Origin of the sequence: Novosphingobium album (ex Liu et al. 2023), assembly GCF_029076845.1 — a bacterium.
In the GTDB taxonomy this organism is placed as follows: domain Bacteria; phylum Pseudomonadota; class Alphaproteobacteria; order Sphingomonadales; family Sphingomonadaceae; genus Novosphingobium.
Genome location: NZ_JARESE010000036.1, coordinates 1 through 101459 on the forward strand (window position 1 = coordinate 1; position 101459 = coordinate 101459).

Here is a 101459-nt window from a genome sequence, read left to right on the forward strand (position 1 = left end):
GACAACCGATCCTACCGGCCATCATAGTCGCCGCTCAACCGGCCATCGTAGTTGTCGCCGCGCATCATGGGATTTCCGCTTCAGCCTGGACTGCTCGCGCACGATTGGCCGATGCATGTGGCGCGGTGACGCGCTAGGAGGGGCGCTCACGCGTCCCGCGCCCGGCCCGATCAACGCATTCCGGCCAAGGTTGCCCAACGGAAAATGCCAAACGCAAAATGAGAATCTGGTTCAATCAATCGTTCTCGATGCGCAATGTCGTGCGTCGCATCGTCGCCGAGCGGCCGCAGGTTCAGCTTTTCCTGAGCGCCGTCGATGCGCAGGCTCCGGTTCGGGATGTCGCTCCGGTTTTCTGGCTTGAGCCCGCGCGTGGCGCCGTCGACTACACGAACTGGCTTCTGGAAACGGCCGTGACGCACGGGATCGATATCCTGGTGCCCCAGCGCGGCAAGCTCGGCGTGGCAAGGGGGCTGGATCGTTTCGCGGCCGCCGGCATCCGGGTGCATCTGGCGGCCGATGCCGATACGCTGGAACTGCTCGACGACAAGGCCGCTTTCGCCAACTCCCTGGCGGGTGATCCCTATCTTTGCCCGACGCGGGTGGTGACGACGGCGGCCGCGTTCGAGGACGCGGTGAGCGCCATGGCCGGGCTTGGCGGCGCGGCCTGCGTCAAGCCTCGCAGGGGCGTGTACGGGGCCGGGTACTGGACGCTGGACGCGGACAGGCCGCTGGCGCACCTTGCCGATCCCGACGCCCGCCGGATCGCGCCCGAAGTCTACGCGGCCTCGCTGCGCCGGGCCGAGGAACTGGGCGAGCCGTTCTCCCTCCTGGTCATGGAATATCTGCCCGGCCAGGAAGCATCGGTAGACATCGTCGCCGATCGCGGCGCGGTGATGCTGGCGGCGGCGCGGATCAAGCTGGACGCCAACCGGCAGCGGATCCTGACCCGCCATGCGCTGATCGCCCATGCGACGGGCCTGGTGCGCCGGCACGGCCTGCACGGCGCGATCAACGTCCAGTACAAGCAGGACCGGCGTGGCGAGTGGCGGATCCTTGAGATCAACGCGCGCGCGGCCGGCGGGGCGTCCTATTGCGACGAGGTCGGCATTCCGTTCTGCACGACCTGGATCGACGCGGTGATGGGCAAGGCGAGGCCCTTCACCGCGGACATCGATGCCGAGATCATTGCCGTCACGCGCGCCGAGCGCAGGGTCGAACCGGCCATTCAGAAGGAATTGGCCACCGCCAGCCAGGCATAGGGCGCCGGCGCGCGGGACAGTGACGGCGATCCGCCGGACATTGCCGAGCGGTGCGGAAAGCCAGCCGGTCGTGGCCATCGCCGCGCTTGCGAACGCATATTTCGGAACGAGAGATCCCCCGCGGCTCGATCCTGTCAAAAAACTGCCTTGGTTAAACCGCTAAGAGAGCGGCTGCGAAGATCGGCCAGGTCGGCATCCGCACAGAGAAAGCACATTTGCTGGCAATCGCGTGGCCCTTGCTTTGCCTTGGGTTCCACGCGTGGCCGCGGGTTTCAGCGGGAGTATTGCGTGGTTAGTCTGCAAAAGGGCGAATCGGTTCGCCTGGAAAAATCCGGCGGTGGCACGCTGACCCGCGTGGCGATGGGGCTGGGCTGGGATGTGCGCCAGGCCAAGGGCTTCTTCGCCAGGCTTACTGGCGGTGGCGGCGGCGAGATCGATCTCGACGCGTCGTGCCTGCTGTTCGATGCGCAGCGCAATCTGCTCGATCAGGTGTGGTTTCGCCAGCTGGTGAGTGGCGATGGCAGCATTGTCCACAGCGGCGACAATCGCACCGGCGCGGGCGACGGGGATGACGAGGTCATCAATGTCGATCTCATGCGCCTTCCCGCCAATGTCCAGACGCTGCTGTTCACGGTGAACAGCTTCTTGGGCGACAGCTTCGATCGGATCGAGAACGCCTATTGCCGGCTGGTCGATTCGACCAACGGGAAGGAACTGGCGCGTTTTGACCTCACCGGCGCGGGTTCGCACACCGGCCAGGTCATGGCCAAGGTGATGCGCAGCGGCGACGGCTGGGAAATGAAGGCGCTGGGCGAACGCACCAGCGGCCGCACGTTCCAGGACATGATGCCGATCATCCTCGGCGCGCTTTGACCCCGCCCCGGATCGAGGCCCGGCGATGACCGATCTGCAGCAAGGCGCGAACGCGGCGGTTCCGGGCGAGGCGCTGGCGATCGCGTTCGCCTGGACCCCGGCGGCCGGGCCCGCCATCGATGCCGATGCCTCGGCCTATCTGCTCACGGCCTCGGGCCGGGTCCGCGGCGATGCGGACATGGTGTTCTACAATCAGCCGCAAGGCGCGGAAGGCGGCGTGCGCTTCGTTTCGGGCATCGGGCAAGGCGCGTTCGAAGTGGACCTGGCGCGCCTGCCCGCCGCGATCGAGCGCGTGGTGTTCTGCGTCACCATCCACGAGGCGCAGGCCAGGGGACAGACCCTGGCGCTGCTCGAAGGCGCGGCGATCACCGTCGCGCCGGCGGGCGGGGCGCCGGCTCTGGTATTCCGCCCGCACCTCGTCGGCGCGAGCGAGGCGGCGATGACGTTCGGCGAACTGTACCGGCGCAACGGACAGTGGAAATTCCGCGCGGTGGGGCAAGGCTTCAACGGCGGCCTTGCGCCGCTGGCGCGATCCTTCGGCATCGACGTGGCCGAGGATGCACCGGCCGCGCCGCCACCTCCGCCGTCCACGCCGGTAAGGCTCGGCAAGGTGACGCTGGAAAAGCCGGGCCAGACGGTCAGCCTGGAAAAGCGCGGCGCGAGCTTTGGCGAGATCACGGTCAATCTCAACTGGTCGCGCGGGCGCAAGGGCCTCTTCGGCGGCGGCTCGGCGATCGACCTCGATCTGGGCTGCCTGTTCGAGCTGGCGGACGGGCGCAAGGGCGTGGTTCAGGCGCTGGGCAACGTCTTCGGCGCCTTTGCGCAGCCGCCCTATATCGCCCTGTCGGGTGATGATCGCACCGGCGACGTCTCGCAAGGCGAGACGCTGCGGATCAATGGCGCGTACTGGAACGAGATCCGGCGCATCGCGATCTTCGCCAACATCTATGACGGTGTTCCCAATTGGCAGCAGACCGATGGCGTGGTGCTCGTCACCATGCCCGATCAGCCGCCGGTTGAGGTGCGCATGACCGAAGGCCGCAACGACCGGCGCCTGTGCGGCATCGTGCTGATCGAGAACGATGCCGGGCGCCTGAAGGCGACGCGCATCGTGAACTACGTGCGTGACCAGAAGATGCTGGACGAGAGCCTCGGGTGGGGCCTGCGCTGGGTCGCCGGGCGCAAGGACTGAACCCAGAGCGGCGAACGGGGATCAACGTGTTCAAATATTACAAGGGCTCCTTCATCTTCACGGCGATCTGCCTGGCGATCGCCGCCTGGCTGGGCTGGGGGATGACCGGCGCCCTCATGGGGACACTGGGCATCCTCTGGATCGTGGCCGTGCTCGGCGTGCTGGAAGTCTCGCTTTCGTTTGACAACGCGGTGGTCAACGCCACCGTGCTGCGCGACATGGACGCGGTCTGGCGCCGGCGCTTCCTGACCTGGGGCATCGTGATCGCGGTGTTCGGGATGCGCATCATCTTCCCGCTGGCGATCGTCGCGGTCGCCGCGCGGATGGGGCCGATCGATGCGATCATCCTGGCCGCGAGCGACCCCGTCCGCTACGAGCAGATCATCACCGATGCCCATGTCGGCATCTCCGGCTTCGGCGGCGCCTTCCTGGCGATGGTCGGGCTCACGTTCTTTCTCGACGAGGACAAGGACGTGCACTGGATCGGGGTGATCGAGCGGCCGTTTTCCGATCTTTCGCGCATTTCCGGCCTGGCGATCGGCATCGTCCTGCTGGTCCTTTACGGCATGTCCCGTCTGATCGGGCCGGAGGAGGCGATGACCTTCATCGCATCGGGCATTTTCGGCCTGTTGACCTATATCGCGGTCCAGTCGGTCGGCGCCCTGCTCGAACAGGAAGAACATGTCGCGGATGCGGCGGGCACGGTGGCCAGGTCCGGCCTCGCGGGCTTCCTCTACCTCGAAGTGCTCGACGCGTCGTTCTCGTTCGATGGGGTGATCGGCGCCTTCGCGCTGTCGAACAACCTGTTCATCATCGCGCTGGGCCTTGGCATCGGCGCGATGTTCGTTCGTTCGATGACGGTCATGCTGGTCGATAAGGGCACGCTGGCGGAGTACCGCTTTCTTGAGCATGGCGCGTTCTATGCCATTGTCGCGCTTGCCGCGATCATGCTGCTGTCGGTGCGGTTCGCCATCCCGGAGACCGTCACGGGCCTGATCGGCGCGGCGCTGATCGGCCTCGCCTTCTACGATTCGCTGCGGAGCAACCGCAGGGACGCCACGCCGGTCACGGCGACTGGCGAGCATCTCGACCATACCTGAGCAGGAGCGCGCATCATGTCAGTAAGTCTGGCCAAGGGCGGCAATGTCAGCCTTTCCAAGGAAGAACCCAATCTCACCCGGATCCTGATCGGCCTGGGCTGGGATACCCGCGCGACCGACGGGGCGGACTTCGATCTTGACGCGAGCGCCTTCCTGCTCGGCGCGGGCGACAAGGTGCGCGCCGACGGCGATTTCATCTTCTACAACAACCTGCGCTCGCCCGATGGCTCGGTGGAGCATACCGGCGACAACCGCACGGGCGAAGGCGACGGCGACGACGAAGCGCTGACGGTGGAACTGACCCGCGTTCCCGCCGAAGTGCAGAAGATCGCCATCGCGGTCACCATTCACGATGGCGAAGCGCGCCGCCAGAGCTTCGGCATGGTGTCGAACGCCTTCATCCGCATCGTCAACGATGCGACCGGGCGCGAGATCTCGCGCTACGACCTGGCCGAGGACGCGTCGACCGAGACCGCGATGATCTTCGGCGAAGTCTATCGCTACAACGGCGAGTGGAAGTTCCGCGCCGTCGGGCAGGGCTACAAGGGCGGTTTGGCGCCGCTCGCCCGCAATTTCGGAGTCAGCATCGGCTAGGGCCGCAAGGCTTTCAACCAGGCCGGCCAGGGCCGGCGGCAGGAGAGATCAAGATGGCAGTTTCACTTTCCAAGGGCGGCAACGTCAGCCTCAGCAAGGAAGCACCGGGCCTCAAGGCGGTTCGCGTCGGGCTGGGCTGGGACACGCGCGTGACCGACGGCAGCGCGTTCGACCTCGACGCCAGCGTGTTCCTGCTCGGCGAGGCGGGCAAAGTGCGCTCGGACGCCGATTTCGTGTTCTACAACAACAAGAACGGCGGCAACGGCTCGGTCGTCCACCAGGGCGACAACCTGACCGGCGAAGGCAGCGGCGATGACGAGGTCGTGGCGGTCTCGCTCGATCAGGTGCCGGCCGAAGTGCAGAAGCTGAGCTTCGCGGTCACGATCCATGACGCGGATAACCGCCGGCAGAACTTCGGCATGATCTCGAACGCGTTCATTCGCGTGGTCAACGCGGATGGCGGTGCCGAGATCGCCCGCTATGACCTGTCGGAAGATGCCTCCACCGAGACGGCGATGATCTTCGGCGATCTCTATCGCCACGGCGGCGAGTGGAAGTTCAAGGCGATCGGCCAGGGCTTCGCTGGCGGACTGGGTCCGCTGGCTTCGTCGTTCGGCGTCAACGTCTGACGCAAATCGCGCCCGCTCGTGCGTAATCTGATCGCGGGGGAACGGGCTCCTGTCTCCGGCGAGTGCACTTTCGCGCTCGCGGGCAGCGATCCCGATTGCCCCGCGCTGGCGTTGATCGCGTTGGAGGCTGATCGACAGGCATCGCCCGCGTTCCCGCCGATCGATGGCGTGACGCGCGAGATGCGCCCGGCGGCGCGGTTCGAGGAAGCGCACCGGCTGTGGTTCGATCCCGGCCGCGTGCCCGCGCAAGTGGAGCGGCTGCTGCTGGTCGCGTTCGATCGCGGCAATCGGCCGATCGCCTCACCGCTGACGCTCGAGGGCGGCGATCTGCGCTTCGCGGTGGATCTGCGCGGCCGCGATGACGCGGCGGTCATCCTGATCGAATGCTACCGGCACCAGGGCGCCTGGCGCCTGGCCGCCAACGGGCAGGGCTTCGCGATGGGGCTGAGCGCCATCGCCGGGGCGCACGGGATCGACCATGAATGGGTGCAGCGGCTGATCCCGCGCCTGCGGCCGCCCGAACGCGAAAGCGGCGACGGGCATGACCGGGCCGGTGGCAGCGGCACGTCTAGCGGCAGCGGCGTTGCCATCGGGCACCATCATATCCTCACCAATGCCCACGTCGTGGACGGTGCCCGCGCGGTCACGGTCCACGCGGGCGGTCGCCCGATCGACGCGGCGATCGTCTTCGCCGATCCGCGCAATGACCTTGCGCTGCTGCGCGTGGAGGTCCAGTTGCCGGAGACGGCGCGGTTCCGCGCGCAAGTCGGGCTGCATCTGGGCGAGGACATCGTCGCGCTCGGCTTTCCGCTGCAAGGGCTGTTGGGAACCGGGCCGCAGGCAAGCGCGGGCAACATCGCGGCCCTGTGCGGCATCGGCAACGACAGCACCGTCTTCCAGTTCACCGCGCCCATCGCCAGCGGCAACAGCGGCGGTCCGATCCTGGACATGGCCGGGCATCTGGTCGGGCTGGTGAGCTCTTCGCTCAATTTGGACCGCATCCGCCAGTCCGGCGGCAGCGCGGAAAATATCAACTTCGGCATCAAGGGGGCCATCATCCTCAGTTTTCTGGATTCTTTCGGTATGGAGCTGCCCGTGGCCGGGCCCGATCCCAGGATCGTCGGCCGCGCGGCCGTGGTCCGGCAGGCGCGCGAGACGATCGCCCGGATCACCTGCGAATGCTGACCTTCCCGACGCTTTCCCGATCCATCGCGCTTCCGACCGGGCGCCTCGACATCACAGTGGAAGAGGCCGCCTGGCCGCTAGACGACTTGTGCGACTTTGCCGCGCGGGAAAACCCCAGGCGCGGCTTCCTCGTCGTCTCGCGCGTGCTCGGGCGGCATCTGCCCGTCGCCCCGCGGGTCATGCGCCGCAGCGTTCGCGATCTTGCCGCGCGCATCCCGGCGGACCTGCCGGGGCCGGTCATGGTGGTGGGGCTGGCCGAGACCGCCGTATGCCTGGGCCAGACCGTCCACGAGGAACTGCGCCTGGCAAGCGGGCGCGACGACATCCATTTCATCCACTCGACGCGCCAGCGGCTGGACCACCCGCTGCTCTGCCGCTTCGAGGAGCCGCACAGCCACGCCTCCGCGCATCTCATCTATCGTCCCGCGCTTCCCCGGCCGCGCTCGCTGGTGATCGTCGACGACGAGATCTCTACCGGCACGACCCTGTGCAATCTGGCGCGGGCGCTGGTGGAGGCATGGCCGGAGGTCGAGGCGATCGTGGTGGCGACGCTCACCGACTGGTCGGCTGGGCGCGGCTGGCAGGCGCGGATGCCGCGCCCGGCCCGCGTCGCGTCCCTGCTCACCGGCCGGCTGGCATGGACGCAGGGGCAGGCGCCCGTCGCCGATGCGGCATTCGACATGGCCGCGGCATCGCTGGGCCGGATGGACGCCCATCGCAATTTCGGCCGGCTGGGGCTGGATGCGCCGGTCGCCGATCCGCCGTCCGCGCCGCTGCCGCCGGTCGCGGGGCCGCTGCGCATCGTCGGCACCGGCGAGTTCACCTACCTGCCTTTCCGCCTGGCCGAACGGATGGCGCGCGAGGGTCACGACGTGGTGGTGCAGGCCACGAGCCGCAGCCCGGCCCGCGTGGCGGCGGCGATGAAGACCCGGCTGTGCTTTGCCGACAACTATGGAACCAGCGTGCCGAACTACCTCTACAACGCCGACCCGGCGGACCGGCGGACGACCTGGATCGGGCATGAGACCGGCGCGGCCACGATCGATCCCGCGCTGATCGCCGCGCTTGACGCCCGGCTTATCGGGTGGGACGCCTGATGCGCGCCATCGCCCTGGTCGATCTGGACGACACCCTGTTCCAGACCTTGCGCAAGTGCCCGCCCGACGTGCCGCATCAGCGGTTGACGGCATTGGGCTTCGCGAAGGACGGCTCTCCGCTGAGCTATGCGACGCCGCGCCAGATGCGCTTCATCCAGTGGCTGGCCGAGACGACGCATCTGGTGCCCGTGACCGCGCGCAGCCTCGATGCCTTGCGGCGGGCACGCATCCCCTTTCGCGCGGCGGTCTGCGCCCATGGCGGCGTCGTGCTGGACGAAGCGGGAGAGGTCGATGCCCGGTGGGAAGGCATGATCGCCGCGCGCGCCGCGTCTCACGCCGGCGAGCTTGCCGGGCTTGCCGAGGCCATCACGGTGGTGGCGCAAACGCGCGGCGTCGCGATCAACGCGCGCGTGCTGTTGGAGGGCGACATGCCACTCTACACTCTGGCCAAGCACGCGGATGCGGACGACGCGACCCTGTTCGCCGTCGTCGATGCCGCGGTGCCGGCGCTACCGCCGGGCTGGACCGACCATCGCAACGGCAACAACGTGGCCCTGATGCCGCCTTACCTGGGCAAGCGGCACGCCGTCGCGCACATTCTTCCCGGCTTGCGCGCGCGGTTTCCCGATGCGCCGGTGATCGGCATCGGCGACAGCCTGACCGACGCGCCGTTCATGGGCCTTTGCGATTTCGCGATGATGCCCACCCGCTCGCAGCTTGCCGGGGGCCTGTTCGATGGCGCTTGAGGTCATGACGGGCTTTTCCGGCAGCTACGCACCGGAGGACGTCACCTTCCTGCTGAAGCCGATCGCGATGGCCGCGACCGACGTGGCCGCCAAGGAAGCGGCGATCCAGTCTGGCCGCCGGCACTATTCGGAGATGATCGCGCCCGAGACCATTCCCGACCAGGATTATCTCGCGCTGTACCACGCCGCGCTGGCGCGCAACGGCGCCCGCCTGGCCCAGGACGTGGCCAGCCTTGCCGCGCGGATCGCCGGGCAGCGGCCCGGCGGCGAGATCGTGCTGGTCTCGCTGGCGCGGGCGGGCACGCCGATCGGCGTGCTGCTGGCGCGCACGCTGCGGGCCTGGGGGCATCGGGCAAGCCACTATTCGATCAGCATCATCCGTGATCGCGGCCTCGATCGGGTGGCGCTGGCGCATATCGCCGCGCGCCACGATCCGCGCGATGCGGTGTTCGTTGACGGATGGACCGGCAAGGGCGCCATCGCGGGCGAGCTGCGCGCCTCGCTGGCGGCGCGTTCGCACGGCTTCGCGGCGGAGCTGGCGGTGATCGCCGATCCGGCCGGACAGGCCGACTTCGCCGCGACGGACGACGATTACCTGATCGCATCGGGGCTGCTCAACGGCATAGTTTCGGGGCTGGTCAGCCGTTCGGTGCTGAACGACGAGGTCGTCGGCTCGGGCGATTTTCACGCCTGCGTCACCTATCCCCACTATGCCCACGCCGATCTGTCGCGGGCGTTCGTCGATGCCATCGCCCCGCTCGCGGCCGCTGCCGCGCCGCGGCCGGTCGCCGACCATACCGGCAGGAGGGCCGCGCTGATGGCGGGGTGCGAGGATATGGTGCAGGCGCTGCTTGCCCGCGCCGGCACGCGCGATCGCAACCGCATCAAGCCCGGCATCGCCGAAGCCACGCGCGCGCTGCTGCGCCGTATGCCCGAGCGGCTGCTGGTCCGCGATCCGCAGGACGCGGACGTCGCGCATCTGCTTCATCTCGCCGTCGCCCACCGCATCCCGGTCGAGCCGCTGGGCGAAAGCTCGCACTATCGGGCCGTGGCGATCATTCGTGGCCTGGGGAACGAGGCATGAGCGTGACCGGATCGATCTCTCCCATCGCGCTGGGCGCGACGCTTTATGTGCCGTGCATGAGGGGCGATCTCTTCGTTGCGGTGATCGGGGCACGGCGCCCGCCGGGCCTGCGTTCGGCGGTCCTGTGCCTTGAGGATTCGGTGCGCGAATGCGATCTGCCCACTGCGCTGGCGCATCTCGCGACATTCCTTCGCGCGCTGGCCACGCGGGAGCCGGCGTCGACCGACCCGCTGCTGTTCGTCCGCCCGCGCTCGGCCGCGATGCTGGAGCATATCCTGTGCATGCCGGGGATCGAGCGGATCGACGGCTTCGTCGTGCCCAAGGCCCATGCGGATTCGATGCCCGCCTATCTGGCCCTGCCGCTCCATGACCGGCACCGGCTGATGCCGACGCTGGAAACCCGCGAGACCTGTGACCCCCAGGAGATGCGCCGCTTCCGCGATCAGCTTCTGGCGGTGCAGGACCGCATCCTGGCGCTGCGGATCGGCGGCAATGACTTGTTGCAGGCGATGGGGCTGCGCCGCGCGGCCCATCGGACCGCCTACGAAGGGCCACTGGGCGGAGTGATGGCCCAGCTTATCGCCGGCTTCGCGCCCTGGGGCTTCGCGCTGAGCGCGCCCGTGCTGGAGCGCTTTGCGGATACGGCGCTGCTGCGCGAGGAGGTTATGCGCGATATCGAGCATGGCCTGCTGACCAAGACCGCCATCCACCCCACCCAGATTCCCGTGATCCAGACCGCGCTCGCGGCGCCGGCGAACGAGGTGGAGGAAGCGCGCCTGATGCTGGCCGAAGGCGGTCCGGCCGTGTTCGGGCGCGAAGGCGTGATGTGCGAGCCCGCCACGCATCGCGGCTGGGCCGAACGCCTGCTGGAACGGGCGGCATTTTTCGGGATCGCCGATCCCGTTGCGTTGAGGGCATGATCGGGAGGACGCTGTGAGCGCATATCGCACCAAGATCGACGAGCAGGGCAGCGCCAGCGTGCGCTTCGAGCTTTATCAGTTCGCGCGCAAGAGCCACGCGCTGGGCGGGCCGGTCCACGTTCCCGGCCCGGCTCAGAACGGCACGGCCGCTGTCGTCCATCTCCACCCGCCGCATGGCGCGACTGCCCGGCAGGTGCGCATCGTGCTGGCCGGCGGGGCGGCCCTGCTTGAGCCTGGCGCGCTGCAATATGCCCACGGGCGGCTGCAGGTGGACGTCCAGAAGAACGCCGGGGCCGGCGGTTTCCTCAAGCGCACGATCACCTCGGCCGGTTCGGGCGAAAGCGCCTTTGCCACGCGCTATTCGGGGCAGGGCGAAGTCTGGACCGAGGCGACGGCCAAGCACTTCATCCTCGCTTCGATGGACGGGCCCGGCGATGCGCTGATCCTGGACGACGGCGCCTTCTATGCCTGCGATGCCAATATCGAGCTTTCGACGCACGTTCATCGTTCGGTCCAGGGCATCCTGTCGGGCAATGGCCTGATGCAGCCCAAGCTGACCGGGCGGGGCGCCTTCGTGGTCGAGGCGCCCGTGCCGGTGGATGAGATCGAGGTGGTCGAGCTTGATGGCCAGGACGAGCTTATCGTCGATGGCGACCTGATGCTGATGTTCTCGGCCGGGTTGCAGGTCGAATTGCGTCCGCTGGTGCGCGGGCTGCGCAATGCGATGCGCAGCGGCGAGGGGCTGGTCTATGTATTTCGCGGGCACGGCACCGTCTGGCTGACGCCGACCGTTCGTCTGGGATGATCCTCAGGCTAGCGGATCGTCGTTGCCATAGCGGTGATCGATGAAGCGCAGGTTGTCCGCGAAGCTGTCGAGATCCTCCTGCGCCAGCGAGCGTGACAGCCCCTCCAGACGGGCAATCATCTTCTCGAGCCCCTGGTTGAGATTGTAGCTGGCCGAGCGGCCGGTCTGGCGGAAGATCTCGGCGCGGTGCGCGGCGGGAATCTCGGCATAGCTGGCGATCAGCCGGGGCAAGTGGCTTTCGCGCATCTGGCGGACTTCGGTCAGCGCCGAGACCATCAGCGTGTCGCCTTGCGTGCGTGCCTCGATATCGGCGATCAGCGCCAGCATCCGCGCGACGAGCGGGCGCGAAGCCTCGGGCAGCCGGGGGTCCTCGGCATCGATCGCGGGAAGCGGCTTTTCCTTCTCACGCAAGGCCGGCGCGGGCGCGGCCTTGCCGCCAAGCCACTCCGCCAATCTATCGAGAAAACCGACCACGCAGGCCATCCTATGCGACCTGCGCAACCAACGCTAGAGGCTGAATACAGCGGGGCTGGATCGAAGCCGGCCGGCACTCCACCCGGGCGGATCAAGATGCTAGCGCGCGCGGGTGGAGGCTTGCGCGGCGGCGATGGCGCGGCGCACCTGCTCCACGGCATCGGCAAGCGCGCGCTCGACATCTTGGCGGGAAGCTGGAGCCGAGCGCGCCGCTTCCACGCTGCGTTCCAGCGCATCTGCCTGCCGCAGCAGGTCACGATTGTCCTCGATCGCCCGGCGGGTCGCCAGGGCGGTGCGCAGCGCCGCCATGGTGGTTTCGCGCGCGCGCTCCAGCGCCAGCGCCAGCGCGCGCTGGCCCTCGGCAACCCATTGCAGCGCCATCACGCCTTGCCGGGTCACGGCCATCTGCGTCAGTACGTCCTGCTCGCGCGCGAGCAGGCGGGGGGCGGCCGTTTCGCGCAGGAACCGGGCCCGGTCGGGCCGGTCCACCGAAATTTCGCGCGCCGCCGCCTCCACTGCCGCCCCGCAGGCGCGGATCAGCGCTAGGGCGTCCTCCAGGCCCCCTTCGGCGGCCTGCAGCCGGGACGTGTCGGTGGAGATGCCGATAAGCTGGCGGGCGAGATTGTCCCGCTCGTGCTCCAGGCTGGTGGCCAGGGTGTCCAGATCGGACGGAGTGGGCCTGTTCGCGCGCGCGCCCAGCGAAAACGGGAAGCGTCGGCGCGGAGCGGGTGCATAGGCATCGGCCAGCGCCTGCAAATCCCGCAGCACGTTATCCGACGACGATGTGGCCGCGTCCCGCCCCAGCCGATCGCCTGCCCGCGCCGCGTCCCGGATGGCCTCGCGACCGAGGCGATCGATTGCCGAGACGGTATCATCCTCGCTGCCTGCCAGCCATTGCCTGAGGAGTTGCAAAGAGACGGCGTCGGCATCACGCGTTCGCTTGGGCGGCACCGTCACAAATGTCTCCGCCTCGTATGAGCATGACAAGCACGCCTAGTAGCGAAGTCCGCGACATCCCCTCAAGCCCCATCTCGACCGAGGTGACGGGGGACGATCACGTCAGTACCACCGGGCTTCGCTGGCGCGAAGGCATCGACGCCGGCCTTGTTCCTGGGGGATTGTCGCGCGTGAAAATATGGCGGAGAGGGTGGGATTCGAACCCACGTTACGGTTGCCCGTAAACCGCATTTCGAGTGCGGCGCATTCGACCTCTCTGCCACCTCTCCGCGAAGCGTGCGACGGCGGGAGGCCCGCCTGGTCAAACGAAGGGCGGCGGTTAGCGGAGAAGTTGGCGCTTGCCAAGCCCTTCCGGGGTGAATTCGGGGGATCGCGCGTGGCGCTTGCTTGTTTCGCATCCGCACAAAACCTATATGCTGGGTCTATGAACCGTGCGTCCTTCTTTTCTCCGCAGGCCGGGCGCGTGATCGACGCTCCCCGCCAGACCAGGGCGCGCTTCGCCATCGGCGATGTCGTCCGTCACAAGAACCAGGATTTCCGGGGAGTCGTCTTCGATATCGACCCGGTCTTCGCCAATTCCGACGAGTGGTACGAATCGATTCCGGTGGAGATCCGCCCGCGGCGCGATCAGCCTTATTACCACCTCCTGGCCGAGAACGACGATTCGAGCTATGTCGCCTACGTCAGCCAGCAGAACCTGACCGAGGACGGCGAGAGCGGGCCGGTCGACCATCCCTCGCTGTCCCAGATGTTCGAGGCTTATGCCGGCGGGCGGTATCGCTTGCGCCAGGGCCTGACTCACTAGAGCGTGATCCCTGCCGTCGATCGGCGCTAGGCGGCGCGGTAGCTGATCGCGGTGCTGGCGGCGCCGTCGCGCGCGGCGTGGCCCAGGATCGCGGTGATCCCCGCCGCGCCGATGGGCCGGCCCAGCAGATAGCCTTGCACTTCGTGGCAGCCCAGGCTGGTGAGGAATTCCAGTTCGCGCTCCGTCTCCACGCCCTCGGCGGTGATCTGCAGGCCATTGGCCTTGGCCAGCGCGACGACCGCCTCGACCAGCGCCATGCCTTGCCCGGCGTCGATCGCGTTGACGAAGGACTGGTCGATCTTGATCCGGTCCACCGCGATATCGCGGATGTGGCTGAGCGAGGAATAGCCGGTGCCGAAATCGTCGAGCGCCACGGTGACGCCGATCCCGCGCAGCCGGGCGAGTGCATCGGCCACGTCGGCGAAATCGCCCATCAGCACGGTTTCGGTGATCTCCAGTTCGAGCCGGCCCGGCGCGATGCCGGTTTCCGCCATCAGCGCGACGATCGAATCGGCGAAGGCGCGGCTGCGCATCTGGACCGGCGAGACGTTCACCGCGATGCGCAGGCCCGGCCAGTCGGCCGCGTCGTGCATCGCCTTGCGCAGTACCCAGGCGCCCAGCACTTCGATCAGGCCCGATTCCTCGGCCGAGCCGATGAATTCGTCCGGGCTGATGATGCCGTTCACCGGATGGTCCCAGCGCAGCAGCGCCTCCACGCCGGTGACCGCGCCCGTGATGGTCGAGAAGACCGGCTGGTAAAGCACCTTGAGCTGGTTGTCGCAGTCCGTGATCGCCAGGCGCAGCTCGCGATGCGTGGTTTCGCGAATGCGCACCACTTCGTCCATCCACGGTTCGAAGAAGACATAGCGGCTGCGGCCGTGCATCTTGGCCTTGTAAAGGGCGATGTCGGCCTTGCGGGCCAGATCGGTCTGCCCCAGGCCGTCGGTCGGCGCCATGGCGACGCCGATGCTGGCGCCGATGAACGATTGCGCGCCGGCCAGATCGAACGGGCAGGCCAGTTCGGCGACGACGCGCGCGCAGATCCGTTCGACCGCTTCGCGGTCCTCGGGCGCGACGATCAAGATGCCGAATTCATCGCCGCCCAGCCGCGCGACCATGTCGTATCCGCGCACTTCGGTGGTCAGGCGCCGGGCGACTTCGCGGATCAGCAAGTCGCCCGCGGGATGGCCCAGGCTGTCGTTCACCTGCTTGAAGCGGTCGAGATCGATGTAAAGCAGCGCGACCAGCGTGCGATCGCGCCGGCAGCGCGCCAGCGCATCGTCGAGCCGGCTTTCGAACAGGGCGCGGTTGGGCAGCCCGGTCAGCCCGTCGTGCAGCGCCAGATGCTGGGCCTGGACGCGGCTTTCCTCAAGGTCGAGCGTCTTGCGGGCCAGGCGCCGGGCCAGGACATAGATCACCGCGACCGACAGCAGCAGGCCGATCAGCAGCACCGGGCCGACATCGCCGGTCACTTGCCAGCCCGGCGCGAACGGCCGCCAGAGGACATAGCCGATCCCGTGCCCGTCTTGCCCCACCAGCGGCAACGATGCCTCGCCCCAGTGCGATGCGCGCTGGCGCGAATAGCGCGCGTCGGCCAGCCCGTATCGCCGGCTGATCGCACCGATCACCGCTTCATCGAGATAGATGACGCTGACATGCACCGCCGCCTCTCGCGGGCCGGGCGCCTTGCCGGCCGTTTCCGGGATGATCGGCTTGGCGCTGACGATGGCCGGGCGCCCGCGGATCATGGCAAGGTCGGCCACGCCGGGGCTCAGCGGCGTCAGGTCGTCCTTCGCCTGGCCGGTCGGCAGCATGGGCCCCATCCGCCGCAGCCGCGCGACGAAGGGACGGATCGTGGCGGCGACGGCGGCGAAGGCGTCGGGCGCGACGCGCCGGCCATCGCGCATGGCATAGATCGGCTCGTCACGCGGGTTCAGCAGGTAGATCTCGTCGATGGCGGCGAAGCCGTGGAACCAGGTGCCCAGCTTGTGATCGAGCCAGTCGAGATCCAACGGCCGCTGCGCCACTTTGGCGACCGATTCGTCCGAGATCGTGGCGGCTTCCTGGATATGGGCGGTCCGCCGTTCGACCTTGTCGAGCACCAGCGCCACGATCGCCGCGTCATGCTGGCGCGAGATGCGATCGACGGCGTGCGCGGACCATAGCAGCAGCCCGACGATAGCGCAGACGATCAGCAGCGAAACCGCCGCGATCAGCGTCACGAACTTTCCTGCCGGGGAGTTCTGGCTTGGCGATGGCACGGCCGTTCTCACACCGCGGCTATCGGGTCAGCGCCGTTAAGAAATCGCGTGGCGCGGCTTAGTGAGGAATGCCTAGAGTCTGTCCTGTCTATACGGCACCGGCCCCCGCCCGACCTCCCATCAAGTATACTTCCGTGGGAGGTCGGGGGGCGCGGGCCGGTGCCGATTCCGTTAAAGGCGGACAGACCTAGAACTGCACGTCGAGCGTCAGTGTGTCGGTATGTGTGCCGGCGGCCGGCGTCGGCTGGTTCGGCGCGATCTCGGCGCGGTAAGTATAGGTCTGGCTGGTGGTGCCGTTGTAGATGCCCGCGTTCGTCGTCGCTTCGCCGCTGCCGCGCCGTTCGCCGCCGGTGGCGCCCCAGCGCGCGCCGGACGCGGCCGGATAGAACAGGTCATAGGCGATGAACGCGCCGCCGTTCGACAGGCGGCGCACGCCACCCGATGCGTGCAGGCCGTTGTTGATGCCCACCGTATAGGCCGCGTCCTTGGAGCAGAGCAGCGTGATCGTGCGTGTCACCGGATCGAAGCTGCCGACCAGCGGCGCGCTGCCGAAATCGACCGGCGGGGCGGTGATCGCGCAATCGCGCTCGACCACCAGCGAAAGCGTGACGGTGCTGGTGCCGGTGCCGGTATCGCGCACGAGGCAGATCAGCGCGCCGACCGAGCAGATGTTCCAGTTCCACGCTATCGTGACCGTGCTGGTATAAGTGCCGGCGGCGACCTGTGTGCCGGGGACCGTGCGGAAATAGAGCGGCAGGGTGCTGCCCGGCCCGGTGAACAGGTTGAGCAATCCCAGGAAGGTCGTGCTGGTCCAGGTGATCTGGTTGCCGATCTGGTAGGTCGCCGCGCAGCTGGCATCGCGGCAGATGAGGAAGGGAAGGTAATCGCCGGTGGCGGGATCGTGCAGCCGGGGCTGGTTGCCGTTGCTGCCGGTGGCGCTCTGGATCGTCGCGGTGATGGTGTTGGTGGTGATCAGCGTCAACGTGCCGCTGCCCGAGCAGGCGATGCCTGACGAAGCGGTGGTGCCCTGCGCGCTCGCGGCGGCGGCGAAGGAGCTGACCGTGCCCAGGCTGGCCGTGGCCGAAGAGGTGGTGCAATCCGCGCGCGCCGGTTGGGTCATGACCATCGCCAGCAGCAGCGCGAGCAGCGTGGCCCAGCCTTGCCGGGCGGAAAGGCGGTTCATTACAGGCATGGCAGCGGTCCGATCGGTTCCGCGCCCGCGCGCGCGATATCGAAGGCAAAGCGGGCCGTGCAGGTGGTGCCGTCTTCCAGCGTGGCGGTCAGCCGGTTGTCCGGCGCGAGATTTTCCAGATAGGCCTCGCCTTCCCAGGCGATCCGCGTGGCAAAGCCGCGATCGGTGCTGACCGGGGTTCCGGCGGGAAGCGGCTTGCCGGCGCGATCGTTCAGCACCACCATGGCGGCGGCCAGCTTGCGCACCGGGAAATGCACCAGCCGCCCGCCGCCCAGCGTGACGGCGGCGTATTGTTCCACCACCGGGGTGGAGACATCGGCGGAAAGGTCCAGCGGGTCGATGGCGAATTTCGCGGGCTGGTATGCCTTGACCCAGGGCACCAGCAGATAGCCGCCGCGTCCGGTCACGCCCACGCGCTGGTTCTCGTGCAGCACCGGCACGCCGGCAACGCCATCGGTGCTGACCAGCACGAAGGCATCGTTGATCCGGTTGGCGGCGAACACGCCGCCGCCCATCAGGACCAGCGAGCCGCTGACATCGGCCCATTGCGTGTCGCCCTGGCGCGAGCCATAGGCGCCGGCCTGCACTTGCGCGAAAGGCGCGCGCCAGGTCAGCTCGGCCTGATACTGCTCGCCGTGCCGGTCGCCGTGGGCCAGCTCGGCGCGCCAGCCCAGCCCGCCCTCGGTCGGCACCGCGCGGCTATAGGCGATCCGTTCGCGCAGGCTGCCTTGCGGGTCGCGCTCCACGCCGCCCACGGCGGTGCCGCCGCGCCCCAGCGAAACCACGAGCTGGACCATCGCCGAAGTCTGTTCCTTGTCCAGATCGCGGTTGGCCGAAACCAGCATACTGCCCCGGTTCCACAGCGCCTTGAAGTACGACAGGTTGGCCAGCCGCATACCCTGCGCCTCGCCCCCGGTCTCGATATAGCTACCGCCCAGCGTGCCCAGCCGGGCCGGCAGCACCAGATTGGCGCTCACTTGCGTTTCCTCGCGCGCGGCGCGCGCTGGCGCGACGCCGTAATTGCCCAGGTCGACATAGTCGCGGTCCCGCTCGGTGTGGCGCATCGCCAGGTTGAAGCGGCGGTTGCTGTATTGATAGCCCACCTGGATCTGCGTGCCCTGGGCCCCGTCATGGCGGCTGACCGTTCCCGAAACGTCGATCACGCCCAGATTGCCGATGCGGATCGTGCCGCCCGCGCCGCCCAGCGCCAGCGATCGCGCGCCTTGCGCCTGCGCTTCCACCGTCAGCCAGTCGGTCAGCCCATGGCGCCAGGCGCCGCTGGCCGCCATCGCGCCGTAGGCGAAGTTCTCGCGCCCGTAATCACGCCGCAGCTTGCCGATCGAGACGGCGAAATCGTCGAGGCCGGGGCGCAGCAGCGTGTTGGCGACATAGAAGGGAATGCTGGTGCTGATCCGGCGCCCTTGCGCGTCGGTCGTCACCACCACCGCCTCGCCCGCGCCGCTGACATAGGGCATGTCGGTGAGGGTATAGGGGCCGGGGGCAAGCTGGCCGCTCGACGTGTGGTGCCCGTTGATGAACAGGTCCACCGCGCTGGGCACTGCCGCCGTGCCGGAAAAGCTGGGCAGGGGATAGGTGACGATATCGGGCCGGACGCTGAAATCGCGCGAAAGCTGCACGCCGCCCAGCCGCACCGGGCTGGTCGAAGGCAGGGTGCGCGTAACCAGGTCGCCCGCTTCGTAAGTCAGCGCGCGGTCATCGTCGATATAGGTCCATTGCGTATCATAACGCGTGAAGCGCCCGCCGCCTTTTCCGGCCAGCGGCTGGCGGTACACTCCGGTGCTGCGCACCACGCCGAACCGGCCGAACACGCGGGCATCGTTCCACAGCGCGGCGGTGGCATCGCCGGTGCCGCCGCGCGCAAGGTAAAGGTCATAGTTCAGCACCGCGCCAAAGCTGCTTTCGGGCTCGATCCGCACCGGCGTCGGGCTGTTTCCCAGCGTCTGCTGCGGCAGCCACTCGCTGGGAACATGCAGCAGCAGGCGCTGGCCCGCCTGATCGTAGCTGGCGACGACGCCGGCCAGATCGGCCAGGTCGATCGGGCCAGCCACGGGTGGCGGCACCCGGATATGCACGCCGCGCAAGTCGTCCGCGTCCACCAGGAAGCGGCCGGTGCGCGCCTCCACGCCGACGACGCGGCCGGTCGGCGCATCGTTGACCACCAGTTCCAGCCGTAGCTGCAGCGCGGCGGGCAGGATCGCTTCACGCGGCGGCGGAGGCAGGCCGGCCAGTGCCGCCGTGGGCAGGGCTCCGGCGATCAGCAGGGGCAGCAGGCGGCAGGACCGGGGCAGGGCGGTGCGCGCGATCACGGCTCACTCGGGCGCGCATCCCGCAATGGTGATCCGTTCGCCTTGCCGCCCGGCCATGCTCAGCGGCTCGCGGCCCGTGGCGCCCTTGGGCAAGGGCCGCGTCAGCGCCGCGCCGGGCAGGACATAGCCGACCAGCCCCGCCCCCAGCGAGGCCGCGCCCGCCGGTGTGGTGAGCGACAGATCGACCACGCGTGCGTGCACCGGGCCGATATTGCGCAGCCGCAGCGCCTTGCCTTGCGGCCCGTCCGCCAGTTCGCAGCGCAGCAGCGCCGCCGCCCTGGGCGATGCGGCGGCAACGGATGCGGGATCGGTGCCGGCGCCGTACGTGAACAGCGGCAGCGAATAGCGCATCTGGAACTGGACGGCGACCGCGCCCGCCGCCGTGCCCTCGGGCGATGGATTGGCCGGGGTGGCGCGCGTCGGCACTTCGTCGATGATGATGCGATAGGCGCTTTCGCCGGGCGCGCGCTGATCGCCCTGGCGGGACAGGCGGATCACTTGCCGCTGGCCGCCGGGGATTTCCACCACCGGCGGGCTGGCGGAAACCTCGCGCTGTTCCTCGTACTGGTCCTGGCCGTCGGCCTGGGTCCAGCGATAGACGCGGATCTGCAGCATCGCCGGGGTCTTGCCCCGGTTTTCCAGCCACAGCATGGCGCCGCCCCGGTCGGCCGTGATCACCGGGTCGATCGGCCAGATGAGCAGCGGCGTGGCCGCGCGGACGGCGGGGGCGGGTGTTGCCGCCGCCATCGCGGTGGCGGCGATCGCGGTCAATAAGCGGAAGGGTAAGCGCATGATGTCACCAGGCGAATGTCACGACCACGGTATCGCTGTACGTGCCGGCGGGACGATCTCCCGGCAGGACCAGCCGTCCGTAGATCGCGGGCGTGATGGGAAGGGATTCGCTGAAGCTGATCGGAACCGGCTGGTCCGCGATCAGCTCCTGGCTGAACCCGGCGTCGCGATAGAGGCGATAGGCGATGCGGCTGGTGCCGGCCTGGCGCTGCAGGTTGCGCGCGCTGTCGGCGTGAAGCCCGGCGCCGATCGCCATGGTCAGCGCCACCGAGGGCGTGCAGCGCATCGAGACGGCGGAATTCCAGGCCATGACGGCCGTGACCGGGCCGGTTTCCAGTGCCGAATGGGTGCCGAAATCGAGCGTGCCGGTCTGGCCGATCGCTTGCCCGCTGGCGGCCGTGTCCCCGTTGATCTCGCAACCGGCGACGATCCTTGCCGCAAGGTCGAACGTCGCGCTGGTTTCGGCCCGCGCTGGCGGAACGGCCAGGGTAGCAGCCATGCCCGCGGCCATGCACAGACGCCCGGCCATGCGCCTTGCCGGGGCGGACATGTCAGAAGCCCAGCGTGACCGAGATCGTGTCGGTATAGGTTCCGGCCACCAGTCCGCTGGCGCCCAGGGCGCGGCCATAGATCGGGATGTCCTGCATGGTGCCGTCGGCCGTCACGGGAATGGTCGCGTCATTGTCGAGTACGTTCTGGAAGCCGGCGTCCGAATAGATGTCGTAAGGCACAAAGTGCGCGTTGAAGGCCATGGCGCGCCCGGAGCCGTTCACCTCGCCATCGTTGTTGCCACTGGCAAAAGTAAGTGTCGCATCGGCGCCCGGGGAGCAGCGGATTTCGATCGTATTGCCGGCGCCGGACTGAAGCTGGGTGGTCGCCTGCGTGAAAAAGGTCGAATGCGAGCCGAAATCCAGTGTGCCGAAATCGACCCCGTTCGTTCCAGTACTGCCATTTACTTCGCACGCGGCGGTCAGTTCGATGGTGGAGTCAATAGTGCCGATCACCGTCTGAGCATTGGCCGACGTATGGATTGCAAGGCCCGCGACCCCCAAGACTGCGATTGAGATGTTCCTCATCATTACAAAAACCCCGTACTATTAAGTATGGATATCGAATTATTATTGTAAGATTAATGCATTTGTTGATTACGATATTCCCACGGAATTATGAATTTTGGGTTCATTAATGATATTCTTCATACCGAAATGGGTTCGCATTGACCCCATTTTAAGGATCGAAATGAACATAATTTCCGAACTCGCGCATCTGTTGGGAAAAGGGCGCGAGGCGGTGGCGCGCCGGGCATTCATCATCACGCCCTGACCCGCCCGCCGCCTTGCGTCGCCCGGCGCGCTTCGATAGTGAGCACTGCATAAGCGCCGCTGGCGGCGGAACGGGAGTGGGACATGCTGAACCTTGATGGACTGGGCTACCGGGACAAGACGATCGTGGTGACGGGCGGCGCTTCGGGCATGGGCGAGGCGACGGCGCGGATACTCGGCGAACTGGGCGCCAAAGTGCACATCGTCGATATCCAGGCGCCCAAAGTGCCGCACGCAAGCTATCATGCCTGCGACTTGTCCGATTTCGCGCAAGTGCGGGCAACGGCCGCGGCGCTCCAGGCCATTGCGCCGGTCGATTTCCTGTTCCCCTGCGCGGGCCTGCCGCCGCACATCAAGGGCGCGCTTTACTGTATGCGGGTGAACTACATAGGCACCCGGCTGTTCGTCGAATCGCTATTGCCGGCGCTGGCCGACGGGGCGGGGATCGCGCTGATCTCTTCGGACGCGGCGCTCGGCTGGCAGAAGAACCTGGCGCAGAGCATGGAAATGCTGGCCATCGCCGACCCGGACGAGGCCTATGCCTGGTGCGAGGCCGATCCCGCCGCGCGCGTGCGCGATGGCTACACCAGTTCCAAGGAGATGCTGGTGGTCTGGGTGCAGCACGCCGCGGTCAAGCTCGGGCTCGATCGCCGCATCCGGCTCAACGCGATCGGCCCGTGCCCCACGCGCACCGCGTTCATGGACGAGCAGGAAAAGCTGCTGCCCGAAGGCTTCCTCGATGCCTGGCCCTATCCCTCGCTGGGCCGCATCGCCACGGCGGAGGATCAGGCCTGGCCGCTGGTCCTGCTCAACAGCCCGCTCAACGCCGCCGTCACCGGCGCGTTCCTGTTGACCGACCAGGGCTTCGCCAGCGGCGTCTACACTGGCGCGATCGACCCCGGCTTCATGGGCGGCGCGGCCTGAGGAATTGGGAGGGTGGTTTGAAATGCGCCTTCCGGCGCGTTTCCCCACAAATCCTCTGCTCAGAAGTCGAACTGCACGCCCAGGCGGATCGAGCGGGGCTGGAGCGGGGTGATCTGGTTGCGGTCGCGCACCTGGAACGGCGATCCCAGCGCGAAGCGGTTGCCCTTGGCATCCAGCAGGTTGGTCAGCGAAAGGCTGTAGCGCACGTCGCCCGCGTGCAGCGTCGCTTCGAGCCCGGTATCGACATAGTCGCCTTGCGGCTGACCCAGAACCGGCCCGATGCCCAGCGTCGAATCGCCGACGTAGCGGCCGAAGCCCGACACTTCGAGGTCATGGCCCGCGTCGAGCGGGGCCGACCAGGTGAAGCCCACCCGCGCGGTGACGTCGGCGATGTTGGGCAGCCGGGTGAAGCTGGCTGGCCCCGCCGATGGCTGCAGCGTGTTGAGGATCGTCTTGCGCTCCGTCACCTTGCTGCGGTTGAGATAGACCGCCGCGTCCAGTTCCAGCGCGGGGGCCGGGCGCCAGCGGCCCGAGGCGCCGAACGACAGCACGCGGCCATTGCCGACATTGGTGGTGGTGGGAAAGCCATAGCCGTCGATCAGGTCGGCCTGGATATCGCGCCAGTCGGTCCATGAGGTGCTGGTCTCCAGCTCCAGCCCGTCGCCGCGATAGCGCACGCCCGCTTCCAGCGAGCGCACCCGGTCGCCCTGATAGCGCTGCACGTATTCGCGCCGTGCCGCCACGCCGCCGGGGCGGAAGCCTTCCTGATAGCGCGCGAAGAACGTCGCTTTGTCCGAAGACTGGTAAGCCAGCGCCACCGAGGGCAGGAATCGCGTTTCGGACCGGCTGGCGCGCGCGCCGGGGTCCAGCTTGTAGACCAGCGAGAGCGGCTGCAGCGCGTCCTCGACATCGCCCGAAAGGCGCGAATAAGTCAGCCGGCCGCCCACCGTCAGGTTGAGGCGCGCGGCCGGCGCCAGCGTCGCCTCGCCATAGACGGTCGCTTCCTCGACCCGGTTGTTCACGCCGGTCAGCGGGCTGCGCAAGGTCATCACGTTCATCCCGCGATTGACCCGCGCCTCGTTGCGCAGCAGGCTCGCCGCGATCAGCCAGCCGGTGCCGTCGGGTGCGCTGCGGGCGAGGCGGGCCTCGCCGGTGAACATATGGATGCGGTTCGATTGGCTGTAGCTGGCCGTCACCGCGCTATCGACCGGGGATTGCGCCGCGTCCGCCGGGTTGGCCAGCGCCGGCCCTTCGAACAGCTCGAACACCTTCTGGTAGGCGAAGCCGAACGAGGAGGTGAACTCGATATCGTCCCAGGTCTTGCGCAGCACCACGTCGGCCAGCAGGAAATCGTTGCGATAGGGCTGCGCCATCGCGCTCGATCGCTTGAGCCCGCCCAGATCGCGCTCGGTATACTGGCTGTCCTTGCCGTCGATGCGCTGGCCGACCACGCTGGCATCGACGGTCCACCCGGCTTCACCTTCATAGCGCAGCGACACGCGGCCGCCGGCCGAATCGACATCGTTGATGTCCTTCAGGCCCCGGCCGACATCGTCGATATAGCCATTCTCGACCGAGCCGAAGCCCACCGCGCGCAGCCCCAGCTTGCCCGCGACCAGCGGCAGGTTGATCACCGCGCCGCCATCGATGCCGGGCCGGCCGTGCTCCACCCCTTCGATGCCCGACCAGATCGTGCCGCCCACTTCATCCAACTGCGGCTCGCGCGGCACCACGCGCACGATGCCGCCCAGCGATCCCGCCCCGTAAAGCGTGCCTTGCGGGCCTTCGAGCACTTCGATCCGGCGCACGTCGTAAAGCTTCAGGCTGGGATCGGGCGCGCTGTAGGTGATCCGGCTGTTGCCCCAGTACTGGCCGACGGTCGCCTGCGTCGGGCCGACGAAGCTGGAATCGGCGATGCCCCGGATGAACAGCTTGTTGCGCCCCGGCCCCAGATGGGTGGAAATGACGCTTGCGGTCGTCGCCTCGATGGCGTCGGTGCCGGTCTTGCCGGCGGCGACCGAGACACGATCGCCCTCGACGATATGGACCATGCCCGGATAAGCGCCGATCGGAATCTCGCGCTTGGTGCCGGTGACGACGATCTCGATCGGCGGCGGGGATTCGAGCGGCCGGGGTTCCTCGCGCACGCTCAGCGCCACGGGCACCGGCGCGGCTTCGCGCCGTGCCTCGGGATCGATCTCGATCAGGAAGGTATCAGCCGCCACGCGCCGCGCGCGGGCACCCGATTGTCGCAGCATCAGCACCAGCGCCTCGCCGGTGGTCAGCCTGCCGCGGACGGCGCGCACTTTCAGCCGGGCCACGTCGCGATCGCGAAAGCCGATGCTGGCCCCGCTCTGCCGGCCCAGCACGCGCACGGCCTGGTCCAGCCGGGAAGCGGGCACGGCGATATCGATCCGCTCCTCGCGAGCGAGCGCGGGAGACGCCAGGAGCACCGCCGCGATCGGCGCGAGACTAACGAGGCGCAGCATCAGCGGGCATCATCTCCCAGGCATCCGCGCCCTCGGTGATCGTCACGCCGAGCAGCGGCCCGACCCGCGCCATAATGTCCTTTGCTGAACCCTCGATTGCCAGCGTGCCGCTATAGCGGATGCGCTCGGCGCCGGGCGCCAGGTGGATCGGCTTGCCGACGCTGCGCGACAAGTCGCGCGCGACGGTCGCCAGCATTGCGTTGTCATATTGCCGCAGGCCTTCGCGCCAGCTGCCGATCGAGGCCGGATCGGCCTTGCGCAGTTGCGGCCGGGCCGATCCGTCGGGGCGGACCAGCGCGTCGCCCGGTTCCAGCCGGATCGGCTGGCGCGCGGCATCATAGATCACCGCGCCTTCGGCCACCGCCACTTCCAGCGCGTCCCCGTCGCGCACGACATTGAACACCGTGCCCGCGTCGATCAGGCGGGTGTCGCCGGCCATGACGACGAAGGGCGTGGCCGTATCGTGATGCACTTCGAACAGCGCTTCGCCGCGCTCCACCGTCACGCGTCGGGGATGCTCGGGATCATAGGAAATGGCGGTGCCCCCGTTCAGCGCGATGCGCGTGCCGTCGGACAGCGCCACGCTCATGTGCTCGCCGGGCGCGGTGACGATCTCGGTGCCGGCGGGCCTGTGGCCCATCACGCTCCAGGTGCCCACGCCCGCCAGCGTGGCGGCGATCGCGCCGGCCAGCAGCGCGCGGCGGCGCGACAGCGCCGGGCGCGCCGGGGCGGGGGAGCGGGCGAAAGGGACCGGGCGGCTCTCGCCCACGACCAGGCCGGCGGCCCAGGCATCTTCGTCCAGCGCCGTCTCATAGGCGGCAAGGTGGCGTGGATCGGCTTCCAGCCAGGCCGAAAGGCCATCCCAGTTATCGAAATCGGGCTCGTTCACCCGGATCATCCACAGACGGGCCGTGTCCATGAGGTTTGAATCCTCCTCGGTCATGTCCCCGCCCTCATTTGTGACGTAGCCGCGCGTGTCATTCCGCATCGAATTTCGCCTTGAGTTGCGCGACGGCGCGGTAGGCCTTCTGCAAGTCCTTTTCGACCGAGCTGAGGCTGATGCCAAGTTCCTGTGCAATGGTGATCTGGCTGATTCCTTCAATACGATAGCGGCGGAAGATCCGCGCCACGCGCGGGCCCAGCTGTTCGAGCACGGCATCGACCGCGCGCAGACGCTCGCGCGCGATCAGGACGCGTTCGCCCAGCGGCTCTTCCTCGGCGGTGGGCGCGGTCTCGTGCCAGTCGAACTGGCGGCGCTCGCGGCTGAGGTTGGAGCGGCGGACATCGCGCATCAGGTTTTCGGCGGCGCGGAACAGATATGACATCGGATCGGCGATGGGGTGACCGGCCGCGGTGCTGACGCGCTGCCACAGCTCGTGCAGCATGTCCTCCGCCTCGTCGCCCGCGCCGCGCGCGGCCAGGAAGCGCATCAGGCGCGACCGCTCGTTGATGACCACGCCTTGCAGGCCGCTGATCTGCTGCTCGCCTTCAGTCCCGGGCAATGGCATCGCCTCTGTGCGCCGTGCCGATTCAGCATCCGCGTCCGGGGTGGCGCCTGGATAGCCCGCGCGGACTTGCGACAAGGCAGAATCGCGCACCACTCTCAAGACCCCGCTCCCGGCTCACCGGCCATTTTTGCGCGGCGTCGTGCGAAATCCGAGACATGCGGAGTGGCCGCCGTCAGCGGCGCGAGGCGCACCGCCGTGCGTTCCGGGGCGGCGCTCCATGCGCGGTCCGACGCGCGGGCCGCCCTGCCGCCGAGATAGGCGAGCGGGTTTTCCGGGCGGCCATCGCTGCGCACCTCGAAATGCAGGTGGCTGCCGGTGGAATGCCCGGTCGATCCCATCAGGGCGATCGTCTCGCCTCCGGTCACGGCCATGCCCGGCTGCACCAGGATGCGCGAAAGGTGCGCATAGCGCGTGTGCAGCCCGCCGCCATGGTCGATCTCCACCATCTGGCCATAGCCGCCCGCGTTCCCGGCGAAGCGCACGAAGCCCCCGGCCGAGGAACGGACGGGCGTGCCCAGGGGCCCCGGAATGTCGATCCCGGTGTGCATCCGCCAGCCGCCCCGGATCGGATCCGCGCGATAGCCGAAGCGCGATGTCAGCCGGGGCATCGCCGGCGCCGGCATGGGCGCAGGGGTCGCTGCTGCCGCGCGCGCGCGCCTTGCCGCCGGGGCCGGATCGGCGCCCGGGCCTCGTGCCCGCGCACCTTGGGCCCGTGCGGGCGGGGCGATCTTGTCGGCCGGAGCATCCAACCAGTCCATCATACGCATACGAAACACCTCGCTGTCTCCGCCGGGCAGCTCGGCCGGGGCCGACGCGAAGGCCGGTGCCGTACTGGCAAGCAGCCAGGCGCCAAGCGGAATAAGGGACGTAGAACGGACGGGCATCGCAGGAAGGACGGAGACCTCGCGGCCAACCCGCAAGCCGGGCGGAAAAAAATTTCGCGCGGCATTTTTGCTTGCGGGAGCGGCCGGCGCGCTCCGTCTCCCCCCATGCCAGCAACGCTTTTCACGAATGGGAGGCCAATCTTATGAATACCAGTGAACGCGCCATGCTCGACATGCTCAGGAAAGGCCGGGACGATTTCGGCGTCGTCGCGGTCAAGGCCGAGTTCGAGGCCGAAGGGACCCGGCCCGACGAGCTGCTGCGCCTGCTTGAACTGGCCCATCGCGCCGACCTTGGCGTCGCGATCAAGATCGGCGGCTGCGAGGCGGTGTCCGACCTGCTCGCGTCCCGGCTCTATGGCGCGGACTACATCATCGCCCCGATGGTGGAGACGCCTTATGCCCTGACCAAGTTCGTCGAGGCGCGCGCCAAGACCTGGGGCGAGGATGCCCACAACGCCAAGTTCCTGTTCAACCTCGAAACCCAGAGCACGCTCGCCAATCTGGAAGCGATGCTGCCGGTCGCGGCGGCCCACCTTGACGGCATCGTCTTCGGCCGGGTCGATTTCACGCTGTCGTGCGGGCTGCCGCGCGGCGCGATCAACACCCGCCAGGTGACGGACGCGGTGCTCGCCGCCGCCGGGGCCTGCGCCGACAACGATCTGGAACTGGTCGTGGGTGGCTCGGTCGCGCTCGAAGCGGTCGCGGCGCTGCGCGAGATCCGGCAGGTCCGGCTCGATCGGTTCGAGACGCGCAAGGTGGTGTTCGATGGTGCGGCGGCCGAATCCGCCCGCTTCGAGGAAGGCATCGCCAATGCCGTCGCTTTCGAGCTGGCCTGGCTGGAAAACAAGCGCGACTACTATCGCGCGATCGCCGACGAGGACCTGGCCCGCATCCGCATGATGCAGGAACGCAGCGCCACCGCCGCGCGCGCGCGCATCGCGAGTCTGGCGGCCTGAGCCCCATGTCGCCCGGCACCTCCCTTGGTCAGCAGGTCGCGGCGTTGATGCGCGCCGTCGCGGCAAGCGTGGTCCTGCCGCGCTTCCGCCGGCTGGCCGCGCACGATATCGCCGAGAAGAGCCCCGGGGAGGTCGTGACCAGCGCCGATCTGGAAGCGGAACGGCGCCTGGCCGATGGCCTTGCCGCGCTTTGCCCGTCAGCGCGGATCATCGGCGAGGAAGCGGTCGCGCAGGACCCGGGCCTGCTCGATCGCGCCGGCGAGGGGCTGGTCTGGCTGATCGACCCGCTGGACGGCACGGCCAATTATGCGCGCGGGCAGGCCCCGTTCGGCATGATGATCGCGCTGGTCGATCACGGCGTGCCGCAAGCCGGCTGGCTGCTCGATCCGCTGCGCGACCGGATGTGCCAGGCCGAGCGCGGCAGGGGCGCGACCTGCGATCGCGAGCCGGTGCGCGCCCGGCCGACCGGCGCGGCCTTGCCCGTCGCGGCGCTGGGCACGCATTTTCTTCCGGCCGCCCGGCGCGAGCGGGTGCACGCCCATGCCGGGCGCCATTGCGCGGTGGTGGCCGTGCCACGCTGCGCGGCGGAAAGCTATCCGCGCCTCGTGCTGGGCGAGAACGACGTCGCGCTGTTCCAGCGCTCGCTGCCGTGGGACCATGCCGCCGGCGCCCTGTTCCTGGAGGAAGCGGGCGGCCGGATCACGCATTGGGATGGCTCGCCCTATCGCGTCGGCGGCGCGGCCGGCGGCATCCTTGCCGCCGCCAGCGCGGCTTTGTGGGAGCAGGCGGCGCGCGTCCTGCTCGGGCCCGAGGCGGGGCTGATCCCGGCGGAGGCATGGGCCGCATGAATTCGTATTCGAGGCATCTGGCGGCGGGCCTTGCGCTGGCCGCCCTGCTTCCGGCCGCGCCGGCATTGGCGCAGCTATCGCTACCCGTCGTTCCCGCGCAGCAGCAGGGCGGCGGCGGTTTCGGCAACGCCAGCGCGGGGCAAGCAGTCCCCCCCGCGCAGGCCGCGCCGTTCGAGCCTGCGGATCTTGACACCAACCCCCCGTCCCAACCGCAGGCGGAAACGGCAGAGCAGGCGCCAGCCGAGGAGACGAAGCTTACCGGACTCAACGCCCCAAGCGAGTTCGAAAGCTTCGTCTCCACCATTGCCGGCAAGCCGCTGCGCCGTTTCGGCGCGGAACTGCTGGTGCCCGGAACGCGCGACTTTTCCGCGCCGCCCACCGCCACGATCCCGCCCGATTACCGGCTCAATCCCGGCGACCAGATCCGGCTGGCGCTGGCCGGATCGGTGCAGGCGACCAACCTTCGCCTGACGATCGACAGCGAAGGCCGCGTCTTCGTACCCAGGGTGGGCGCGATCATGCTGGGCGGCGTGCGCTATGGCGATGTGCGCGAAGTGGTCGCGCGCGAGGTTTCACGCCAGTACCGCAGCTTCGAGATCGAAGTGACGGTGGCGCGGCTGAAAGGCGTGACGGTGTTCGTCACCGGCTTTGCCGCGCGCCCCGGATCGTTCAGCGTCGGCAGCCTGGCGACGCTGGTCAATGCCGTGCTGGCGGCGGGCGGCCCCGCGCCGGGCGGCAGCTTCCGCTCGATCCAGCTTCGGCGCGGCGGGCGCCTCGTATCCGATTTCGATCTTTACGACCTGCTGCTGAAGGGCGATCGCACCGGCGACATGGTGCTGCAGAACGGCGATGTCATCTACATCGCTCCGGCCGGCGAGCAAGTCGCCGTGATGGGTAGCGTCAATCACGAGGCGGTGTTCGAGCTGGCTCCCGGCGAGACGCTGGCCGACGCGCTGCTCTATGCCGGCGGGGTCAATACCATCGCCGATCGCAGCCGGCTGATGGTGCTCGATTCGCTGGGGGCTGCCGATGCCGGCTGGCGCGAGCTGTCCGCCGCCGAGGCGCAGGCGACGCCGGCGCGGCGCGGTGACGTGATCCGCGTGCTGACCAATGCCGGCATTGCCCGGCCCTTGCAGCAGCAATCGCTGCTGGTGACGATCAGCGGCGAAGTGGCCCGGCCCGGCCGCTATTTCTTCAAGCCCGGCACCCGCCTGGCCGATGTCGTGGCCGAGGCCGGCGGGCTCACCACCGAAGCCTTTCCCTATGCCAGCGTCATCACCCGCGAAAGCGTGAAGCAGCAGCAGCGCGCCAGCTTCGAGCGGGCGGTGGCCGATGTCGAAACCGTGCTGACCGCACAGCCGCTCACCTCGGTCAACCGATCGCAGCTGATCCAGCCGGCCAATGTCGCGATGATCCAGTCGGTGGTCGAACAGATGCGCAAGCGCGAGCCCACCGGGCGGCTGGTGTTCGACCTGCCGGTGGAGACCGCGAGCCTGCCGGGCGAACTGATCCTGGAAAACAACGATACGATCTATGTGCCGCCCCGGCCGGTGACGGTGGGCGTGTTCGGCGCGGTGCCTTCGCCCGCCTCGTTCGCCTATTCGGACGGGCGCAGGATCCGCGATTTCGTCAAGATGGCGGGCGGCATCCAGAACCTGGGCGACAAGGCCGAGATTTTCGTGGTGCGCGCCAACGGCACGGTGATCGCCGACGGGCGCCGCACGCTCAACGCCCGGGCCTTGCCCGGCGACCTGGTCTTCGTGCCGATCGATGCCGACCGCGGCGAGTTCTGGGCGCGGCTGCGCGATATCACCGGCACGCTGTTCGGCGGCATCGTCGGCGCCGCCTCGGTCAAGGCGATCGCGCAATGAGCTGGCCTCGGCGCCTGACCGGCGCATTGTCCGATCCGCGTATGCGGCGGCGGGGCTATGGCGTGCTGGCGCTGGTGCTGCTGGTGCTGTGCTTCTTTCCGCAGCCTTACGTGGCGCGCACCAAGTTCGTGCCGCAAGACCCCAGCAGCCTGGGCATCGGCAGCATGACCAGCGCGTTCGGCAGCCAGTTCCAGGGCTTCGCCGCGCTGCTGGGCGGGGCCAAGCAGCCGATCGACATGTATCTGGCCATCGCGCGCAGCACCGAAGTGACCGACGCGGTGATCGCCCGGCTCAGGCTGGTCGGGCCGCAAGGCTATGGCGACGAGCGGGCCGCGCGGATCGCGCTGGCGCGCAAGGTGGATATCCATTCGCTGACCGGCGGCATCATCGAGGTGGAGGCCCGCACGCACGATGGCGGCGAGGCCGAGCGCCTGGCTCGCGCCTATGCCGGCGCGATCAGCGATCGCATCATCAACCTGGGCGATGACCGCACCCGGCGAAAGCGCGGTATCGTCGAGCATCGCTTCGCCGAGGCATCGGACCGCGTGGCCAAGGCCGAGGCGGCGCTCGACGGCTTCCGGCGGCGCAACAACCTGGCCGCGCCCGAAGCGCAGCTCGGCTCCGAGCTGTCGCTGCGCGCCAACCTGCAGGCCCAGCTCCAGGCCAAGAAGGTGGAGCTGCAGACGATGAGCGGCTTCCTCGGCCCGGAAAACCCGAAGCTGCGCGCCATGCAGTCCGAAATCGCCTCGCTCCAGCAGCAGATCGCGCGCACCGCGACTCCGGGCAGCGACGCGGCCGGGCCCAATGTCGCGGGGCTGAGCCAGGTTTCGGGCGAATACCTTGATCTCTATCGCGACTACCGCTTCGCGCAGGCGCTTTACGAAGTCTACGCCCGCTCGTCCGAGGAAGTCGCGGTCGAGGCGCTGGCGGGCGAGACCGCATCGGACGTGCAGGTGATAGAGGCCGCCCGGCTCGATGCCGATCGCAAGCTCAACATCGCGGCCGTCGCGGTGCTGGTGCTGGTCCTGCTGCTGGCCGCCTTCACCGAGCTTTACGCGCCCGCCACGGGCCTGCGCCTGCCGCTGATCGGCGGCCGTCCGATGCGCGGGGCACCCGCGCGGGAGGAGGCGACGCGATGAGCCGGCCCGAACTCTCAATCGTCATCCCCTGCTTCAACGAGGCCGAGAACGTGCGCGCCATCTGCGATGCGGTGACGGCCGAAGCGCGCAAGATCGCCTTCTCGCACGAGATCGTCCTGATCGACAATTGCTCGACCGACGGCACGCGCGCGATCATCCGCGCGCTTTGCGCCGAGGACGCGAACATCCGCGCGATCTTCAACAATCGCAATTACGGCCAGATGCGATCGCCCACCTATGGCATCTATCAGGCCTCGGGCGATGCGGTGATCGGGATGGGCGCCGATTTCCAGGACCCGCCGGCCATGATCGGGCCTTTCGTGCGACAATGGCGCGAAGGCGCGCAGATCGTGCTGGGGCAGCGCCGGTCCGAGCGCGCGCCGTTCCCGCTCGGCTGGGTGCGGCGCGTGGGCTATGCCCTGCTGTCGCGCTTCGGCGACTATCCGGTGATCCCCGGCGCCACCGGCTTCGGCCTGTTCGATCGCAAGGTGGTGGACGCGCTGGCGCGCTGGCACGAGCCCGAACCGTTCTTCCGTGGAATGCTGGTGGAAAGCGGCTTTCGCCTGGCGGTGCTGCCGTTCGATCGCCCGGCGCGCGCGGCGGGCGAGAGCAAGAACGGCTTTCGCTCGCTCCTCGCCTTCGCCATCTCGGCGCTGGCCGGCTCGGCGCGATCGCTGCTGCGGATGCCGCTGCTGGTCTCGATCCTGGCCGGGCTGATGACGCTGGCGCTGATGTTCGGCGCGGTGATCGCGCTGGCCGCCGGCGGTCCCACCATGCCGCTGGCCTGGCTGGCCGTGGGCACCGGCGCGTTCACGCTGGTGATGCTCTCGCTCGGGCTGATCGCCGAGCAGGTGCGCCTCCTGGCCGAGCGCAGCCGCAACGTGCCGCTGGTGATCGAGGAAGAGCGGATCAACTTTCCGCCCGGCGCGCCGCAGGCGGCAGGCCCGGCCGGGAAACCGCCAGCGCCGCGATGAACCGCGCGGCGCGCATCCTTCCGCTCGTGCCCGAAGTGCTGCTGGCGCTCGCCGTGCTGGCCAGCCTTGCGGCCACCGCGCTGTTCTTGCGTGCCAACGGCTATCTGCCGCAGCCCTTCGTGTTCGATACCAACGACACCTTCATGGACTGGTTCAACACCGCCTACTGGGCGCAGAACCGGGGCGCCTACGATGTCTGGGGCAGCATCTATCCGCCGCTCTCGTTCGTCTTCCTCGATCTGTTCGGCCTGCCCGGCTGCTACCTGCAATCGCCGTTTTACGCGCGCGATTGCGATTGGCTGGCGCGGGCGACGATCCTTGGCTTCTACCTGCTCGACGTCGCGCTGCTCTGGCTGAGCTTCCGCCGCGCCGATCCGCGCACCGCGCCGATGCGCACGATCGCGCTGGGTCTTGGCCTGCCGCTGCTGTTCACGCTGGAACGCGGCAACCTGATCCTTGTCGGCTTCGCCTGCTTCGTGCTGGCGCACGGGCCATTGCTGCGCTCGAAAGCCGGGCGAGCGCTGGCGGCGGCGGCGACAGTGAACTTCAAGCCCTACCTCGTCCTGCCGGTGCTCCAGCTGGCGGTGCGGCGGCGCTGGCGGGCGCTGGAACTGGCCGGTATCGCCAGCGTGGCGCTCTATTGCGCGACGCTGGCCTGGGTCGGCTCGGGCACGCCGCTGGAACTGGCCGACAACACCGCGAAATGGATCGTCTACCAGGGCGCGCAGATCTGGAACGAGGTCAATTACGCCACCAGCTATGCCCCGCTGCTGAAGATCCGCGAGGCGCAGGTGCCGCTGCTCACCTTCGTGCCTTCGCGCACGGTGGAGCTGATCGAGCTTGCCGTGCCGCTGGCGATCCGTGCGACGCAGATCGTCGCGCTGGCGGGGCTGGCGGCGGCCTGGGTGCAGCCCCGCGCGGTGGCCGGCCCGCGCATTGCCGCGCTGCTGCTGGGCGCCTATCTGGCGACCCAGTCGCCCGGCGGCTATACCCAGACGTTCCTGCTGTTCCTGGTCCTGCTCGAACCGTTCCGCCGTCCGGGGCCGGTGCTGGCGGTGATCTGCGCTTACCTGCTGTGCCTGGTGGGCGACGTGCCGCTCGCGCCGATCCTGGAGATCAGCAGCCGAAGCTGGCTGGGCGGGCGCGACGTCATTCCCGAATTCGGCCTGACCTGGGGGCATTTCCTGCGCCCTGGCCTGCTGCTCGTGATCGTCTGGGCGCTGGCCTGCGACACGATCCTGCTCGCCGCGCGGGCGCATGGCCGGCACCGGCCGAACCTGTGGCTGGCCCCGGCATGATTCTGGCCGAGGATCTCAACGCGGTCACGTGCGCGCTCGCCCCGCTCTGGCCCCGGCTCGATGGCGCGCGCATCTTCATGACCGGCGGCACCGGCTTCATCGGCCGCTGGATGCTCGAAGCGCTGGCGCGATCGGGCGCGGCCGCCGAAGTCGTGCTGCTGAGCCGCGATCCCGCCGGCTTCGCCGCGCGCGCGCCGCACCTTGCCGCCGGCGTCGAGTTCGTCACGGGCGACACCGCCAGCTTCGCCTTCCCGCAAGGCCGCTTCACCCATGTGATCCACGGCGCGACCGACGCCAGCGCCGCGCTCACCGCCAGCGACCCGTGCCGCATGTTCGACACGATCGTGGGCGGCACGCGCCGGGTGCTCGATTTCGCCATGGCCAGCGGCGCCCCGCGCGTGCTGTTCATGAGCTCGGGCGCGGTCTATGGCGCGCAGCCCGCCGACGTCCCGCACGTTGCCGAGGACTGGATGGGTGGCCCCGATCCGCGCGATCCCAGATCCGCCTATGCCGAGGGCAAGCGCGCGGCGGAAACGCTTTGCGCGATCCATGGCCGGCAGTTCGGCCTCGACATCGTCACCGCGCGCATCTTCGCGTTGCTGGGGCCGCTGCTGACGCTCGACATCCATTTCGCCGCCGGCAACTTCATCCGCGACGCAATCGCGGGCCGCACGATCCGCGTCGAAAGCTCGGGCGAGGCGGTGCGATCCTACCTCTATGCCGCCGACCTTGCGGTCTGGCTCTGGACGCTGCTGGTCAAGGCCGCGCCGGGCGCGGTCTACAACATGGGTTCGGAAGAAGCGGTCTCGATCGCGGAGCTGGCCCAGCGCACCGCCAGCGTGCTCGGCGGGCCGGGAGTCGAGGTGCTGGGCCAGCCCGATCCCGGCTGGAACCCCGGCCGCTACGTGCCCTCCACCGCGGCGATCCGCCGCGATCTTGGCGTTACCGCCACCATCGGCCTCGACGAGGCGATCCGGCGCACCGCCCTTTCCAACGGATGGATTCCATGACTCTGGTAAAACTCTCCGACTGGGTCGCCGCCCGGCTGGCCGAACACGGCATCCGCGATGTTTTCATGCTGACCGGCGGCGGCGCGATGCACCTCAACCATTCGCTGGGCACGCATCCCGCGCTGAAGACCACGTTCACCCACCATGAGCAGGCGCTCTCGATGGCAGCGGAAGCCTATTACCGGCTGACCAACCGGCTGGCGGTGGTCAACGTCACGTCCGGCCCCGGCGGCACCAATGCCATCACCGGGGTCTATGGCGCCTATGTCGATTCGATCGGGATGCTGGTGATCTCGGGCCAGGTGAAGACCGAGACGACGGTGCGCCACACCGGCCTGCCGCTGCGCCAGTACGGCGATCAGGAACTCGATATCGAGCCGATCGTGCGCCCGATCACCAAGTATGTGGCGATGGTCACTGATCCGCGCTCGATCCGCTATCATCTGGAAAAGGCGCTTTACCTTGCCACCAGCGGGCGGCCGGGGCCGGTCTGGCTCGACATCCCGCTCGATGTTCAGGCGGCGAAGATCGATCCCGACGATCTGCTGCCCGGCTTCGATCCGGCCGAGCTGGACGAATCGTGGCGGCGGACCGGATTGTCCGGCGTTGCCACCAAGATCCTCGGGCGGATCGCGCGGGCCGAACGGCCGGTGGTCTTCGCTGGCGGCGGCGTGCGGCTGAGCGGGGCGCACGAAGCGTTCCTCGCCCTGATCGAGAAGCTGGGCATTCCCGTCGTCACCGGCTGGAACGCGCACGATGCCTTGTGGACCGACCATCCGCTGAATTGCGGCAAGCCGGGGACGGTGGGCGATCGCGGCGGCAACATGGTGACGCAGAGCGCGGACCTGCTGCTGGTGCTCGGCAGCCGGCTCAATATCCGGCAAGTCAGCTACAACTGGCACAGCTTTGCGCGCGAAGCTTACAAGATCTGGGTCGATATCGACCCGGTCGAGCTGAAGAAGCCCAATGTCGTGCCCGACATGCCGGTGGTGGCCGACTTGTCCGACCTGATCCCCGCGCTGCTCGAAGCCGCATACGAGGGACCGACCGACGCGCACCGCGAATGGCTGGCATGGTCGCGCGAGCGGGTGCGGCGCTTTCCCGCGGTGCTGCCCGAATATCGCGACCATGGCCCGCGCGTGCATCCCTACGTGGCGATGGACGAGCTGTTCGGCCAGCTTGGGGAGGACGAGATCGTCGTCACCGGCAACGGCAGCGCCTGCGTCGTCAGCTTCCAGGCGGCGCATATCAAGCGTGGCCAGCGGCTGTGGACCAATTCGGGCTGCGCGACGATGGGCTATGACCTGCCGGCCGCGATCGGCGTCTGCGCCGCGACGGAAAGCCGCCAGCGCGTGATCTGCATCGCCGGCGACGGCAGCATCATGATGAACCTGCAGGAACTGCAGACGATCGCGGGCAATACGCTGCCGGTGAAGGTCTTCCTCATCAACAACGCGGGCTATGTCTCGATCTTCCAGACGCACCGCAATTTCTTCAACGGGGTCGAGGTCGGCGGCGGGCCCAAGAGCAACGTCACTTTCCCCGATTTCGCCAGGGTCGCCGCCGCGTTCGGCCTGGCCTATTCCCGCGCCGAGACGCACAACGACTTGCCCGGCGCGATCGCGGCGGCGCTGGCCGCCGATGGCCCGGCGATCTGCGAGATCGTGGTCGACGAGAACGTCGCCTTCGCGCCCAAGCTCGGCGCCAAATCGCACCCCGATGGCCGCATCACCTCGCCCGCGCTCGAAGACCTTTCGCCCTTCCTGCCGCGCGAGGTGCTGCGCGAGAACATGCGCATCGCATTGATGGACGAGCTGTGACCCGGCTTGCTCATCACGACGCCGCCCGCCCGTTCCGGTTCCTCGTGGCGGGCGGCGTCAACACCGTGTTCGGGATCGCGTTCTACCCGGCCCTGCTGTGGGCGGTGCCTACGCTGCGCGTCCACTACATGGTCGCGCTGGGCGTGGCGCAAGTCGTGTGCCTGGGCTTCGCCTTCGCCACGCACAAGTTCGGTGTGTTCCGCACGCGCGGCACCAACTGGCTGCGCGAGTTCGGCACCTTCGCCAGCTTCTACCTGTTCAACTATGCGGTGAACTGGGCGGCGCTGCCGCTGCTGGTCGAGCTGGCCGGCATCCCCCCAGTGCTGGCGCAGACCGGCTTCACCCTGGTGCTGGTGGCCACGAGCTGGTTCTGGCACAGCCGCGTGACGTTCCGCCCGGCGGCCGAATAGCCCGCGCTCAGGCGGCGCGGGCATTCTCCTGCGAACCACCCCCGGCGAGCGCACGATAGGCGGCGATCTGCGCCAGTGTCACCGCCCGCGCGTCTGCGCCCGCGTCCACCTGCTTGTGCCAGTCGACGATCCAGTCGAGCGCGGTTTCCAGCCGCAGGCGCGGCTGCCAGCCGAGCGCGGCGCGCGCCTTGGCCGAATCGAGCCGCAGCAGGCCCGCCTCGTGCGGGCGCGGGCCGCGATCGGGCACCATTGCCCCGGCATCGCCCCAGGCGGCGCGCATCCGCTCGACAATCCACGCGACCGGCCGGGCATCCTCGTCCGAGGGGCCGAAGTTCCAGCCTTCGGCAAAGGTGCGGTCGCCGGTAAGCAAGTGCTCAGCCAGCAGGATATAGCCGCCCAGCGCTTCGAGCACGTGCTGCCACGGGCGCACCGCCTGCGGATTGCGGATCAGTGGCGCGGCGCCGGCCGCGAAGGCGCGGACCAGATCGGGCACCAGCCGGTCGGCGGCCCAGTCGCCGCCGCCGATGACATTGCCCGCGCGCGCCGAAGCAAGGGCAGGCGCGCCTTCGCCCGCGAAGAACGAGCGCCGCCAGGCCGCGACGACCAGTTCGGCGCAGCCCTTGCTGCTTGAATAGGGATCGTGCCCGCCCATCGGATCGGTCTCGCGATAGGGCCAGATCCACTCGCGGTTCTCATAGCACTTGTCGCTGGTGACGGCGACGATCGCCCGCACGCCAGGCGCGGCCCGCGCCGCCTCCAGCACGTTGACCGTGCCCATGACGTTGGTGGCGTAAGTGCCGGCCGGATCGTCATAGGACAGGCGCACCAGTGGCTGCGCGGCGAGGTGGAACACCACTTCGGGCCGCGCCGCCGCGAAAGCCGCGGCAAGCGCGGCGGGATCGCGCACGTCGCCTTCGATGTGGCGCAGGCGCTCGGCGATGCGGGCAGTCTCGAACAGGCTTGGCTGCGTCGGCGCGGGCAGCGCGAAGCCGGTGACATCGGCGCCCATGGCATCGAGCCAGAGCGCCAGCCAGCTTCCCTTGAAGCCGGTGTGCCCGGTGACGAGGACGCGGCGGCCGGCCCAGCTCACCAGCGCTTCCACGGCGCGCTCCCGGTGTTCCACAGGTCTTCCAGGTAGTTCTTGTCGCGCAGCGTATCCATCGGCTGCCAGAACCCGTCGTGCTGGTAGCCCATCAGCTCGCCCGCCTGCGCGAGGCGTTCGAGCGGTTCGGCTTCCCACGCGGTCTGCGGCCCGTCGACCAGATCGAGCACGGAAGGATCGGCGACGAAGAAACCGCCGTTGATCCGCCCGCCATCGCCATCGGGCTTTTCGCGAAAGCCGGTGACGCGATCCGCATCGAACGCCAGCGCGCCGAACCGGCCGGGGGGCGAGACCGACGTGATCGTGGCGCGCGCGCCGTGCGCGCGGTGGAAATCGACCAGCGCGCCCACGTCGATATCGGCGACGCCATCCCCATAAGTGAAGCAGAACGGCTCGTCCGGGTCGAGATAGGGCCGCACGGCGGCAAGGCGGCCGCCGGTCATCGTCGTGGGGCCGGTCTCCACCAGCGTCACCCGCCAGGGCTCGCTGCGGGCGCGGTGGATCTCCATGCCGTTGCCATTGCGCAAATCTATGGTGACGTCGGATGTCTGGAGGTAGTAGTTGGCGAAGAACTCCTTGATGACATAGCCCTTGTAGCCCAGGCAGACGACGAAATCGTTGAAGCCGGCCGCCGAGTAGATTTTCATGATATGCCACAGGATGGGCATTCCGCCGATCTCGACCATCGGCTTGGGGCGTACGGCGGTTTCCTCGCCTATCCGGGTGCCGAGGCCACCGGCCAGGATTACGGTTCGCATGGGTCCTCCACGTCATGTCCTTCGACACCATGACGAAGTCGCCCCAGCCAGCCCGTAAGCCGATTCCCGCCGCCATCGCCGCGCGCAGGTCGATCCCCGCCGCGATGGCGGCGCACGCGCCGATCGCGGCGATCCTGCTGCTGGCGTTGCTGCTGCGGCTGGACGGGCTGGGCTTCGGCCTGCCCGCGCTCAACGACCCGGACGAGCCGCTGTTCATGATGACCGCCATCGACATGCTGGCGCGCCATTCGCTCAATCCGCAATGGTTCGGCCATCCGGGCACGGTCACGCTCTATGGCCTGGCGCTGGTCATGCTGCTGGTCGCCGTGCTGGGCATCGCCCGCGGGCGCTTTGCCGATGCTTCCGCGTTCGCCGGCGCGGTCTATGCCGATCCGGGCATCGTCTTCCTGCCGGCGCGGCTGTTCATCGTGGCCAGCGGGCTGGCCTGCGTCTGGCTGACCTACCGGATCGGGCGGCGGCTGTGGGGCCGGCGGGCCGGGCTTGCCGCCGCGCTGGTGCTGGCGGTGAACCCGGTGCACATCACCTGGTCGCAAGTGATCCGCACCGATATGCAGGCAAGCGCATTCATGCTGGCCTGCGTGCTGTGCGCCATCGCCATCCATCGTCAGGGCCGGCTGCGCGACATCGTGCTGGCGGGCCTGTTCGCGGGCCTTGCCGTGGCGACGAAGTGGCCGGCGGCGGCGATCCTGCTGTGCCCCCTGTGCGCCGGGCTCAGCGCCGGACTGCGCGCCCGGCGGCCCGGCGGGCTGGCGCGCGCGCTGCTGGTCGTGCCGGTCGCGGTGGCGGCGCTGCTGGCGGTTTCGCCTTATCTGCTGATCGACCATGCGACCGTGCTGCGCGATCTTACCGCCGAGGCGCGGCCCATGCATCCCGGCGCCACGGGGCATGGTTTCCTGGGCAATATCGCCTGGTATGGCGAAGGCCCGCTGGCGGCCTCGTTCGGCGTGCTCGGGCTGGTCGCGGCCGTGGGCGGGGCGATCCTGGCCGCGTGGGGCGACCGCGCGTGGCGGATCGCGGTCTGCCCCGGCTTCGCGCTGTTCCTGCTGGTGGTGTCGACCCAGCATCTGATCTGGGAGCGCTGGCTGGTGCCGGTGTTGCCGTTCCTGGCGCTGGGGCTGGGCTGGAGCCTTGACCGGGCCGTTGGCGCGATCGCGTCCTGGCGCGGGCGGCTGGCGGGGCAGCTCGCGCTTCTCGCGCTGCTGGCCCTGGTACTCACGCCGATGCTCGCCACCGTCGGGCAGCGGGCCGAGGAACGGCGGCACGATACGCGCCAGCTCGCCTCCGTCTGGCTGCGGGGCCATGTTCCGCCCGGCTCCTCGATCCTGGTCGAACATGCCGCGATCGATCTGCTGCGCGGGCCCTGGACCGTGCTGTTCCCGCTCGGCTCGGCCGGCTGCATCGATGCGCGCGCGATCCTGCAGCGCCGCGTTTCGGCGCCCGAAGTGGAAAAGTCACGCGGTGGCCAGCCGGTGGTCGATCTGGGCCATGTCGCCCCCGCGCTGATCGACACTTGCCGCGCCGATTACGCGGTGCTGTCGCACTACGAGCGCTACCGGGCGGAGCGCGCGACTTATCCCGGCGAATACGCCCGCTATGCGGACCTGATCGCGGGCGGGCGCGTCGTCAGGACGTTCGCCCCCGTCGCCGGGCAGGTCGGCGGGCCGCCAGTCGAGATCGTGCGGCTGCGCAAGGCGCGGTAGAGGTCTCTTGCGAAATGCGCGGAAGAGCGCATTTCGAATGCGGTGCCGGCCCGTTCCCCCACCCGGCTTCCCACAGAATATTGTCGATGGAAGGCCGGGTGGGGGAACGGGCCGACACCGCTTGATCACCCGCCCAGCGCGGGTTCTCCGGTGTCCCAGCGCCCGCCCAGCGCGCGGAACAGGTCCACTTGCGCGAAGGCGACGGCGCGGGTCGCTTCGGCCAGATCGGCTTCGGAGGCGGCCAGCGTGCGCTGTGCGTCGAGCACGGTCAGGAAGTCGATCTGCCCGCGCTTCTGGCGCGCCAGGCTGACATTGGCGGCGCGCTCGGCGGCGTCGCGTGCCGATGTCAGCGTCGCCTTGCGCAGCAGCGCGTTGCGATAGGCCGACAGCGCCGTCTCGGTCTCTTCCAGCGCGCGCAGCACGGTGCCGTCGAACGTGGCGAGATCGGCGGCGGTATCGGCCCGTGCCTCGCCGATGCGCGCGCGGATCGCTTCCTGGTTGGGGAAAGCCCAGGATATCATCGGGCCCAGCAGCCAGCGCAGCGGGCCGCCGCCGAACACGTCGGTGGCGCCCACGGCGGTGGTGCCCAGCGATCCGCCCAGCGTGATCCGGGGATAGAGATCGGCGGTGGCCACGCCGATGCGCGCGGTATCGGCCGCCAGCCGCCGCTCGGCCGCGCGCACGTCGGGCCGGCGGGCCAGCAGCGCGCGCCCGTCTCCCACCGGGATCGCCTCGGCCACGTCGGGTGTGGTGGTGCGCGTCCGGGCGTCTTCGGGCAGATCCTGCGGGGTGCGCCCGGTCAGCGTGGCGAGGCGGAACAGCGCCGCGTCGCGATCGGCCATGAGCGCGGGGATCGCAGCCTGCTGCTGATCGCGCAATTGCGTGACGCGGATCACGTCGAGCCGGTCGGCCAGGCCATGCCGCTGGCGCGCGTCGGTGATGCGCACCGAACCGTCGAGCAGCTCGACCGTGCGCCGCGCCACCGCCAGCCGCTCGGCCGAACTGGTGGCATCGACATAGGCGCGCACCGTATCGGATACGACAGTGACGCGTACCGCATCCGCATCCTCGCGCGCGGCGGCATAATCGCCGCGCGAGGCTTCGATCCCGCGCCGGACGCGGCCGAACAGGTCAAGCTCGTAGCCGATCTCGATCCCGCCATCGACGGTGCGGCGCTCACGATCCACGCCGGGCAGCGCCTGGCTTTCCGATACGCGGCCATATGTCGCGGTGGCGCCGATATCGGTCGCGGGCAGGCGATCCGATCGCGCGCCGCGCAGCGAGGCGCGGGCCCGCTCGATCCGCGCCACCGCGACGCGGATGTCGGTGTTCGCCGCCAGCGCGTCGGCCACCAGACGGTCAAGCACCGGATCGTCGTAGAGCCGCCACCAGTCGGCTTGCGGCTGGCCATCGCTGACCGTCGGCGTCGCGGCGGTGCCGGTGAAGGGCGCTGCGGCCGCCGGCAGCGGCGCGGGCGCGACATAGTCCGGCCCGGCGGCGCAGGCCGCAAGGCTGGCGCCGGCCAGCAGCAGGGTAAGGGCATTGCGTGGTGTCATGGCACTTGTCCTATTCGGCCGGAAGCATCGCGGGCGAGGCTTCGCGGCGCGGGCGCCGGCGCAGCCGATCGGCCAGCGCGCGGCACACGACGTAGAAAGTCGGCGTGAACAGCAGCCCGAAGGCAGTGACCCCGGCCATGCCGAAGAACACGGCGGTGCCCAGCGCCTGCCGCAGTTCCGCGCCCGCGCCTTCGGCGAAGACCAGCGGCACCGCGCCCAGGATGAAGGCGAAGCTGGTCATCAGGATCGGGCGCAGCCGGGTGCGCGCGGCATAGACCGCCGCTTCCACCGGCGACATGCCGCGTTCCTCCTCGGCCTGCTTGGCGAACTCCACCACCAGGATCGCGTTCTTGGCGGCCAGCGCGATCAGCACGACCAGGCCGATCTGGGTCAGGATATTGTTGTCCATGCCCCTGAGGTTGACCCCCAGCATCGCCGCGAACAGGCACATCGGCACGATCAGGATGATCGCCAGCGGCAAGGTCAGGCTCTCGTACTGCGCGGCGAGCACGAGGAAGACGAACAGCACCGCCATGCCGAAGACGATCCCGGCGGTATTGCCGGCGGTCTGTTCCTGAAAGGCGATGCCGGTCCATTCGTGGCCATAGCCGGCCGGCAGCGCCTCGTCGGCGATCTTTTCCATCGTCGCCAGCGACTGGCCCGAGGAATAGCCCGGCGCCGTATTGCCATCCAGCTCGATCGCCGGCAGCAGGTTGTAGCGCACCACCCGGTAAGGCCCGGTCTTGTCCTCGAAGTTCGCGACCGAGCCGATCGGCACCATCGCGCCCGAGTTGGAGCGGGTCTTGAGGTTGGCGATATCGGCGACCGAGCCGCGATAGGGCGCGTCGGCCTGCGCGGTGACGCGGTAGGTGCGGCCCAGCAGGTTGAAGTCGTTGACGAAGGCGCTGCCGAGATAGACCTGCATCGCTTCGAACACGCGTTCGGGCGGCACGCCGAGCAGGTCCGACTTGCGCCGGTCGACATCGGCGAAGACGCGCGGCGTGGCTTCGTTGTACAGCGTGTAGACTTGCGCCAGCCCCGGCGTCTGGTTGGCCTTGCCGACCAGGGCGCCAGTGGCCTTGGCCAGCTCGGTATAGCCCCGGCCCTCGCGGTCCTCCACGATCATGCGATAGCCGCCGGCGGGCACGATGCCGTTGATCGTCGGCGGGGGCAGCAGGATGATCTGCGCCTTGTCATAGCCGGCGACGGCCTTCTGCGCCTCGGCCATGATCCCGGCATAAGTCACGCCCAGCTTCCGGCGTTCCTCGAAGCTCTTGAACGGGAAATAGATCGCGCCCGAATCGGGCGAGGCGGTGCGCGACGGGCCGTGGAAGCCCGCGAACATCACCGCGCCGCGAATGCCCGCGATCGGCAGCAGCTTCCTGGCCACTTCCCGCGTCACTTCGTCCGTGCGTTCGAGCGACGAGCCCGAGGGCAGGAATACGGCGGCAAGGAAATAGCCCTGGTCCTGCTGCGGCACGAAGCCGGTGGGGGTGGCCCAGAACAGGCCCAGCGTCGCCGCGATCAGGCCGGCGTAGGTCAGCATGACTTGCCGGGGCCGCTGCACCAGCTTGCGCGTGAGCCGCGCATAGCGCTGCGACAGCCGTTCGAACCACGCGTTGAAGCGGGTCCGCCGCGCCCAGCGTCATGCGCTGCCAGCGCGGCGCGTCGGGCCCGGGGTGGATGTGCGGGCGCAGCAGCAGCACGGCCAGCGCCGGCGACAGCGTGAGCGAGAGCACCAGCGAGATCACCGTGGCGGTGGAGATCGTCACCGCGAACTGCTGGTAGAACGCGCCCGAAAGCCCGGTGAGGAACAGCGTCGGCACGAAGACCGCGCACAGCACCAGCACGATGGCGATCAGCGCGCCGGCCACCTCGTCCATCGACCGGCGCGAGGCTTCGAGCGGGGACAGCCCTTCCTCGATATAGCGTTCGACATTCTCGACCACGACGATCGCATCATCGACGACGATGCCGATCGCCAGCACCAGCCCGAACAGCGACAGCGTGTTGAGCGAATAGCCCAGCGCCGCCAGCATCGCCGCGGTGCCGATCAGCGAGACCGGGATGGCGATGATCGGGATCACCGCCGCGCGCCACTTCTGCAGGAACACGAGGATGACGATGACGACGAGCACCATCGCCTCGAACAGCGTCTGGTACACCGCGTCGATCGACTGGGCGATGAACTCGGTGGGGTTGTAGATGACGCTGTATTCCAGGCCCTTGGGGAACTTGGTCGCCAGCGAATCCATCTCGGCCTGCACGGCCTGCGCGGCATCGAGCGCGTTCGATCCGGGGCGCTGCAGCACGGCGATCACCACGGTCGGTTTGCCCGAGAGATAAGTGTTGAGGTTGTAGTCCTGCGCGCCCAGCTCCACGCGCGCGACATCGCGCACGCGCACCTGGCGGCCATCGGGATCGGTGCGGATGACGATGTCGCGGAACTGGTCGGGATCGGCCAGGCGGCCCTGCATCTCGACGCCGACCTGATAGGCATTGCCCGTGGCCACCGGCGGTGCGCCCAGCGCGCCGGAAGCGACCTGCACGTTCTGCGCGCGCAGCGCCGCAAGGATCTCGCCGGCGGTAAGGTCAAGCGCGGCGGCGCGGCCCGGATCGATCCAGATGCGCATCCCGTAATCGCGCGCGCCGAACAACTGGACGTCGCCCACCCCCTCGATGCGGGCCAGCCGGTCCCGGACCTGGGTCAGCGCATAGTTGGACAGGTAATTGCGGTCATAAGTGCCGTCGGGCGATTGCAGGTTCACCACCATCAGGAAGTCGGGCGATGTCTTGCGCGTCACCACGCCAAGGCGCTGCACTTCCTCGGGCAGGCGCGGCGTCGCCACCGCGACCCGGTTCTGCACCAGGACTTGCGCGGCATCGAGATCGGTGCCGATCTTGAACGTGACGGTGATCGTCACCTTGCCGTCGCCGGTGGATTGCGAGCTCATGTAGAGCATGTCGTCGACGCCGTTGATCTCCTGCTCGATCGGCGCGGCGACGGTATCGGCCACGGTCTCGGCCGAGGCACCGGGATATTGCGCCGAGACCGTCACCGTCGGCGGGACGACTTCGGGATACTGGCTGACCGGAAGGCCGAAGAAGGCCAGCGCGCCGACCACGGTGATGATGACCGCGATCACGCCGGCGAAGATCGGCCGGTCGATGAAGAACCGGGAAAATCGCATGTTTTCATGCCCCTTTGCGGGAAATCGCGCCACGCCGGACGCGCTCATACGCCGCCCCGAAGATGCCGATGCATCCGGGCCGGAAAAAATACGCCTGGGCCGAACCGGCCTGCCCGGCGCGCGACGGGGCCAGCCCGTCGCGCGTCCGGGATCAGTCCTCCAGGGTCGCCTGCGCGGCCATGGGTTCGGACGGAGCAGCAGCGGGCCGGGCGCCGGGCTGGGGCCGGATCGTCGCCGGCTTGACCGCGACTTTCGCCCCGGCGATGGCCGAGCCGAAGTTCGAGATGACCACCGTGTCGCTGGGCGAAAGGCCCGATCGCACGACGCGCAGGCCATCCACCAGCGGGCCGATCTCCACCGGCTTGGCCGCCACCGCGCCATCCTTGCCAACCACCAGCACGATCTTGCGCGTCTGGTCGGACTGGATCGCGGCATCGGGCACCAGCAGGGCCTTGATCTTGCCGCCGCTGGCCAGCCGCATGTTGCCGAACATGCCCGGCGTCAGGAACCTTTGGGGATTGGCGAAGCTGGCGCGGATGCGGATCGTGCCCGATCGCGGGTCAAGCCCGTTGTCGGTGAAATCCAGCCGACCTTTCCAGCGATAGTCCGCCTCGTCCTGCAAGCGCACTTCGACATCGGCGGGCGCGCGGTTCTCCGCCCGGTCGCGCTGCGCCTTGAGGAACAGCGCTTCGGAGGCGTCGAAGCTGAAGTAGATCGGATCGACCGCGTTGATCGTGGTGAGCAGCGTTGCGTTGGCGCCACCCTCGCCCGAGACGAGGTTGCCGGCATCGACGCGCCGGTCCGAGACGCGGCCCGAGATCGGCGCGCGCACGGTGGCGAATTCGACATCGAGCGCGCGGCTGCGCACGCGGGCCTGCGCGGCGGCCAGCGCGGCCGAGGCGGAGCGGACCTTGGCCCGCAGCGCATCGACCTCGCCGGCGGCGATGGCTTCGTCGCCGGTCAGCCCGGCGACGCGCGCGTAATCGGCCCGGGCCAGCGCCAGCGCGCTTTGCGCCGAAGCGACATCGGCCCGCGCCTCGGCCAGCGCGGCGGCATAAGGGCGCGGATCGACCGTGAACAGCGGCTGGCCCTTTTGCACATAGTCACCATCGCGAAAGTGGATCGCGGTGATGGCGCCCGATACGCGCGGGCGCACTTCGACCGACTGGCTGGGGGCGAAGCGGCCGACGTAGTCATCCCACTGCGTCACTTCGCGCACCAGCGGATGGGCCGCCTGGACCATGGCCGGGGGCATCGCGGCCACGGCGGTGTCCGGGTGGTCCACCAGTTTCCAGCCCAGCCCGGCAATGGCCGCGATCGCCACCGCCGCGATGCCGATGCGTCGCAGCCGGCGATCGCGCGCGGGGCGGGCCTGCGCCGCCTCGCCATACGTCGCGCCTTCTTCGGGAACGAACGGCAGGTTCATGCGGACAGCCTCCGGAATGCCGGGCGATATCCGGCGATCGTGTCGATCACCGAGCCGACCTGGCTTTCGCTGTAGCCGACGGCGAAGGCTTGCTTCATCGCCGAGGCGGGCAGGGTATAGCCGTGGTGCCAGGCGTGGACCGCCAGCCGCCGCAGCGCTTCCAGCCGCTCGTCCGCCAGCATCGGCGAAGGCGGCGTGGGGCCCAGGATCAGCCGGGCCAGCCAGGACCGCTTGCGCTGCGGGCGCAGGGTATCGAGCCCGTCGCCGCGCGCCAGCTCGATCACGCGCCATTCCAGCGCGGAGAATTCGTGCGGCCGCGCCGCCGCGGCGGCGGGGGCCACGGCGACCGGCGCCGGGGCGGGGATCGGCCGGGCCACTTGCGGACCGGCAAGGGATTGAGGCGCTGCCTCGGAGAATTCGATGAAGGCCATCTTGCTTGCTCCCTGTTCTTCTGGGGGTGCCCGGCGCGCGCCACGAGGGGGGTGGGGGATAGGCGCGCGCCGGGGCTTGCCGGCGCAAGGGACGCCGGAACTTGTCGGGATGGCCGCCTCCTGGCGCGCGGTCGTGTGAACCCCCGCGCGCCGGAAGGCGGTGGAAACCTGATTGTCAGGAACTGCCCGCGACGCGGGCGGCACCAGGGATCAGCCGGTCAACACCGGCCCTGCATCACTTCGCGCATCGGACCTCCGTTCCTGACCCGGGATGGGCCGGCTATCTTCTGTACCGATCGGTATATATTGTTGGGGGCGGTCGCGTCAAGCGGAAATTGTGTACCGCTTGGTAAGATTATCGCTCGAACGCCGATTTCAAGGGCTGATCGGCCGATGAACCCGCTTTTTCGCGGCGCGGGCGGTGCCGGTCAGGCGCTGGGCCAGCAGGCCAGCGTGGTGGCGACGATGCTTTCCAGCGTCTCGCGAGTCGCGCCCGCGCTGGCCTTCAGCGACAGGCCCTGCATCACCGTGGTGAGATAGGTGGCCAGCGCCTCGGGATCGGCGCTCGCGGGCAGATCGCCTTCCGCGTGGGCGCGGCGGAAGCGTTCGACCAGCGCCGCTTCGGACGACGCGCGGCGGGCGATCACGTCCTGGCGGATCGATTCGGCCTCCACGCCGCAAGCGATCGTGCTGATCACGCCCAGGCAGCCTTGCGGATCGGTTTCGCCGCAATGGGTGGCCAATGCGCCGCGCAGCAGCCGCTCGGCCACCCCGCGCGCGGTCGGCGCCTCCAGCGCCATGCCGACATAGCACAGCTTCTCGCGCTCATAGAGGTCAAGCGCCTTGCGGAACAGCGCTTCCTTGTTGCCGAAGCAGGCGTAAAGGCTCGGCTTGGTGATGCCCATGGCCTCGGTCAACTCGCTGAGCGAGGCGCCTTCGTAGCCGTGCTGCCAGAATACGCGCAGCGCGGCCGCCAGGGCCACGTCGGGATCGAATTCGCGCGGGCGACCGCGGACAGGAGAGGCGGAGCATTTCATACCGATCGGTATATAGGTGCGCGGGGCGCAACAGTCCAGTTGTTGCTGTCGGGCATTTTCGGGCCGTGCATGGTATCTCTCTCGCCTGTCGCGTTCAGTTGAAAGCAATGCGCCGGGGTGTCAACAAGGGCCATGCGCCAGGCCAGCACGATCCTCAGCTTCACCACGCCCGGCCGGGGCCTGACCGAGATCACGCGCGAGGTGGCCGGATGGCTCGGCACCACCGGGATCGGCGAGGGGCTGGTGACGCTGCTGTGCCGCCACACTTCGGCCTCGCTGCTGATCCAGGAGAACGCCGCGCGCGCGGTGCGCGCCGATCTGGCCGCCTGGTTCGAACGGCTCGCGCCCGAAGGCGATCCCTATGCGCACGACGATGAAGGGCCCGACGACATGCCCGCGCACTTGCGCGCGACATTGACCGGCGTGACCCTGCCGATCCCCGTGCTGGGCGGGCGGATGATGCTGGGAACCTGGCAGGGGATCTACCTTGCCGAGCATCGGCGGATCGGCCACACTCGCCAGATCGCGGTCCACGTGATCGGCGAATGATGGGGGAGAGCAGGATCGTGGAACGGGATTTCGGTTTCGATGTGGCCGCGCGCGAGGCGCAGGTCGTCGGCGAGGAACCGCGCATCGGGCCGGTCGCGTCCGAAAGCCTGGATGACGCCACGATCGAACTGATCCTGAAGATCCGCGCTTCGGCGGGCGTCACCACGATGGACGAAGTGCCCGAATACATGCGCACCATGATCCGCCATCCCGAGATCTTCCGCTGCCAGATGGAAATGGGCACGGTGCTGTTCAAAGGGCGGATTCCCGCGCGTGAGCGCGAGATCGCGATCCTGCGCATCGGCTGGCTGTGCCGCGCGCCCTACGAATGGGGCCAGCACGTCAACATCGCCCGCCGCGTCGGCCTGACCACCGAGGAGATCGAGCGGGCGCGCCGGGGATCGGGGGCCGAGGGCTGGAGCGCGCACGAAGCCGCGATCCTGAAAGGGGTCGAGGAGTTGCTGGACGACAAGGCGATCTCCGACGCGACCTGGGCGGTGCTGGCGCGAAGCTGGGACGAGGCGCAGATGATCGAATTTCCGATGATGGTCGGCCAATATGTCGCCACCGCCTTCGTGCAGAATTCGCTGCGCATCCGGCTGGAAGCGGGCAATCCGGGGCTGGCCCACGGATGAACGGTCCGCCGCCCGCCGGACCGGAGCCGCGCGGCGGCGATCTGGTTCGCCGGCACCGGCTTTCCACGCGCATCTGGCACTGGACCAACGCGGTGACGCTGCTGGTCATGCTGATGAGCGGGCTGATGATCTTCAACGCGCACCCGCGCCTCTACTGGGGCGAATATGGCGCCAACTTCGATACCGCCTGGCTCGATATCGGCGCGACCACCGATGGCCGGGGCACGTTGCGGATCGGCGCGCTGCGGCTGGAGACGACCGGCGTGCTGGGCGTGTGGACCGATCCCGACGGGATCGAGCGCCACCGCGCCTTTCCGTGGTGGGCCACGATCCCCTCGCGCTACAGCCTGGCCGATGCGCGCATCTGGCACCTTGCCTTCGCCTGGGTGCTGGCCGGCGGGCTGCTGGTCTACCTGCTCTGGTCGCTGGCCAACGGCCACTTGCGGCGCGACATCCACATCACCGCGCGCGAATGGCGCCCTTCGCATATCTGGCATGACGTCCGCGATCACGCCCGGCTGTGCTTTCCCGCCGGGGCCGCCGCGTTGCGATACAATGTGCTGCAAAAGCTGGCCTATGCCGCCGTGCTGTTCGCCCTCATCCCGCTGATGATCGCGACGGGCCTGGCCATGTCGCCTGGCACCGATGCCTGGGCGCCGGTGCTCACCGAAATGTTCGGCGGGCGGCAATCGGCGCGCTCGATCCATTTCCTCTGCGCTTTCGCGCTGGTCGGCTTCTTCGTGGTGCACATCGTCATGGTCCTGCTGGCCGGGCCGTTCAACGAAGTGCGCGCGATGATCACCGGGCGTTACCGCGTGCCGCGGGAAAAGGCCCCCGTTCCATGAGCGGCGGGATCATCCTGTCGCGGCGCGGGCTGATCCGCGCCGGCGCGCTGGGCGCGGGCGGACTGCTGCTTTCGGGCTGCGACCGGCTCAATTCCAGCCCTGGCTTCCGCGCCGTGCTGGAAAGCGGGGAGGATCTGCACAAGGCCAGCCAGCGCCTGTTCGGGCGCGATGCGCTGGCGCGCGAATACGCGCCGTCCGAAATGTCGCCGGTGTTCCGTGCCAACGGCAGCCGCGAAGTGGCCGATGCGGCCTATCGCGCCCTGCTGGCGCAAGGCTTCGCGCCCTGGACGCTGCGGGTGGACGGGCTGGTGGCGCGGCCACTGGCGCTCCCGCTGGCCGCGCTGCGGGCCTTGCCCCAGCGCCAGCAGATCACCCGCCACGATTGCGTCGAGGGGTGGAGCGCGATCGGCAAGTGGCAGGGCCCGCGCCTGGCCCATGTGCTCGATCTGGCGCGGCTTCGGCCGGAAGCGCGCTATCTCGTGTTCCATTGCGCCGATCGCATCGGCGGTGCGCCCTATTACGAATCGATCGACCTGGTCGATGCCTTCCATCCGCAGACGATCCTTGCCTGGCGGATGAACGATCGGCCGCTGGACGAAGCGCATGGCGCGCCGTTGCGCCTCCGGGTCGAGCGGCAACTGGGCTACAAGCAGGCCAAGTACGTCATGCGGATCGAGGCGCGCGCCACGCTGGCCGGCCTCTATGGCGGCAAGGGCGGCTATTGGGAGGATTCGAGCGGTTACGCCTGGTACGCTGGCATCTGATCGTTCCGTCGCATTTGGCCCGCGCCGGCCCGCCCGGGCAATGGTCCGAAATGGACTGATACGCTACCTTGCCACGCGGCCATGACCCGATTCGCCGCCTTGCTGCTCGCCGCTCTTGCTTGCGTGCTTTTGCCGCAAGCGGCGCTGGCGCAAGTGCTGCTCTCGTTCCAGAGCTTCAACGGCTCGATGTTCGCCGGCCGCTATCCGCACACCTTCATCGTCCTGCGCGGCGCGCTGGACGAGACCGGCCAGAAGATCGACGAGAATTACGGCTATACCGCCCGGCATGTCTCGCTCGACGTGCTGTCGAAGGACGTGCCGGCGATGATCTACGTCGAAAAGCCCAAATACATCGAATCGACCAATCGCCATTTCACCGTGCCGATCAGCGACGCGCAGTACCGCGCGATCCGGGCCGAAGTGAACCTGTGGCGCAACGAGCCCTACAACCTCGACAAGCACAACTGCGTGCACTTCGTCGCCAGGATCGCGGAAATCGTCGGCATCCGCGCCGATGTGCCGGCCAATCTGGTGCGCAAGCCGAAGGCGTGGCTCAACTATGTCGGCCACAACAATCCCTGGCTGAACGGGAAGATCTTCGACTGACTAGCGGCTGTTTGCCACGGCCGACCGGAACAGGCTGTTGTCCGCTTCCCAGTCCATCCGCACGCGGCGATGGGCGATCAGCCAGCGGTCGGCGACCTTGCGGAAGCTGTCGAGATAATAGCCTGCGTGATCGGGGCCGATATCGGTCCAGGCGACCCAGTAGGTGCGGGCGCGCGCGCTGTCGGGCCCGGTCAGGTCGATCTTCGCGGTGGAAAGGTGGTGGCGCACGAAGCTGGCCCCGTGGGTGCCGCCCTCGCCCGCCAGCCAGCGTTCCTGCCACGCCCGGATCGCGGCGCGCCCTTCATAGCGGAACGCGCGATCGGCGGGCACATGCTCGCTTTCCATCACCGCGTCCTCGGTGAAGCAGGCGACGAAATCGTCGATCTTCAGCCGGTCGCCCGCGGTGGTGTATTGCGCCATGGTATCGCGGATCGCCTCGCGGGCGAGCAGATCGTCGAGCGTCACGACATCACCAGCCCGGCATCGACATTGATCGACTGGCCGGTGATCGTGCGCGCCTGATCGGAGGCGAGGAACAGCGCCAGATTGGCGACATCCTCGGGCGTGCTGAAGGTCTTGAGCGGCAGCGGCGCCTGGATGCCGGCGGCGATCTCTTCCACGCTCACGCCCTGCTCGTCGGCGATCCGCTTCATGTAGTTGATCATCAGGTCGGTGCCGATCGCGCCGGGAACCACGCAGTTGCAGCGGATGTTGAACTGCCCCACTTCCTTCGCCGTCACCTTGGTGAGGATGCGCAGCGCGCCCTTGGCGGCGGAATAGTGGCTCTTGCGCACCATGCCGTCCCAGCCCGCGCCGCTGGAGAAGTTGATGATGGCGCCGCTCCTGCGCTCGATCATCGATCGGTTGAGCACTTCGCGCGTGCACAGCATCGCGGCCATGCAATCGACCTTGTAGGTATCAAGGAAGTTGTCGACCGTCTGTTCCCAGATGTACTTGTCGGTGCCGGGCACCGCGGCGTTGTTCATCATCACGTCGACCTGGCCCCAGCGGCTCATCGCCGCCTCGACCATCGCGGCGACATCCGCCTCGTCGGTGACATCGGCCTGCACCGCGACGGCGGCATCGCCGATCGCCGCGGCGGCTTCCTCCACCAGATCCTTGCGCCGCGCGGCCAGCACCAGCTTCGCGCCCTCGGCTGCCATCATCCTGGCCATCACCGGGCCCAGGCCGCTGCTGGCGCCCGTGATGATCGCGACCTTGCCTGCGAAGCGGTTCATATCGCGATGACCTTGCGCATGGTTTCATGGCTTTCGGGCGATCCGTTCAGCGCGCGGTTGAACCGCTCGACGATGCGCCAGCCATCGGCGGTGCGCCGCAGCGTCCAGTGGTTCACCGCCGCGCGCCAGAGGAACCAGCGATCCTCCTCGCGCAGCACCACGAACGAATAGCCGACCGCTTGCGCATCATCGCCATCGACGGTGATCCTGGGCGTGCCGGTCAGGTGCGCGCAGCCGGTGGCGACCAGATCGAGATGGCCTTGCCAGTGATACATGCCGGCGATCTCGTCCGGCGCGGTCAGCCGGATCGAGCCGCCTTCGGGATTGGTGAAATTGTAGCCGCCGCCCTCGACCCAGAGCTCGCCTGCTTCCCTGGCCGTCGCGCTGTCGACCAGCGGGCCGTAGGTATTGAGCAGGTTGAGGATCGCAAGGTGATCCTCCGCCGCCCGCAATCGTGCTTCCAGCGCGGCGAAGCGCTCCTCGATGGCTTGATCCGACATGGTCTCTCCCGCATGCATTCGTTGTCGAACAGATGTTCAACGCGGCATCGGCGGAAGGGTCAATCCCCGTTTGGGGATAATGCCGTATCGCCTACCAGTCGAACCAGCGGCCGCGCACGCGCCTTGCGGCAATCCCGTCGCCATCGCTGTCGGCATAAGTCGTGCCGGCCACGCCCTGGCCCTCGCGCACGGCCTTTGCCTCGGCCTCGGCGCGCGCGGCGCGCAATTCGGCTTCGTGCACCCTGTCCTCGGCGCGGCGGGCGAACAGTTCGCCGCGCCGCTCGCTGCGGATCGCGTAATAGTGCGACCACATCTGGCTATGCGCGAAAGCCAGGAACAGCCCGCCGATGATCGCCAGGTTCTTCAGCGCCATCACGCCCTGCACCGGATCGGTGAAGCGGTTGTGGAAGAACAGGATGGTCAGCGCCACGAACACCGTGAGCAGGATCGCGACCAGCCTGACCATGAAGCCCAGCGCCAGGCAGAGCCCGGCGAGCAGTTCGAACAGGCCCACCGGAATGGCAAGGCCGCCGGGTAGCCCCGCGCCGACGATCATCGTCTCGGTCGCGGAAACGTCCAGCAGCTTGCCGGCCCCCGAAACAATGAAAATCAGCGCCAGCAGCAGGCGTCCGATAATGGCCGCGATCTTCGACATGTCATGCTCTCCCGGCATGGAAATTCATGCCGGAATAGCGGATGGCGGGCCGGATGGTTCCCGGCGCGGCCAATCACAGCCGGGGCAGCGTTACCCCCTGCTGGCCCATGTACTTGCCGGCGCGATCGGCATAGCTGATCTCGCACGGCTCGTTGCCTTGCAGGAACAGGAACTGGCACGCGCCTTCGTTGGCATAGATCTTCGCCGGCAGCGGCGTGGTGTTCGAGAATTCGAGCGTGACGTGCCCTTCCCAGCCCGGCTCCAGCGGCGTGACGTTCACGATGATGCCGCAGCGCGCATATGTCGATTTGCCCAGGCAGATCACCAGCACGTCGCGCGGCACGCGGAAATATTCGACCGTGCGCGCGAGCGCGAAGGAATTGGGCGGGATCACGCAGACGTCGGTCTTGCGATCGACGAAGCTGTTCGCGGCGAAATCCTTGGGATCGACCACGGCGCTGTCGACATTGGTGAAGATCTTGAAATCGTCCGCCACGCGCGCGTCATAGCCATAGGAGGAAAGGCCATAGGATATGCAGCCGTCGCGCCGCTGCGCCTCCACGAAAGGCTCGATCATGCCGTTTTCGGTGGCCTGCCGCCTTATCCACTTGTCGCTGAGAATCGCCATGGGGGCTGCTTAATCGGTCAACATCGCGCTGTCATCGCCGCGTGTCATACTCGGTGAACAAGCCTGCCTCGCGGTCAGTCGATCGCCTGGGCCTTCCTGGAGCGGCGGCGGCGGGCGAAGAGCAGTCCCGCCGCGGCAAGGGCGAACAGGCCGAACGCTTCGGGTTCGGGCACTGCGGTCGATCCGCCCGAACTGCCGCCGCCCGAGCTACTGCCCGGCTGGCCGCTGGGGGGATAGTAGCCGCCGGCATAAGTGCCCACGTGCATTTCGCCGTTCTGCAGCAGGTTGCCGAAGACCGCGGAACCCTGGATGTAGTTGAACGTCTGCGTATCGGCTTTCGGTGCCAGCACACTGCCGCCCCATGCCGTGGTCAGGGTCAGGTCGGCCGCGTCCTTGAAGTTCCAGATGACATGCTCGCCCAGATTGGCGGTGCCGCCGAGGAAATTGTCGTTCAGCCTGATCGAGCTGCCCGCAACATTGACGATCGCCGTGTCCGCCCCGTTCAGATTGAACTGGATCTCACCGATGCTGTCGAGCTGGGCGGCGGTGATGTTGAACACGGCCACCCCGTCGGCGCCGGGCACGGCGTTGAACGTACCGCGATTGCCGCTGATCTGAAGCTGGCTGTCCGCATCCAGCGTGCCGAGCTGATAGGACAGCTCGTTCATGCTCGTGGTGATAAGGCTCTTGTCCTGCTGCAAGTCCTGCGCGAACTGCGGGTTTGATGTGGCGAGGCCGGAGTTGACCGTGTTCTGGTTGACATTGGTGTTCGCGATCGTGCCCCCGACCTGCACCGTCTGCGGATCGCCATTGAGGTTGAAGCCGCTGTTGACGTTGCCGCCGACGATCGCGCCCGATCCGTTGTTCAGGTTCTTCGTGCCGCCATTCACATCGCCGACCACGACCAGCCCGGGCTGGCCGTTGCTCGACGGCGTGCCGGGCTTGATGTTGTAGTTGGATGAATTGCCGGTCAGGTCGCCACCGACGAAGGTACGCCCTTCCACTTCGGAACTGGAAGTGAGGTTGCCCAGAACGATAAGGTTCCATTCGCGCAGGGCATCGGTGCCGACCGGAACGCCCGCCATCGCGGGAGCAGCCATGGCGACCGACGCCAGAAGCGCGCCGATCGTGGAAGTGAAATGCCGCTTAACCATATTTCCTGACTCTGGCGCAATGCACGGGAAGCTTGTCGTTCAGCGATTCTCACGCCTATTGGTTGCCAATTCGTGTGCAAGCGCGGTTTTGCGGCTGGGTGTGGGCGGGCGATCGCTGCCCGGTGGACCCTGCCTTATCCGGCGATTAAGAACTGCATGGTATGGACGCGGCCATGACCGCACCGCTCCGCATCCTCGTGATCTTCGGCACGCGCCCCGAAGCGATCAAGCTGTTCCCCGTCGTCCACGCGCTCAAGGCCGATCCGCGTTTCGAATGCGTGGTCTGCGTCTCGGCGCAGCATCGCCAGATGCTTGACCAGGTGCTCGATATCGCGGGGATCGTGCCCGATCACGATCTTGACGTGATGCAGCCCGACCAGACGCTGGACGCGCTCACCGCCAACCTGCTCGTCGGGCTGGGCCAGGTAATGGACGCGGTCCGCCCGGACCGGGTGATCGTGCAGGGCGATACGGCGACGGCGATGTGCGGCGCGCTCGCCGCCTATTACCGCAAGGTGCCGGTCGATCATGTCGAGGCGGGCCTGCGCTCCTACAACATCTATCACCCCTGGCCCGAGGAGGTGAACCGCAAGATCATCGGCGCGATGGCCAGCCTGCACTTCGCGCCGACCGAAACCGCCGCCGGCGCGCTCAAGGCCGAGGCGGTCGATCCCGCGCGCGTCCATGTCACCGGCAATACCGTGATCGATGCATTGCACTGGGTGACGGCGCGCATCGCCGCCGCGCCCGCGCTGGCAAGCGGGCTGGCCGATCTGGAAGCGCGCTTTGCCGGCAAGCGGATCATCGGCGTGACCAGCCACCGGCGCGAGAACTTCGGCGAAGGCATGGAAGGGATTGCCGAGGCCATCCGCACCATCGCCCGGCGGCCGGACGTGGCGGTGATCTTCCCCGTCCACCTCAACCCCAACGTGCGCAAGGTGATGAACGAGGGCCTGGCGGGGCTGGACAATGTCGCGCTGATCGAGCCGCTCGACTATCCGCACTTCGCCCGCCTGCTCGATCTGGCCGAGATCATGCTGACCGACAGCGGCGGCGTGCAGGAGGAAGCGCCCGCGCTCGGCAAGCCGGTGCTGGTGATGCGCGAGACCACCGAACGGCCCGAGGGCGTGGCGGCTGGAACCGCGAAACTCGTCGGCACATCGGCCGCGACGATCGTTACCGAATTATCAACCCTGCTCGACGATAAGGGCGCTTACGAAGCCATGGCGCGGGCCCACAACCCTTTCGGGGACGGCCACGCCGCGGCGCGTATCGTGGAGCTGCTCGCCAATGAAATCGGACACGAAACCTGACGTCTGCGTCGTCGGGCTGGGTTATATCGGACTTCCCACCGCCGCCGTGATCGCCCGCGCCGGGTGCAAGGTGCTGGGCATCGACGTTTCGCAAAAGGTCGTCGACACGATCAATCGCGGCGAGATCCATATCGAGGAAGTCGATCTGGATGGCCTGGTCCACGGCGTCGTCTCGCGCGGGCTGCTGTCCGCCTCCACCGAAGTGGCGCCCGCCGATGTCTTCGTGATCGCGGTGCCCACGCCGTTCGACAAGGATCATGCGCCCGATGTCTCGTATGTGCTGGCCGCCGGCCGCACGATCGCGCCGGTGCTGAAGGCGGGCGACGTGGTGATCCTCGAATCGACCTCGCCGGTCGGCACCACCGAGCAGCTTCGCGATATGATCGCGACGATGCGCCCGGACCTGAAAGTGCCCGGCCTCGTCCGCGAAACCCCCGACATCGCCATCGCCTATTGCCCCGAGCGCGTGCTGCCCGGCCGCATCCTCGAAGAGCTGACCAACAACGACCGTTCGATCGGCGGCATCACGCCCCGCTGCGCAAGGAAGGCGCTGGCCTTCTACAAGCGCTTCGTGCGCGGCGAATGCGTCACCACCGATGCCCGTTCTGCGGAAATGACCAAGCTGGTCGAGAACGCCTATCGCGACGTCAACATCGCCTTCGCCAACGAACTTTCGATCGTTGCGGACAAGATGGGCCTCGATGTCTGGGAAGTGATCCGGCTGGCCAATCGCCATCCGCGCGTCAACATCCTCTCGCCCGGGCCGGGCGTGGGCGGCCACTGCATCGCGGTCGATCCCTGGTTCATCGTCCACGGCGCGCCAGAGGAAACCCCGCTGATCCGCACCGCGCGCGGCGTCAACGACGGCAAGATGCACCATGTGATCCGCAAGGCGGACGAACTGGTCGCCGCGCATCCCGACGCCAGGGTCGCCTGCCTCGGCCTCGCCTTCAAGGCCAACATCGACGATTTCCGCGAAAGCCCGGCGCGCTTCGTCACTTCGCGGCTGGCGCGCAAGTACGGCGCGCGCATCCACATCGTCGAGCCTTATGCCGCCGAGCTGCCGATCGAGTTCACCGACACCGGCGCCACCCAGATCGACATCGACACCGCGCTGGAGGAATGCGAGATCCTGATCGTGCTGGTGGACCATGACGTGTTCCGCGTCGTCCCGCTGGCCGAGCGCGCCGACAAGCTGGTCTACGACACGCGCGGCATCTGGCCCGACCAGCCCCGGCGCGAAGCCGACGACAGCCCCGGCCTGCGCCTCGCGGCGGGCTGAAGCCGGTGAAAAGCGGCGAGCGGCCCGCCGGGTCGTTCGCCGAGCTCAGAGCCGCGCGATCAGGCCGATCGTGTCATGGTCCAGCATCGCGGCGGAAAAGCGCGCGGTATAGGCGGTGTTGATCGCCTCGGGCTGGAAATCGGACGCGTTGACCAGGAAGATGCCATAGCCGAAGGCCAGGTAGCAGCCGAACTGGCGCATCATCTCGTCAAGCGGCGGCGGGGCGATTCCCTCGGCCGCCAGCGCTTGGCGGTAATGGGCGACGAGATCGCGGTCGTGCGCGTGACGATCGGCCATGTCGAGCGCGCCGGTGACGTGATAGGCCACTTCGCACAGCGCCGGGCCGACATGCGGCTGGCTGTCGAAGAAGCCGGGCTCGCCGTCGATATCGACATAGAGATTGCCCAGGTGCGTGTCGCCATGGACCAGCACGCGCGGGATCGTCCTGCCCAGCGCCGAAAGCTTGCCCAGCGCGGTAAGGAACCAGTCCAGCGAATGGAACCGCACCGATGCGGCGGCGCCGCGCGCGCTCTGGACGAAGCCTTGCCAGACCGGCGGGGTCAGGATCTGCGCGCCATAGCGATAGAAGCCGTCGATGAAATCGTCCGCCCAGGCGAAAGCGCCGCCGGGGGCAAAGGGCGCGGCCTGCTCCCAGGTCAGGGCATGGTGCCGGGCCAGCACCTCCAGCCGGCGCGCGACCGCTTCGGGCGGCAGCGGCCGTTGCGGGTGGAGGAATTCCACCCCGCGCGCGACCAGGTCTTCCAGGATGACGATACCTTGCCGCGCCTCGGCATCGAAGCCGGCGAAATAGCACGTCGGCTGGCGCAAAGCCGTCAGCGGCGCGACATCGGCATAGGCGTGGACTTCATGCGCGTGCATGTAGTCCATCAGCCGGCTGTGCGGCTCGAACCCGCCCTTCAGGATCACTTGCGCGGGAATGCCGGCGGCGCGCGCGGCCGCGTCACGCTCCAGCGCCACGCGGATCTTGGTGCAGGTGCCATGCATCACGTCGAGGATGCGCGAGCCTGTCAGGCCGATGCCGGGCGCCTGCGCGGCAAGCGCGGCTTCCAGCCACGCAGTGGTGATATTCGCGATCGTCGTGGGCAGCGGGCAGGGGCCTGGGGTTTTTGTCATGGCCGGCATCCTCCTTGCGCGCTAGCCTGCGGAAACGGAGCCGCCGGACATGCGCATCGGGAGAGGACATGAGCGAATACGATGTCGGAACGCAATCGCTGAAGCTCGAACGCGAAGGCCCGATCCTGTGGTGCCGGATCGATCGTCCGCACGCGCGCAACGCGTTCACCCCGGCGATGTACTTCGGGCTGAAGCGCGCGGTGCGCCTGGTCAATTCCTTCGCCGAGCCCTGCGCGCTGATCATCACCGGCACCGATGACGTCTTCGCGCCGGGCGGCGACCTGGGCGGACGCTATGAGCCGGGGGACGAGCCTGTGCCGGCCGGCCTGACTTATGAAAGCCTGCCGTTCCTCGCGATCCGCGAAAGCAACGCGCCCGTCGTGGCGGCGGTCAACGGCATCTGCCAGGCGGGCGGGCTGCTGGTGGCGATGATGGCCGATGTCGCCGTCGTTTCCGATCGTGCGACCTTCCGCGTGCCCGAACTGCTGCGCGGCATCATCGACGCGACTTATGCCGCGACGCTGCCTGCGCATGTCGGGCTGGCCCAGGCGCGCGACCTGCTGCTGACCGCGCGCAAGATCGACGCGGCCGAAGCGCATCGCATGGGGCTGTTTTCGCGCCTGGTGCCGCACGCGGCGCTGCGCGTGGAAGCGGTGCGTGCCGCTTGCGAGATCCTGCGCACCGCGCCCGAGGCGCGCGCTCACACCAAGCGGATGCTCAATCAGCAGTACGGCACGATTGATTACGAGACGATGTTCGCTTCGCTGGCGTTCGGGCGCGAGCCGCGCGAAGGAATGCGCGCCTTCATGGAAAAGCGCGAGCCTGACTGGATTCCGCAGGACTTGCCCGGTTGAAAGGTTGTCTGGAAATATGCCGAGAGGCACATGGCGACACCGGCCCACGCCCCCATCCGGCCTCCCACAGCGTATCATTCCGATGGGAGGCCGGGCGGGCGCGTGGGCCGGTGCCGCATAAGAAAAGCGCTCTTCGGCGCATTTCCAGACAAACCTTCAAAGCCGGGTCGATCCCCGCACCCAGGCTTGCGCCACTTCGCGCAAGAGTTCCCTGTCGCTGCCGAGATGCTCCGCATCGTCGCAATCGCGCGTGGCGATCAGCACTGCGGGCTTGAGCCGCGCATCGAAACGCAGGCCGCAGCGCGCGCCGTTCTGCCAGATGACGCGGCCGAACGCCTCGAAATCCTTCCACAGGAGCAGGGCATCCTCGCCGATGCGCACGGGCGCGCCGATCCGCAATCGGGCGCCTTCAAACGACAGGTCTTCCAGGATCGCCTTGGATTCGCCGTGCAGCAGCACCAGCTTGGCCGGCAGGCGCACGCGCAGGCGGCTGTAGCTGCGCCGGCCGCATACGATCGTTTCCGAAACCGCCTGATCCATGCCGCCACGATAGCGCCATCAGGGCTAGCGATGCCTTGTGGCGCGTCTAGGGGAACTTACGGGGCGCCGAAAACGCGCGCGACCGGCCAGCCGCTCAGAATCCGGCCTCGTTCCGCAGCCGTGCGAGAATTTCCGACCATACCCGCCGGCAGTTCGCCGGGCTGATGTGGGCGGGGCCCGAAGCGCTTTGTATCGTCGCGTCCGAAGGATCGTCCAGCCAGTTGAACATCGTCGCGATCGCCGCGCGCGCGATCGCCTCGTGATCATGGCGCGAAAGCTCATCGGTTTCCTTCACGGCCTTGGCCACTCTATGCGCAAGGGGCATTGCCAGCTCCAAACCAGGGTCGGGGTCGGTTCTGGTTAAGGAATTCGGCACGCGGGGCAAAGGCATGGGCCGTTGCGAAGCTGCCTTATCTGGGTATATTTACGCAAAAGATCGAGGTCGTTCGATTTATGCCAGAAGCTTCGGTCCATGCGCGGGCATTGGCGGCGCTGACCGAAGCCATCGCCTTGCTCGATGACGTCGGACTCGCGATCGCGGCGGCGCATGTGGCGGCCGCGATGGCCTGCGTGATCCGGGCCCAGGCTGAAGCGGCCCGGACCGGCGGCGGCTTTCAGGAAGAACCGGGTTCCAAAAACACTTGATCCAGCTTTTCCGAAGCGATCGCGGTCAGGCTGTACCAGTCCTCGTCATCGGCGTCGCGCCGCACGCCAATATAACCGCGATCAAGCAGGACATTGAGCCAGCGCCTGACCAGACTGGGCGGGACATGCGTGGCCTTTTCCAGATCGCCGGTCTTTACCGCGCCTTGACTATTCCGCAGTTCAAGCAGGATAATCCACGCCGGGTCATAAAACAGATCTTCAGAGAAGAGCTGGCTTCGCCGTTCGTAAGTGCGAAGTACCAATGCCTCAACGGGCGTCCCGACTACGCCGATATGCATCGCCCCTCATCTCCCTGAGCAGGAGTTCATTTCTTGCTTTTGAGCTCAAGATAATTGATGTTTTGGCCAGCTTTGTCAATATATGCGCCCTGATCGCGCCAACATGTTCCATGCCGGGACATGCGTGCGGACAAGCGCACGCCGATCGCGCCAGCGCCTGCCGTTTCCATGAGAAACGCCGAAAAGTCTTGGAGGCCCGAGCCGGAATCGAACCGGCGTATACGGATTTGCAGTCCGCTGCGTCACCACTCCGCCATCGGGCCATCCGGGGGCGTATGCCTGTAGGGAAAGCGCCCCTATCAACCCAGGACGCGGTGCGCAATCGGATTCGGGTGGATTCAGGTGAGGCGTTCGAACTCCAGCCGGCGCTGGGCGGGACTGGCGCTGGCCAGGCGGACGCGGATGGTGTCTCCCGGTACGTCGTGGTTGGCCGGGACGGTGGCCACGATCGGCAGGTCCGCCAGCTGGATGCGCGCCTGGCCCTGGTTCACGTCGGTGATCGTCGCGGCAAAGTCGCGGCCGACGAAATTGGCGAGCATCGCGGTTTCGGCAAGGTCGATCACCGCGCGTTCGATCTGGCCGTCGCGGTTGGCGGCGCGCGCCATGACCTTGGGCAGGCGCTCGAACGTGGCGGAGACGTCCTGGGGCACCGGCTGCCCGTTGGCGATCGCCAGCACCGCGCGCAGCACATAGCGATCGGCCAGGCGCCGCAGCGGCGCGGTGGCATGGGCGTAAGGCGCGGCCAGCGCGGCGTGCCAGGGCAGTTCACGGGGCGTGTAGGGGCGATAGGTTGCGCCGCGCCCGGCCCGGCGGACCGCCAGCATGAAGGCCGCTTCGGCGGGCCGCGTGCCGTCCAGCCGGCGTTCGAACTGGGCGAGCGGCATTTCGGCCGGCCAGCGCAGCCCGAAAGCCTGCGCGGTCGCGCGCAGCCCCGCTTCGGCGGCGGCATCGGGCGCGGCCATGACGCGGAACAGCCCGGTTCCGGCATCGAGCATGGTTCTGGCCACCGCCAGATTGGCCGCGAGCGAAAGCGCGGCGTTGCGCGTCTCTGAGAGGAGCAGTGGCCGGAAGGCCAGCGTGAAGCCGCCCGTGCCGTTCGGTTCGAGCTGCTGTTCGGGCGGATCGACGCGCGCGGCGCCGCGCCGGTCTTCCGCCCGGCCGATCCGCGCCGCCAGGTCGGCGAAGCCCGGCGGCAGGTCCGCCTCGCGCACGGTTTCGTAGGCCAGCTTGGCGCGGCTGCGGATCAGCGCGCGTTCGGCGCCGTCCAGCCGCGCTTCGCCCGCCGGATCGATCCGCGTCGTCAGAATGATCGCGGGCCGATCGCCATCGGGCAGCAGGCTGGCCGCGCCTTCGCTCAGGCTTGCCGGATAGAGCCCGGCCTTGCCATCGGGCAGGTAGGAGGTGGTGCCGCGCGCCCATGCCTCGGCATCGATCGCGTCGCCGTCGCCCACGAACCAGGGCACGTCGGCGATGGCATAGTGCAGCAGCCAGTCGGCCCCCGCCGCCTCGATCGCGAAAGCCTGGTCGAGATCGGTCGATTCGGCCGGGTCGAGCGTGACGAAAGGCAGGGCGGTGCGGTCCGCATGGGCACCGGGCCGGCGCTGCGCGGCCGCATCCGCCGCTGCCTGCACGGGCGCGGGAAAGCCGCCCGGCACGGCGAATTCCTCGCGAATCCGGGTCAGCCCTTCGGCAAGCAGCATTTGCGGATCGTGCAGGGCCTTCATCGCGCTGTTGGAGCCGATTGGTACGGCGAAGGCAAGATTGGCCCTTGCCATTCCCGCCATGCCGCGCGCTATAGCCAGCGCGGTCCATCGCCTTTCAGGAGCATCCCCGCATGAAGACTCGCGCCGCCGTCGCTTTCGAAGCGAAGAAACCGCTGGAAATCGTGGAGGTCGATCTGGAAGGCCCGAAGGCGGGTGAAGTCCTGATCGAGATCATGGCGACGGGCATCTGCCACACCGATGCCTACACGCTCGACGGGTTCGATTCCGAAGGCATCTTCCCGTCGATCCTGGGGCACGAGGGCGCCGGCGTGGTGCGCGAGGTAGGCGCGGGCGTGACCAGCGTGAAGCCCGGCGACCATGTGATCCCGCTCTACACCCCCGAATGCCGCCAGTGTAAGTCATGCCTGTCGGGCAAGACCAACCTGTGCACCGCGATCCGCGCCACGCAGGGGCAGGGCCTGATGCCGGATGGCACCAGCCGGTTCAGCTACAAGGGCCAGACGATCTTTCACTACATGGGCTGCTCCACTTTCTCGAACTTCACCGTGCTGCCCGAGATCGCCGTCGCGAAGATCCGGGAGGATGCGCCGTTCCAGACGAGCTGCTACATCGGCTGCGGCGTGACCACCGGCGTGGGCGCGGTGGTGAACACCGCCAAGGTGCAAGTGGGTGACAATGTCGTGGTCTTCGGGCTGGGCGGCATCGGCCTCAACGTGATCCAGGGCGCGCGGCTGGCCGGCGCGAACAGGATCATCGGCGTGGACATCAATCCCGACCGCGAGGAGTGGGGCCGCAAGTTCGGCATGACCGACTTCCTCAACTCGAAGGGCCTGAGCCGCGAGGACACCGTGGCCCGGATCGTCGCGATGACCGACGGCGGCGCGGACTATACCTTCGATGCCACCGGCAATACCGAGGTCATGCGCACTGCGCTCGAAGCCTGCCATCGCGGCTGGGGCACCTCGATCATCATCGGCGTGGCCGAGGCGGGCAAGGAGATTTCTACCCGCCCGTTCCAGCTTGTCACTGGCCGCAACTGGCGCGGCACCGCGTTCGGCGGCGCCAGGGGCCGCACCGACGTGCCCAAGATCGTCGACATGTACATGACCGGCAAGATCGAGATCGATCCGATGATCACCCACGTCATGGGGCTGGAAGAGATCAACACCGCCTTCGATCTGATGCACGCAGGCAAGTCGATCCGCAGCGTGGTGGTCTACTGATGGAAACCCTCTCCACCACGCGCGCGCATGGCGGCACGCAGGGCGTCTATCGCCATGCTTCGGTGGAAACGGGAACGGAGATGACCTTCTCGGTCTTCGTGCCGAACCATGCGCCGGACGCGAAGCTGCCGGTGCTGTGGTATCTTTCGGGTCTCACCTGCACTCACGCCAACGTGACGGAGAAGGGCGAATACCGCATGGCCTGCGCGGCGCACCGGGTGATCCTGGTGGCGCCGGACACGTCCCCGCGCGGCGCCGAGGTGCCCGATGACGAGGGATGGGATTTCGGCAAGGGCGCGGGGTTCTACCTCGATGCCACGCGGGAGCCCTGGGCCAGGAACTACCGGATGCGGTCCTATATCGAGAAGGAACTGCCGGCGCTGATCGCCGCGCGGTTTCCCGCCGACATGGGCCGGCAAGGCATCACCGGCCATTCGATGGGCGGGCACGGCGCGCTGACGATCGCGCTGCGCAACCCGGGCCGGTTCCGTTCGGTCTCCGCCTTCGCGCCGATCGTCAGCCCGCTGAACTGCCCGTGGGGCGACAAGGCGCTGGGCGGTTATCTCGGGTCCGACCGGGCGGCGTGGCGCGAATACGATGCCTGCGCGCTGATCGCGGACGGCGCGCGGTTGCCCGACCTGCTGGTCGATCAGGGCGGCGCCGACGGGTTCCTTGACGAACAGCTCAAGACGCATCTGCTGCGCGAGGCTTGCGCCGCCGCCGGCCAGCCCGCGACGATCCGTATGCAGCCGGGCTATGACCATTCCTATTACTTCATTTCCAGCTTCATGGCCGAGCATGTCGGCTGGCACGCCGCGCGGCTGAAGGGGTGAGCCGGGCGGATCGCATTGCGGCGCTCATCGCCGCGGCGGGGGCCTGCGAAGGGCCGCTGCTGCCGGTGCTCCACGCGGTGCAGGCCGAATTCGGCTGCATCGACCGCGAGGCCGAGGCGCTGATCGCCGATGCGCTCAATCTCAGCCGCGCCGAAGTGCACGGTGTCGCCAGCTTCTACCATGATTTCCGCGCCGAGGCCGACCCGCGCCCCGAAGTGCAGCTTTGCCGGGCCGAGGCGTGCCAGGCGCGCGGCTGCGAGGCGCTGGTGCCGGCGGCCGAGGCGGCGGCGGCCGGGCGCGTGCGGCTGACCACGGTCTATTGCCTCGGCCTGTGCAGCGTGGGGCCGAACGCGCGGATTGGCGATACCCTGCACGCACGGCTGGACGAGGCCGCGCTGGTCCGCCTGATCGAGACGGCATGACCACGGTGCGCCTTTCCGACGATGCGCTGGCGATCGCTTGCGGGGCCGATGCGGTGGCGGATGCCTTCGCGGCGGCGGGCTGCGCGGTCGAGCGGGTTTCGAGTTGGGGAATGCACTGGCTCGAACCGCTGGTGGAGATCGCCGGATTGGGCTTTGGCCCGGTCGCGCCGGCCGATGTTCCGGCGATTCTCCACGGCGCCAGTGATAAGGCGATCGGGCCGATCGCCGAGCATCCGTTCATCGCCCGCCAGCAGCGGCTGACGTTCGCGCGGGCGGGGCGCACCAGGCCCCTCAGCCTGGAGGACTACGCCGTGACCGGCGGCTGGGCCGGGCTGACCCGCGCCCGCGCGCTCGCTCCTGGGGACGTGATCGGCCAAGTCATCCAGTCGGGCCTGCGCGGCCGGGGCGGAGCGGGCTTTCCCACGGGCGTGAAGTGGAAGACGGTGGCCGAGGCGCCGGGCAGCCGCAAATATGTCGTCTGCAATGCCGACGAGGGCGATAGCGGCACCTTTGCCGACCGGATGCTGATGGAAGGCGATCCCTTCGCGGTGATCGAGGGCATGGCCATCGCCGCCCATGCCGTGGGCGCGCAACGCGGCTATATCTATGTGCGCAGCGAATATCCGCACGCGATCGCCAAGCTGAACCGCGCGCTGGAGATTTGCGCGCCGATCATCGCGCCATGCCGCATCGAAGTGCGCGTGGGCGCTGGCGCCTATATCTGCGGCGAGGAGACGGCGATGCTCGCCTCGATCGAGGGCAGGCGCGGCGAAGTGCGGGCCAAGCCGCCACTGCCGGCGATTTCCGGGCTGTTCGGCTGCCCCACCGCGATCAACAACGTGCTCACGCTCACCGCGCTGCCGCATATCATGGCCGAAGGCGGGGCGGAGGAATACGCGCGGCTGGGGATCGACCGATCGCGCGGCACCAAGCCGATCCAGCTCGCCGGCAATATCCGCCACGGCGGCCTCTACGAGACCGCCTTCGGCATCACCCTGCGCGAGTTGATCCACGAGATCGGCGGCGGCACCGCCAGCGGGCGTCCGGTCAGGGCGGTGCAGGTGGGCGGGCCGCTTGGCGCCTATATCCCGCCCGCGCAGTTCGACCTGCCGTTCGATTACGAGGCTTTCGCTGCCGCCGATGCGCTGATCGGCCATGGCGGCGTGGTGGTGTTCGACGATACGGCCGACATGCGCGCGCAGGCCCGGTTCGCCATGGCGTTCTGTGCCGCCGAAAGCTGCGGCAAGTGCACGCCGTGCCGGCTGGGCGCGGTGCGCGGGGTGGAACTGATCGACCGGATCGCCGCGTCAGCGCGCCTGCCCGATCCGGTCGGCGCGCTGGCGCAGATGCACAATGCCCCCAAAGTGGCGCGCACGCGCGATCAGGATCTCGCGCTGCTCGACGATCTGTGTGAAACCATGCGCTTCGGTTCGCTTTGCGCACTGGGCGGGTTCACGCATTATCCCGTGCAATCCGCGCTGAAGCATTGGCCGGAGGATTTCGCATGATCTTGGGAGCGGTTCTGGCGGGCGGGCTTTCGACCCGCTTCGGCAGCGACAAGGCGCTGGCCGAGTTGCACGGGCATACCCTGCTGGCGCACGCGGTCGATCTGCTCTCGGGCTGGTGCGAGCATGTCGTCGTGGTGGGCCGCGCGATGGCGCCGGCGCCGACCCTGCCCGACTGGCCCGGCCCGGGCGGCGGGCCGTTGGGCGGACTGGCCGCCGCGCTGCATCACGCCTGCGACGAGAATTATGCGGCCGTGCTCTCGTGCGGGGTGGATAGCCTCGGGCTGCCCGAGGACTTGCCGGATCTGCTGTCTCCTCCGCCGTCCTATGTCGCTTCGCAGCCGGTGATCGGCCTGTGGCCGGCGGCGGCGGCCGGCGCGATCGAGGAACTGCTGTTCAGCACGCGCAAGCATTCGATGCTGGGCTTTGCCGACATGATCGGCGCGCGGCCAGTGAAACTTCCCGCCGATCCTGCTAACATCAACACCCCCGCCAATCTGGCGGCTGCGGAGAGACGCCGTGGGCTATGAACGCCAGCGCGATTTCGGAACGCCCGAAGTCAGCGCGCCAACGCAAGTCGCGCTGACCGTGGATGGCCGCGCGGTAACGGTGCCCGCCGGCACCAGCGTGATGCGCGCGGCGGCGATGAGCGGCGGCGCGATTCCGAAGCTGTGCGCCAGCGACAACCTGGCCGCATTCGGTTCGTGCCGGCTGTGCCTTGTCGAGGTCGAGGGGATGCGCGGTACGCCGGCAAGCTGCACGACGCCGGTGGCCGAGGGCATGGTCGTCCACACCCAGACCCCGCGTTTGCAGAAGCTACGGCGCGGGGTGATGGAACTCTACATTTCCGATCACCCGCTCGATTGCCTGACATGCTCGGCGAACAACGATTGCGAATTGCAGGACCAGGCCGCCGCCGTCGGCCTGCGCGACGTGCGCTATGGCTATGAGGGCGCGAACCATCTGGCGCAGCCGGCCGATGCATCGAACCCCTATTTCGATTTCGACCCGGCCAAGTGCATCGCCTGTTCGCGCTGCGTGCGCGCCTGCGACGAAGTGCAGGGCACGTTCGCGCTGACCATCGCGGGGCGCGGCTTTGCCTCCATGGTCTCGGCCGGGCAGGCGGGCGACGATTTCCTGTCGAGCGAGTGCGTCTCGTGCGGGGCCTGTGTGCAGGCCTGCCCGACCGCGACCTTGCGCGAGAAAACGGTCAAGCAGATCGGCAAGCCCGAGCGCGCGGTCGTCACCACTTGCGCCTATTGCGGCGTGGGCTGCACCTTTCGGGCAGAGATGCGCGGCGAGCAGCTGGTGCGGATGGTGCCGTGGAAGGACGGCAAGGCCAATCGCGGCCATTCCTGCGTCAAGGGCCGTTTCGCCTGGGGCTATGCCCACCACCAGGACCGGATCACCACGCCGATGATCCGCGACGCCATCACCGATCCGTGGCGCGAGGTGTCCTGGGACGAGGCGCTGGCCTTCACCGCCGGCAAGCTCAAGGCGATCCGCGACCGATACGGCGCGCGGGCGCTGGGCGGCATCACTTCCAGCCGCTGCACCAACGAGGAGACCTTCCTCGTCCAGAAGCTGGTGCGCGCCGGCTTCGGATCGAACAACGTCGATACTTGCGCGCGGGTCTGCCATTCGCCGACCGGCTATGGCCTGAAGACCACGTTCGGCACGCCGGCGGGTACGCAGGATTTCGACAGCGTGATGCAGGCAGACGTGATCCTGGTGATCGGCGCCAACCCGACCGACGCGCATCCGGTCTTCGCCAGCCGGATGAAGCGGCGGTTGCGCCAGGGCGCGAAGCTGATCGTCATCGACCCGCGCCGGATCGATCTGGTGCGCTCGCCGCATGTGGAGGCGGCGCATCACCTTGCGCTCCAGCCCGGCACCAATGTCGCGGTGCTGACCGCGATGGCGCATGTCATCGTCACCGAGGGGCTGGTGGACGAGGCTTTCGTGCGCGAGCGCTGCGAGGTCGACGCCTTCGAGGAATGGGCCCGCTTCGTCGCCGAGGAACGGCACAGCCCCGAAGCGCTGGAGCCGGTGACGCGGGTGCCGGCGGCCGACCTTCGCGCCGCCGCCCGGCTCTATGCCACGGGTGGCGAAGGCCGTAGCGATGTTTCGCGGAGGCCCAAAGTAAACGCTGCGATTTACTATGGGCTCGGCGTCACCGAGCATTCGCAAGGCTCATCCACGGTCATGGCGATCGCCAATCTCGCGATGGCGACCGGCAATATCGGCCGGCCGGGCGTTGGCGTGAATCCCTTGCGCGGGCAGAACAACGTGCAGGGATCGTGCGACATGGGCAGCTTCCCGCACGAGCTTTCGGGCTATCGCCACATCTCGGACGCCGCCACGCGCGCGCTGTTCGAGGCGGACTGGGGCGTTTCGCTCGATCCCGAGCCGGGCTTGCGCATTCCCAACATGCTCGATGCCGCCATCGACGGCAGCTTCCGCGCGATCTACATCCAGGGCGAGGACATTCTCCAGTCCGATCCCGATACGCGCCACGTCGCGGCGGGGCTGGCGGCGATGGACTGCGTGATCGTCCACGACCTGTTCCTGAACGAGACCGCGAATTACGCGCATGTCTTCCTGCCGGGCAGCACGTTCCTGGAGAAGGACGGCACTTTCACTAATGCCGAGCGGCGCATCCAGCTCGTGCGCAAGGTGATGGAGCCGGCCAATGGTTTCGCGGACTGGCAGGTGACGCAGGCGCTGGCCAACGCGCTGGGCCTCGGCTGGACCTATACGCACCCCAGCGAGATCATGGACGAGATCGCGCGGCTGACGCCGAGCTTCGCGGGGGTTTCGCACGCGCGGCTCGATGCCGAAGGTTCGCTGCAATGGCCGGTCGATGCCGCACATCCCGATGGCTCCCCGGTGATGCACGTCGATCATTTCGTGCGCGGCAAGGGGCGCTTCGTCGTCACCGACTATGTGCCGACCGACGAGAAGACCGGGCCGCGCTTCCCGCTGCTGCTGACCACGGGCCGCATCCTCAGCCAGTACAACGTCGGCGCGCAGACCCGGCGGACGGCCAATTCGGTGTGGCATGTCGAGGACGTGCTGGAAATCCATCCCGCCGATGCCGAGAACCGGGGCCTCAAGACCGGCGACTGGGTCCGCCTCGCCAGCCGCAAGGGCGAAACCACACTGCGCGCCGAAGTGACCGACCGGGTGGCGCCGGGCGTGGTCTACACCACGTTCCACCATCCCGAGACGCAGGCCAACGTCGTCACCACCGAGTTTTCCGACTGGGCGACCAATTGCCCCGAATACAAGGTGACGGCGGTGCAGGTCACGCCGTCGAACGGGCCGAGCGACTGGCAGGAAGACTATGCCGCGCTTTCCGCGCGCGCGCGCCGCGTGGTCCCGGCCGAGGCCGCCGAATGAGCGATACGCCTGAACGCCTGCGCTACATGGCCGACCAGATCGCCCGCAACTTCGCCGCGCAGGGCGAGGACCGGGCGATCGCCGCGACGGCCGAGCACATCCGCCTGTACTGGGACCCGCGCATGAAGGCGCGGATCATGGCCGAAGATCGCACGCACCTCTCGCCCGTGGTGGCGGCCGCGCTGGAGCGGCTGGAGCGCGGTCTGGCATAGGGCTTCGCCATGGCGAGCGACCTTTGCCCCTCGCCATGGCGATTGCCGGTTCAGGCGGCCGAGCTGTTCACGCCCATGCTGGCAAGATAGCGCTTCACGTTGCGCGCGGCCTGCCGCAGCCGCTGCTCGTTCTCCACCATGGCGATGCGCACGAAGCCCTCGCCATCCTCGCCATAGCCGACGCCCGGCGCCACCGCGACTTCGGCATGGGTGAGGAGCTGCTTGGAAAATTCCAGGCTGCCCATGTCCTTCAACGCCGGGGGCAGCGGCGCCCAGGCGAACATCGATGCCTTGGGCGGCGGGATTTCCCAGCCGGCGCGGCCGAACGCCTCGACCATCACGTCGCGGCGCTTGCGGTAAAGCTCGCGGTTGCGCTCGACGATGTCCTGCGGCCCGTTGAGCGCGGCGCAGGCGGCAGCCTGGATCGGCGTGAAGGCACCGTAGTCGAGGTAGCTTTTCACCCGCGTCATCGCCGCGATCAGGCGCTGGTTGCCCACCGCGAAGCCCATGCGCCAGCCAGCCATCGAATAGGTCTTCGACATCGAGGTGAATTCCACCGCGACATCCTTCGCGCCGGGCACCTGCAGGATCGAAGGCGTCGGGTTGCCGTCGTAGTAAAGCTCCGAATAGGCAAGGTCCGACAGCACCCAGACCTTGTTCTCCTTGGCCCAGGCGACGAGCCGCTCGTAGAACGCGAGGTCCACCGTCTCGGCGGTCGGGTTCGAGGGGTAGTTGACCACGATGATCGAGGGGCGCGGCACGGTGAAGGCCATCGCCCGCTCCAGCGAGCGCCAGTATTCCTCGTCCGGCGTGGTCGGCACCGAGCGGATCGTCGCGCCGGCGATGATGAAGCCGAACGTGTGGATCGGGTAGCTGGGGTTGGGCGCCAGCACCACGTCGCCCGGCGCGGTGATCGCGGTGGCAAGGCTGGCGAGCCCTTCCTTGGAGCCCATCGTCACCACCACTTCGCTCTCGGGATCGAGATCGACGCCGAAGCGGCGCGCGTAATAGTTCGACTGGGCGCGGCGCAGGCCGGGGATGCCCTTGGACTGCGAATAGCCGTGCGCGCCGGGCTTCTGCGCCACTTCGCACAGCTTGTCGATCACATGCTGCGGCGGCGGCAGATCGGGGTTGCCCATGCCAAGGTCGATGATGTCCCTGCCCGCCTGGCGTGCTGCGTGCCGCATCGCGTTGACTTCGGCGATGACATAGGGCGGCAGTCGCTTGATGCGGTAGAACTCGTCTTCCATGACTTCAGATATCCAGTTTCGCGGCGGAATGTGCCGCCAGCCTTCCTGTAGAAGATTACAGGCCATGCGCAAATGGGCCTTCGTTCGGCGCCTGCAAGACTTTTGGGGATTGCAGGCGCAAAGAGTCAGGGGGCTATGTACCGGGACGCGGAAACCGCGCTTCGTTTCGGCGCAGCCATGCGGCGGTGAGGGTGAGCGGTAGCAGCCAGCCGGCCCAGGCATTGCAGGAATAGAACAGCACGAAATGGCGGCCATCGGCGAGCAGGGCCCAGAGCGCCAGGAACACGCGGAAGAACACCGCGCCCGATGTCACCGCCAGCATCAGCAGCATGGCGGCGCGATGCGCGGCGACTCGCCCCAGCAGGATATTGCGGATGCCCAGCGCCAGCAGGGCCAGCCAGACACTGGCCTGCGCGGTGAAGCCGGCCGCCGACCAGGGGCTGATCGGCGCGATCCAGGCGACGGGATAAGCGGTCAGCCCGGCCAGCGCCACGTCGGCCGCCGCGATCGCGCCCATCGGCCGATGCCAGCGCGGCTGGCGGCGCAGCAGGAAGGCGGCCGGCACCAGCACCAGCGCCAGCGCGCCAGTGAACATGTGCACCGGGAACAGCAGCGGCAAGTGTTCCACCTTGATCGTCAGGCTTTCGGAAAAGTCCTCATGATCGAACGTCTGGAACAGCGCGGTGCGCGCGACAGTCATTACAAACCAGCCGATCGCTGCTAGAAGCGCAAGGCGCATCACGCGCAGGGTCAGGGTGCCGCCCGGCATCGTTCGTTTTCGGGAAACCCACATGAGCGTTTCATCCCATTCCAGATCCCGCCTGTCGATCACTTCGCGCGAGGGCGCCGGGCTGCTCGCCGTCGCGCTCGCGCTGCTGGCCGTCGCGCCGCCGGGTGCCGCCGCGACGGGCGGCTCGCCCTATTACGGGCGCTGGACCGTCGCGGACGACGAGGCGGTGTTCTCGTCCAGGGGCGTTTTGTACAAGAGCATCGACATCGCGCCTTGCGGCAAGGACTTCTGCGGCGTCAGCGTGGGGGAGGGCGGGGCCTGCGGGCCCACGCTGTTCCGCTTCCTGACCAGGCACAAGGATGGCGAGACGCGGCTGTCCGGCCATGGCAAGTGGGGCAAGGCGGTGAAGAACATCGAGATTGATTTCTACCGCGAGGAATCGATCCCCGGCGGCCGGATGCTCGACCTGAACCTGGGCGACGGGCACGATTTCACCGGCCGGGACGGCAGTATGCCCAAATATTCGGCCAGCTATCGCCCCGTTGGCGAGCCGCGCTGCACCGCGCGTTGAAGCGCGATTCAGCGGGCCTGAAGCACAGCGGCGCCGGCCCCTTTTCCCGTCCCATCGTTCCGCCGGAAGGGGGCTCGACAGGCCGGCCGGGGCGCGCCAGACAGGGGCGCGACGAAGGAGTTTCATCGAAATGGCACGCGACGCGGCGACGCAGACCGAACCCACCGCCTTGCTGACCGATCTGCTGCGCGGCCAGGCCGCGGCCACGGCCGGGCTGTTCGGCCAGCTCGTGCCCGAAACAGGCACGGCCGGGGGCGAGGCGGCGACGCAATGGGCCGAAGTCGCCGGGCGGATGCAGGCGATGTGGTTCGATTTCCACGCGGAACAGATCGCCTCGGCCCCCGCGCATTATACCGACCCGATGAAGTGGATCGCCACGGGCGAGGCGGTGCTGCGCCAGTTGCCGCTGGCCAATCCCGAAAACCAGCACAAGCTGTGGGAAGATACCCTGGCTTTGTGCACCACGGTGCTGGGCGCCTATGGCATCGGGCCCAAGGCGGAGGAAGCCCCGCGCGAGGCGCCCGAGCTGCCGCGCAAGGATCGCCGCTTCGCCGCCCCCGAATGGCGCCGCCAGCCGTTCTTCGCGCTGCTGCATCAGGTCTACCTGATGCTGTCCGAACACGTCGTCGACATGGCCGAGGCGCTGGAAGGGCTGGAGCCCGCGCGCAAGCGCCAGCTTGTTTTCGCCACGCGGATGCTGCTCGATTCGCTCAGCCCCTCGAACTTTCCGCTGACCAACCCGGTGGCGCTGGAAAAGGCGGCCGAGACCAAGGGCGAAAGCCTGGTGCGCGGCATGGAGCACCTGCTGGCCGACATGCGGCGCGGCCAGCTGACCCACACCAGCGCGGAGGCGTTCCGGCTGGGCGAGAACATCGCGGTGACGCCGGGCAAGGTGGTCCACGAAACGCCGCTGTTCCAGCTCATCCAGTACACCCCCACCACCGACAAGGTGCTCAGGACGCCGCTGGTGATCTTCCCGCCGTGGATCAACCGCTTCTACATCCTCGATCTCAACGCCAAGAAGAGCTTCGTGCGCTGGGCGGTGGAGCAGGGCGTCAGCGTGTTCATGGTCTCGTGGAAGTCGGCCGATGCCTCGATGGCCGACATGCTGTGGGACGATTACGTCGCCGCGCAGATCGAGGCGATCGACGTCGTGCGCGCCCGGCTCGGCGTGCCCGCGGTCCATGCCATCGGCTATTGCGTCGCGGGCACGACACTGGCCGCCACGCTGGCGGTGCTGGCCCGCCGGGGAGAGGCCGCCAAGGTCGCCAGCGCGACCTTCTTCACCGCGCAAGTCGATTTCGAGGAGGCGGGCGACCTCAAGAACTTCGTCGACGACCAGCAGATCGAGGCGATCGCCCGCCTGGCCCCCGAGGGCTTCGTCGACGGGCGCTATCTGGCGGCGACGTTCAACATGCTGCGCGGCAACGACCTGATCTGGAGCTATGTCGAGAAGAACTACCTGAAGGGCGAGGACTATCCGGCGTTCGATCTGCTTTACTGGAACGGCGATGTCACCAACCTGCCGCTGCGCTGGCATCAGGACTATCTGCGCGATCTCTATCGCGACAATCGCCTGGTCGTTCCCGATTCGCTGAATGTCGGCGACACGCCGATCGATCTTCGGCGGATCGAGACGCCCTGCTATATCCAGGCCGGGCGCGAGGATCACATCGCCCCGCCCGAAAGCGTGTGGAAGTTGACGCGCTACCTCAAGGGGCCCAGCACTTTCGTGCTCGCCGGCTCGGGCCATATCGCCGGCGTGGTCAATCCGCCCAGCTCGGGCAAGTACCAGTACTGGACGAACGATGGCCCGGCCGAGACGCTGGGCGAGTTCGTGGCCGGCGCGGTGGAGCATCCGGGAAGCTGGTGGCCGCATTGGCGGGCCTGGCTCGAGTCGCGGGATCCCGCCCTGGTGCCCGCGCGGGGCAAGCGGCGACCGGGCGGGCGCGGCGACAAGGCGATCGAGGATGCGCCCGGCCGCTATGTGATGGAGCGCTGAGGCGGCCGGTCCCGGCCCCGGAACAGCCTGCGGCATTTTTTGCTGCACTGCAACATAATCGCCTTGACTCCGCTAGGGCGGCGCACTATTGTGCATTGCAACATGGCTGACATAACGGCCGTGTAAATCCATTCTAAACAGCCGGCAAAACGGCGACTCCGCAGGACTTGGGCTCATGGCCGAGAACGACGATACGAAAGCCGAGGCATCCGCCGAAAAGGCCTATGCGGTTGCGGCATCGGCTGTATCGGGGGCTGTATCGGGGCCCGCGGCTGGCACGGCCAAGCCTGTCGTCAAGCCGCGCGGCAAGGCCGCCGGCGCCAAGCCCGCTCTGGCCAAGCCGGACACCGCCAAGCCCGCTGTCGTGAAGTCCGAAAGCGTTTCGCCGGTCGAGTCGGAAAGCGCGGCGCCGGAACCCGCGCCGCTCGTCGATTCGCTTCCGGTCGAGACCAAAACGGCGGTGGCGGACGCCGCCGCTCCCGAGCCGGTCGCGGCCAAAGCGGAAGCCGCCCCGAATGGCGAAGCGCCCATGGCGCCGGTCGTGGTAGAGGCGGCGGCGGCGAAATCGCCCGTTGCGAAACCGCCAGTTGCGAAATCGCCCGTTGCCAGGGCTCCGGCCGTGAAGCAGGTGGCGGCGCCTCGCGCGGTCGCGACGCCGGCAAGGAAGGCCACGGCGGTGAAGCCGGCAGCGGCCAAGCCCGCCGCGATCAAGCCGGTTCCCGTCAAGGTGGCTCCGATCAAGGCAGCCCCGGTCAAGACGACTGTCGCCAAGCCGACAACGGCCAAGGCGGCGCCCGTGCCCAAGAAGGCAGTCAAGCCGCTTGTCGCTGCGGCCAAGCCCGTGCTGCCGGCGAAGAAACCGCTTGCGGTTTCCTCCGTCGCGAAGCCGGCACCCAAGATTGCCCCCGAGATTGCGAAGGCGGCACCGAAGACCGCCGAGCCTTATTCCGCCCCAGTCACGAGACCCACACCCAGTTTCAAACTTAAGGACAAGATCATGGATATGAGCGCGAATTTCAGCGGCTTCCAGGACGTCATCACGGAAGCCCAGGCCAAGGCCAAGGCTGCCTTCGAGAAGACCACCAGCATGTTCGGCGAATACACCGATTTCGCCAAGGGCAATGTCGAGGCGACGATCGAATCGGGCAAGATCCTGGCCGACGGCATGCAGGACATCGGCACCAACCTGGTCGCCGAAGGGCGTTCGGCGTTCGAGGCCGTTTCGAGCGACATGAAGGAACTCGCCTCGGCCAAGTCGCCGACCGATTTCCTCAAGATGCAGAGCGACATGGTCCGCAAGAACTTCGACAGCGCCGTCGCTTATGGCTCGAAGAACAGCGAAGCCATGCTCAAGCTGATGAGCGACGTGATGGCGCCGCTGTCGGGCCGCGTCAGCATGGCCGTGGAAAAGGTGCGCCAGACGACGGCCGCCTGATCGGCTTGCGATCCCTTGCGAAAGGGCCGGGCGGCGCTGGCGCCTCCGGCCCTTTTTTTGCCTGTCCCGCACGGGCAATGGCCACGGGTCTCTTGTCGATCCGGTGCCGCATACGATATTCTGCCTGCCATGCATGTCATTTCCGCTCTTGCCGATTCCACCGCGCCGTGGCCGATCCGTGCCGCCGACAAGGGGGATTCCGGCCGCGACAACGATGGTGACGGTCAGGTCGGCATTGCCACCAAGACTCGTGCCAAGCCCAAGAAACCCAGTCAGTTCAAAGTCTTGATGCTGAATGACGATTACACGCCGATGGAATTCGTCGTCATGGTGCTCAAGCGTTTCTTCCACATGGATCTGGAACAGGCGACGCGGGTGATGCTCCACGTCCACCAGAAGGGCGTCGGCGTCTGCGGCATCTTTCCCTACGAGATCGCCGAGACCAAGGTGAACCAGGTGATGGACTTCGCCCGGCAGAACCAGCATCCGCTGCAGTGCACGCTTGAAAAGGCCTGACCGGCCCGGCAGCGGCGCGTCCCGCGCCAGCCCGCGCCGCGCCGTGATGGTGCCCCCGGCCGATGGACTGGCCGGCGCGGCGGATTATCACCCTTTCACCGGCGGGGGGTTGCGTTTAAGGCATGGCCCCGAAGCCTGGTAGCCAGCGAACACGTGAAATTCTTCAGCGCCATCGATCGATATATCTTCCGCCTGGTGCTGATGCCGATGCTGGGGATCTTCGTGCTCGCCGCCTCGCTGCTGGTGCTGGACAAGATGTTGCGGCTGTTCGATTTCGTCGCGACCGAGGGCGGGCCGATCGGCGTCGTCTTCCAGATGCTGGCAAACCTTCTGCCCGAATACGCCAGCCTGGCCATCCCGCTAGGCCTGATGCTCGGCATCCTGCTGGCCTTCCGCAAGCTCGCCACGTCGAGCGAGCTGGACGTGATGCGCGCGGTCGGCCTCAGCTACACGCGGCTGCTGCGGGTTCCTTATCTGATCACGCTGGCGCTGGTCGCGGTGAACTTCGCGATCGTCGGCTATCTCCAGCCGCTTTCACGCTATTACTATGAAGAGCTGAACTACAAGCTCAAGTCGGGCGCGCTCGGCGCCTCGATCAAGGTGGGCGAATTCACCACGCTCAAGGACCGGGTGGCGCTGCGGATCGAGCAGAGCCAGGACGAAGGGCGCCGGCTTGTCGGCATCTTCGCGCGCGTCGCCAACAAGAAGGGGCAGGTCCTGTCGATCTCCGCGCGCGAAGGCCAGTTCCTCGCGCTGCGCGGCCAGCCCGATACGATCGTGCTGCGGCTGGAGCAGGGCCAGATCATCCAGGACATGCCCGGAGAGATCCCGCGCGTGCTCACCTTCACGCGGCATGACTTGCCGATCGACCTGCCCGCGATCCAGAAGTTCCGCGAACGCGGCGACAAGGACCGCGAATACCTGCTGCCCGAACTGCTGCGGATCGGCTGGAGCAACGAATTGCCCAAGTCCGAACGCGTATCGAGCCAGGCCAATTTCAATTATCGGCTGGTCGAAGTGGTGATGATGCTGCTTTTGCCCTTGCTCGCGGTCGCGCTGGCCATTCCGCCCAAGCGATCGACGTCGGCGGTGGGCCTGTTCGTCTCGATCGTCATGGTCGTGGCCTATCACAAGGTGAACCAGTATGCCGCCGATGTCGCCTCGCTGGGGCGGGTCGATCCGATCCTGGCGCTGTGGGGGCCGTTCGCGGTGCTCGCCGTGCTGATCCTGTGGATGTATTATCGCGTCGCCTATGTGCCCGGCGGGCAGGCGATCGGCTGGCTGGAAAAGGCATCGGATACGATCATCAAGCAGGCCAAGGCGCTGCTGCGCCGCCGCCGCCGGGCCGCGCTGCACCCGGCGGCGATGGACGCAAGCTGACATGCAGCTGGAATTCTTCCCGTCGCGCACGCTGACGATGTACCTTTCGCGGTTGTTCGTCACGCGCATCATCGCCGTGCTGCTGATGCTGGTGCTGGTGCTCCAGATGCTCGACCTGCTGGGCGAGAGCGGCAATATCCTGGCCTATCCGGGCAATGGCGAGGCGCAGCTGTTCCATTACGTCAGCTTGCGGATGCCGCAGCTCGTCGCGCGGTTCCTGCCCTATTCGGTCCTGCTGGCCACGATCATCACGCTGGCGACGCTGAACCAGAACAGCGAAGTCATCGCGATGAAATCGGCCGGGCTTTCCGCGCATCAGGTGCTGGCGCCGCTGGTCCTGACCGCGCTGGTGACGGCGCTGCTCAGCTTCGCGTTCAACGAACGCATCGTCACGCGCGCGACGGCGACGCTGGATGCCTGGGAATCGGTCGACTACGGTCCGATGCCGCGCGATTCGGGGGTGCGCAGCAATGTCTACCTGTCCGACGGGCGCGACATCCTGGTCGCCGCGACGCTGGTTGGCCAGGGAACCGATATGGTGATGAACCAGGTGACCTATTACCGCCGCGATGATCAGGGCATGATCGTGGAGCAGCTGCGCGCCCCGCGCGCGACCTATTCGGCCGCGGGCTGGCGGCTGGAAGGCCCCGAAAAGTTCGCCGTGGCCGGCACGCGCGAGAGCCGGCTCGCATCGGCGACGGTGGCGGCGGGGATCACGCCCGCGCGCATCCGCATCAGCTCGGTCGATCCCGACGCGCAGGACATCATCGAGCTGTCCCGCTCGATCGACGCGATGAAAGTGGCCGGAAGGCGCACCAGCGAGCTGGAAGCGGCCTGGTGGCACAAGATCTCGGGGCCGCTGTCCTCGGTGCTGATGCCGCTGCTGGGCGCGGTGGCGGCGTTCGGGCTGGCGCGATCGGGGCAGCTCCTGATCCGCGCGGTGATCGGCATGGCGCTGGGCTTCGCTTATTTCGTGGTCGACAACGCGGCGCTGGCGATGGGCAATTTCGGCGGCTATCCGCCGATCGTGGCGGCCTGGTCGCCCTTCCTGCTGTTCGCCTTCATCGGCGAGACGGTGTTGATCCGCACCGAGGAATAGGGCCCCACCGCGCCTTTACGCGTTCAACCGCCGCGCATGGTACTGCGCGCCAGCCTTGCGACCAGCGGGAACAGGCCCGGATAGCTCGCCCGCTCGAAGGTCGATTGCGCACCCAGGTGCGCGGCCAGCCGCCGGTGCGCTTCGCCCAGGGCGTGGTAGGGCACGCTGGGCAGCAAGTGGTGCGTGGCGTGATAGCGCAGGCCCACCGGCGCCCAGAACGGGGTCAGCAGCGCGGGCGGCGGGACGTTGACCGAATCGAGATACTGCGCCGTCACCGTCATGGTCTCGCCCTCGTTCTCCCACAGATGCGCGACGAGGGTGCGGATCTGGTTGAGCACGGCGGTGCCGGCGACCACCACCAGCGCGATCGCCAGCGGCCGCCAGCCCAGCCAGATGGTGCTGGCCAGCAGCGTCAGCGCCCAGAGCGCGGCGCCCAGCTCCTGCCAGAACACCATGCGGGCAAAGTCGCCTTCGGGCGGGCGGCGGCGGAACGCGGGGTTGATCGAGAGCGAGGAGAACCGTTCCCACACCAGCCGGCGCAGCGGCGGGATCACCGCCCCCAGCGGCACCAGCACGGCCGACCGCAGCAGCAGCGCGGGCGGCAGCAGCAGCGAGACGAGGATGAACCAGGGCAGCGACCACGGCTTCATCAGCGCCAGCGGCAGGTATTCCGGGTCTTCGATCGTGCCGTAGCGCGTGCGCGCGTGGTGCAGCGTGTGCACGCCTTCGTACATGAACGAGGGTATCAGCACGGGAATGCCGACCAACAGGTTCCAGGCGAAGCGGAAGCCGGGCAGCGCGTCGCGGTGGATATGGGTCAGCTCATGGATGAACAGCAGCGCGCGGTAGAGCGCCAGCGCCGCCACCACGCCGCTGGCCGCCGCCGCCCAGGGATTGTCCAGCAGGATCGCGCCGGCCAGCGCGCCATAGCCGATCGCCGCCGATGCCAGCATGTCGGGCCAGTAGATTTCCGGCCGGGCAGTGGCGATGTCGCGCGTCAGCTCCACGGCGGCGCGCAGCATTTCCTTGTCGTCGGGGATCGGTGCGCGGTCGGTCCGCCGGCCGGCGCCGACCGGCGCGGAAGTGGACATGTCGATGGCGTCGTGCGCGGTCATGCAATCGGTTCCAAAGTCGTTCGTGCCGGATTGGCGAGCCGGCCGCCAGGGCCGGTCGCTCCGAATTCTCGCCGTGGCCCGCGCCGCCCGGCTTGACAAGTCACCGGGACCGACCGCAGGTCGCGTTTGCCCCGCCCCCTAATCCCGAACAAAGGCAAGATCGTGGCCCAAGCCGAGTTAATCATCGAACCCGTTGCCAACAAGGCGGATTTCAACGCTTTCATCGATCTTGCCTATCGGCTCAATGTGGATGATCCCAACTGGCTGCCCAACCTGCGGATGGAAGAGGTGGAGAAATTCACGCCGGGCAAGAACCCGTTCTTCGCCCATGCCCGCCACCAGCTGTTCCTGGCCAGGCGCGGTGGCCGGCCGGTCGGCCGCATCAGCGCCCATATCGATGAACTCGCGCTGGCCCAGCCGGTGGAGCAGGGCATGGGGCCGGGCACGGGCAACTGGGGCGCGATCGAGGCCGAGGACGAGGCCAGCGCCAAGGCGCTGATCGCCACCGCCGAGGACTGGCTGCGCGCGCAGGGGATGACGCGGGTGATCGCGCCGATGAACCTGTCGGTCTGGGAAGAGCCGGGCCTCCTGGTGCGCGGCCACGATCATCCGCCGATGGTGATGATGGCGCATCATGCCGCGCGCTATCAGCCGTGGATCGAAAGCGCCGGCTATCAGCGGGTGAAGACGCTCTACACCTATGATCTGGATGTGCGGAAGGAATACCCGCCGCTGATCCAGCGGATCATCGCCTCGGGCGAGAAGAATCCCAAGATCCGCGTCCGCGAGGTCGAGCTGAAGCGGTTCGACGAGGAAGCGGCGATCATTTGCGACATCCTCAACGATGCTTGGTCGGACAACTGGGGCTTCGTGCCGTTCACGCCCGAGGAAATCGCCTATACCGGCAAGAAGCTGAAGCCGCTGGTCCGCCCCGACCTGATCCGCATCGCCGAGTATGAGGGCGAGCCGGTGGCCTTCATGATGACCTTGCCCGATCTCAACGCGGTGCAGCTCAAGGTGAATGGCCGCAACGGCAAGCCATCGCCGCTGGGCTGGCTCAGGCTGGCGCTCTGGCTGCGCAAGCCCTATCCCGCCGACATGCGCGTGCCGCTGATGGGCGTGCGCAAGCGGTTGCAGGCATCGCGGCTGGCCAGCCAGCTCGCCTTCATGATGATCGAATATATCCGCCGCGCCGCCGTTTCGCACTATGCCGCCGTGCGCGGCGAGATCGGCTGGGTGCTGGAAGACAACCAGGGCATGGTCGCCATCGCCGATGCTATCGACAGCAAGATGAACCGCGAATACGCGATCTATGACAAGCTGCTGTGATCAGGCGCTGTGAAGCCGGCTTGGTAAACGGCCCGTCAGGCTTGCCGGGGCAGGGATTGTTAACCGCGTTGCCATAGCCTGCTGGCCGGGAAGTGACGGCCGGGATCGCCCTGGCCGCCCGCGCGCATCGGGTGACCGGATGAAATATCGCTCCTGGCTGATCGTACCGGGCAACCGCGAGGAACGGCTGGGATCGGCCGTGGGCCTGCACGCCGATGTCATCGTCGTCGATCTGGAAGCCACCGTGCCCGTGCCGCTCAAGCCGGCCGCCCGCGCGATCGCGGCGGACTGGCTGCACGTCCATCGCACGCATGTCCTGGAACAGCGCCGGATCGGGCGCTGGGTGCGGATTAATCCGCTCGATTCAGGGCTGGCGCGCGATGACCTGATCGCGGTCATGCCCCATGCGCCCGACGGGATCGTGCTGCCCCGCGCGACCGGGCCCGAGGCGGTGAGCCAGCTCGCGGCGGAAATCTATGAACTGGAACATCGCCATGGCCTGCCCACCGGATCGACCCTGATCGTCCCGGTCGTGGGCGAGACGGCGCGCGCGGCCGTGACGATCCCGGCCTATCTCGACAGCGGCCACCAGCGGCTTGCCGGGCTCACCTGGGGCGCCAGCAACCTGGCGGCCGCGCTGGGCCTGCCGCGCGCGCATGACGTGACGGGCGCCTGGGGCGAGACTTTCCGCCATGTCCGCGCGCAGGCGCTGCTGACCGCCCACGCCTGCTCGATCATGGCGATCGAGGCGCTGCACACCGATACGCTGGAAGATACCGCGATCGCGCGCGCCGCCGGCAAGGCCCGCACCGATGGCTTCACCGGCATGTTGGTGAGCCATCCCGATCAGGTCGCCGCGATCAACGCGGCTTTCACGCCGAGCCGGGCCGAAATCGCCGAGGCGCGTGACATCGTCGAGGCTTTCTCGGCCAGCCCCAACGCGGATGCCCTGCCTTACAAGGGCCGGGTGATCGACCGCCCCCACCTCGGCGCCGCGCGGCGCACCCTGCAGATGACCGAGCGCGCCCCGCATGACGATGCGCGCCGGCTGGCGGTTCTCCGGCCGGCTTGAGAGGTTGTGGGGACATGCGCGGAACAGCGCGCTTCCCAACACGCCCTGACCGCTCAGGGCTGGGGCGCGAGTTGATTCGCGGGGGGTGCCGGCTCGCTCACCGCCGCGTCGCCGGCGTCGGCCGCTTCGGATGCGCTGGCCGCCGGGCCGCCGATCGTCACTGCCGCGTCCGCGCCGTCGGTGCCCTCGCTCGCGTCGGGCGCGGCATAGGGCGGCTGCGATCGCACCGTGTCGTAAGGCAGCATGTCATCGCTGACCGAGCGTGCCAGGATCTGCCCGTCGCCGGCCTGCGCCGAAGTGGCCTTCTTCTCCCCGCCGCAGCCGGCAAGCGCCAGCGCGCCGGCGGCGAGCAACAGCGATGGGCACAGGAACTTCATTGCGCTGCCTCCCGCGAACAGGGCCTGTCGAGCGCGGCGAGGAACGCGGGCGCATGGTCGATCAGCGCCCGGTCCCATGTCGCGAAATCCACCGCGCGGCCCAGCCGCTCCAGGCTGGTAACGCCGAACTCCTCGATGCCGCAAGGGACGATGCCGCCGAAATGCGACAGGTCGGGCCGGATATTGACTGCGAAGCCATGCATCGTCACCCATTTGCGGATGCGCACGCCGATCGCGCCGATCTTCGCCTCGCGCCCGTCGATGTCGCGCGTCCAGATGCCGATTCGCCCCTCGCTGCGGAAGCTGTCCACGCCGAAGCCGGCCAGCGTATCGATCACCCAGCCTTCGAGCGCGTGGACGAAGCCGCGCGCGTCGCGCGCCCGCTTGCGCAAGTCGAGCAGCACATAGCCCACGCGCTGGCCGGGGCCGTGATAGGTGTAGCGCCCGCCGCGCCCGGCCTCTACCACCTCGAAGCGCGGATCGAGCAGTTCGGCGGCGGCGGCGCTGGTGCCGGCGGTGTAGACCGGGGGGTGTTCGAGCAGCCAGATCAGTTCGCGCGCCTCGCCCGCCGCGATGGCCGCGTTGCGCCCGGTCATCGCGGCCAGCGCCTCGCGATAGGGAACGGGCTCGCTTTCGATGCGCAATTCGATATCGCCGGGAAGCTGCATGGCGCGTTGCGTGGCGGCATTTGCTCCGGTTATCAAGGGGCCAGTTTTGGAGATCACGGCATGACGTTCGACAGCAGCCTCGCCTGGAAGCAGGCATCCGCGGCCATCTCGGCGAACCGCGAGGTGCTGCTGGCCCTTGCCGGCGTGTTCTTCATGCTGCCGGCCCTGGTGCTGGAGATGTTCTTTCCCCAGCCCGAACCGACGGCGGCGATGAACGAGCAGCAGATCGCGCAGCTCGTGTCCGACTATTACGTCTCGATCCTGCCGGTGCTGATTCCGATGGTGCTGTTCCAGGCGCTGGGCACGATCTCGCTGCTGACCATGCTGACCGACCGATCGCGGCCTACGGTGGGCGAGGCGATCCGGCGCGGCGTGCGCGGCATCCTGCCCTACCTGCTGGCGCAGATGCTGCTGGGCCTGGCGGTCGGCATCGGTGGCGGCGCGGTGCTGGGCGTGTTCGCGCTTTCAGGCGTGCCGGCGCTGATCGGGGTGGGCGTCGCGCTGGTGCTGGCGGTGGTGATCTATGCGGCGGTGCGGACCACGCTGGTCGCTCCGGCGATCGCGGTGGAAAGCATGACCAACCCGGTCGCGGCGCTCAAGCGGTCATGGCAATTGACCCGTGGGAACACGCTGCGCATCCTGGGCTTCTATGCGCTGGTGCTGGTGGTGTTCCTGGTGATCGCCATGGTGGTGGGCATCATCGTGGGCATTCCGCTGTCGCTGTTCGCCGGGACGATGGCGAGCACGATCGTCGGCGCGATCGTCTCGTCGAGCATCAACGCGCTGCTGGCGCTCTATTTCGTGGCGATCATCGCGGCGGTGCACCGCCAGCTGGCCGGCCCGGCGCCGGATATCGACCGCGCGACGTTCGAATGAGGCAGAGCGCTCGCGCGCGTCGCCGGGCCTATTCGCCCGGCTCGTCCTTCCAGCCCCAGTAGAGGAAGCAGGGCAGCACGTTGAGCGGTTCGAAATCGTTGTCGATCCGCTTGAAGTGCTTGGCCATGAAGTCGCGGGCCTTGGAAGTGAACTGATAGACCAGGAAGGCTCCACCCGGCCGCAGGACGCGGTACGTGCCTTCGGCGATGGCCGGGCCGACACCGGCGGGCAGCGTCGAGAACGGCAGGCCCGACAGCACGTAATCGGCATGGTCGTGCCCATGCGCGCGCACGATCTCTTCCACGTCGGCGGCGGATCCCAGCACGGCGGTGAACCGGCTGTCGGTGATCACGCGGCGCAGGTAATCGATATAGAGCGGGTTGGTGTCGATCACGATCAGGTGCCCGTCGCGCGGCAGCCGTTCGAGCACCGGGCGGCAGAACGTGCCGATGCCGGGGCCGTATTCGACGAAGAGCTTGCACTCGTTCCACTTCACCCGCGCCAGCATCTTGGCGATGGTGAAGCGCGATGACGGGATGATCGAGCCGACCATTACCGGATGCCGCAGGAAGCCTTCGAAGAAAACGCCCCAGGCGCCTAGCGCTCCCTTGATTCTGTGCTTGATCCTCTGGGGCAGTGCCTCTCGGGCAAGCTCTGTGCTGGTCATGCTGGCGGGAGCTCTCGCATCAATTCCATGGGGAACAAGTGGGGGTCGCGGTGACAGATTTGTTGCGCCAATGCAAGATGAGCGCCGGTCCCGCTCAGAGAATTTCGTAAACCTTGTCTTGCGGACGACACAGTCTGGCGCCCTTGTCGGTCTCCACCAGCGGGCGCTCGATCAGGATCGGTTCGGCGGCCATGGCGGCCAGCACGGCGGCGTCATCGGCCTGCGGCAGCCCGCGTTGCGCGGCATCGGTGTTCTTGGTGCGCAGGCCCTGCTGCGGCGTGATGCCGGCGTCGCGATAGAGCTGCGCCAGCTTTTCGGCGCTGGGCGGATGCCTGAGATATTCGATCACTTCCAGTGCGATGCCGGGCGTCTCTTGCAGAATCGCCAGCGTCTTGCACGAAGTGCCGCAATTGGGATTATGCCAGATCGTTGCCTTCATCGCGGGTCTCCTTGGTCGATGGTCGGGTTCATTGCCGGCACGGCCCGCGCCGCGTCCTGCACGGTGATGCCAGGGGCCGGGGCGGCGCTCAGCGTTTCCTCGCGGCGCATGACGCGCCCGGCAAGCTGGATCGCCCGCACCAGGCGCGGATAGACGCCGCAGCGGCACAAGTTGGGAATCGCCACCTTGATCTCGGCCTCGCCGGGGTTGGCGTTGCGGGCCAGCAGCGCCGCCGCGCTGATGACGATGCCGGGGGTGCAAAAGCCGCACTGGATCGCCTGCTCGGCCACCATGGCCTGCTGCACCGGGTGCGAGCGATCGCGCGAAAGGCCCTCGATCGTGGTGACGGTGCGGCCTTCGCACTCGCCCAGCGTGATCAGGCAGGATCGCAGCGCCTCGCCATCGACCAGCACCATGCAGGCGCCGCAATCGCCGACGCCGCAGCCATATTTGGTGCCGGTGAGGTTGGCCGCGTCGCGCAGGCCCCACAGCAGCGGCGTGCGCGGATCGAGCGCGATCTCCACCGGATGGTCGTTAACGGTCAGGCGCGGCATGGCTGGCCTGATAGACCCGTGAGCGGCACGAAGTCGACCCCGCTGCCCGTTTCGTTCTCAGCGCCCGAGCCGGACCCTGAGCCCGGCCCAGACCGTGCGCGGCGTGCCCAGATCCATCGAGCCGGCCTGGTTGCGGGTGACGATGCGCGTGTCCGTCAGGTTCTCGGCGCGCAGGATCGCGCTGAACCGCCCGGCCAGCGGCATTTCGGCATAAGCGTCAAGCGTGGTCGCGGCGGGCAGAATGTCGGTCTCGAGGTCATCCTCATACTGGCTGCCGACATGGCGCAGCGTTGCCGCCAGCCGCCAGTCCGCGCGCGGGGCCCAGGCCAGTGTGGCGCTGGCGGCCAGCCGGGGCACTTGCGCCGGACGCATCCCGTCGAGCCCGGCCGACGCGCCCTTGCCTTGCACTTCGGCATCGGTCCAGGCGAGCGAGCCGGCGAACGAGACGGTGCCCAGCCGCAGCGCGGCGCTGGCCTCGATCCCCCGGGCGCGCACCGCCTCGACATTCTGGCGCTGGCGCGTGGTGGCGTCGATCGTGACATTGGCGATCGCGTCCCTGACGCGGTTGTCGAAGGCGGTGAGCGAAAGCGCGATCGCCTCGGACGGTTCGTAGTCGATCCCCGCCTCATAGCCGCGCAAGCGCTCGTTGCCGAGATCGGCATTGGCATTGGTGGTGATCGGGAAGACCACGAAGGGGCGATAAAGCTCGTTGGGTGTGGGCTGGCGAAAGCCGGTATAGGCCGCGGCGCGCAAGCGCAGCCCGCCCGCCGCGCGCCACACCACACCGCCGCGCCAGTTGCTTTCCCAGCCCGAACGGTCGGCAAAGCGCGTATCGCTCATCACCGCGCCCGATGCGGCCACTTCGCGGTAGAACCCGTCGCGCACCGTCCAGCGATCGGCGCGGACCCCGGCGGTGAGGGTGAGCGTGCCCAGCGTCCAGTCATCCTCGGCATAGAAGCCCAGATCGCTGGTCCGCCCGCCGGCCCGGCGGATCGAGGTGATCTGGCCGTCGGCGGTGCTGACCGGGGTTTCCAGCAGCTTGCCATCGGCCACGCGCACGTCGGTGCCAAGGCGCAGGACATGCGCTTCGGGCACTGGCGGGCGCAGTTCGAACTTGCCGCCGATGCCGGTCGCGGGTGTCTTCTTCTGGTCGAGCGTGGGAACGAAGCGGGTGGAGCTGACCACGATGTTGGAGAAATCCTGCGCCTGGACATAGCCCAGCGCATCGAACTGCCAGTCCCCCCGCCCGACCAGGCGCAGGCTGGCCTGGCTGCCGCTGGAGGTCGAATCCGCGCCGGCGAAGCGCAAGGTGCGCCGGTCGTCATAGACCAGGCCGGCGGCCTGGATCTCGACCGTGTCGCTGAGCGGGGCGACCGCGCGCAGCGCGGCGGACCAGCTTTCATAGCCGGCGCGCGCGCTGGCCGGGACGCGCTGGTCCTTCGGCGTGGTCCAGAAGCCCTGGCCCCGGTCCCACTGCACGCTGGCGAGCAGAAAGCCCTGACCCAGCGTCGGCGCGGCGGTGAGCGCCGCCTGCGTCTCGCCCCGGTCGTTGACCAGCGCCTCGCCATCCAGCAGGCCCATGGTGCCGGGCGCGGCGCTGGTCAGTTCGATCGTGCCGGCCACCGCGCCCGATCCGAACGCGCCCGATCCGCCGCCGCGCGTCACGCGCACCGCGCCCAGCCGTTGCGGCGCCAGCGCGCTCAGCGGGATATAGCCGAAGAACGGATTGCCCACCGGCACGCCATCAAGCAGCACCAGCGTGCGGCTGGAGGCATTGCCGCCCAGCGCGCGCAGCGTCACCCCTTGCGCCGAGGGATTCGCCGATCGGCTGTCCGACCGGCGAAACTGCTGGAAACCCGCGATCGAGGACAAGGCATCCTCGATCCGCCCCGATGCGCTGGTGGTCAGCACCTCGCGCCCGATCTCGGTCACGTCGTAGGCCGGAGTCGCGGGCGTATCGTCCAGCCCCCGGCCCGTGACCACGATCGGGGAGAGCGGCGCGGCTTCTTCCGCCCGCGCGGCCCATGGGGCCAGCGCGGCCAGCATCGCGGCCGACAGGGCCAGCGTGGCGGGGGCATCTGTCGACAGGAAGCGGATCGCAGGCATGGTCGTTCCTTAGGCCCTGCGCCTTGCCAGACAAGTCGTTTGGAGGGCGCGTCAATTGACTTCGCGGACGCCGATATTACGATACACGATAGATCACAATGGGTGCCGCCGCCATGACCGAGATCACGTCCCGCCCCGCCGTGTCCGATCGCGACGATCGCAAGTCCGCCGCCATCGCGGCGCGCAACGTGCGGCCCAATCCCGGCGCGAAAGTGATCGGATCGTTCGATTTCGCGCGCGAAGTCCTGCGCAGCCCGGATTTCCGGCAGGCGGGGGCGGGGGCCGAGCACATCAAGCTCGACAATCCCGAGCATGTCTCGGTGTTCTTCCTCGATGGCGAATTGCACAGGAAACGCCGCAGCCAGCTGGCCCGCTATTTCACCCCCAAGGCGATCAAGACGCGCCATCAGGCGGTGATGCGGCGCGCCACCGACGAACTGATCGCCGAGCTGCGGCGCGACGGCCAGGCCCAGCTCGACATCATGAGCATGAGGCTGGCCTGCGACGTCGCGGCCGAGATCGTCGGCCTGACCCAGAGCGATCCGGCCGCGCTGTCCGAACGCATCCGCAAGACCTTCCTGACCATCGGCACCAGCCATGATGGCCCGGCGGGCTGGCTCGACAAGGCGCGCGGGCTGTGGCGTACGATGCAGTTCTTCTGGCGCGACGTCCTGCCCGCGATCCGCGCGCGCCGGGTGGCGCCGAAGGACGATGTCATCTCGTACTGCGTTCAGGAGGGCTTTTCGAACAAGGCGGTCCTGATCGAATGCATGACCTATGCGACCGCCGGGATGCTGACCACGCGCGAGTTCATCGTCATGGTCGCCTGGCACCTGTTCGAGCAGGACGCCTTGCGCCAGCGCTTCCTGGCCGGCGGGGAAGAGGAACAGCTGGCGATCCTGGAGGAGATCCTGCGGCTCGAACCCGTGGCCGCGATGGTGCACCGCCGCGCGGTGGCGGACTTCACCGGGCCGGGGGGCGAAACGGTCAAGGCTGGGGAGGTCTATGCGATCGACATGCGCGCGGTGAACGCGGATCCGGCCGCGACCGGCGCGTGCCCTTTCGCCATCGATCCCGAGCGGGCGCGGCGCCAGAAGATCGCCGGCAGCTGGATGAGCTTCGCCGACGGCCCGCACCGCTGCCCCGGCGCGCAAGTGGCGCTGCACGAAACGCGCGTGTTCCTCGATGCGCTGCTGCGCGTGCCGGGCATCCGCCTGGCCACGGAACCGCAGATCGGCTGGTGCGCGCCGATCATGGGCTATGAAGTGCACGGCGCGATCGTCACGTGCGACAAGGCCTGAGGGGGCTTGGCAAAGCCCGCCTTCGCCTGATCGCGGCCCCGGCGCGCGTGCCCGCCCGAAACCCCCGCTTTCCTGAAATCCTTCCGCGCCGCAGCCGGGTGTTGTGCCGGGCTGTACGATTGCTTAGTCGTAGCCGATACGACCGGGAGAGCAGAAACGATGACCGATGGGACGACGGACCCGGGCCTGGCGCTCGTGCGCGGCGATCCGCTGGAAAGCGAGACGGTGCTGGGCGCGCTGACGCTGCCGGGGTTCCTGCGCGAAGTGACCGCGCGCTACGCGGATCGCGAGGCGCTCGTCATGTATCAGGCCGGCGCCGGGACCGAACGCTGGAGCTATGCGGAGCTGTGGCGGCGCTCGATGGCGGTGGCGCGGGCGCTGGTCGCTTGCGGCGTGGGCAAGGACAGCCGCGTGGGCATCCTCATGACCAACCGGCTCGAATGGGTCTCGGCCTGCTTCGGCATCACGCTGGCCGGCGGCACGGTGGTGGGCCTGTCGACGTTCGCGACGCCTGACGAGCTGGAATACCTGCTGCGCGCCTCGGCGGTCTCGATCGTGCTCTATGAACCGCATGTGCTGGCCAAGGACTTCACCGCGATCCTGACCGACCTGGAACCCGGCATCGCCAGCGCCGCGCCGGGCAGGCTGGCCTCGCTCCGGTTCCCGTTCCTGCGCCGGCTCGTCGCGGTCGGCGCCGCGCCGGGCGGGGCGATCGAGGCCTGGGACGCCTTCCTTGCGCATGGCGACACGGTGGGCGAGGATATCGTCGCGGCGCGCGCGGAGGCGGTGAAACCGGCCGATCCGGCCCTGCTGTTCTTCTCCTCGGGATCGACCGGCAAGCCCAAGGGCATCCTCAACGGGCATCGCGGCGTCAACATCCAGAGCTGGCGCTGGACGCGGATCTATGACTTTTTCAACGATCCACACCCGGTGCGCACCTGGTCGGCCAACGGGCTGTTCTGGTCGGGCAATTTCAGCATCGCGCTGGGCGGGACGCTGGCGGCGGGCGGCACGCTGATCCTGCAGCGCACGTTCCGGCCGGCCGAAACGGTCGCGCTGATGGCGGCCGAGCGCGTGACCTTTCCTTATTGCTGGCCGCACCAGTGGGCCCAGCTGGAAGCCGAGCCGGCCTGGCCCGAGGCGGACCTTTCCGCCTTCCACTACTTCGATGCCGAGATCAATCTGCGGCGCCCGCAAAGGACGATCACCACGACCTGGACCGATCCGCGCGCCACCTATGGATCGACCGAGACGTTCACCATCTCCACCGCCTATCCGGTGTCGGCCCCGCGCGAAGTCTGGGAAGGGTGCAATGGCGGTGTCCTGCCGGGCAACACCGTGCGGATCGTCGATCCCGCGAGCGGCGAGACGCTGCGCCGGGGCGAGACGGGCGAGATCGCGGTGAAAGGCCCGACGCTGATGCTGGGCTATATCGGCATCCCCTCCGACGAGGCGCTGGACGCGGAAGGCTTCTACCGCGCCGGGGACGGCGGCTATCTCGACGAGCGCGGGCGGCTGGTGTTCCAGGGCCGGATCAACGACATCATCAAGACCGGCGGCGCCAATGTCTCGCCCGTGGAAGTGGACTGGACGCTGTGCTCGTGCCCCGGCGTCAAGGTCTGCAAGACCACCGGCGTGCCGCATGAGACGCTGGGCGAGATCGTCGTCTCGTGCATCGTGCGCGAGGAAGGCCGGACGCTGACCGAGGCCGAGGTGATCGCCTGGCTCAAGGCGCGGCTGGCCAGCTACAAGGTGCCGCGCAAGGTGCTCTTCGTCGAGCCGGGAGAGCTGGACCTGACCAATACCGCCAAGATCAAGCCGGCCGAGGCGCGCGCGCTGGCGATGCGCAAGCTGGCGGCGGCCTGACCGCCGGCGCGGGCCGCCCGCACCGCGACGCTCAGGTCAGGACGTGCACTTTCGTCTCGCGGTTGGGCCCGCGCAGGCGGTCCATCATCGCGGGCAGGTCCATCAGCGCGATCTCGTTGGTGACGATGCGTTTGGGATCGACGTGGCCCGCATCGAGATGGTTGGCGATGTAGTGGAAATCGCGCAGCGTATAGCCGACGAGGAACTGCATCGAGACGCACTTGTACGATGCCATCGCCGGCATCAGCGGATCGGGGTGCGTGCAGAAGCCCAGCGAGACGACCTTGCCGTATTGCCGGGCGTGCATCACCGACCTGGTCAGCATACCTTCCACGCCGACGCATTCGTAGACCACGTCCGCCGGGCCGCCGAGCGCCTCGATCACTTCGCCGGTCTCGTTCTCGCCGAACGTGACGAAGGCATCCGCGCCCATGGCCAGGCACAAGTCCTTGCGCCGGTCCGAGCGCGAGGCGGCGACGATGCGGCCCGCGCCCAGCCGCCGCGCCCAGTAGATCGCATAGAGCGCCACCGTGCCGCCGCCGAGCACCAGCACCTTGTCGCCCGTCATCATCAGCGACTGGCGCACGCCATAGAGGCTGACCGCCAGCGGCTCGATCAGCGCGCCGTCGGTCAGCGACAGGGTATCGGGCAAGGGGATGGCGATGTTCGACGCCAGGCGGGCATATTCGGCGAACCCGGTCATCGCGCCCGCGGCATTGCTGCACAGGATGTGGTTCGCCCCGGTCCGGCAGCTCTGGCAATGCCCGCAGGCGCCGGAGGGCAGCACCGAGATCTTGCCGCCGACCTTGAGGGTGGTCACGTCCTTGCCCACCGCGACGATCTCTCCGGCATATTCGTGGCCGAACTGGCCGGCGCCGTAATCCCAGATCTCGCCCTTGGTCATCGACAGGTCGGTGCCGCAGATGCCGCAGCGGTGGACCTTGATGACCACGTCGCCGGGGCCCGGCTCGGGATCGGGAATGGTCTCGATCGTGATGGCGCCGCCGCCGCCGGGATAGATCGCCGCCTTCATGCTTTCGTCTCCACCAGATCGTAGCGCTGGATATAATCGCCGAACGGTTCGCGCGCTTCGTCGGCGGTCATGCCATAGTCCTCGATCCGGTAACGGTGCACGCCGTGCGCCAGCTCGGGCTTTTCGGCGATGCGCCGGGCGAAGGCGTCGCGAGTCGCCTCGGGAATGTCCATGCCGATGAAGCGGTAAATCCGGTCGAGCACTTGCATCGGCTGGCGGTGGAAATCGCCATGGACCACGTCGAGCACCTTGCCGGGATGGCGGGCGCGCACCGCATCGCATTTGCGCACCGCGCTGGACCACTTGGCCACTTCGCGCCGCAGCATGATCGCGCCGCGCTCCCCGGCCCGGCCCTCTTCCATCAGCGGGTGCATCAGCATCAGCAGCGAGACCAGCGAGGGCACCGCCCTGGCCGGATCGCGGTGCGTCTGGATCACTTTCGCGTCGGGATAGACGGCGAACAGCAAGTCCAGGTTCTCGACATGGCCGGGGTTCTTCAGCAGCCAGCGCTTGTCCGGCTCGTTCGCGCCGATCAGCTGGACGCAGCGGTAATAGTAGTCATAGGCCGCCGCTTCGCTCGTCGATTGCCACCAGGCATCGTAAGTCGGCGCCGACCAGCCGCAGCTCCACAAGTTGGAGACGAAGCCGTGGCGCAGCACCATGCAGCATTCGTGCACTTCCTCGGCCGCGCGGAAATGCGCGGCCTTGTGATCGGGCGATGCGGTGTGCTGCGCCTTCAGCTGCGCGACGGTGCGCTGGAAGTCGGGGTCGCTGGCCCAGTCCTCCACTGGCGGGCGCGGGCGCGGCGAATCGAGCAGCCACGTCTGCAGGCCCTGGAAGCGCGGATCGACCGCCATCAGCCGGTGCAGCGCGGTGGTGCCGGTGCGCGGCACGCCGATGATCACCACCGGGCTTTCGATCGCGCGCGCATCGAAGCCGGGGTTGGCCTTCATCGCGGCGATCGCCTGCGCCCGGCCGCGCAGCACGCCCACCACCATGCCCCAGGCGAGGCGGCGGCCCTGCTCATGGAAATGCGGATCGTAGTCCATCGACTGGAGCAGCGCCTGAAGGCCGGGCAGATAGTCGCGCGGGCCGAAATCATCGGTGCCGATCTCGGCGATGACGGCTTCGTGCGCCTGGTCCAGCGCGGCGGCGAAGCGTTCGGGGGGATCGTAGCGAGTTTCCATGTGGAGTCCTCAGTCGAGCGGGATGCCGCCCAGCGATGGCCCGCCATTGACGGCGATGGTCTGCCCGGTGACGTAGGAGGCCGCGTCGCTGGCAAGGAAGACGATCATGTTGGCCATTTCCTCGGGCGTGCCGGGGCGGCCCAGCGGGATGGTGGAGCCCACGTTGGTCGTGTCGAGCCCGGCCACTTCCCATGCGGCGGCGGCGCGCGGGCTGGCGATCATGCCGGCCGCGACGCAATTGGCGCGAATGCCGAAGCGGCCCCATTCGGCCGCCGTCACCGTGGTGAACATCTGCAAGGCCGATTTCGCCGCCGAATAGTGCGCCCCGCCTTTCACCCCGGTGATCCCGGCATTGGACGAGATGTTGACGATCGCACCTGCTTTCCGCGCCATCATGTGCCGCCCGGCCTCGCGCGTGCAGAGATAGGCGGACTTGACGTTGAGATCGAAGATCGAATCCCAGCCGCGCGTCGGGATCTGTTCCAGCGGCCCCATGCGCGTGCCGCCGGCATTGTTCACCAGCACGTCGATCCGGCCGAATTCGTCGATCGCGCGCTGGATCAGCGCGATGCAGGCATCCTCGTCCTTCACGTCGGTCGGCACCGCCAGGCAGCGCGCGCCGGTTTCGGCGGCGATGCGCCCAGCCGAGGCTTGCAGCTCCTCCGCGCCCCGGCTGGCAATCACCACGCCCGCGCCCAGTTCGGCCAGCAGGCGCGCGGTGGCATAGCCGATGCCGGTGCCGCCGCCGGTGACAATCGCGACCTTGCCGGTGAAATCAAGCTGGTCGCGCAGCATCACCAGCGCCTCCGCCGCTGGCAGGCCCGCACGCGCAGGCGCAGCTCCTCGGCGCGTTCCTCGGGCGTGACCACCGGCGTGTCGGCGGGCAAGTGATCGCGCAGGCTCGCCAGCTTCACCCGCGTGATCGTCGGCACCGGCTCGCTGTCGCAATCGTACCAGCGGCCATAGATGCCGCCTTCGGTATAGCCCGCCGGATCGAGCCAGTTGGGCACGCCCGGATCGGTGAGCGCGATCACCGCGCGGAATTTCCCGTCGGAGCTGACCTTCGCGAAGTGGCCGTTGGTGCTGGAGAGGCGATAGACATATTCCAGCGCGTTGAAATAGGGATCGTTGAGCTGGACGTTCCAGTATGGCGCGCGCGCCGGCAGGTCGGTCGCGATGATCAGCGCCTCGTCCGCGTCAAGCTGGAAGCAGGCCGGCCAGTACGTCTGCTTGACCAGCGCGCCGGGATAGCGGACCGGCTCGAACACGTTGAAGCCGACGCGCTCCTTCACCCCGTTCTGCATCGCGTAGTACGTCTTCGTCTTGCGCGCGGGGAACTTCGCCATCTCGCCGATGCGGCGCAGGATCTCTTCGGGCGACAGGCGCGGCTTGGGCGGCACCGGATCGAGGCATTCGATCGAGAGTACCGGATCGACCTCGTTCAGCCAGTCATAGCTGCGATAGCGCAAGTACATGTAGGTCGCTTCGGGATCGATCCGGCCCCAATGCCCGGTATGGCCGGCGGGCCGTTCGGCGCTGAACAGGATCTCGAAGTCCTCGCCCAGCGGGATGCCAAGGTCGTTGGTATCCAGCTCGTTATGGCCGTTGGGGCGCGGCATCTCGTCCACCGTCCCCGATGCCGCCTTCTGGCTGGTGAACGAAAGGATGGCGCAAGTGCCGCGATTGCCCGAGACGCGATAGGTCAGGTCGCCCCGGATCGGGCTCTGGACATAGATGTCGTCGGGGTTGGGTTGCAGGGTGAACACCGGGTTCCACAGCGGCGCCCAGTCGGGATGCTCGGCATCGGCGTGGAAATAGGCGAAGTAGGCGTAGGACAGGCTCGTCATCGTCTGGCGATAGACGTCGGCGATGTAGGCCGGATCGTCGGGCCGCCAGGTGTCCTTCAGGTTGGCGACCGCGCCTTCAAGGTCTTGAAGGTACGGCAGGATCGCCGGTGAAATCGCCTCGTTGTCCATGTCTGCCTCGCCCGGTTGTGCGCGCCCCTGGCGGGCGTCGCCGATCAAAGATAGTGCAGACTATCTTTTTGGCGGGCCATGGCAAGAGGGAACAGCGGCAAGCGCCGGCGGCGCGGCGCTACTCCGCCGGCGCGATGGTGAGCGAAAGCGGCGCCAGCCCCGTGATCGTGCCTTCCAGCACGTCGCCCGGCGCGATCGGGCCGACGCCGGCGGGCGTGCCGGTGTAGATGAGATCGCCGGGCGCGAGGTGGTACATCGTCGAAAGGTTGGCGATCAGCTCGGGCAGGCTCCAGATCATGTCGGACAAGCGCGCGTCCTGCCGGGTTTCGCCGTTCCGGCTGAGCGTGATGCGCTGTTCGCCTAGGGCCCCGAACGCGGCGGCGCGGGTGATCGGGGCGATCACGGCGGCATTCTCGAAATCCTTGCCGGTGTCCCAGGGGTGCCCCTGATCCTTGGCGGCGTTCTGCAAGTCGCGCCGTGTCAGGTCCAGCCCGCCAGCATAGCCCAGCACCAGCGCCATGGCGGCATCGGGCGCGAGGCGGAAACCCGGCGCGCCGATCGCGACGACCAGTTCCATCTCGTAATGGCAGTTCGTCGTGCCCGGCGGGTAAGCGATGGTCGCACCCGAAAGGCACAGCGCGGCGGGCGCCTTGGTGAACCAGATCGGCGCGTCGCGATTCGGCGTGGCGCCCATCTCGCGCGCGTGCGCCGCGTAATTGCGGCCGACGCAGAAGATGCGGCGCACGGGAAAGCGCGCCGCCTCGCCCTGAATCGGGACCGAGGGGGTTTCGGGCAAGGCGAACAGAAGGGTCATGCGTAAGGCTCCGGCTTCGCCTTGCCATAGGCGGCCCGGCGACGCGGCAAAAGTCCTGTTGGCGGTGCGCAGGCAAGGCAATGGTCCCGAACGGCGGGCGGCGTGGCGACGGGTGCCTTGCCGCCTTGTGCGAATGGCGTAAACTCGCCCGCGTGACACAGGAAGAATATCTCACTGGCAGGCTGTTGCTGGCCATGCCCGGCATGTTCGATCCGCGCTTCGCGCATTCGGTCAGCGTGATGTGCATGCACGACAAGAACGGCGCGCTGGGCATCGGCATCGGACAAGTGCGCAAGGGCGTGCGGTTTCGCGAACTGCTTGAAGAGCTGGATATCGATCCGGGCGACGTGCCCGACCGGGACGTGCTGCACGGTGGCCCGGTTGAGCCGGGGCGCGGCTTCGTGGTCCATTCGCTTGACTGGTCGGGTGCCGATACCTTGCGAGTCGCGCCGCTATGCGGGCTGTCGGCCTCGCTGGAGATCCTGCGCGCGATCGTTGAGGGGCATGGGCCCAGGCACTGGCTGATCGCGCTGGGCTATGCCGGATGGGGGCCGGGCCAGTTGGAGGGAGAGATGCGCCGCCACGGCTGGTACGCGGCGCAGGGGCGCGCCGAGATCCTGTTCGAAACCGCGACCGAAGCACGCTGGATCGCCAGCTGGCGCGCCGAAGGCATCGATCCCGCGCTGCTCGCGAGCGAGACCGGCCGCGCGTGAGGAACTGGTGCCGCCATGCGCCGATAGGCGCATTCCCAACACCTTCTCACACAATCGCGTCGTGCACGCGGATGTCGATATCGGCGATGTAGTCGCGCATCCCGGCGAACGAGGCCTTGAGCATGTCGCTGCCGATGTGCCGTTCCATCGCCTCGCGGTCCGCATAGGCTTCGATCACGCGGAAGGTCGCCTCCTCGTCGCGGCTGCGGCCCGCGTGGTAGAACAGGATGCCGGGATTGGCCGCCTGCAGCCGGGGCATCATGTCCCGGCAGGCGGCGGCATAGTCCTCGACGCGGTCGGGATGGACGCGGACGGTCGCGACGACAAGGATCACGGCGCGCGTCAGCCGGTGACGAGCATCGCGCCGTGCGGGTTGGCCGCGGGCGTGCCGTGCTCGCGGTGCCAGGCATCGGCATCATCATAGCAGGCTTCGACCACGCTGGCATAAGTGCGGCGGAATTCGGCGCGCTGCTCGGGATGATCGAAAATGAAGGCACGGTTGTTGCGCACGGCGTTCAGCACCATCGGCGCGATCGCGTCGGGCGTGTAGAAGTCCATGCTGGTGTGGTCCTTCGATGCTTCGCTGATCGCCACTTCGCCTTCGCCCGGGCCGCCGAACTTCGCGGGGCGATAGCGCGCGTTGTTCGCTTTCATGCCCGTGGCCACGCCGCCGGGGCAATAGCTGGTGGTGTGGATGTTGTATTCGCCCAGTTCCAGCGCGAGGTTCATCATCAGGCCGATGATCCCCGCCTTGGCCGCCGAATAGGGCGCGTGGACCGGAATCCAGCCGGGCAGCAGCCCCGCCATCGATGCAGTGGCGCAGATATGGCCTTCGCGGCCCGCCATCATGTCGGGCAGGAACGCGCGCGTGGTGTTCATCACCCCGTGCAGGTTGACCTGGAGGATCCAGTCGACATCGGCATCGGACATTTCCATCAGCGGGTCGAACGCGGTCGCCCCGGCATTGGCGAACAGCAGCTGCACCGGGCCGAGCCGCGCGGCGATTTCCGCCTTCATCGCCGCGATGGCCTCGCGCTCGCACACGTCGCATTCCACCGCGATGGCGGTGCCGCCGGCCTGCCGGATCGCGTCGGCGACCTTCTCGGCATTGGCCAGCATGATGTCGGCCACCGCCACTTTCGCGCCTTGCCGGGCCAGTTCCTTCGCCAGCCCCATGCCGATGCCGTTGCCACCTCCGGTGACGACGGCGGTTCTGCCTGAAATCTCGGTCATTCGCTTCTCCCGAAAGTCGTGTGCCCGGCTTTCCGTTCGCACGGCGCCGGGCACGGATATCACATGATTATGGGTTTGAGAGTCGGTTTGAAAATGCGCGGAAGAGCGCATTTCAGGCCGGTGCCGCCCTGCGCCGACAGGCGCATTTTCAGGCCGCCAACACCGGCTCTTCTTCCTTGAGCTTGGGCATGACCTTGTCGGCGAACAGCTTCATCTGCTCGTAGACGTCCTCGTAAGGCATCCCGCCGAAGCTGAAATTGGCGATGATCTCGTAATCGCCGACCATTGCCTTGCGCATCAGGTGCTTCTCGTAAAGCTCCTCGGGCGTGCCGATCAGGTTGCCGCCGACATAGTCCTTGTAGGCCTTGTCCGGCCCGCCGCGCGCCGCCGCCATGTCGCCCATGTAGGCATAGGTGGCGTAGGACGGCAGCTCCTTGAAGTGCGGGCTCATGAATTCATAGTGGTTGGCGACTTGCAGGAACTGCGCGGCGAAATACTTGTCGGTATAGTCCGTCACCTTGGCGCGGTCGGCGAAGCAGACCATGAAATCGCTGATGATGAACGGCGGGGCGATCTTGCCGTGCTTTTCGCGGAAGGTATTCCGGTACTTGTCGATCTCGGGCATCGCCTTGGACCAGTCGCCCTGGCTGAAGCGCAGCGCCTTCAGGCCATAGTCCGCCGCCACTTCGCACGAGGACGGCGACATCGAGACCATGACGCAGCGATCGCGGTTCCAGCCCTCGGGCCGGGGGCGAATCTCGGCGCGGGGCTGCTTGTACCACTTGGTGTCGGCCTCGACATAGCCGTGCTCCAGCCCGTCCATGATGATCAGCGCTGCCTCGTCGAACATCTCGCGCGAATCGGCGAGCGTGACGCCGAACTTGTCGAACTCGCGCCGCGCCGCGCCCCGGCCCATGCCGAGGTAAAGCCGGCCCTCGCACAGCGCGTCGAGCATCGCGGTCTTTTCCACCACGCGCAGCGGATCGTTCCACGGCAGGATCACGGCGGCGGGCATCAGCTTGATGGTCTTGGTCCTGGCCGCGACGAAGCTCAGCGCCTGCAGCGGATCGGGGCAGGCGGCATAGTCGGTGAAGTGATGCTCCACCATCGCGGCGAAATCGAAGCCCATCGCCTCGGCCTCGATCGCCAGTTGCGTTGTAGCGCGACGATTACGGAGTCCGGTCGGCGTCAATTTTGATGGCCGATAGGTGGCCGCGCCGG

At 68.1% G+C, this 101459-nt stretch carries 98 protein-coding genes, 2 tRNA genes and 1 pseudogene; 52 read left to right on the top strand and 49 right to left on the bottom strand.

The window, feature by feature from the left end:
* Nucleotides 1-218 precede the first annotated feature (218 nt).
* From PYV00_RS11445 to PYV00_RS11500, 12 genes are all read left to right on the top strand, one after another.
* Complete coding sequence (locus tag PYV00_RS11445; protein WP_275228398.1) at nucleotides 219-1259, top strand: ATP-grasp domain-containing protein; 1041 nt, start codon at nucleotides 219-221, stop codon at nucleotides 1257-1259.
* A 288-nt stretch (nucleotides 1260-1547) separates the two neighbouring features.
* Nucleotides 1548-2132 carry a TerD family protein gene (locus PYV00_RS11450; RefSeq protein WP_275228399.1) on the top strand — a complete coding sequence of 195 codons (585 nt, stop codon included), beginning with the start codon at nucleotides 1548-1550 and terminating at the stop codon, nucleotides 2130-2132.
* Between the two features lie 25 nt (nucleotides 2133-2157).
* Nucleotides 2158-3324 carry a TerD family protein gene (locus PYV00_RS11455; protein ID WP_275228400.1) on the top strand — a complete coding sequence of 389 codons (1167 nt, stop codon included), beginning with the start codon at nucleotides 2158-2160 and terminating at the stop codon, nucleotides 3322-3324.
* A 26-nt stretch (nucleotides 3325-3350) separates the two neighbouring features.
* Nucleotides 3351-4424, top strand: a complete 1074-nt coding sequence (locus tag PYV00_RS11460; protein ID WP_275228401.1) for a DUF475 domain-containing protein — start codon at nucleotides 3351-3353, stop codon at nucleotides 4422-4424.
* A gap of 15 nt (nucleotides 4425-4439) precedes the next feature.
* A complete protein-coding gene (locus tag PYV00_RS11465; RefSeq protein ID WP_275228402.1) occupies nucleotides 4440-5018 on the top strand; it encodes a TerD family protein in 579 nt (192 codons plus the stop codon).
* A gap of 53 nt (nucleotides 5019-5071) precedes the next feature.
* Nucleotides 5072-5647: a TerD family protein gene (locus PYV00_RS11470; RefSeq protein WP_275228403.1), complete on the top strand. Its 576-nt coding sequence runs from the start codon at nucleotides 5072-5074 to the stop codon at nucleotides 5645-5647.
* Nucleotides 5648-5665: 18 nt separating this feature from the next.
* Nucleotides 5666-6832 (top strand): trypsin-like peptidase domain-containing protein, encoded by a 1167-nt coding sequence (locus PYV00_RS11475; protein ID WP_275228404.1) that lies wholly within the window; start codon nucleotides 5666-5668, stop codon nucleotides 6830-6832.
* The gene (locus PYV00_RS11480; RefSeq protein ID WP_275228405.1) at nucleotides 6826-7929 is read left to right on the top strand and encodes a phosphoribosyltransferase domain-containing protein; all 1104 of its coding nucleotides are present in this window, start codon (nucleotides 6826-6828) and stop codon (nucleotides 7927-7929) included. The genes PYV00_RS11475 and PYV00_RS11480 overlap by 7 nt, the downstream gene beginning before the upstream one ends.
* A complete protein-coding gene (locus PYV00_RS11485; protein WP_275228406.1) occupies nucleotides 7929-8675 on the top strand; it encodes a hypothetical protein in 747 nt (248 codons plus the stop codon). The genes PYV00_RS11480 and PYV00_RS11485 overlap by 1 nt, the downstream gene beginning before the upstream one ends.
* Nucleotides 8665-9759 (top strand): cysteine protease StiP domain-containing protein, encoded by a 1095-nt coding sequence (locus tag PYV00_RS11490; RefSeq protein ID WP_275228407.1) that lies wholly within the window; start codon nucleotides 8665-8667, stop codon nucleotides 9757-9759. Before PYV00_RS11485 ends, PYV00_RS11490 begins: the two co-directional genes overlap by 11 nt.
* Nucleotides 9756-10679, top strand: a complete 924-nt coding sequence (locus PYV00_RS11495) for an HpcH/HpaI aldolase/citrate lyase family protein (RefSeq protein ID WP_275228408.1) — start codon at nucleotides 9756-9758, stop codon at nucleotides 10677-10679. Before PYV00_RS11490 ends, PYV00_RS11495 begins: the two co-directional genes overlap by 4 nt.
* 13 nt (nucleotides 10680-10692) lie before the next feature.
* Entirely contained in the window at nucleotides 10693-11484 is a 792-nt protein-coding gene (locus tag PYV00_RS11500) for an AIM24 family protein (RefSeq protein WP_275228409.1), read from the top strand.
* A gap of 3 nt (nucleotides 11485-11487) precedes the next feature.
* On the opposite strand, the gene PYV00_RS11505 is transcribed toward PYV00_RS11500, so the two are convergent.
* From PYV00_RS11505 to PYV00_RS11515, 3 genes are all read right to left on the bottom strand, one after another.
* Entirely contained in the window at nucleotides 11488-11958 is a 471-nt protein-coding gene (locus PYV00_RS11505; protein ID WP_275228410.1) for a hypothetical protein, read from the bottom strand.
* A gap of 99 nt (nucleotides 11959-12057) precedes the next feature.
* Nucleotides 12058-12915, bottom strand: a complete 858-nt coding sequence (locus tag PYV00_RS11510; RefSeq protein WP_275228411.1) for a toxic anion resistance protein — start codon at nucleotides 12913-12915, stop codon at nucleotides 12058-12060.
* A gap of 179 nt (nucleotides 12916-13094) precedes the next feature.
* Nucleotides 13095-13184: transfer RNA gene (locus PYV00_RS11515), tRNA-Ser, on the bottom strand.
* Nucleotides 13185-13339: 155 nt separating this feature from the next.
* On the opposite strand from PYV00_RS11515, the gene hspQ reads away from it, so the two are divergent.
* Nucleotides 13340-13720 (top strand): heat shock protein HspQ, encoded by a 381-nt coding sequence (gene hspQ / locus PYV00_RS11520; protein WP_275228412.1) that lies wholly within the window; start codon nucleotides 13340-13342, stop codon nucleotides 13718-13720.
* Between the two features lie 26 nt (nucleotides 13721-13746).
* Here the strand turns inward: hspQ and PYV00_RS11525 are convergent, their stop codons facing one another.
* The 6 genes from PYV00_RS11525 to PYV00_RS11550 form a co-directional block, all read right to left on the bottom strand.
* Entirely contained in the window at nucleotides 13747-15942 is a 2196-nt protein-coding gene (locus tag PYV00_RS11525; RefSeq protein ID WP_275228413.1) for a putative bifunctional diguanylate cyclase/phosphodiesterase, read from the bottom strand.
* Nucleotides 15943-16168: 226 nt separating this feature from the next.
* Entirely contained in the window at nucleotides 16169-17164 is a 996-nt protein-coding gene (locus tag PYV00_RS11530; protein ID WP_275228414.1) for a Csu type fimbrial protein, read from the bottom strand.
* Nucleotides 17164-19500 carry a fimbria/pilus outer membrane usher protein gene (locus PYV00_RS11535; protein WP_275228415.1) on the bottom strand — a complete coding sequence of 779 codons (2337 nt, stop codon included), beginning with the start codon at nucleotides 19498-19500 and terminating at the stop codon, nucleotides 17164-17166. Before PYV00_RS11535 ends, PYV00_RS11530 begins: the two co-directional genes overlap by 1 nt.
* A gap of 3 nt (nucleotides 19501-19503) precedes the next feature.
* The gene (locus PYV00_RS11540) at nucleotides 19504-20271 is read right to left on the bottom strand and encodes a fimbrial biogenesis chaperone (protein ID WP_275228416.1); all 768 of its coding nucleotides are present in this window, start codon (nucleotides 20269-20271) and stop codon (nucleotides 19504-19506) included.
* Nucleotides 20272-20296: 25 nt separating this feature from the next.
* Complete coding sequence (locus PYV00_RS11545) at nucleotides 20297-20791, bottom strand: Csu type fimbrial protein (protein ID WP_275228417.1); 495 nt, start codon at nucleotides 20789-20791, stop codon at nucleotides 20297-20299.
* A 52-nt stretch (nucleotides 20792-20843) separates the two neighbouring features.
* Nucleotides 20844-21371 carry a Csu type fimbrial protein gene (locus PYV00_RS11550; protein WP_275228418.1) on the bottom strand — a complete coding sequence of 176 codons (528 nt, stop codon included), beginning with the start codon at nucleotides 21369-21371 and terminating at the stop codon, nucleotides 20844-20846.
* 327 nt (nucleotides 21372-21698) lie between these two features.
* Between PYV00_RS11550 and PYV00_RS11555 the strand changes: the two genes are divergently transcribed.
* The gene (locus PYV00_RS11555) at nucleotides 21699-22538 is read left to right on the top strand and encodes an SDR family oxidoreductase (protein ID WP_275228419.1); all 840 of its coding nucleotides are present in this window, start codon (nucleotides 21699-21701) and stop codon (nucleotides 22536-22538) included.
* A gap of 59 nt (nucleotides 22539-22597) precedes the next feature.
* Here the strand turns inward: PYV00_RS11555 and PYV00_RS11560 are convergent, their stop codons facing one another.
* From PYV00_RS11560 to PYV00_RS11575, 4 genes are all read right to left on the bottom strand, one after another.
* On the bottom strand, nucleotides 22598-25027 hold the full coding sequence (locus PYV00_RS11560) for a TonB-dependent receptor (protein ID WP_275228420.1): 2430 nt from the start codon (nucleotides 25025-25027) through the stop codon (nucleotides 22598-22600).
* Entirely contained in the window at nucleotides 25011-25946 is a 936-nt protein-coding gene (locus tag PYV00_RS11565; RefSeq protein WP_275228421.1) for a FecR family protein, read from the bottom strand. Before PYV00_RS11565 ends, PYV00_RS11560 begins: the two co-directional genes overlap by 17 nt.
* Before the next feature lie 58 nt (nucleotides 25947-26004).
* Nucleotides 26005-26529, bottom strand: a complete 525-nt coding sequence (locus PYV00_RS11570) for a sigma-70 family RNA polymerase sigma factor (RefSeq protein WP_342803811.1) — start codon at nucleotides 26527-26529, stop codon at nucleotides 26005-26007.
* Nucleotides 26530-26630: 101 nt separating this feature from the next.
* Complete coding sequence (locus PYV00_RS11575; protein WP_275228422.1) at nucleotides 26631-27158, bottom strand: M23 family metallopeptidase; 528 nt, start codon at nucleotides 27156-27158, stop codon at nucleotides 26631-26633.
* Between the two features lie 404 nt (nucleotides 27159-27562).
* Here PYV00_RS11575 and PYV00_RS11580 point away from each other — a divergent pair, with 404 nt between their 5' ends.
* The 9 genes from PYV00_RS11580 to PYV00_RS11620 are packed head-to-tail and all read left to right on the top strand — an operon-like array spanning nucleotide 27563 to nucleotide 37745.
* Nucleotides 27563-28375 carry an aldolase/citrate lyase family protein gene (locus PYV00_RS11580; RefSeq protein WP_275228423.1) on the top strand — a complete coding sequence of 271 codons (813 nt, stop codon included), beginning with the start codon at nucleotides 27563-27565 and terminating at the stop codon, nucleotides 28373-28375.
* Between the two features lie 5 nt (nucleotides 28376-28380).
* A complete protein-coding gene (locus tag PYV00_RS11585; protein WP_275228424.1) occupies nucleotides 28381-29223 on the top strand; it encodes an inositol monophosphatase family protein in 843 nt (280 codons plus the stop codon).
* Complete coding sequence (locus PYV00_RS11590; RefSeq protein WP_275228425.1) at nucleotides 29220-31094, top strand: polysaccharide biosynthesis/export family protein; 1875 nt, start codon at nucleotides 29220-29222, stop codon at nucleotides 31092-31094. Before PYV00_RS11585 ends, PYV00_RS11590 begins: the two co-directional genes overlap by 4 nt.
* On the top strand, nucleotides 31091-32233 hold the full coding sequence (locus tag PYV00_RS11595; RefSeq protein WP_275228426.1) for a capsule biosynthesis protein: 1143 nt from the start codon (nucleotides 31091-31093) through the stop codon (nucleotides 32231-32233). Before PYV00_RS11590 ends, PYV00_RS11595 begins: the two co-directional genes overlap by 4 nt.
* The gene (locus PYV00_RS11600) at nucleotides 32230-33207 is read left to right on the top strand and encodes a glycosyltransferase family 2 protein (protein ID WP_275228427.1); all 978 of its coding nucleotides are present in this window, start codon (nucleotides 32230-32232) and stop codon (nucleotides 33205-33207) included. The genes PYV00_RS11595 and PYV00_RS11600 overlap by 4 nt, the downstream gene beginning before the upstream one ends.
* Complete coding sequence (locus tag PYV00_RS11605; RefSeq protein ID WP_275228428.1) at nucleotides 33204-34505, top strand: hypothetical protein; 1302 nt, start codon at nucleotides 33204-33206, stop codon at nucleotides 34503-34505. Before PYV00_RS11600 ends, PYV00_RS11605 begins: the two co-directional genes overlap by 4 nt.
* The gene (locus tag PYV00_RS11610) at nucleotides 34502-35515 is read left to right on the top strand and encodes an NAD-dependent epimerase/dehydratase family protein (protein ID WP_275228429.1); all 1014 of its coding nucleotides are present in this window, start codon (nucleotides 34502-34504) and stop codon (nucleotides 35513-35515) included. The genes PYV00_RS11605 and PYV00_RS11610 overlap by 4 nt, the downstream gene beginning before the upstream one ends.
* Nucleotides 35512-37335: a thiamine pyrophosphate-binding protein gene (locus tag PYV00_RS11615; protein WP_275228430.1), complete on the top strand. Its 1824-nt coding sequence runs from the start codon at nucleotides 35512-35514 to the stop codon at nucleotides 37333-37335. The genes PYV00_RS11610 and PYV00_RS11615 overlap by 4 nt, the downstream gene beginning before the upstream one ends.
* Complete coding sequence (locus tag PYV00_RS11620) at nucleotides 37332-37745, top strand: GtrA family protein (protein WP_275228431.1); 414 nt, start codon at nucleotides 37332-37334, stop codon at nucleotides 37743-37745. The genes PYV00_RS11615 and PYV00_RS11620 overlap by 4 nt, the downstream gene beginning before the upstream one ends.
* A 7-nt stretch (nucleotides 37746-37752) precedes the next feature.
* Here PYV00_RS11620 and rfbG read toward each other — a convergent pair whose 3' ends face one another.
* Both rfbG and rfbF read right to left on the bottom strand, forming a co-directional pair.
* Entirely contained in the window at nucleotides 37753-38847 is a 1095-nt protein-coding gene (gene rfbG, locus PYV00_RS11625; protein WP_275228432.1) for a CDP-glucose 4,6-dehydratase, read from the bottom strand.
* Complete coding sequence (gene rfbF, locus PYV00_RS11630; RefSeq protein ID WP_275228433.1) at nucleotides 38832-39605, bottom strand: glucose-1-phosphate cytidylyltransferase; 774 nt, start codon at nucleotides 39603-39605, stop codon at nucleotides 38832-38834. Before rfbF ends, rfbG begins: the two co-directional genes overlap by 16 nt.
* Nucleotides 39606-39634: 29 nt before the next feature.
* On the opposite strand from rfbF, the gene PYV00_RS11635 reads away from it, so the two are divergent.
* Nucleotides 39635-41326, top strand: a complete 1692-nt coding sequence (locus PYV00_RS11635) for an ArnT family glycosyltransferase (RefSeq protein WP_275228434.1) — start codon at nucleotides 39635-39637, stop codon at nucleotides 41324-41326.
* Between the two features lie 125 nt (nucleotides 41327-41451).
* Here the strand turns inward: PYV00_RS11635 and PYV00_RS11640 are convergent, their stop codons facing one another.
* From PYV00_RS11640 to PYV00_RS11660, 5 genes and pseudogenes are all read right to left on the bottom strand, one after another.
* On the bottom strand, nucleotides 41452-42882 hold the full coding sequence (locus PYV00_RS11640) for a TolC family protein (protein WP_275228435.1): 1431 nt from the start codon (nucleotides 42880-42882) through the stop codon (nucleotides 41452-41454).
* A gap of 10 nt (nucleotides 42883-42892) precedes the next feature.
* Nucleotides 42893-46073, bottom strand: a pseudogene (locus PYV00_RS11645) (efflux RND transporter permease subunit).
* A gap of 151 nt (nucleotides 46074-46224) precedes the next feature.
* On the bottom strand, nucleotides 46225-47499 hold the full coding sequence (locus PYV00_RS11650) for an efflux RND transporter periplasmic adaptor subunit (RefSeq protein WP_275228436.1): 1275 nt from the start codon (nucleotides 47497-47499) through the stop codon (nucleotides 46225-46227).
* Nucleotides 47496-47930 carry a hypothetical protein gene (locus PYV00_RS11655; protein WP_275228437.1) on the bottom strand — a complete coding sequence of 145 codons (435 nt, stop codon included), beginning with the start codon at nucleotides 47928-47930 and terminating at the stop codon, nucleotides 47496-47498. Before PYV00_RS11655 ends, PYV00_RS11650 begins: the two co-directional genes overlap by 4 nt.
* Nucleotides 47931-48358: 428 nt before the next feature.
* Entirely contained in the window at nucleotides 48359-48967 is a 609-nt protein-coding gene (locus tag PYV00_RS11660; protein WP_275228438.1) for a TetR/AcrR family transcriptional regulator, read from the bottom strand.
* A gap of 132 nt (nucleotides 48968-49099) precedes the next feature.
* On the opposite strand from PYV00_RS11660, the gene PYV00_RS11665 reads away from it, so the two are divergent.
* The 5 genes from PYV00_RS11665 to PYV00_RS11685 all read left to right on the top strand — a co-directional run bounded on the left by PYV00_RS11665 (nucleotide 49100) and on the right by PYV00_RS11685 (nucleotide 52366).
* Nucleotides 49100-49516, top strand: a complete 417-nt coding sequence (locus PYV00_RS11665) for a secondary thiamine-phosphate synthase enzyme YjbQ (RefSeq protein ID WP_275228439.1) — start codon at nucleotides 49100-49102, stop codon at nucleotides 49514-49516.
* A 17-nt stretch (nucleotides 49517-49533) separates the two neighbouring features.
* The gene (locus PYV00_RS11670) at nucleotides 49534-50151 is read left to right on the top strand and encodes a carboxymuconolactone decarboxylase family protein (protein WP_275228440.1); all 618 of its coding nucleotides are present in this window, start codon (nucleotides 49534-49536) and stop codon (nucleotides 50149-50151) included.
* A complete protein-coding gene (locus tag PYV00_RS11675) occupies nucleotides 50148-50996 on the top strand; it encodes a cytochrome b/b6 domain-containing protein (RefSeq protein WP_275228441.1) in 849 nt (282 codons plus the stop codon). Before PYV00_RS11670 ends, PYV00_RS11675 begins: the two co-directional genes overlap by 4 nt.
* The gene (locus PYV00_RS11680) at nucleotides 50993-51760 is read left to right on the top strand and encodes a molybdopterin-dependent oxidoreductase (protein WP_275228442.1); all 768 of its coding nucleotides are present in this window, start codon (nucleotides 50993-50995) and stop codon (nucleotides 51758-51760) included. Before PYV00_RS11675 ends, PYV00_RS11680 begins: the two co-directional genes overlap by 4 nt.
* Before the next feature lie 81 nt (nucleotides 51761-51841).
* Nucleotides 51842-52366, top strand: a complete 525-nt coding sequence (locus tag PYV00_RS11685; RefSeq protein ID WP_275228443.1) for a hypothetical protein — start codon at nucleotides 51842-51844, stop codon at nucleotides 52364-52366.
* On the opposite strand, the gene PYV00_RS11690 is transcribed toward PYV00_RS11685, so the two are convergent.
* The 6 genes from PYV00_RS11690 to PYV00_RS11715 form a co-directional block, all read right to left on the bottom strand.
* Nucleotides 52367-52831, bottom strand: coding sequence for a nuclear transport factor 2 family protein (locus PYV00_RS11690; RefSeq protein ID WP_275228444.1), 465 nt, complete (start codon nucleotides 52829-52831; stop codon nucleotides 52367-52369). It lies immediately after the preceding gene.
* On the bottom strand, nucleotides 52828-53604 hold the full coding sequence (locus PYV00_RS11695) for an SDR family NAD(P)-dependent oxidoreductase (RefSeq protein ID WP_275228445.1): 777 nt from the start codon (nucleotides 53602-53604) through the stop codon (nucleotides 52828-52830). Before PYV00_RS11695 ends, PYV00_RS11690 begins: the two co-directional genes overlap by 4 nt.
* Nucleotides 53601-54104, bottom strand: a complete 504-nt coding sequence (locus PYV00_RS11700) for a nuclear transport factor 2 family protein (protein WP_275228446.1) — start codon at nucleotides 54102-54104, stop codon at nucleotides 53601-53603. Before PYV00_RS11700 ends, PYV00_RS11695 begins: the two co-directional genes overlap by 4 nt.
* Nucleotides 54105-54195: 91 nt before the next feature.
* Nucleotides 54196-54759 (bottom strand): DoxX family protein, encoded by a 564-nt coding sequence (locus PYV00_RS11705; RefSeq protein ID WP_275228447.1) that lies wholly within the window; start codon nucleotides 54757-54759, stop codon nucleotides 54196-54198.
* Nucleotides 54760-54832: 73 nt separating this feature from the next.
* The gene (dcd, locus tag PYV00_RS11710; protein ID WP_275228448.1) at nucleotides 54833-55387 is read right to left on the bottom strand and encodes a dCTP deaminase; all 555 of its coding nucleotides are present in this window, start codon (nucleotides 55385-55387) and stop codon (nucleotides 54833-54835) included.
* A 74-nt stretch (nucleotides 55388-55461) separates the two neighbouring features.
* Complete coding sequence (locus tag PYV00_RS11715; RefSeq protein ID WP_275228449.1) at nucleotides 55462-56541, bottom strand: choice-of-anchor A family protein; 1080 nt, start codon at nucleotides 56539-56541, stop codon at nucleotides 55462-55464.
* A gap of 173 nt (nucleotides 56542-56714) precedes the next feature.
* Here PYV00_RS11715 and wecB point away from each other — a divergent pair, with 173 nt between their 5' ends.
* Entirely contained in the window at nucleotides 56715-57854 is a 1140-nt protein-coding gene (wecB, locus tag PYV00_RS11720; protein ID WP_275228450.1) for a non-hydrolyzing UDP-N-acetylglucosamine 2-epimerase, read from the top strand.
* Nucleotides 57832-59136, top strand: a complete 1305-nt coding sequence (wecC, locus tag PYV00_RS11725) for a UDP-N-acetyl-D-mannosamine dehydrogenase (protein ID WP_275228451.1) — start codon at nucleotides 57832-57834, stop codon at nucleotides 59134-59136. The genes wecB and wecC overlap by 23 nt, the downstream gene beginning before the upstream one ends.
* A gap of 45 nt (nucleotides 59137-59181) precedes the next feature.
* On the opposite strand, the gene PYV00_RS11730 is transcribed toward wecC, so the two are convergent.
* Nucleotides 59182-60270 carry a phosphotransferase gene (locus PYV00_RS11730; RefSeq protein WP_275228452.1) on the bottom strand — a complete coding sequence of 363 codons (1089 nt, stop codon included), beginning with the start codon at nucleotides 60268-60270 and terminating at the stop codon, nucleotides 59182-59184.
* A 68-nt stretch (nucleotides 60271-60338) separates the two neighbouring features.
* On the opposite strand from PYV00_RS11730, the gene PYV00_RS11735 reads away from it, so the two are divergent.
* A complete protein-coding gene (locus PYV00_RS11735; protein ID WP_275228453.1) occupies nucleotides 60339-61124 on the top strand; it encodes an enoyl-CoA hydratase/isomerase family protein in 786 nt (261 codons plus the stop codon).
* Between the two features lie 156 nt (nucleotides 61125-61280).
* Here the strand turns inward: PYV00_RS11735 and PYV00_RS11740 are convergent, their stop codons facing one another.
* Together PYV00_RS11740 and PYV00_RS11745 are read right to left on the bottom strand one after the other, a co-directional pair.
* Nucleotides 61281-61664: a PilZ domain-containing protein gene (locus PYV00_RS11740; RefSeq protein WP_275228454.1), complete on the bottom strand. Its 384-nt coding sequence runs from the start codon at nucleotides 61662-61664 to the stop codon at nucleotides 61281-61283.
* Between the two features lie 94 nt (nucleotides 61665-61758).
* The gene (locus PYV00_RS11745) at nucleotides 61759-61959 is read right to left on the bottom strand and encodes a hypothetical protein (RefSeq protein ID WP_275228455.1); all 201 of its coding nucleotides are present in this window, start codon (nucleotides 61957-61959) and stop codon (nucleotides 61759-61761) included.
* 188 nt (nucleotides 61960-62147) lie between these two features.
* Here PYV00_RS11745 and PYV00_RS11750 point away from each other — a divergent pair, with 188 nt between their 5' ends.
* The gene (locus PYV00_RS11750; protein WP_275228456.1) at nucleotides 62148-62309 is read left to right on the top strand and encodes a hypothetical protein; all 162 of its coding nucleotides are present in this window, start codon (nucleotides 62148-62150) and stop codon (nucleotides 62307-62309) included.
* On the opposite strand, the gene PYV00_RS11755 is transcribed toward PYV00_RS11750, so the two are convergent.
* The 3 genes from PYV00_RS11755 to PYV00_RS11765 form a co-directional block, all read right to left on the bottom strand.
* A complete protein-coding gene (locus PYV00_RS11755) occupies nucleotides 62279-62608 on the bottom strand; it encodes a MarR family winged helix-turn-helix transcriptional regulator (protein WP_275228457.1) in 330 nt (109 codons plus the stop codon). The genes PYV00_RS11750 and PYV00_RS11755 overlap by 31 nt on opposite strands.
* A 189-nt stretch (nucleotides 62609-62797) precedes the next feature.
* A tRNA-Cys gene (locus PYV00_RS11760) sits at nucleotides 62798-62871 on the bottom strand.
* 75 nt (nucleotides 62872-62946) lie between these two features.
* The gene (locus PYV00_RS11765) at nucleotides 62947-64332 is read right to left on the bottom strand and encodes an RNB domain-containing ribonuclease (protein ID WP_275228458.1); all 1386 of its coding nucleotides are present in this window, start codon (nucleotides 64330-64332) and stop codon (nucleotides 62947-62949) included.
* 110 nt (nucleotides 64333-64442) lie between these two features.
* On the opposite strand from PYV00_RS11765, the gene PYV00_RS11770 reads away from it, so the two are divergent.
* The 7 genes from PYV00_RS11770 to PYV00_RS11800 are packed head-to-tail and all read left to right on the top strand — an operon-like array spanning nucleotide 64443 to nucleotide 71929.
* A complete protein-coding gene (locus PYV00_RS11770; RefSeq protein WP_275228459.1) occupies nucleotides 64443-65555 on the top strand; it encodes an S-(hydroxymethyl)glutathione dehydrogenase/class III alcohol dehydrogenase in 1113 nt (370 codons plus the stop codon).
* The gene (gene fghA / locus PYV00_RS11775; RefSeq protein WP_275228460.1) at nucleotides 65555-66388 is read left to right on the top strand and encodes an S-formylglutathione hydrolase; all 834 of its coding nucleotides are present in this window, start codon (nucleotides 65555-65557) and stop codon (nucleotides 66386-66388) included. Before PYV00_RS11770 ends, fghA begins: the two co-directional genes overlap by 1 nt.
* Nucleotides 66385-66810, top strand: coding sequence for an NAD(P)H-dependent oxidoreductase subunit E (locus PYV00_RS11780; protein WP_275228461.1), 426 nt, complete (start codon nucleotides 66385-66387; stop codon nucleotides 66808-66810). The genes fghA and PYV00_RS11780 overlap by 4 nt, the downstream gene beginning before the upstream one ends.
* The gene (locus tag PYV00_RS11785; RefSeq protein ID WP_275228462.1) at nucleotides 66807-68318 is read left to right on the top strand and encodes an NADH-ubiquinone oxidoreductase-F iron-sulfur binding region domain-containing protein; all 1512 of its coding nucleotides are present in this window, start codon (nucleotides 66807-66809) and stop codon (nucleotides 68316-68318) included. Before PYV00_RS11780 ends, PYV00_RS11785 begins: the two co-directional genes overlap by 4 nt.
* Nucleotides 68315-68845, top strand: coding sequence for a molybdenum cofactor guanylyltransferase (gene mobA, locus PYV00_RS11790; RefSeq protein ID WP_275228463.1), 531 nt, complete (start codon nucleotides 68315-68317; stop codon nucleotides 68843-68845). Before PYV00_RS11785 ends, mobA begins: the two co-directional genes overlap by 4 nt.
* A complete protein-coding gene (fdhF, locus tag PYV00_RS11795) occupies nucleotides 68835-71717 on the top strand; it encodes a formate dehydrogenase subunit alpha (RefSeq protein WP_275228464.1) in 2883 nt (960 codons plus the stop codon). The genes mobA and fdhF overlap by 11 nt, the downstream gene beginning before the upstream one ends.
* Nucleotides 71714-71929 carry a formate dehydrogenase subunit delta gene (locus PYV00_RS11800; protein ID WP_275228465.1) on the top strand — a complete coding sequence of 72 codons (216 nt, stop codon included), beginning with the start codon at nucleotides 71714-71716 and terminating at the stop codon, nucleotides 71927-71929. The genes fdhF and PYV00_RS11800 overlap by 4 nt, the downstream gene beginning before the upstream one ends.
* A 50-nt stretch (nucleotides 71930-71979) precedes the next feature.
* Here PYV00_RS11800 and PYV00_RS11805 read toward each other — a convergent pair whose 3' ends face one another.
* Entirely contained in the window at nucleotides 71980-73179 is a 1200-nt protein-coding gene (locus PYV00_RS11805) for an LL-diaminopimelate aminotransferase (protein ID WP_275228466.1), read from the bottom strand.
* Between the two features lie 133 nt (nucleotides 73180-73312).
* Complete coding sequence (locus PYV00_RS11810) at nucleotides 73313-73948, bottom strand: DUF2306 domain-containing protein (RefSeq protein ID WP_275228467.1); 636 nt, start codon at nucleotides 73946-73948, stop codon at nucleotides 73313-73315.
* Nucleotides 73949-73970: 22 nt separating this feature from the next.
* Between PYV00_RS11810 and PYV00_RS11815 the strand changes: the two genes are divergently transcribed.
* The 6 genes from PYV00_RS11815 (at nucleotide 73971) to lptG (ending at nucleotide 80912) form a co-directional block, all read left to right on the top strand.
* On the top strand, nucleotides 73971-74480 hold the full coding sequence (locus PYV00_RS11815) for a hypothetical protein (RefSeq protein ID WP_275228468.1): 510 nt from the start codon (nucleotides 73971-73973) through the stop codon (nucleotides 74478-74480).
* A gap of 130 nt (nucleotides 74481-74610) precedes the next feature.
* The gene (locus PYV00_RS11820; RefSeq protein WP_275228469.1) at nucleotides 74611-76482 is read left to right on the top strand and encodes a PHA/PHB synthase family protein; all 1872 of its coding nucleotides are present in this window, start codon (nucleotides 74611-74613) and stop codon (nucleotides 76480-76482) included.
* A 460-nt stretch (nucleotides 76483-76942) separates the two neighbouring features.
* The gene (locus tag PYV00_RS11825) at nucleotides 76943-77917 is read left to right on the top strand and encodes a phasin family protein (RefSeq protein WP_275228470.1); all 975 of its coding nucleotides are present in this window, start codon (nucleotides 76943-76945) and stop codon (nucleotides 77915-77917) included.
* 129 nt (nucleotides 77918-78046) lie between these two features.
* Nucleotides 78047-78433: an ATP-dependent Clp protease adapter ClpS gene (gene clpS / locus PYV00_RS11830; RefSeq protein WP_275228471.1), complete on the top strand. Its 387-nt coding sequence runs from the start codon at nucleotides 78047-78049 to the stop codon at nucleotides 78431-78433.
* A gap of 153 nt (nucleotides 78434-78586) precedes the next feature.
* Nucleotides 78587-79813: an LptF/LptG family permease gene (locus PYV00_RS11835; RefSeq protein WP_275228472.1), complete on the top strand. Its 1227-nt coding sequence runs from the start codon at nucleotides 78587-78589 to the stop codon at nucleotides 79811-79813.
* 1 nt (nucleotide 79814) lies between these two features.
* Nucleotides 79815-80912: an LPS export ABC transporter permease LptG gene (gene lptG / locus PYV00_RS11840; RefSeq protein WP_275228473.1), complete on the top strand. Its 1098-nt coding sequence runs from the start codon at nucleotides 79815-79817 to the stop codon at nucleotides 80910-80912.
* A gap of 23 nt (nucleotides 80913-80935) precedes the next feature.
* Here lptG and PYV00_RS11845 read toward each other — a convergent pair whose 3' ends face one another.
* Nucleotides 80936-82027, bottom strand: a complete 1092-nt coding sequence (locus PYV00_RS11845) for a fatty acid desaturase family protein (protein ID WP_275228474.1) — start codon at nucleotides 82025-82027, stop codon at nucleotides 80936-80938.
* A 162-nt stretch (nucleotides 82028-82189) separates the two neighbouring features.
* On the opposite strand from PYV00_RS11845, the gene PYV00_RS11850 reads away from it, so the two are divergent.
* Entirely contained in the window at nucleotides 82190-83356 is a 1167-nt protein-coding gene (locus tag PYV00_RS11850) for an N-acetyltransferase (RefSeq protein ID WP_275228475.1), read from the top strand.
* 139 nt (nucleotides 83357-83495) lie between these two features.
* Nucleotides 83496-84428: an HpcH/HpaI aldolase/citrate lyase family protein gene (locus tag PYV00_RS11855; protein ID WP_275228476.1), complete on the top strand. Its 933-nt coding sequence runs from the start codon at nucleotides 83496-83498 to the stop codon at nucleotides 84426-84428.
* A gap of 53 nt (nucleotides 84429-84481) precedes the next feature.
* Here PYV00_RS11855 and PYV00_RS11860 read toward each other — a convergent pair whose 3' ends face one another.
* Both PYV00_RS11860 and lipB read right to left on the bottom strand, forming a co-directional pair.
* Complete coding sequence (locus PYV00_RS11860) at nucleotides 84482-84805, bottom strand: hypothetical protein (RefSeq protein ID WP_275228477.1); 324 nt, start codon at nucleotides 84803-84805, stop codon at nucleotides 84482-84484.
* Complete coding sequence (gene lipB / locus PYV00_RS11865) at nucleotides 84802-85473, bottom strand: lipoyl(octanoyl) transferase LipB (RefSeq protein WP_275228478.1); 672 nt, start codon at nucleotides 85471-85473, stop codon at nucleotides 84802-84804. The genes PYV00_RS11860 and lipB overlap by 4 nt, the downstream gene beginning before the upstream one ends.
* Nucleotides 85474-85533: 60 nt before the next feature.
* Between lipB and PYV00_RS11870 the strand changes: the two genes are divergently transcribed.
* Nucleotides 85534-86349, top strand: a complete 816-nt coding sequence (locus PYV00_RS11870; protein WP_275228479.1) for a glycerophosphoryl diester phosphodiesterase membrane domain-containing protein — start codon at nucleotides 85534-85536, stop codon at nucleotides 86347-86349.
* A 28-nt stretch (nucleotides 86350-86377) separates the two neighbouring features.
* On the opposite strand, the gene PYV00_RS11875 is transcribed toward PYV00_RS11870, so the two are convergent.
* The 4 genes from PYV00_RS11875 to PYV00_RS11890 form a co-directional block, all read right to left on the bottom strand.
* Nucleotides 86378-87016 carry a class I SAM-dependent methyltransferase gene (locus tag PYV00_RS11875; protein WP_275228480.1) on the bottom strand — a complete coding sequence of 213 codons (639 nt, stop codon included), beginning with the start codon at nucleotides 87014-87016 and terminating at the stop codon, nucleotides 86378-86380.
* A gap of 94 nt (nucleotides 87017-87110) precedes the next feature.
* On the bottom strand, nucleotides 87111-87455 hold the full coding sequence (locus PYV00_RS11880) for an ArsC/Spx/MgsR family protein (protein WP_275228481.1): 345 nt from the start codon (nucleotides 87453-87455) through the stop codon (nucleotides 87111-87113).
* Complete coding sequence (locus PYV00_RS11885; RefSeq protein WP_275228482.1) at nucleotides 87452-88009, bottom strand: (2Fe-2S)-binding protein; 558 nt, start codon at nucleotides 88007-88009, stop codon at nucleotides 87452-87454. Before PYV00_RS11885 ends, PYV00_RS11880 begins: the two co-directional genes overlap by 4 nt.
* 57 nt (nucleotides 88010-88066) lie before the next feature.
* Entirely contained in the window at nucleotides 88067-90115 is a 2049-nt protein-coding gene (locus PYV00_RS11890) for a TonB-dependent receptor (RefSeq protein WP_275228483.1), read from the bottom strand.
* Between the two features lie 113 nt (nucleotides 90116-90228).
* Here PYV00_RS11890 and PYV00_RS11895 point away from each other — a divergent pair, with 113 nt between their 5' ends.
* Both PYV00_RS11895 and PYV00_RS11900 read left to right on the top strand, forming a co-directional pair.
* The gene (locus tag PYV00_RS11895) at nucleotides 90229-91416 is read left to right on the top strand and encodes a cytochrome P450 (RefSeq protein ID WP_275228484.1); all 1188 of its coding nucleotides are present in this window, start codon (nucleotides 90229-90231) and stop codon (nucleotides 91414-91416) included.
* A 159-nt stretch (nucleotides 91417-91575) separates the two neighbouring features.
* Nucleotides 91576-93282, top strand: a complete 1707-nt coding sequence (locus PYV00_RS11900) for a class I adenylate-forming enzyme family protein (protein ID WP_275228485.1) — start codon at nucleotides 91576-91578, stop codon at nucleotides 93280-93282.
* Between the two features lie 31 nt (nucleotides 93283-93313).
* Here the strand turns inward: PYV00_RS11900 and PYV00_RS11905 are convergent, their stop codons facing one another.
* The 5 genes from PYV00_RS11905 to PYV00_RS11925 all read right to left on the bottom strand — a co-directional run bounded on the left by PYV00_RS11905 (nucleotide 93314) and on the right by PYV00_RS11925 (nucleotide 98292).
* Complete coding sequence (locus tag PYV00_RS11905) at nucleotides 93314-94315, bottom strand: alcohol dehydrogenase catalytic domain-containing protein (protein ID WP_275228486.1); 1002 nt, start codon at nucleotides 94313-94315, stop codon at nucleotides 93314-93316.
* Nucleotides 94312-95502, bottom strand: a complete 1191-nt coding sequence (locus tag PYV00_RS11910; protein ID WP_275228487.1) for a sulfotransferase family protein — start codon at nucleotides 95500-95502, stop codon at nucleotides 94312-94314. Before PYV00_RS11910 ends, PYV00_RS11905 begins: the two co-directional genes overlap by 4 nt.
* 9 nt (nucleotides 95503-95511) lie before the next feature.
* Entirely contained in the window at nucleotides 95512-96297 is a 786-nt protein-coding gene (locus PYV00_RS11915; protein WP_275228493.1) for an SDR family NAD(P)-dependent oxidoreductase, read from the bottom strand.
* Nucleotides 96297-97478 carry a hypothetical protein gene (locus tag PYV00_RS11920; protein WP_342803813.1) on the bottom strand — a complete coding sequence of 394 codons (1182 nt, stop codon included), beginning with the start codon at nucleotides 97476-97478 and terminating at the stop codon, nucleotides 96297-96299. The genes PYV00_RS11915 and PYV00_RS11920 overlap by 1 nt, the downstream gene beginning before the upstream one ends.
* Nucleotides 97479-97596: 118 nt before the next feature.
* Nucleotides 97597-98292 (bottom strand): fumarylacetoacetate hydrolase family protein, encoded by a 696-nt coding sequence (locus PYV00_RS11925; RefSeq protein WP_275228489.1) that lies wholly within the window; start codon nucleotides 98290-98292, stop codon nucleotides 97597-97599.
* A gap of 203 nt (nucleotides 98293-98495) precedes the next feature.
* Between PYV00_RS11925 and PYV00_RS11930 the strand changes: the two genes are divergently transcribed.
* Entirely contained in the window at nucleotides 98496-99005 is a 510-nt protein-coding gene (locus PYV00_RS11930; RefSeq protein ID WP_275228494.1) for a YqgE/AlgH family protein, read from the top strand.
* 46 nt (nucleotides 99006-99051) lie between these two features.
* On the opposite strand, the gene PYV00_RS11935 is transcribed toward PYV00_RS11930, so the two are convergent.
* From PYV00_RS11935 to PYV00_RS11945, 3 genes are all read right to left on the bottom strand, one after another.
* Nucleotides 99052-99339, bottom strand: a complete 288-nt coding sequence (locus tag PYV00_RS11935) for a putative quinol monooxygenase (RefSeq protein ID WP_275228490.1) — start codon at nucleotides 99337-99339, stop codon at nucleotides 99052-99054.
* Between the two features lie 8 nt (nucleotides 99340-99347).
* Nucleotides 99348-100238 (bottom strand): SDR family NAD(P)-dependent oxidoreductase, encoded by an 891-nt coding sequence (locus PYV00_RS11940; RefSeq protein WP_275228491.1) that lies wholly within the window; start codon nucleotides 100236-100238, stop codon nucleotides 99348-99350.
* 148 nt (nucleotides 100239-100386) lie between these two features.
* Nucleotides 100387-101459, bottom strand: a 1073-nt coding sequence (locus PYV00_RS11945; RefSeq protein WP_342803812.1) for an LLM class flavin-dependent oxidoreductase, incomplete at its 5' end; no start/stop codon positions are given.

Excerpts from the sequence above, each read along its gene's own strand:
- PYV00_RS11445 (WP_275228398.1), top strand. The coding sequence starts at position 219 with ATGAGAATCTGGTTCAATCAATCGTTCTCGATGCGCAATGTCGTGCGT.
- PYV00_RS11455 (WP_275228400.1), top strand. The coding sequence starts at position 2,158 with ATGACCGATCTGCAGCAAGGCGCGAACGCGGCGGTTCCGGGCGAGGCG.
- PYV00_RS11465 (WP_275228402.1), top strand. The coding sequence starts at position 4,440 with ATGTCAGTAAGTCTGGCCAAGGGCGGCAATGTCAGCCTTTCCAAGGAA.
- PYV00_RS11470 (WP_275228403.1), top strand. The coding sequence starts at position 5,072 with ATGGCAGTTTCACTTTCCAAGGGCGGCAACGTCAGCCTCAGCAAGGAA.
- PYV00_RS11480 (WP_275228405.1), top strand. The coding sequence starts at position 6,826 with ATGCTGACCTTCCCGACGCTTTCCCGATCCATCGCGCTTCCGACCGGG.
- PYV00_RS11485 (WP_275228406.1), top strand. The coding sequence starts at position 7,929 with ATGCGCGCCATCGCCCTGGTCGATCTGGACGACACCCTGTTCCAGACC.
- PYV00_RS11490 (WP_275228407.1), top strand. The coding sequence starts at position 8,665 with ATGGCGCTTGAGGTCATGACGGGCTTTTCCGGCAGCTACGCACCGGAG.
- PYV00_RS11495 (WP_275228408.1), top strand. The coding sequence starts at position 9,756 with ATGAGCGTGACCGGATCGATCTCTCCCATCGCGCTGGGCGCGACGCTT.
- hspQ (WP_275228412.1), top strand. The coding sequence starts at position 13,340 with ATGAACCGTGCGTCCTTCTTTTCTCCGCAGGCCGGGCGCGTGATCGAC.
- PYV00_RS11530 (WP_275228414.1), bottom strand. The coding sequence starts at position 17,164 with ATGAACCGCCTTTCCGCCCGGCAAGGCTGGGCCACGCTGCTCGCGCTG.
- PYV00_RS11545 (WP_275228417.1), bottom strand. The coding sequence starts at position 20,791 with ATGGCTGCTACCCTGGCCGTTCCGCCAGCGCGGGCCGAAACCAGCGCG.
- PYV00_RS11550 (WP_275228418.1), bottom strand. The coding sequence starts at position 21,371 with ATGATGAGGAACATCTCAATCGCAGTCTTGGGGGTCGCGGGCCTTGCA.
- PYV00_RS11555 (WP_275228419.1), top strand. The coding sequence starts at position 21,699 with ATGCTGAACCTTGATGGACTGGGCTACCGGGACAAGACGATCGTGGTG.
- PYV00_RS11560 (WP_275228420.1), bottom strand. The coding sequence starts at position 25,027 with ATGCTGCGCCTCGTTAGTCTCGCGCCGATCGCGGCGGTGCTCCTGGCG.
- PYV00_RS11565 (WP_275228421.1), bottom strand. The coding sequence starts at position 25,946 with ATGGACACGGCCCGTCTGTGGATGATCCGGGTGAACGAGCCCGATTTC.
- PYV00_RS11575 (WP_275228422.1), bottom strand. The coding sequence starts at position 27,158 with ATGCCGGCGCCGGCGATGCCCCGGCTGACATCGCGCTTCGGCTATCGC.
- PYV00_RS11580 (WP_275228423.1), top strand. The coding sequence starts at position 27,563 with ATGAATACCAGTGAACGCGCCATGCTCGACATGCTCAGGAAAGGCCGG.
- PYV00_RS11585 (WP_275228424.1), top strand. The coding sequence starts at position 28,381 with ATGTCGCCCGGCACCTCCCTTGGTCAGCAGGTCGCGGCGTTGATGCGC.
- PYV00_RS11590 (WP_275228425.1), top strand. The coding sequence starts at position 29,220 with ATGAATTCGTATTCGAGGCATCTGGCGGCGGGCCTTGCGCTGGCCGCC.
- PYV00_RS11595 (WP_275228426.1), top strand. The coding sequence starts at position 31,091 with ATGAGCTGGCCTCGGCGCCTGACCGGCGCATTGTCCGATCCGCGTATG.
- PYV00_RS11600 (WP_275228427.1), top strand. The coding sequence starts at position 32,230 with ATGAGCCGGCCCGAACTCTCAATCGTCATCCCCTGCTTCAACGAGGCC.
- PYV00_RS11605 (WP_275228428.1), top strand. The coding sequence starts at position 33,204 with ATGAACCGCGCGGCGCGCATCCTTCCGCTCGTGCCCGAAGTGCTGCTG.
- PYV00_RS11610 (WP_275228429.1), top strand. The coding sequence starts at position 34,502 with ATGATTCTGGCCGAGGATCTCAACGCGGTCACGTGCGCGCTCGCCCCG.
- PYV00_RS11615 (WP_275228430.1), top strand. The coding sequence starts at position 35,512 with ATGACTCTGGTAAAACTCTCCGACTGGGTCGCCGCCCGGCTGGCCGAA.
- rfbF (WP_275228433.1), bottom strand. The coding sequence starts at position 39,605 with ATGCGAACCGTAATCCTGGCCGGTGGCCTCGGCACCCGGATAGGCGAG.
- PYV00_RS11635 (WP_275228434.1), top strand. The coding sequence starts at position 39,635 with ATGACGAAGTCGCCCCAGCCAGCCCGTAAGCCGATTCCCGCCGCCATC.
- PYV00_RS11640 (WP_275228435.1), bottom strand. The coding sequence starts at position 42,882 with ATGACACCACGCAATGCCCTTACCCTGCTGCTGGCCGGCGCCAGCCTT.
- PYV00_RS11650 (WP_275228436.1), bottom strand. The coding sequence starts at position 47,499 with ATGAACCTGCCGTTCGTTCCCGAAGAAGGCGCGACGTATGGCGAGGCG.
- PYV00_RS11655 (WP_275228437.1), bottom strand. The coding sequence starts at position 47,930 with ATGGCCTTCATCGAATTCTCCGAGGCAGCGCCTCAATCCCTTGCCGGT.
- PYV00_RS11660 (WP_275228438.1), bottom strand. The coding sequence starts at position 48,967 with ATGAAATGCTCCGCCTCTCCTGTCCGCGGTCGCCCGCGCGAATTCGAT.
- PYV00_RS11665 (WP_275228439.1), top strand. The coding sequence starts at position 49,100 with ATGCGCCAGGCCAGCACGATCCTCAGCTTCACCACGCCCGGCCGGGGC.
- PYV00_RS11675 (WP_275228441.1), top strand. The coding sequence starts at position 50,148 with ATGAACGGTCCGCCGCCCGCCGGACCGGAGCCGCGCGGCGGCGATCTG.
- PYV00_RS11680 (WP_275228442.1), top strand. The coding sequence starts at position 50,993 with ATGAGCGGCGGGATCATCCTGTCGCGGCGCGGGCTGATCCGCGCCGGC.
- PYV00_RS11685 (WP_275228443.1), top strand. The coding sequence starts at position 51,842 with ATGACCCGATTCGCCGCCTTGCTGCTCGCCGCTCTTGCTTGCGTGCTT.
- PYV00_RS11695 (WP_275228445.1), bottom strand. The coding sequence starts at position 53,604 with ATGAACCGCTTCGCAGGCAAGGTCGCGATCATCACGGGCGCCAGCAGC.
- PYV00_RS11700 (WP_275228446.1), bottom strand. The coding sequence starts at position 54,104 with ATGTCGGATCAAGCCATCGAGGAGCGCTTCGCCGCGCTGGAAGCACGA.
- PYV00_RS11705 (WP_275228447.1), bottom strand. The coding sequence starts at position 54,759 with ATGTCGAAGATCGCGGCCATTATCGGACGCCTGCTGCTGGCGCTGATT.
- dcd (WP_275228448.1), bottom strand. The coding sequence starts at position 55,387 with ATGGCGATTCTCAGCGACAAGTGGATAAGGCGGCAGGCCACCGAAAAC.
- PYV00_RS11715 (WP_275228449.1), bottom strand. The coding sequence starts at position 56,541 with ATGGTTAAGCGGCATTTCACTTCCACGATCGGCGCGCTTCTGGCGTCG.
- wecB (WP_275228450.1), top strand. The coding sequence starts at position 56,715 with ATGACCGCACCGCTCCGCATCCTCGTGATCTTCGGCACGCGCCCCGAA.
- wecC (WP_275228451.1), top strand. The coding sequence starts at position 57,832 with ATGAAATCGGACACGAAACCTGACGTCTGCGTCGTCGGGCTGGGTTAT.
- PYV00_RS11730 (WP_275228452.1), bottom strand. The coding sequence starts at position 60,270 with ATGACAAAAACCCCAGGCCCCTGCCCGCTGCCCACGACGATCGCGAAT.
- PYV00_RS11735 (WP_275228453.1), top strand. The coding sequence starts at position 60,339 with ATGAGCGAATACGATGTCGGAACGCAATCGCTGAAGCTCGAACGCGAA.
- PYV00_RS11740 (WP_275228454.1), bottom strand. The coding sequence starts at position 61,664 with ATGGATCAGGCGGTTTCGGAAACGATCGTATGCGGCCGGCGCAGCTAC.
- PYV00_RS11755 (WP_275228457.1), bottom strand. The coding sequence starts at position 62,608 with ATGCATATCGGCGTAGTCGGGACGCCCGTTGAGGCATTGGTACTTCGC.
- PYV00_RS11765 (WP_275228458.1), bottom strand. The coding sequence starts at position 64,332 with ATGAAGGCCCTGCACGATCCGCAAATGCTGCTTGCCGAAGGGCTGACC.
- PYV00_RS11770 (WP_275228459.1), top strand. The coding sequence starts at position 64,443 with ATGAAGACTCGCGCCGCCGTCGCTTTCGAAGCGAAGAAACCGCTGGAA.
- fghA (WP_275228460.1), top strand. The coding sequence starts at position 65,555 with ATGGAAACCCTCTCCACCACGCGCGCGCATGGCGGCACGCAGGGCGTC.
- PYV00_RS11785 (WP_275228462.1), top strand. The coding sequence starts at position 66,807 with ATGACCACGGTGCGCCTTTCCGACGATGCGCTGGCGATCGCTTGCGGG.
- mobA (WP_275228463.1), top strand. The coding sequence starts at position 68,315 with ATGATCTTGGGAGCGGTTCTGGCGGGCGGGCTTTCGACCCGCTTCGGC.
- PYV00_RS11800 (WP_275228465.1), top strand. The coding sequence starts at position 71,714 with ATGAGCGATACGCCTGAACGCCTGCGCTACATGGCCGACCAGATCGCC.
- PYV00_RS11805 (WP_275228466.1), bottom strand. The coding sequence starts at position 73,179 with ATGGAAGACGAGTTCTACCGCATCAAGCGACTGCCGCCCTATGTCATC.
- PYV00_RS11810 (WP_275228467.1), bottom strand. The coding sequence starts at position 73,948 with ATGCCGGGCGGCACCCTGACCCTGCGCGTGATGCGCCTTGCGCTTCTA.
- PYV00_RS11815 (WP_275228468.1), top strand. The coding sequence starts at position 73,971 with ATGAGCGTTTCATCCCATTCCAGATCCCGCCTGTCGATCACTTCGCGC.
- PYV00_RS11820 (WP_275228469.1), top strand. The coding sequence starts at position 74,611 with ATGGCACGCGACGCGGCGACGCAGACCGAACCCACCGCCTTGCTGACC.
- clpS (WP_275228471.1), top strand. The coding sequence starts at position 78,047 with ATGCATGTCATTTCCGCTCTTGCCGATTCCACCGCGCCGTGGCCGATC.
- lptG (WP_275228473.1), top strand. The coding sequence starts at position 79,815 with ATGCAGCTGGAATTCTTCCCGTCGCGCACGCTGACGATGTACCTTTCG.
- PYV00_RS11845 (WP_275228474.1), bottom strand. The coding sequence starts at position 82,027 with ATGACCGCGCACGACGCCATCGACATGTCCACTTCCGCGCCGGTCGGC.
- PYV00_RS11855 (WP_275228476.1), top strand. The coding sequence starts at position 83,496 with ATGAAATATCGCTCCTGGCTGATCGTACCGGGCAACCGCGAGGAACGG.
- PYV00_RS11860 (WP_275228477.1), bottom strand. The coding sequence starts at position 84,805 with ATGAAGTTCCTGTGCCCATCGCTGTTGCTCGCCGCCGGCGCGCTGGCG.
- lipB (WP_275228478.1), bottom strand. The coding sequence starts at position 85,473 with ATGCAGCTTCCCGGCGATATCGAATTGCGCATCGAAAGCGAGCCCGTT.
- PYV00_RS11870 (WP_275228479.1), top strand. The coding sequence starts at position 85,534 with ATGACGTTCGACAGCAGCCTCGCCTGGAAGCAGGCATCCGCGGCCATC.
- PYV00_RS11875 (WP_275228480.1), bottom strand. The coding sequence starts at position 87,016 with ATGACCAGCACAGAGCTTGCCCGAGAGGCACTGCCCCAGAGGATCAAG.
- PYV00_RS11880 (WP_275228481.1), bottom strand. The coding sequence starts at position 87,455 with ATGAAGGCAACGATCTGGCATAATCCCAATTGCGGCACTTCGTGCAAG.
- PYV00_RS11885 (WP_275228482.1), bottom strand. The coding sequence starts at position 88,009 with ATGCCGCGCCTGACCGTTAACGACCATCCGGTGGAGATCGCGCTCGAT.
- PYV00_RS11890 (WP_275228483.1), bottom strand. The coding sequence starts at position 90,115 with ATGCCTGCGATCCGCTTCCTGTCGACAGATGCCCCCGCCACGCTGGCC.
- PYV00_RS11895 (WP_275228484.1), top strand. The coding sequence starts at position 90,229 with ATGACCGAGATCACGTCCCGCCCCGCCGTGTCCGATCGCGACGATCGC.
- PYV00_RS11900 (WP_275228485.1), top strand. The coding sequence starts at position 91,576 with ATGACCGATGGGACGACGGACCCGGGCCTGGCGCTCGTGCGCGGCGAT.
- PYV00_RS11905 (WP_275228486.1), bottom strand. The coding sequence starts at position 94,315 with ATGAAGGCGGCGATCTATCCCGGCGGCGGCGGCGCCATCACGATCGAG.
- PYV00_RS11910 (WP_275228487.1), bottom strand. The coding sequence starts at position 95,502 with ATGGAAACTCGCTACGATCCCCCCGAACGCTTCGCCGCCGCGCTGGAC.
- PYV00_RS11915 (WP_275228493.1), bottom strand. The coding sequence starts at position 96,297 with ATGCTGCGCGACCAGCTTGATTTCACCGGCAAGGTCGCGATTGTCACC.
- PYV00_RS11920 (WP_342803813.1), bottom strand. The coding sequence starts at position 97,478 with ATGGACAACGAGGCGATTTCACCGGCGATCCTGCCGTACCTTCAAGAC.
- PYV00_RS11925 (WP_275228489.1), bottom strand. The coding sequence starts at position 98,292 with ATGACCCTTCTGTTCGCCTTGCCCGAAACCCCCTCGGTCCCGATTCAG.
- PYV00_RS11930 (WP_275228494.1), top strand. The coding sequence starts at position 98,496 with ATGTTCGATCCGCGCTTCGCGCATTCGGTCAGCGTGATGTGCATGCAC.
- PYV00_RS11940 (WP_275228491.1), bottom strand. The coding sequence starts at position 100,238 with ATGACCGAGATTTCAGGCAGAACCGCCGTCGTCACCGGAGGTGGCAAC.